Below are 115,343 nucleotides of genomic sequence, written 5' to 3' on the forward strand. Positions count from 1 at the left end.
CCAGACGGATCAGGGCCGGGGCATCCTCGGCGTGGTTGACGGTTTTGCATCGAAAGGCGTCGAGACCGACGAAGACAAGGAAAAACGCACCAAGTTCCTGCGCATGATCGGCTACAAGTTCTGACATGCAGGCTGCACAGCCCAAACGCCCGAAAACAGTTCTGGTGGTGGACGACGACCCGTTCATCCGGGCCACCACCGGAGCGAGCCTGCGTCCCCGAGGTTTCGAGATCCTGGAGGCCGGCAACGGCCAGGAAGGCTTGGAAATGTTTCAGGCCCACGGACCCGACCTGCTCATCGTCGACCTGAAAATGCCGGTCATGAACGGTCTGGAACTCCTTGCCAGGCTGTCCGACGCAACTCCCCGCACCCCGGTGCTTGTGGTTTCCGGCGAGGGCGGCCTGGACGAAGCGGTGGAAGCCCTGCGGCTGGGGGCCTGGGACTATCTGGTCAAGCCCATCGTCTCGCCCACGGTCCTGCTGCATGCCGTGGACAAAGCCCTGGAACGGGCGGCGCTGATCCGCGAGAACGAGGACTACAGGCTCAACCTCGAGCGCCAGGTCAAAGAGCGCACCCTGGAGCTGCAAAAGGCCAACCGCGAACTCGAACATCAATTCATAAAGCAGCAGAAGCTGGGCATCATCGGCACCCTGGCCGGAGGCATGGCCCACGACTTCAACAACATCCTGGCCTCCATCGTGTTCTCCACGGAACTCATCCGCGGCTCCGTCGGGGCAAGCGAGACCCCGGACCCGGAAGACCTGGAACGCATCCTTCGCGTTTGCCAGCGCGGAACCTCGCTCATCCGCAGCGTGCTGCATTTCACCGGCAAGATGCACGAGGAATTCATCCATTTTTCCGTGCGCGACACCATGCTCGAAACCCTGGACATCATCAGGGGAACCACGAATTCACGCATCGAGATCAAGACCCTGGTGGCCCGCGATCTGGGCACGCTTTTTGGCGACCCTGTCCATCTGCAGCAGATTCTCATGAATCTGACCAACAACGCCATCCATGCCCTTGCAGGCACCGAAAAGCCGTGCATCGAGATCTCGGCCACCGCGTTCGATGAGCAGCGGCCGGACATCATGATCACCAATCCCGAAAGCATGCTCGTGGTCATCAGCGTGAACGACAACGGCCCCGGCGTGCCGGATGAGGACCTGCCAAGGCTGTGCGAACCCTTCTTCACCACCAAACCAAGGGACGAAGGGACCGGGCTTGGACTTTTTGTCACCCAGAAGATCGTCAAGACGCTGCGCGGGAAGCTGCTCTTCTCCCGGAACCAGGCTGGCGGCACAACTGCCCGGGTCTGCCTGCCTGCCAACCCCGACCGGACTCCGGACTGCGCCGAATGCCTTGCCATTCCGGACATCCGGGGCAATGCCGAGCGCGTCCTGATCATCGAGTCACACCCGGAGGTGCGGGCCTCCATCAACTCCTGCCTGACCGAACTCGGCTACCAGGTCTGGCAGGCCGAGAACCTTGCGCACGGACGCGGGATGATACAGGCGGAGCCGCTGCTGTTCGATCTCATCCTGACCGACGACAGTCCGCCGAACAGCCTCGACGAGTTCTGTGCGGCTGTGCGGCAGCTCAATCCGGCCATTCGCATCATGCTGATAACCGCCTCGCCTCTGGGGAGCATCGCCTGTTCGCACCATGCCGTCTGCCGGGTGATTCCCAAACCGGTGAACATGGTCGCACTCGGGCAAGCCATGCATCACTGCCTGGCCGAGTGCCACTGCAAAATTTGAAAAATGCATTGCCTCACGCTGCATCCGTCCTTATCTGACCTGCCACAAGCAAAGGAGAATCATTATGGAAAGCGTAGACATCCTCATCATAGGTCAAGGTCCGGCCGGTCTCTCATCCGCCATATACACCGCACGTGCAGGCATGCGCACCCTGATTCTGGGCTGCGCCCCCAAGGTGGCCGGCGATTATGAAATAGACAATTACTTCGGCTTCACTGAAACCATCACCGGAAAGGAACTGATCGAACGGGGCAAGGCCCAGGCCGCCAAGTTCGGTGCGGATATCCGTTGCGACCGAGTGCTCGGCATCCATCAGGATGAGACGGGAGCTTTCGTGGCCAAGACCGAGGACAAGGAAATCAAGGCTGCGTCCATCATCCTGGCCACAGGAGTGTCCCGCATCAGGCCCGGCATCTCGAACCTGGCCGACTATGAAGGAAAGGGCGTGTCCTATTGCGTGAGCTGCGACGGCTTCTTCATGCGCGGCAAACCGGTCATGGTTGTCGGAGAAGGAAATTTCGCCGCCAACCAGGCCCTTGAACTCCTGCAATACACCCCGGACGTGAAGGTCTGCTCCCAGGGCAAAGAGCTGTCCATCAGCGAGGAGTTCCTCTACCGTCTGGCGGAAAGCAACATCCCCGTCCTGGAAGGAAAGATCACCTCTCTTGCAGGGGAAAACGGGCTTGAAAAGGTGCATCTGGAATCAGGCGAACAGATCGACGCCCAAGGCCTCTTCGTGGCCATGGGCCAGGCTTCCTCCAGCGATTTCGCCTACAGCCTTGGCCTGATGCGCAACGGCCAGTTCATCGAGACGGACCGGGAACAGCGCACCAACGTCCCCGGAATCTTCGCGGCCGGTGACTGCGTTGGGCGTTTCCTGCAGATCAGCGTGGCCGTGGGCGAAGGCGCTCTGGCAGGACGCGCGGCCATCAGCCACGTCAAGGAGAGACGCCGCGCTCTTCTTGACAAAGAAGCGAACTAGGACTTAACAACCGTTGCTCCTCACGAGAGGGCCAATAGCTCAGTTGGTAGAGCCCCCGGCTCATAACCGGATGGTCCCAGGTTCGACCCCTGGTTGGCCCACCATTCACACAAAAAAAAGCCCGCGCAATGCGGGCTTTTTTCGTCAATAGCAAATAATTCCGGATCGTTATATTCACTATCTTTCAGCAGCTTTCATTTCGCTACAAACTTTCGGCAGCGCCATGAGCACCGACAAGAAAGGTCGCATATAAGGCGATGACTGGTGGGCAGAAAAAGTACCCACCTTGGCGGATCTCGAGTTTGCTTTCCCCTGACTCACGCAGTTGCATCCAAAGATATGCAAAATGCTATCCCCTTTATTTTCCGAGAAGATCGGGGTCAAAATGTCATCTTGGTCTTATTTGATCCGCGCTCAGACAAGCTCATCCTGCGTGCATGCGTACGTGCCGGAGAAAAGCTTACAAGTAAGCTCCCTCAGGGAGAAATGGCGTTTTTGATCGCAACCGGTTCGTCATGGAGAGGTTTCGGCGAACTTTTCGGAAAAAATACCGATGCACGTAAGGCCAAAACAGTATTGAGTTCTTCGCCCGAACAAGGCACCTTCCCAAAGTTTACAGCGTCAACCAGTCTCCTTTTTTCAGCATGGAGCCCGGAGCACCTGGCCTGAAACAAAAGCTTTGCTTGACTTTGAGATCTTGAAAAGCTTCCCGGAAACGGTCAGCGAAGCCTTTGACCAGTTCATCGGTCAGCACAACAACCTGTCCAGCCGCCAGCTGGAATTCCTGAACCTGCTCAAAGGCTTCATCATTGACCGCGAGAAGGTGGAGAAAAAAGACCTCATCAATGCGCCGTTCGCGGTGCTTCATCCGCAAGGGATTCGCGGCGTTTTCAGCCCTTCTGAGATCAGCGAAATCTTGCAGCTCACCGAACGTTTGGCGGGTTGTTGGATTGAACCGCGAAAAGCGCGAATGACACGAAATGAAGAAGGTATGCTCTCATGGACAAATCAACCCTGATTACATTGCAAAACCGATTTGATGGCTTGAGCCAAACTGTGCCGGACGAAGGCATTGAATTCTGGTTCGCTCGCGATCTGATGGAGCCGCTGGGCTATGTCCGATGGGAAAATTTCCAGACTGCCATTCAACGAGCCATTACATCCTGTGAAACAACAGGTTATGAGCCAAACGACCATTTTCGTGGCGTCACGAAAATGGTCAAGCTGGGCAGTGGAGCCGAAAGGGCTGTCGATGACTTCATGCTCACCCGCTACGCCTGCTATCTCATTGCCCAGAACGGCGACCCGCGCAAGGAACCGATCGCCTTCGCCCAAAGCTACTTCGCCATCCAGACCCGCAAGCAGGAACTCATCGAAGACCGCATGCGTCTTTTGGCGAGGATGGATGCTCGTGAGCGGCTTCGGGAATCGGAAAAAACCCTCTCTCAGAACATCTATGAACGGGGCGTCGATGATGACGGATTCGGCCGTATCCGTTCCAAAGGTGATGCGGCGCTTTTTGGTGGACACACCACGCAGGTGATGAAAGACCGCTACGGCATCACCAAAACTCGCCCATTGGCTGATTTTCTGCCGACCCTGACCATTGCCGCAAAAAATCTGGCCACCGAGATGACCAACCACAATGTCCGGCAGGATGATTTGCGGGGCGAGCATGCCATTACCAGCGAGCACGTGCAGAATAATGTGAGTGTGCGCGACATGCTCGGGCAGCGTGGCATTAAACCAGAGCAGCTCCCGCCGGAAGAAGACATCAAGAAGCTGGAGCGTCGGGTCAGGTCGGAAGAAAAGAAACTCGTCCAGCGGTCCGCCAAGCTGCCCGAACCGAAAGAAGAATTATGAACCGCGAAACACGCGAAAGGCGCGAAAAAATTCTTTTCACGGATGAGTGCTACGCCGTTCAAGGGGTAGTTTTTGATGTGTACCGGGTCGACCTGCTCGTCAATTTCGGTACCTATCCCAAAGCTGAGATCATCAGGATAGCCAACACAAACTTTCGCGTTTTTCGCGCCTTTCGCGGTTAAAACTCTCAGAAATGAAGCTCGAAACACACGAAAAGGTTCTTTTCCCTGATGAATGCTATGCCATTCAAGGGGCCGTGTTCGATGTGTACCGGGAGATGGGCTGTGGCTTTCTTGAAGCTGTTTATCAGGAGTGCCTCGAAAGGGAATTTCGACTGCGGCAACTATCATTCGAGGCCCAGAAAGAGCTTGTTCTTTCATACAAGGGCGAACAACTTACCCAAACCTACAAGCCTGATTTTATCTGCTACGGCAAAATCATTGTCGAACTGAAGGCGGTCAAAGAAATCGCCCCAGAGCATAAAGCCCAGCTCTTGAACTACCTGAAAGCAACCGGCCTGGAACTTGGCCTGCTCGTCAACTTCGGTAGCCATCCAAAGACCGAAATTGCCCGCATCGCCAACACCAACTTTCGCGATTTTCGCGCCTTTCGCGGTTAGAACTCTCAGAAATGAACCGCGAAACACACGAAAGGGGGCAGATATCTGTTTGGCCCAGACAACGATTCAAAACTTCACCAACCCTGGCACAGCTGTTACCAAGAGCATGAAAAGTTGCTGAAATTCGAGATCCGCTGCTGACATTTCCTCCGTAGGGCGCTAAAAAGCTCCATGCTTCAGCCATCATTCGCTTTTTCATCCATCAGGCAGGACACCAACAGAAGCACCTGGCCGTCCGAGACACTCGGCCGCGCGCCGTAAAAGCCGTTCCTGCTCCTGGCCGTGCTGGACCTCATGGATGCAGGCAGGGTCACGGAAAACCGGATCGTTCCTGACCAGGACCTGACCGATGCGTTCATGCTCTACTGGAACGCCATCCTGCCCGACCGCCTGCGCCCGAGTATCCACCTGCCCTTTTTCTACCTGCAGACGGACGGCTTCTGGACCCTGCACCCCCTCCCCGGCAAGACGCTGCCTGCCACGGAACCATCCTCCTGGAAGAACGTGCGGGAACGCTACGCCTTCGCGTCCCTGGACGACGCAGCCTTCGAACAGATGCTGAACCCGCTGACCCGCGTAACTGCCAGGCTGGACCTGATCCGCCGCTGCTTCGCCCCCGCGCTGGAAACAATCCTGCTCGACCTGGCCAATACCCAGGTCTCGGCCTTCAACTATGCCGACAAACTCCTCCGGGAAGCTCCGGCGGCCTTCGAAAAACCCGTGGAAAAACCCGTCCGCGACCAGGCGTTCCGCAGGGTCATCGTCAAGGTCTACGATCACCGCTGCGCCCTGTGCGGCATCCGCATCATTTCCCCGGACAGCAGCACCGCGGTTGACGCAGCCCACATCAAGACATGGGCCATCTCCCATGATGACAGCCCCACCAATGGTCTGGCCCTGTGCAAGCTCTGCCACTGGACCTTCGACAGCGGGCTGGTGGGTTTCGATGACGACTACCGCGTCATCGTGGCTCGTTCGATAGCACGGGACGGCAACCTGCCGGGGCATATCCAGCAGTTTGCGCACCGGCCCATGATCCTGCCAGAGAGGGAATGCTATTACCCTGCGACGGAGAATCTGGCGTGGCACCGGCATCAGTACGGGCTTGGTGGATGATCGCGTCAACCCTTATGCATGGGAAATATCCAACCAATTTCAGTATTGAGCCAAAGCCTGTATGACGCCGCCAAAAAATTCAGCAACTCAAATGCAGCTCACTCAAACGTCTTACAGCCTATTATTCTTGACAGTTCTGAATACTTAAGGCTTATTTTTCGCTGGCAAAAGTTACCCAACCAGATCCCAGGCGAATGAATTTACAGCGCACTCTCTCATATTGACTGTCAGCATATGGACAACAATTCCCAAACCGCAGGTAAGCACATTCACGTAACATGCGCCATCATCGAGCGCGAGGGGCGCGTGCTCGCGACCCAGCGCAGCGCAGCCATGAACATGCCCCACAAGTGGGAATTTCCCGGCGGCAAGATTGATCCAGGCGAAACAGCCGAGGAATGTCTGCGCCGCGAACTGCTGGAGGAAATCGGAATTCAGGCCCGCATTGGACGCAGCCTTCCTGCCAGCACTCATCAGTATCCAACATTCACAATCACCCTCTACCCCTTCGTCTGCGCCATTGAAGAAGGCGAAATCTTCCTCCATGAACACGCCGCGTTGCTCTGGCTGCCGCCAAGCCAATTGCACACCCTGGACTGGGCCGAGGCCGATATTCAGGTGTTAGCGGCGTATTTGTCCACAAACGGCGGAAAGTCCTGATGCGACACCCGGTGGCAGGAATCTACGATGCGCTTCTTGATGAACTGCTGCGCGAGTCGCTGGATCGGCACCCGGAACTGCGGACGATCTTTGGCAAGATCGATCAGGAAGAGTTACCGAGCCGTTATGCCGCCTTTGTCGCCAAAGTGCTGGAGCAGGCTCTGCGTGAAGAATCGGATCCGCTGCGTCGGCTGGCCTTGTGCAACGAAATACTCGGACAGGTCGCCAGTCAACCGGGTAAGGAGCACCTTCGCAAGCACTGCCTAATCCCGGAACAAAAACCTCTTCTTCTTGAAATTACCCCGCCAAACTTCGGCAAATCCGGCATTCCTCGCCCGCACACGTCCCTCTCGGAAAGCAGTCTATTTACAGGTTCACCCCAGGAACCTCAGCTTGCCCATGAACTCAATGAGGAAATGCGCTCGGCAGATGGCGTGGATATCCTGCTCTCGTTCATCAAGTGGTCCGGCCTTCGCCTCCTGATGGCCTCGTTTGAGGATTTGCGTGCACGGCGCATTCCGGTTCGCGTGATCACCACGTCGTATATGGGGGCATCAGATGCCAGGGCGGTGGAATGGCTTGCAGCCCTCCCAAACGTGCAGGTGCGCGTTTCCTACGACACGGAGCGCACCAGACTGCACGCAAAGGCATACCACTTCCTGCGTCATACCGGATTTTCAACGGCCTACATCGGTTCGGCCAACATGTCGCACGCCGCCATTACCAGCGGCTTGGAGTGGAATCTCAAGATTACCGCCCAGGACATGGGGCATATACTGGAAAAATTCTCCATCGAGTTTGAAACGTACTGGAATAGCCGCGAGTTCATCCCCTTCGACCCGCAGAACCCGGCCCTATTTCGCACAGCCATCGCGCGGGCGAGAAACCCGCAGACCAATGCTCCGACAGTCTTCTTCGATCTTTGCCCCCATCCTTTCCAGGAGCGCATCCTTGAGGCGCTGCACAGGGAGCGCTCTCTTCATGACCGATGGAAGAATCTGGTGATTGCCGCCACGGGCACAGGCAAAACGGTGATCACTGCGTTCGATTTCAAACGGTTTTATGAAGAAAACGGCCGCCAAGCAAAATTGCTCTTTGTGGCCCACCGACAGGAAATCCTGCAGCAAGCCATGGCTACGTTCCGTCAGGTCTTGAGAGACCAGAATTTTGGAGAATTACAGGTTGGCACTCATGAGGCAGGCCGAATGGAGCATCTGTTCTGCTCCATCAACATGCTCTCAACGCGACGTCTGTGGGAACTCGTTGGTCCGACTTTTTATGACTATATCGTCATAGACGAAGCACATCACGGTGTAGCCAACAGCTACAGGCCAGTTTTCGACCACTTCGACCCAAAGGTCCTGCTCGGCCTTACGGCAACGCCGGAGCGCATGGATGGCGGCAACGTGGCGGCGGATTTCGGCAATCGTTTCGCTGCAGAAATCCGCCTTCCCGAGGCCTTGGAAGAAAAACTTCTCTGCCCTTTCCACTACTTCGGTGTTGCCGACCCCATCGCCATCAATGGTGACCAGTTCTGGAGCAATGGCCGATATGATGAATCCGCCCTCGAGAATGTCTACGTTCTGGATGAGGTCCGCGCCCAGCAGCGCCTGGAAACGATCATATCCGCCCTGCATCGCTATGAACCCGAGTTGCATGCCCTCAAAGGAATCGGATTCTGTGTCACGATCCGGCATGCGCAGTTTATGGCCGAACAACTCAGCCTGCGCGGCCTGCCGTCTGCGGCCTTTGTCTCCGGCCTGGATGGACACGCATGCGCTGAACTTTTGAACAAACTGAAAAATGGCGCTCTCACGTTCCTGTTCACAGTCGACAAACTCAGTGAAGGCGTGGAAGTGCCCGAGGTCAATACGATCCTTTTTTTGCGTCCGACCGAGAGCCTGACCGTGTTTTTGCAGCAACTCGGTCGCGGTCTGCGCCACGCCCCGGAGAAAGACTGTCTCACGGTCCTCGATTTTGTCGGCCAAGCGCACCGCCGGTTCCGCGCGGACAGCAAATTCAAGGCCCTCCTTCCCAGGCATCGTTTTGCCATCGACAAGGAGGTGGAGCTCGATTTCCCGCATCTTCCAGCCGGCTGCTCCATCCAGCTTGACCGGCTTTCGCGGGAATACGTTCTGGAGAATATCAAGGAGAACCTGAGACGCCTTGCCGTTCAAGTTCCCGAACGACTCCAGTCTTTCACCAGCGAGACGGATCAGGACCTGACCTTCAGCAACTTCATCCGTCACCACGACTACGAACCGGAAGTGCTGCTGGCCAGGGAAACATGGAGCGGGTGGAAGGCAAAAGCGCAACTGGGGCCGATTCCCACCGATCCCGATTTCAACAGGCTGAAGAAGGCATTGATTCGCGCAGCATTCGTCAGCGGCCCTCATGAAGCCGCGCTCTATCGCCGGATTCTCAGCAAGATCAGGGATGGAAATATGCGTGAGGCAGTATCTCTGGCCGGTGAGTCTGCCTTCCTCATTTACTATCGTATCTGGGGCGACAGAGGGGAGAAAGCTGGCATTGCCACACTTGAAGAGGCCTTCTCGCGATTGGCGGCAAACCCGACGATTTGCGCAGATCTGGATGAAATATTGGCATGGTCGCAGGAAGCCAGCCATGCAGCAGGCCAGAAAATGCAGCTTCCCTATGCCTGCCCGCTGGAACTGCATGCCTTTTACGGCATCAAGGAGATCCAGGCGGCCCTCGGTAAAGCAACTTTGGAATCAGCCGGTCAGACCGGTGTAGGCGTGCTGCATTTCGCCGAAATCAAAACCTACGCACTGCTTGTGACCTTCCAAAAAACTGAAAAAGAGTTTTCGCCAAGCACCATGTACGCAGACTACCCGATCAGTCGCGAACTGCTGCATTGGGAGTCCCAGGCCAACACCGCCCAGCATCACGCTGACGGCCAGAACCTGATCCATCACAAAGCCCGAGGGTACACGATCCTTGTCTTTGCCCGCGGTCAGAAGAAAAGAAACGGCGTCACCGCCCCTTTCACATGTCTGGGGCCAGTGCAGCTGATCAAATTCGAGAGTGAACGACCGATTATAATGACGTGGTGTCTGGATTATCCGATGCCCGTCGAGATGTTTGAAGATAACAAGAAAGGCGGTTGAGAATCATGACAACGGGAGACGTCATGGACTGAGGGACAAAGCATCTTCGACTACCGGTCTCGATCCGGACTGCAACACCTGGGGCAACGCCACGCACACCCTTCCGTATTGGGAGGACGCCCATCGCTCCATGATCGCAACCGGCTGCCCAACGACAAGCGAGCATTCTGGATTCTTCGACAAGGGCGCCATACAAGCCACCATCAACACCATCCACAACCTCTGCCTGGGCTGGCTCCGGGAAGAATACGACCGAAGCAGGCAGCGGCCGAAACAGCTCGTCAGCTTGCACGGTATCGAGGAGAGCAGAGAGGGACAGGCCAACAACTATTCCTGCTTCAAGGATGCTTGAATAAGAGGATGTCCACGATCCGTGCGCCCGTCGCTACTCATGCGACAGCCTTCAGGTACGGGCGCATGACCCTGGACACCCGGTCGGCTTCGGCAACCTGCATCAGTTAGCGTTTAACCCTGTCGGGAGCACAGAGGGCTTTCGTATCCAGGCGCTTTCTGAACTGCAGCAGGATTAAGCGAGGAAGCCCTTTTGCAACTCCAGGCGGGATTCATGTCCCGCAGCCAAAAGTACCATGAGTTTGATTCGCGCCTTCAAGCTCGTGTAGTCATGCCCGAGGATCACGCCCCTCGATTGCAGGTCTCTGACACCTCCGGCAAAATCGTACACGGGATAGACACGCCCCTGGCCGCAGTTGGTGGTGATGACTACGTGCACGCCCTTGTCAACCGCCCGCTGCACCGCATTCATACAACCAGGGGGAACATGTCCACGCCCCAGGCCCTCAAGAACAATGCCCGACACGCCGGAGTCCGTGCAAAAGTCGATGATCTTACCGTCGCACCCCAAATACGCCTTGATGATATCAACCCGCCCCAACGTTCCGGTCAGTTCGTAATGTACACGTTGGACCGGATTCTGGGTCATGAAGCATTCTCCATTGTCTACATAACCGAGTTGGCCAAAGCCGGGAGATGTGAAGGCCTGTACGTTGTACGCGTGCATCTTGCGAACGTGCCTCGCGCTGTACACCCCTTCGTTGAAGACAACGAGCACCCCAATTCCCTTACAATCAGGAGAGGCTGCGACTGCAATGGCATCACGGATGTTGGTATAGGCATCCGTACCCTCCCCGCAAGGCGTTCGCTGTGCGCCGGTAAAGACCACAGGTTTTATCGACTCGAGAATCAGGTCCATGAAATATGACGATTCTTCGAGCGTGTCCGTACCATGCGTTACGACAACGCCATCGACGTCGGGATCGTTTATGTGGTGGAGAATCCTGTCGCGCAATTTGAGCAGTTTATCGAAGTCCATAGCGTTGCTCGGCACTTGAAAGACGGACTCGACCTCAATTTCCGCGACAGGCCTGACACGATCCCTGTCAACGAGTTGCTCTCCAGACATGGCACCAGCCATATAGAGTCCTGAAATTTCGTTTTTTATGCTGGCAATAGTTCCGCCAGTGGTGAGAACTGCTATTTTGTTCATACATTTCTCCATGATGGATATGCACTATAAAGATGTGGCCAGCAACTGCTGCACAAAGGCGAAAATCACGAACATGACGGCGTAGACAAGAAAAAAGGGCACGATGTCCTTGAAGAAATGATTGCCTTGAAAATTCATAATTCGCAGACCGCTGAAATAAATGGCGAGATGCCGGAAAGCGAAAAAATCCAGAACACGCGATCATGAGGATACATAAGCGGTCTGGATTTTTTCGCTGGCGCAACAGATCGCCTTTTGGGCAGCCTGCTCACGGCCTATGCACCACCCCAGTCGCGGCAGAGATCGAGATACATGTGCATGGCGGCGTCGATCTGCCGGACTTCGCAGTGTTCGTCCGTGCGATGGGCCAAGCCCGGATCGCCCGGGCCGAGGATGATTATGGGCATGTTCGGCAGGGCCTGACGAAAGGCGGAAGCGTCGGTGAAGAACTGCACGGTCTCGATACCCGGAGCGGTGTTCAGATGCCCGCGCAGCAATTCGAAGCTGCGGCGCACCCAGGGGTCGTCAGCCTCGGTCCAAACAGCCGGAATATCCAGCAGCGTGTCAAATTCCACGTCCGGTCCCGCTGTCCGGGCCAGACGCGCGATCAACTCCTGTCCGGTCATGCCGGGCAGGGTGCGCAGATCCATGGTGAAGATCGCCTTGTCGGGCACGGAGTTGGTGTTCTGCCCGGCGCACAGGGTGTTTATGCTCATGGTCGCCGGACCGAGATGCACATGAGGCGCCTGGCCCAACTCCATGGCCCGCAGACGCGCGATAGCGTCAACGGCCTTGTACAGGGCATTATCCCCCAGTTCGGGCATTGAACCATGAGCCGTTTTGCCCGCAGTGCGTCCCTGCAGCCACAGGGCGCCCTTGTGCCCCAACAGAGGCCGGTTGCGACTCGGCTCGCAGACCACCATGGCGCCGGGACGTCCCAGCAACTCCGGGTTTGCGGCCAGGCGAAAGGAACCCTGACATCCTGTTTCCTCGCCGCCACAGACAAAAAGGGCGACCTCCCCCGGTACCTTCTCCGCAGCAGCGGCCATGGCTGCGCAGCACATGGCTGCGATGCCACTCTTCATGTCGCTGGCTCCACGGCCATAAAGCAACCCGTCATGAACTTCCGCGCCAAAGGGCGGCCGGATCCAGGCTGCATTGCCAAGGGGCACGGTATCGATGTGCCCGGCAAAACACAGGGACGTGTCCGTCGCCCCACGGTTATACCGGGCCACGAGACTGCCCCGCCCCTCCCCAAACAGATCCAGAGTCACCTCGAACCCGGCATCCCCCAGGAGACTTTCGAGATGACGCAGAGCCTTCTCTTCGCCCCCCGGAGGATTGCAGGTGTCGATGCCGATGAGTTCGCGGGTCAGCCGGAGCGGATCCATCACGCCTCCCCGAGCACCACGAAGTGAGCTTCGGTGGGCTTGCAGGCCTCGCCGTTGATCGGAATGATATCCTGGGGACAGGCCGACATGGCCACCACACAGTCGATGGCAGCTTCCAGCACCACATAGTCACCAGGCTTGGAGACAGGGGGCAGCCACACTATGGCGTTGTCTTTGGCGGGCGTGTTCATCCACAGGTTCAGAGGACTTGGGCAAGTCGGCGCGCTTACTCCAAGTTCGCGCAGGGCTGCGTACATGTTGTCCTGGCAGTTGTCGTGGTATTCCGTAACCCCGAGACCGATATAGCGGTATATGTCACAGGCCGCGATGAGGGTGTCGTGCACGCCCGGGGAGGTGTCTTCCACGAACTGCAGCATGGGACGGCGACGGTTGGAAACCAGCGTGTCGCCGGCCGCCGGGATGACCTTGTCCAGATAGGCGCGGGTATGCTGCATGGAGAGATATTCGCTGGGATCATGGGGATTGAAGGCCCAGGTATCAACGATCTGTGCGCCATGGGTGTTGATGATCTTGATCCGCTGTCCGGCCTTGACCAAGGCGGCCTTGCCGGAACGGGCGGGAATGGTGACGAGTTGCTCGGACATGATAATCTCCTGTTATTGTTCTGGAAGGTTGCACGGTTCCAGGTTAGCTGTTGGTCCTTCGATTCCAAGAACTCAGAAACGTGGCCAGTCTCGGACTCTCCGGAGCGTTGAAAAGTGTCTTTGGGTCGCCCTGTTCGACGATCTTGCCATCCTCCATGAAGACGACGCGGTCGGCCACATCCATGGCGAAGCCCATTTCATGGGTAACGATGACCATGGTCATGCCCTCGGCCGCCAGGGAGCGCATCACGGCCAGCACGTCGCCGACCAGTTCCGGGTCCAGGGCGCTGGTCGGTTCGTCGAAGAGCATGATGGACGGGTCCATGGCCAGGGCACGAGCGATGGCCACCCGCTGCTGCTGGCCTCCGGAGAGATTTGCCGGATAGCTGTCCAGCTTGTCCCCCAGCCCGACCTTCTCCAGCATGGCCTTGCCTTTGGCTTCGGCCTTGTCCCTGGGCCTGAGCTTGACCGAGCGCAGAGCCTCGGTAACGTTCTCAAGCACGTTCATGTGCGGCCACAGGTTGAAATGCTGGAAGACCATGCCCAGATCGCGTCGCGACTCGAGCACCCTTGCCGCAGGGGCCTTGCGCAGGGTGCCGTCATACATCTTGACGAACCCCATGGGTTCTTCGTTGATCTTCACCAGGCCCTGCTCATAGCTCTCCAGGAAATTGATACAGCGCAGCAGCGTGCTCTTGCCCGACCCCGAGGGACCAATGAGGCAGACCACCTCGGACTGGTAGATGTCGAGGTCGATGCCCTTGAGCACTTCCAGATTGCCGAAGCGCTTGTGCAGGTTCGTGATGTTGATGACAGGGGGAATGTTCGTGCGTGCCAGGCTCATGACGTCCTCCCGGCGGATGAAGTGATATGGCGATTCATGCGGGTTTCCAGGAGCCTGCCCAGGCGCGAAAGCCCTTCCACCAGCGCCCAGTAGAGCAGCGCCAGCACGAGCAGCGGCTCGGCGATGGTGAAGGTCTCGTTGATTATTTTCGAGGTCTGCTTTGTCAGTTCCGGCACGGTGATGACGGACAGCACAGCGGAGTCCTTGATCAGGATGATGGACTGGTTGACCAGGGGCGGCAGCACCAGGGCGGTCATCTGCGGCAGCTTGATACGCCACAGGACTCTGGAGGGAGAGATGCCCAGACACTCCGCCGCCTCGATCTGCCCTTTGGGTACCGCCTCGAATCCGCTGCGGAAGATTTCCGCGTAGTAGGCAGCACCGTAGAGGGCCAGTCCGACCACACCTGCGGTGACGGGACTGAGCAGCAGCCCGAAGTGCGGGCCTGCGTAGTAGATAAGAAAGATCTGGATCAGAATGGGTGATCCTCGAAAAAACTCCACGTAAATCCGGCACGGCATGCGCATCCAGGACAGCTCCTGGCGGACGAGTTCGATGACGAGCCCAAGCACAAGGCCCAAGGCGATGCTGAGGGCGCATATATACATGGTCGTCCACAACCCGCCGAGGATGGCGCCCTGATATGCTTCGAGAACGGAAAAATTCATGCCGTCACCCTCCCCCCGTGATAGAATTTCCTGCGCGCCGTATCGCTTGCAACCGAGATGGCGATGCTCATGAGGATGTAGAGAAGCGCGGCAGTGAGATAGAGTTCCGTGGGGCGATAGGTGTTGGACACGATCTGCTGGCTGGTCCGCAGCAGCTCCACCACGGTGATGGAGGACGCCAGGGATGAATTCTTGAGCAGCATGATCAATTCGTTGGTCAGCGAAGGTGCAACCTTGTTCATGACCTGCGGGATGAGGATACGCCAGAGGATGCGCGACTCGCTCATTCCCAGCGCCCGTGCCGCCTCGGCCTGTCCGGCGGGAATGCTCATGAATCCGCCGCGGTAGATCTCAGCCTGGAACGCCCCGGAGTTGAGACTCATGGAAAGGATTGCCGCCATGATGGGTGGAATCCCTATCCCGACAAGCGGAAGCATGTAAAAAACGATAAGCAGCAGCACCAGAATCGGGATGCCTCGCAGGGCGCTGATGAACACGGCCGCTGGCCAGCTCAGCAGTGTCCTGTTCGAGATGCGGCACAGGCAAACCAGCATACCGATCACGAGCCCGAGGGCGATGGACGCCATGGAGATGCCAAGAGTAACCCCGGCACCCTTGAGCAAGGTCGGCAGGCTGCTGAAAACAACTTCGAGTTTGAAGGCGGCGCTCATGTCGACTATCCTTGTGATTAGCGTTCCTGGGCCGCGGCGTCATGCGACCGGGAGGGTCGGGGGCCGGGACGCGCCTTGCGGCAGCGTGCAGGCCCCCCACACCATGGCCCCTACTGGATGGGAACGGGAAGCTCGTCGGCAGGCACAGGCATGGCGAATCCGAACCACTTCTTCTGCAACTCCTCCATCTTGCCGGAGGTGTTGAGTTTGCGCAGCCCCTCGTCGAAGAAGGCACTCAGGGACTTGGATTCCTCGTCCTTGCGGGCCGCCCAGGAGAAATAGACCTTGGGGCCGAAGGGCGGCGTGATGATGCGGAAGGCGTCGGGACGCTTCTTCACCGCGTCGGCCAGATTGGGGAAGGACTGGGCCACAGCGTCCACACGGCCTGCGGCCAAGTCGGCATAAGCCTCGTCGAAAGACACGTATTCCCGCACGTCGGAGAATTTCTTGCCGGCAGCGGCCAGAGTTTCACCCAGTCCCTTGAGAGCCTGCAGCTGGGCGGAACCGGTCTGGGAGGCGACAATCTTGTCCGCTGTGTCTTCAGCGGCCTTGATATCGGAATCGGCACGAACCAGCAGGGCCACAGTGGCATCGGCGATCGGCAGACTCAGCGAGTAGCGCTCGTAGCGTTCCTTGGTGGCGGTCACGGAAGTTACAATAAAGTCAAATTTACCTGCGGCCAGGCCGGGCAGGATGCCCTGCCACGGCACATCCAGCCGATTGGCCTTGACGCCGGGCAGGTCTTTCATGATCTCGGCCAGCAGATCCGCGGAATATCCCTCGATCTTGCCGTCCTGAACAAATTCGAAAGGAGGAAAGGCGGCCTCGGTGCCAATGACGATCTCACCCTTGGCCTTGACCTGCTCCAGCAGGTCCGCCCGGGCCGTGGCGGTCGAAAGGGTAGCCAGGGAAAGCGCTGCCAGCAGCAGGCTGGCGATTTTCATGAGAGGAAATTTTCTTGGGGTCTGAGGAAACATGGTCTGACTCCTAGTTGCATGTTGATTTTGGAAAGTTTAACTGCAAAACTTGAACATACTAAGCAGCTCCCATGCCAAAACTTTCATGAAATAAAATAGCAATAAATTACATCACATTCACACGGAATAAATGCAATAAAACATGCTTTGCAGACAGCTTGCGCCGATTATTTTTAACATTAATGTAGAAAAATGGCTTGTATTTCTTGAATCATATGCACATTATCGGCAAGTCTGCCGACAGGGCGCGAAGCAGCAGGCAACCAAGAACAAGAAACAACATCATGGCAGGATTATGGAAGGTGCGAAGAGGGAATCAACCGTGACCGCGATGGCGATGCAGAGCTGCCGAATGGGTCCGCCGGAATTTCATCCGGCCGGAAGCAAGAGGGCGTCCGAGCCCTGCATGCGGAAATGGATGCGTCTTTTCTAGATGGGAATCAGTAGGTTGGAGGAGTATTGACCCAGAGTACGCGTGCCGTGGACGCACCTCTGTTTTGGAAAGCGTGGGGAAGGTTGGAATCGAAGAAGAAGGAGTCTCCCTCGAAAAGATGGTACTGTTTGCCTTCGACACTGAGCTCAACCTCGCCTTCAAGGACGTAACCGACCTCCTCGCCTTCGTGCGAGATCGGCTCGATACTGCTCCCACTGGGCTCGATGATGTGGATGTGGGCCTGCAGATGATGCCCGGGCAGATGAGGCGAGAGGTATTCAAGGATGACACCCTTGCCGCTGACAAGCTGTGCCAGGTGACGCTGCCCTTTGCGGGACACCAGTTCGAGGGTGGGATTCTGCATGAACAGTGATCCCATATTCGTATCAAGTGCCTTGGAGATGTTGTGCAGCACGCGCATTGACGGATTGCCCTTGCCGTTCTCGATCTTGGAAAGCATGCTCTCGGAGCAGCCCACTTCGGCGGCCAGGGCCTGCAAGGTCAATCCCTTGGCCTTGCGCAGATGCCTGATATGCTGTCCCATTGTCGTTCTCTCGTCCATGCTGACCTCCCCGCCTTTATTGATACGAGAAATTTATAGCCAAAACTTTCATGATATTCAAGTTTGATTCATACAGCGTGTGTGAAATGCGATGTACACAAAGGTATTAATTCCGGCCCGTCCGGACTTGACGCGAAGCACACCCGGATCCGGCACGGCCAGGCCACGAATCTGCCCGGCATCCAGGCGCCCTCTCCGGCTATCAAAGCCCGTTGATTTCACCCTTCGAAAAAAGAGCCTTTCTCCCACCAATTTTCCATGATTGAGGGGATATTCTGTGTCGAATTTCAAATGGCCTGAATAAAAGAAACCCTCGCCGTTATTTTCGGCGAGGGTTTGTCTGGTCTGAACCGGTCTGGGACCGGCCGTGAAATCTGGAGCGGGAAACGAGATTTGAACTCGCGACTTCAACCTTGGCAAGGTTGCACTCTACCACTGAGTTACTCCCGCAATATTGGAGGCGGCATCCAGATTTGAACTGGAGAATGGAGGTTTTGCAGACCTCTGCCTTACCACTTGGCTATGCCGCCTTTTCTCGTGGAGCGGGAAACGGGACTCGAACCCGCAACCCTCAGCTTGGAAGGCTGATGCTCTAGCCATTGAGCTACTCCCGCCCGCGAGGATCAAGCAGCTACTGCAACCGCCCGTGCCCGTCAAGGAAAAATAAGGGGTTACCAGGCTGCCCCAAAACGGCGATCTGCTTCGTCACTGCAGAAAATCCAGACCCTCACGTATCTTAAAATACGCTTCGGCCCTGGATTTTCTTTGTTCCTCGCATCTCACCATTTTGGAACAGCCTGGATATTTGTAATTATTCAGGCTGTCAGCTCTACCCGAGCCCCTGGCCCGGCTCCATGATGCAGCCGGTGAGCGTGGTCTCGTAGCCACCCAGCTTTTCGATGCGTTCCTTGAAGGATGCCGAGCGGATCAAATCCAGCGCCACTTCGGTCTTCCAGTCCGCATGTTCAGGCAGAAAGGCCAGATCGTAGCGCTCCCGCGCCAGGGGCACGAAATCAAGCCCCAGGGCGTTGGCGGCCGCAAAAATCCCCAGTCCGCAGGAGGCCGTCCCGGTCAGCACGTTGACGGCCACCGCCATGTGCGTGAACTCCTCCTTCTCGTACCCGTTCACCTGTTCCGGGCTGATACCGGCCTGCCGCAGGTGGTAATCGAGCAGAATGCGCGTCCCGGCCCCGCGCTGACGGTTGATGAAGCGCACCTCAGGCCGGACGAGATCCCCCACTCCGCTGATGCCCAGCGGATTTCCCTTGGCCACGATGAGTCCCTGATGCCGGATGGCCAGATTGACGCACGAGACGCTGAGGCCGGGCAGGTACTTGCGGAAAAAGGGAAAGTTGAAATCCCCGCTTTGCTCGTCGAAGAGGTGGGTCCCGGCCATGAGCGCCGAACGGTTTTTAAGGGCCGTGAGGCCGCCCATGGAGCCCACATGGCTGGAGGCAATGCGCACCGGCCTGACCAGGCCCATAAGCTCGTTGCCGAGCACGTCGATGATGTTGTCGTGACTGCCAACCACGACCAGGGTCTGGTCCAGCTCCGCCGCCGGGACAAGCAGCTCGGCCCGGACCGTCGAGGCGGCCTCGACGCCCTCGCTGTCTACCGGAATGCGGGTCACGCCCTGGGCGCGGATGAGAGTGGTCAGCATGCCCGCGCCGCGCCCCAGGGGCGTGGCTACCAGCTTCTCCCCGACCCGGCCGATGGCCAGGCGGACCAGCTCTTCCGTGCCGAGCTTGGAAGGGATCTTGCGCGCCAGCTCCACGTCCACCACCGGCCTGACCGGAGGCGTCTTGCGGGACAACCAGGACAGGAGCGGGATGAGCAGTTCCTCGAAACAGACCACCGCGGAAACCGGATATCCCGGCGCGCCGACAATGAGCTTGCCCTCGATGACGCCCAGAATGGAGGGCTTGCCGGGCATGAGGTCAATGCCGTGGACCAGGACCCGACCCAGGTTCTCTATGATGGAGCGGGAAAAATCCTTGGACCCGGCCGAGGACCCTGCGCCGATGACGACGACATGGTTCGGCCCTCTCACGGCCTCGCGCACCGCTGCGGTCAGGGCCTCCTCGTTGTCCGGCACGGGATCGACCCTGGTGAAGACGCAGCCCTGGGCAGCGGCCAGGCCTGCGAAGACCTGCGAATTGCTCTCGATGACCTGCCCGGGACGCGGACTTGGGCGCATGTTGAAATCGAGGACCTCGTCGCCGGTGGGAATGAAGGCCATGCGCAGCTCTTCCCAGACCGGCACCTCCCAGATTCCGGCGCTCAGGAGCCCGCCCACGTCATAGGCAGAGAGCAGCCTGTTCTGGGGCAGGAGAAGCTCCGTGGCCACTATGTCCTCGCCGATGCGGCGCACGTGCTGCATGGGGAAGACCGGGGTTTCAAGCTCGATGAAGTCGTCGGTGTCGCGTACGGCCTTCTCTATCATGAGCACCCCGTCCATACCCTCGGGCAGGGGATGCCCGGTGTTCACGGGCGCGCACTGGCTGCCCTTGGCCAGGCGCACGGGTCGCCCTTCGCGGGCGGCGAAGGTGGACTCGGCTTTGAGGGCATAGCCGTCCATGGCCGCGCTGTGAAACGTCGGGGAAGAGCATACCGCGTACACCGCCTGCGCCGTGACCCGGCCACAGGCCTGATGCGAGGGGATCGTCTCCCTGCCGACCAGACGGTCACGGTCAAGGGCGGCCATGGTCAGTTGCAGGGCCTCGTCCACGGGCACGGTCTTGAGATATATGTTTCTTTTTTTCATTGATATTTCGAAGGTTAGAAGATCCAGACATCCACATCCTGACCGGCTCGCATGCCTTCCAGGGACGCAGGCAACCGCACCAGTCCGTCGGCATCAAGCATGGTGCGCAGGAGCCCCGACTTGCCGAGACGCGGCATGGCCACGATCTCCCCGTCCTGTTCTTCAAGCCGTACCCGCACGTAATCCTCGCGGCCGGGTTTGGAGGACAGGTTGGCCCCGAGTCTGGCCGGACGCATAAGCAGGCGCCCGGGGTCGAAGGCCCCCGCGTCGCCCCCCAGATGCACCAGGAGCGGCTGTCCGAAGACCAGCATGACGATCTGGGCGGATGTGACCTGACCGGGGAGCCCAAGCACCGGCTTGCCCCCGACACGCGCAAGAATGGTCGGCTTGCCGGGACTGATGGACACGCCGTGGGCCAGAATTTCGCTGTCCGGGAAGGATTCGAGAACCTCGATGGTCAGATCGCGCGTCCCGATGGAACTGCCGCCGGAGATGAAGACCACGTCGTTCTCCTCCAGGCAGCGGACCAGAGCCTCCTGCAGGGCCTTGCGCACATCGGGAACCAGTCCGTGAGAGCTGACCCGAGCACCCGCCTGCCGGGCCATGCAGGCCAGGGTATGGGAGTTGACGTCCCGGATTTGTCCTGGTCTGGGCACGGATTCGACCGGGACCAGTTCGTCTCCGGTGGAGACAATGCCGCAGCGGGGCTGGCGAAAAACTTTCGCAGCAAGACAGCCGATGGCGGCCATGAGTCCCACTTCCTGCGGGCGCAGACGCCGTCCGGCGGGCACGGCCACCTGCCCCTGCCCCACGTCCTCGCCCCGAAGCATGACATTCTCGCCAGGGGTAACGGTCTTGCGTATCTCCACGGTCGTGTCCCCAAGCATCTGGGTGTGCTCGACCATGATCACGGCATCCGCACCCGGCGGCAGGCTCCCGCCCGTGGCGATGCCCATGCATTCTCCGGAATTCAGGGGACGGCTGACGACCTCGTCGATGGCCGCGCTGCGGGCAAGCTCCACATAGGCGGGGTTGCCCTCGCTCGCGCCGAAGGTGTCGGCCGCACGCACGGCATAGCCATCCATGCAGGAACGGTCGAGGGCCGGGATGTCATCGCCGGAGAGGATGTCTTCGGCCAGGACGCGGCCAAGACACTCATTGAGGGGCAAAATCTCGGTATCCACGGGCGTAAAACCCTGCAACAGCTCGCAAAACAGGGCCGGGGAAATGACCCGGAAAAAACCATGATCCATTCCTAGTCCGCCTTGAAAGATGAAAGTTTGGTCTCCGGGTAGGCATCGGCATAATACTGCACTTCCTCGCCGAAAATATCCTGGGCCTTGCCCTTGGCGTACGTCTCGATGTCGCTCTGCAGCTGCAGAAACTGCCGGGCAAGCTGACGACCCACGGGGGTGAGCTCATAGCGCTGCCCCTTGCCCTTGATCTTCTGCACAAGTGGTTTGCCGATGCTCTCTTCGGCGGCCTTGAGCTTGCCCCAGGCGGCCCGGTACGACATCTTCATGTCCGTTGCCGCCTGCCTGAGCGACCCGCACTCCTCGATTTTTTCGAGCAAAAGGGCCCGGCCAATGCCCAGAAAAATCTTCTCGTTGCGTTCAAACCAGACGTGCAGACGCAAGGTCAGAGTGCCCTCGATTTTGGATTCGGTCATGGATTCCCCCTCCCGGCTGAGGATGATGTGATTATAATTCAGACACATATTTTGCTAAATCAAAGCCAGACACAAAACAAGCATTGTGATGTGTCAAAAGACACGCTACTTACGGGGCCGGCCCGGAATCACACCTCGCCTTTCACCAACGGAGAATGCCCATGATCGAAGCTGTAAAAGCCCAGGAATTGCTTGCTAAAAAAATCGACACGTGCAGAAAACGGGGTTTTTTACCCGTGGAACTGATCGATCTGGTTGAACAAATCTACACCCGCCAGCTCAAGGCCCGAAACAAGGCCCAGGTTCCCGCCGCAGCCACGATCGAAATCGCCGATCCGCTACAGCACAGCCAGGGCGCACCTCTGCTCGAGAGAGCCAGCTTTCCCTTTGACAAAGATCAGAGCATCGAACTTTTCAGCGAATTTCTGGAGCTGGCCAAATCGGTCAACCCGGCCCTCGGCGAAGCCGCTGCCGCCATTCAGGCTGCCATCGCGGACAAATCCCTGGACCTGGATCTGGTCATGCAGGCGCATTTGAACGGCGACGAAGGTTTTTTCTCCACCTGGACCGCCGTTACCCCTTCCGCACCGCGCATCCTGCCCATGCTGGCACAGGCCGCCATGACCCCGTCCCTTGAACGCGCCGCCATCGCGCTCGAAGCCCGGACCGACCTTTCGCAGTCCTGGGAACATGGGCACTGCCCCCTTTGTGGCAGCCTGCCGATCATGTCGGATCTACGTGAAAAGGAAGGGTTCAGATACAACATCTGTGGATTCTGCCACGCGGAATATCATGCGCCCAGACTGCAGTGTCCTTTCTGCCTTGAAAAGGACGCAGAAAAGCTGGAATACTACGAGGCTGATGAAGAGCCAGGAATACGCATAAACGCCTGCAAGACCTGTAATCTTTACATCAAGCTCACGGACTTCAGAAACCTGGACCGCAGGACTCTGCCCTTGGTGGATGATCTGGAGTCCCTGAGTCTTGACGTGGCGGCCCAGGAAAAGAAATACAAGCGTCCCACCCTCTCGGCCTGGGGATTTTAAAGAAAGAAGACTGGTTTCAGACAGGACCGATTGTTTCTATCCATTCATACGGAGTCCGTCCTCAGCGCTACCCCGACCAGCGCCCGGCCCCAGCGTTCCGGGTCGGTCCGGGGCGGGGGCGGCAACTGTCTGACTGAGCCAGGAATCGTTTGTTTTCCCGTCGCCTCCCATCCGGAGCGCAGCCTGTTGTTCGACAGCAGCGACGGGAAAACAGTACGAGGCCGGAGAAGGAGTTTTGGCGGCCCCGCCCCGGACCGACCCGGAATGCGGCCGTCCTGGTGCAAGCCAGTAAACCAAAAATACCGCACCCGCTGCCTTCCGGCTGCGGATCGCGGCACAGGGAAAAACATGATCGGATTGGTGCTTGCCGGAGGAAAATCATCCCGGCTCGGACAGGACAAGACCCGTGTCGTGCACGAAGGGCAGACCCTGCTCACGCGGACAGCCACGCTGCTGCAACGCCATGTTGACCAGGTCTATCTGTCCTGTCGGCATGCCCCCGCCGTGGACGGCCCCTGGCCCGTCATCACCGACGAAACGGAACGCATCGGTCCTGCTGGCGGCATCATCACGGCGCTGCGCAAATTCGGGGCACCGACCTTCGTCCTCGCCTGCGACCTGCCTTTCATGGAGGACAGCATCATCGAAAGGCTCATGGAAGCGCGGGAAAAACGCCCCCAGGATTGCGTGCTGACCACCTGGCAGCTCAAGGATTCGGGGTTCATCGAAAACCTGGTCGCGATCTACGAGCCGCAGGCCCTGCCATTGCTGGAGAACGGCGTGGCCCAGGGACTCTTCAAGCTCAGCCGTCTCATCCCGGCCGAACTGCGCCACTCGGTGATCTACACCGAAGACGAACGGCACATTTTCTTCAACGTCAATTACCCGGCCGATCTTGAGCAGCTGCAGGGCCGCTAGAAAAAACTATTTCCCGCGAACAAAATCAAGCTTGCCGACCCCCGGAACGTCCAGACGGACATTGCCGCCGTCGATCACGCCTTCGATCACCGCCCCGTCACGAGTGTGCACGTTCAGCGCCCCCTCGCGCACGGCCCACGAAAAAGGCAGGACCTCCCCCTCGATTTCCCACTTTCCGCTGCCGTCCCCGGCCAGGATCATGACCGCGTTCACCGACCCGCTGGGGCCCGTGTGCGAAGCCTCGTAGCGTCCTGCGAGGTCGGGCCGGGAGGAACAGGACAGACACAGAAACAGCATCAGAAGCGGCAGAAATTTCATCACAGCCCGAGTTCCTCCGGTTTGAGCATGAAGAGGCGGTCCAGATGGATCAGCCGGTCATAAAAATACACATGAGCGGCCATGGTCAGCCAGACCAGATCCCTGAACACCGTCCACCACGAGATGGGCTCGCCCACGGACTGGAAGCAGCCGCAACCGATGGGCGTATCCTGAATCAGGGCCACCAGCACCGCCACGGTGAACATGGCCAGCATCCCGCCGATCAGCAGGCTCGCCGCCCGCACCCTGACGCCGGCCAGAAGAAAGAGTCCGCAGACCAGCTCAAGCCAGGGCATGAACACGGCCAGCGGATTGATCAGCCAGTACGGAACAATGAGATAGCCTGCGATGTTGTCCCCGAATTCGGCCGGAAAATTGATCTTGTGCAGGCTGGCGTAGATGAAAATCCCGGCCAAATAGAGGCGCAGGAGCAAGGCAAGGACAGGGTGGGTCAAAAGACCTTTCATTCGCGAGATCATTGCGTGCCTCCGTCCAGAGCCAATGGCGGGACATCCTTGACGATATAGACCCGCTCATGGTCCCTGCCCAGAAACTTCGCGGCCACGATCAGGTCGTAGCGGCGGCTCACGCTGCGTCCGAAAACCACTATGGGCCGCTCGGGGTCCTCGGCGGTCATTTGCATCATGTAGACCAGATCGAAAAGCTGGGCCGGAACATTGACCGCTCTTTGCGCATGCTCGCGTTCGTAAAACTCGCGCGGCCGAGCATCGACCAGAAGGGCATCCTCATTTTCGATGAGCGCCAGGGCCTGCTCCTGGGTCACGAATGGAATTTCGGGGCCGGCCGGTTCGATCAGGGTGATTCCGCGGGGGTTCTGCTGGTTGAACGCCAGCGCCATGCCAAGGCTCAAAACCATGATCAGAAAAAAGTCGACCGGACGCACCCGGATCAGGCTCAGCGCCTTGCTGTGCACGATGCCGGCGATGCGCCTGCCTGCCGCCTCGAGCATGCTGATCTGGTTCCGGGCATGCGTCAGTTCGTCGATGGTGCGGCGCAGCTCCTCGTTTTGCCTGGCCAGACCGTCGTTCAGGGCCATGATGGTCCTGAAGGAATCGGCATTTTTGAGGTGCAGGACGCCCTGGGAAACAAAGGCCTGCAGCAGGCCGTCCTCGGCGGGGACCATCGCACCGAGGCTTGGCCCCAGAAGCAGCACCCCGTACATGTTCTCGCGCAGCATGAAGAGATAGCCCCGATCGGGCTCGAAACCCAGCTCGATTTGCGCGGCTCCGCTCATGTCCTCGACAGGTTCGACCTGCAGGGGTTGCAGATGCTTTTCCCGGACACCGCCCAGACACAGGAAGAAAAGCCTCTCCACCTCCTGATGGGCGAGCTCGGGCTTTGCCGGCAGACCGCTTGAAATTTCATGAATCCGCCCTGAAGCGCGGTCATGCAGTAACAGGAGGCCCTGGGGCCGGGCAAAATGACCGAGCAAGGTCATCAGGAAGGTGGACATGACCTCAGCCATATCCACGCGCAGAATTTCTCCGGAGAGGTCGCGCAAGGCGCTCAGGTGATAAATCTGGCGGTCGAGAGTGTCGTTCTGCTTGCTCAGCTCGGCATTGAGCAGTTCGACACGGGTGGCGTAGAGCGAAAACCTGAGACTGGTCTGGAAAAGGGTGCCAAGGCCCGCCACAAGCTGCCTGTCATTTTCGTCATAGGGACGCCCGGTCAGACTTTCTTCCAGACCGAGCACTCCATCCCGGCCGTCATCGAGAGGGCAGACCAGAAGGAGCTCGCATTTTCCGGGACAGAGCTCGCCTTGCAGCGAAGGCACGAAAAAAGAGGATTTGCGCTCCTCGCCCAGGGCGTCCAGGTGCTCGCGCAGCACCCGCGCATATTCGGGCGTCAGGCTCCTTGTGAGGCTGGAGCGGGTCATGAGCTCAAATTCGCCCTGACCGAGAATGGCCGCAAAACCGCCCCGGGCCCCTATCCCGCCCTGGGCCGAGAGCAGAAAAGCCTCCAGGATCCTGTGCGGATATCGCGCCCCGCTCAGTTCTGCTGCCGTGTCGAACAGAATCTGAAACTGATATCTGGCGCGATCGGCATCGCTTTCGGTTTGAGCCGTCATCTCCCGCTCCGCGATCAGTCGAGCAGTGTCTTTATCTGCTGGTACAACGCGTCAATATCCTGAATCACGCCAAGGTGGTCGTAAACCACGCTCCCGTCCGGCTTGCAGACGATGGTGTAGGGCGTGAGCGGCTCACCCAGCACCTTGTGCAGCGCGTAGTCGGGATCGCTCAGGACCGGAAACAGGTACTGGCCGGTACCCAGCAGTTGCCTGACTTCGGCGTCCGTACCTCCGGCGGCCAGCCCGAACATGGCCACCCGCCCCTTGAGCTTGCCCTTGTTCAAGCGGTTGAAAAGGGTCTTGAAGCCCGGCGACTGCTTGACGCACTGCGGACAGTACACGCCGATGACCTCGATGAAAACGAGATCGGCGCCAAGGTCGGCAAGCGTGAAGGTCGTTTTCCCCTGCACTCCGAGCATTTCCTGTGCGGCCGGATCGAAGGGGACGGGCAGGATCAGTTCGGGCATGGTGTCGCCGGTGGCGGGCGGCGCGGCCGAAACGGGCCAGGCGGCGAAGAAAAGAAAGAGACATAAAGCAAATCGAATGAAAACCGTCATGCATACTCCTTGGCCCCGGGCCGAAAAAAAGCCTAGACGCAGGCCTGGTCCAGGCTGTCGAAAATCCGGACCATGCGGGTCAGTCCCACGATGCCGAAAACCTTGCGGAAATTCTCGGAAAGACCGGCCATGACAATCTCGATGCCATCCCTTTCGCTCTCCAGCACCAGTTGGGTCAAAATGGCGATGCCGGCTCCGTTCACGGAGGTGTTTGGATCGAAATGCAGCACGATGCGCTGCACCTTGGCTTCCTGGGCCTTGGCATAGGCTTCGCGGAGATACGGTTCGCTGTGGGAGCTGACGCTGCCCTGAATTTCAATGACCAGCGCCTGTCCCTGCCGGCTGACGCTGACCTCGTTCTGTCTGCTCTTGGCCAGCTTGAGCCGCTCTCTGGCCCGGGCCAGGCCCTGTTCGAGGCTCTGCCGCTGGATGGGTTTGTTTATGAAATCGGCAGCGTCCAGATTGAGGGCCTGAATGGCCAGATCCATGTCGCCATGCCCGGTGATGACGATGACCTCAGTGGCGGGCGATCGTTTCTTGATTTGCTGCAGGACCTCTATTCCGTCCATGCCGGGCATCTTGATGTCGGTCAGGACGATGTCGGGTTTTTCCCTGTCGAAAACCTCCAGCCCCTCTTCTCCGGATTCAGCGGTGAGAATGTCGAATCCGTAAACGTCCAGAAAAAGCCGGAACATTTTAAGGGTCGCCTTCTCGTCATCGATGACCAGGATTTTTTCTTGCGTCATTGCTCTATCCCGTTGGGTTGCGCCGAACTTTCGTCGACTCGGCTTGCGTTGTGCTCAAGCGCCTGATGACTCTCGGCGCTCGGGAAACTCAATATGAATGTTGTCCCCTGACCCGGTTGACTGTCAATAGTAATGGTTCCGCCGTAATCGCGGACAATGCCGTATGTTATGGCCAGGCCGAGCCCCATGCCCTTGCCGGTCTGCTTGGTGGTGAAAAAAGGTTCGAAGATCTTGTTTCGGACCGAATCCGCTATGCCTGGGCCGTTATCGGAGAAAGACGCGAAAACCCGGCCGTCCTTGGTGTAGGTACGCACCAGGATGTCTCCCCACATGCCGGGTTCGTTTTCCATCTTTTCCTGGATGGCGTCACGGGCGTTGTTGAGCAGATTGAAAAAGACCTGCTGCAGCCGGTTGTTGTGCCCCTTGATGTGCGGCAGGCCCTCGCCAAGTTCCAGGCGGATGGTGATGCGCTGAATGGAGAACTGGCGGCCGATGATGGACAGTACCCCGCGGATGGGCTCGTTCATGTCCACGCGCTCCATGACCAGGCCCGATTTCTTGCCGAAGGCGCGCAGGTTGTTGATGATGTCCGTGGCCCGGTCCACCTGCTGGCTGATCTCCGTGGCCATGTCCCGGATCTGGGTTTCGGTCACTTCCCGGTTCTGTTCGATGAGCAGGTTGAGATACTCGCTGCCCATCTTGATGGCGTTCAGGGGCTGATTGATTTCATGGGCGATGCCCGCGCTCATTTCACCCAGGGTCTTCATCTTGGCCGCCTGCACGAGCTGCGCATCCTTCTCCATCATCTCGGTTATGTCGGTCACGGCCACGATCATGGCGTGGGTACCGCCGTAGCTGATGGGACAGGCGTGCATGTTGACGTAAAAGGGCCTCTCGCCTTTTTTGTAGTGCAGTACCTTGGGATAATAGACGCAGCCACTGTTCGTCTGCGCCTCATTGAGAGAATTCAGACATTCCCGGATCTGATCGTGCCCCAGAACCATGAAGGACACGCCCAGCAATTCGCCTTTGGAATATTCATAAAGCTCTTCGGCCCTCGGGTTGGCATCGAGTATCCGATCCGTGTTGCAGTCCACGACAAAAATTGGATCGGGGCCGGAGTCGAAGAGGGAGCGATACTTCATCTCCGATTCCTGCAGGCGCTTGCGGTAGAGGCGGATGGACCAGACCATGCTCATGAACGAATCGGCCAACTGAATGACCTCGTCACCCTCCCGCTTGCGGTAGAACAGGCAGGTCGCACAGACTTGGCCTGTCTTACCCTTTGATTTCAAAGATTTGCGCCCCTGATCATCAAAATGCCAGCAGGGCATGTTGGTGTCCTTGTAGGCCGGGCAGTTGGTCACCGCCCAGTCAAGGCCCTCGCCGAGATCCAGATGCACATCGAAATTCCCCCGGCTGAGCTCATCGGAAATATTCGTCAACCGCGAAATCGGGCTGGTGATATAGCGCGAAATGCGATGGCTGACATAGAAGATGATAATAATGACCGCCGAGATGAATCCCAGAAACATGAATCTGAGCTTGGCCACCAGCTTGTCGATATGCTCCTTGCTAAGGCCCACGTGCACCGTTCCGATGCGGTACAGACCCTCGTTCATGGACACGGCAATGTCATAGGAGGTCTGCGAACCCACCGCGACCAGACGAACGCTGTGCATGTTCCCTTCGAGGACTGGATTGGCGGTGCTCAAGGGGTCTGGAAAAGGCACCGTGAACGTGTGGGAGAGAACCTTCTCGCTGCGATCGAGCACATATATGTAGTTGATCATGTGCTGGCGTTCCCGCAAGCGGGCTTCCTCGAAAATGAGGCTGAGCAGTTCGGAATAGTTCTTGTCGAGCACAAACCCGCCGCCGCGCTCGGCAATGGAATGGGCCACGGCAATGCCGCGCAGTTCCAGCTCCTTGGTCAGCCCGGAGATGAGAATCCAGCGGGCCAGGAGCGCGATGGTCACGCTGATGAGGAGAATGACGGCCAGGATGGAGATGAAGATCTTGTTTTTGAGCGAAATGCGTGCGTAGGGTTTCATCGGGCCTCCTCCTGGCGTAGCTGCTTCCAGTCATCAAGGAGTGTGAACCGGCCATCCTGCAAGCGGGTGAAATAGACCTTGTCCATGCCCTGATGATCCAGGGGGCCGAAAGTCAGCCCGACATCACCGCCCAAAGAGAAGTTCGTCATGGAGGTAATGGCTTCAAGGAACGACTGGCGACTCAAATTTCGTCCCGCCCGCCGAAGCCCCTCCACGAGAACCTTGGCGTTGATGTACCCCTCGAAACCCACGAAGTTTGGTTCCTCGCCCGGAAAATACTTCTCCAGCAACCGGACGAATTCCTGGGCGCTCTCGGCCACGGTTCCGTCGCTGCCGACAGGCGGTGGCACCACTTGGGACATGATCACGTCCAGACGATTCGTATCCGACTGCAGGAGGTTGCGCGACAACTCCTTGGCGCCCACGAAGGAAACCATGTAAAAAATGGGCGAATACTCATTTTCCAGGGATTTGCGGATGAAATTCGCACACGGATCCGACGTGCCGATCATGACCACGGCCTCGGCCCCGGATTCGCGGATGCGCTCCAGGCCTTCGCTTATGTCATGCGTGCCGCGAACATAGCTTCCCCTGGCCACGGGTTCCAGTCCAAAGCGTTTCAAGGCCAGTTCCGTGCCGGTCAGACCGTCGAAGCCAAAAGCATCATATTGATAGAAGACCGCGATGCGGGTCAGTTTGAGATCCTGCACCAGATGTTCCACTGCGGCGTTGGTCTCCTGGTAGTACGAGGCGCGTACATTGATGAGGTAAGGCATGAAGGGCTCGCGCAGCGCATTGGCACCCGTGAACATGCCCAGCAGCGGAACCTGCGCCTCTTCCACCAAAGGCAGGATTTTGACCGTGGTGGGCGTGCCCACATAACAGAACAGGCCGAAGACCTGGTCCTCGATGAGAAAACGCTGGGTGTTGTCCAGGCATTTGGGCGGATCGTAGGAATCATCGCGGGTGATGACGCGAATGGTCCGGCCGTGCACCCCGCCCTGTTCGTTGACATGCTGCAAATAGCTCATGGCTCCGCGCAGCGTTTCCTGTCCCAGGTAGCCGGCGTGCCCCTTCAGGGCCAGAGAGGAACCGAAGGTGACTTCGGTATCGGTCACTCCGAGCGCTACCGGGGCGAGAGGAATCTGGACCTCCGCATCCTGCCAGAAGGTCACCCACAACGAGACGCCCGCGGCCAAGAGAACGCAAAGCGCTGAAAGTAAAATCCACAATCCTACGCGCACATCAGCCTCCCTTCAGGAAATCGTTGTATGCCCGGGCCTTGAGTAGCTAAAAAAAACAGCTTGCGCCACTGAAACTCCTGGGCTTGCTCTCGTGGAGCAAGGGCTGTATTCTGTGCAAAACCATGAGTTTTATCCATGAGTCCAAGAGTATTGTGTCTTTTATGGCAGAATCTAATCCAGATATATCTTGCTTAAAACAGATATCCGCAAAATGCACAGAATCATGATTGCCCAATGTTTTGCACAGGAATATTAATATATGAATTTTCAAGAATTTGAAAACATAGTAAAAAATGAAAATTCAGCAAAAAAATACATGTTGCAATTTTGCTGGAAAAACCATCAGCGTTTTTGCCCCAAATGCCGCAGCCGGAAACTCTACGCGCTTCGAGGAGGAAAGCGACGCTGCTCGCGCTGTTCGTACACATTCCACGACTTCAGCCAGCGCTTCATAAACAACGGCAACCTCAACGCCCAGCAGTGGCTGCGCCTGATCAAGCTCTTTGAACTGGAAGTGTCCATGGGCCGCATGGCGGAACAACTCGGCGTCACATACAACACCGCCTACAAGGCGGTGACCACCCTGCGCATGGCCATACTTGCGCACTCCCTGGATGCACGTCTGATCATCCGTTCCATCGAGGGCCTTGATTTCACGAAATCCGGCAAATTCCATCTGGACATGAGCACCAGAAGCGGAGCGCGCATGCCCGTGTTCGGCATCGTGGAGCGCGGCACGCACGTGTTCGCCGACCTCATTCCCGAACTCGACGGCGACAGCATCATCCATTTCAAGATGAACTTTCACCTGAAGACCGCAAGCCTTGGCAAGATCATCTACACGGACCGTTTCAAGCAGTACGCGGCCCTCCTGGTCGGAGGCAGCAATCTTTCCGCGATCTACAACATCCGACACACCGACAAGGGCCTGTTCATAGACTCATCCAAAGGCTTCTGGTCCTTTTCCAAGGACTGGTTCAGACGTCTCAAGGGCATCTCGCCCAGAAACTTCCCGCTTTACATCAAGGAATTGGAATTCCGCTACAATCACAGAAATGAAGACATCTTTCCCATCCTGGCCGAATATCTCTGCGCCATGGTGCCAGACTTTGAGGATTAACGATCTCCTTGCATATCTTCCTTTTTTTCATGCATAGCGTTGATCATGAAAGAATCGGAAAACGTATCGAAAACCCCCATAGCTCTCTCGCAAAAATCAGAATCATCCGGGATGCCGGGCATGTTGCCTTTTTCCGGTCTCGGTTTTGATCTGCGTCCGGTCCTGGCCAGACGCATCTGCGTGAGGTTGGTTGGACGCGAGGAGACCCGGCCTGCCGAGTCACCTCCGGTTGATTTCGTTCTCCCGTCGGGCCGGTGGCTGCAATTACGCCTCGGCCAAGAAATTCGTGGAAGGTAAACACCAGAAACATTGTCAGGAGGATCTGCATGAAACTGGGAAGAAGAGAATTCGTCAAACTCACGGCCGCAGCTACCGCGGTCACGGCCTTTGGAGGCCTGGGGTTTGACCTGGCACCCACCAAGGCCCACGCACAGCTCCTTAGCTTGCGCAAAGGCAAGGAAACCACCTCGGTCTGCTGTTACTGTTCGGTAGGCTGCGGGCTCATCGTCACCACCGACGAGAAAACCAAACGCGCCATCAACATCGAAGGCGACCCGGATCATCCCATCAATGAAGGCGCTCTTTGCGCCAAAGGCGCGGCCATCTATCAGCTGGCCGAAAACCCCCAGCGCATCACCAAGGTCCAGTACCGCGCACCCGGCAGCGAAAAATGGGAAGAGAAGAGCTGGGATTGGGCCATCACGGAAATCGCCAAGCGCGTGAAAAAAGTCCGTGACGAATCCTTTACCGCGAAGAACGCCAAGGGCGAAGTCGTCAACCGCACCGAAGGGCTGGCCTCCGTAGGCTCGGCAGCCATGGACAACGAGGAATGCTGGATCTACCAGGCCTTCCTGCGCAGTCTGGGGCTGACGTACATAGAGCACCAAGCACGTATTTGACACAGCGCAACTGTTGCGGCTCTGGCAGAGTCGTTCGGACGCGGCGCGATGACCAACCACTGGATCGACTTCAAGAACAGTGATTGCATTTTGATAATGGGCAGCAACGCTGCCGAAAACCACCCTATCTGTTGGAAATGGGTCACCAGGGCGCAGGAAGCAGGCGCGACGGTCATTCACGTCGACCCCCGCTACACCCGCACCTCCTCCAAATCGGACATGTATGTTCCCCTGCGTTCAGGCTCCGACATCGGCGTGCTGGGCGGCATGATCAAGTACATTCTGGACAATGACCTCACCCAGAAGGAATACGTCCTCAACTACACCAACGCTCCCTTCATCGTCTCCAAGGACTTCAAATTCAGCGACGGCCTGTTCTCCGGTTTCGACGAAGCCGGGCGCAAGTACGACAAGAAGTCCTGGGAATTCGAGATGGACGAGAACGGCGTGCCCAAGCGGGACATGACCTTGAAAGACCCCCGCTGCGTGTATCAGATCTTGAAGAAACACTACGACCGTTACGACTCCAAGAAAGTATCCGCCATCTCCGGCTCTCCCGAAGACCAGCTGCTGGCTTTCTACAAGGCCTATACAGCCACGGGCAAAGCCGACAAGGCCGGCACCATCCTTTACGCCATGGGCTGGACCCAGCACACAGTCGGCGTGCAGAACATCCGTGCCATGAGCATCATCCAGCTGCTGCTGGGCAACATGGGCGTGGCCGGCGGCGGCGTGAACGCGCTGCGCGGCGAATCCAACGTCCAGGGATCAACGGACCAGGCCCTGCTCTTCCACATCATCCCCGGCTACATGGCGACCCCTCGCGCCAACTGGGTGACCCTCGACGACTACAACAAGGCCAACACTCCGGTCAGCAAGGACCCCAAGAGCGTCAACTGGTGGCAGCACAAACCCAAGTACTTCGCCAGCCTGCTCAAGTCCTTCTACAAGGAAGCCGACCTGCCCACCGCCTATGACTGGATGCCCAAGCTCGACGCCGGGCAGAACGCCTCCTGGCTGGTGCTCTTCGACAAGATGCTCAAAGGCCAGTTCAAGGGCTTCTTCGCCTGGGGCATGAATCCAGCCGCCAGCGGCGCGGACTCCAACAAGACCCGCGAAGCCCTGTCCAAGCTGGACTGGATGGTCAACGTCAACATCTTCGAGAACGAGACCGGCTCCTTCTGGAAGGGACCGGGCGTCGATCCCAAAAAGATCAAGACCGAAGTCTTCTTCCTGCCCTGCGCGGTCTCCGTCGAGAAGGAAGGCTCCATCACCAACTCCGGCCGCTGGATGCAGTGGCGTTATGCCGGCCCGACCCCCATGGGCGAATCAAAGCCGGACGGCGACATCATCTATGAACTCGCGCTCAAGATCCGCGAACTGTACAAAAAGGAAAAGGGCGCGTTCCCCGATCCGATCCTCGGCCTCAACGTCGACGACTGGGGTGACGGACACGTTTTCGATCCGCACAAGGTGGCCAAGCTCATCAACGGCTACTTCATCAAAGACACCACCATCAAGGGTGCCGATGGGAAGGAAACCGTCTACAAGGCCGGAAGCCAGGTTCCGAGTTTCGTCATGCTTCAGGCAGACGGCTCGACCTGTTCCGGCAACTGGATCTACACCGCCTCCTACACAGACAAGGGCAACATGTCCGCCCGCCGCGACAAGACCCAGACCCCGGAGCAGGCAAAAGTCGGCCTCTTCCCCAGCTGGACCTGGTCCTGGCCGGTCAACCGCCGAGTCATCTACAACCGGGCTTCCGTCGATATGAACGGCAAACCCTGGGCGCCGCAGAAACCTGTCCTGGCATGGGATGAAGCAGGCAAGAAATGGCTCATCGACGTTGTCGACGGCGGTGGTGCCCCCGGCGCCAAGCACCCCTTCATCATGCAGAAGCATGGCGTGGGACAGATCTACGGCCCGGGCCTGAACGACGGTCCGCTGCCCGAATACTATGAACCTCTGGAATGCCCGGTCACCGAGCATCCCTTCTCCAAGCAGCTCAACAGCCCGGTGGCGCTCATGTTCTCCGAGGACGCCCACAAGCGCACGACCTGCGACCCGCGCTTCCCGTTCGTGTGCACGTCCTACCGCGTCACGGAACACTGGCAGACGGGTGTACTGACCCGCTGGCTGCCCTGGCTCACGGAAGCGCAACCGCAGATGTTCTGCGAAATGAGCGAGGAACTGGCGGAACTCAAGGGGATCAAGAACGGCGAAAAGGTCATTCTGGAGAATCCGCGCGGACAGCTCTGGGCCATCGCCATCGTCACCAAGCGCTTGAAGCCTTTTGACGTCATGGGCAACCCTGTCCATGTCGTGGGCATTCCCTGGCACTTCGGTTGGGTTTGGCCCAAGGATGGTGGGGATGCAGCCAACCTGCTGACTCCTGCTGTCGGCGATCCGAACACCGGCATCCCGGAAACCAAGGCCTTCATGGTCAACGTGAAGAAAGCGTAAGGAGCCAATATGTCAGGAAAATCATTCTTCGTCGATCTGACCAAATGTACGGCCTGCCGCGGTTGTCAGATCGCATGCAAGCAGTGGAACAAACTCCCGGCCGAGCAGACCAGAAACCATGGGTCGCATCAGAACCCCATGGATGTTTCGGCCATCACCTATAAAACCGTGCACATGAAGGAAGTTGGCGACGACAAGGGCTTCATGGCCGCCTGGCTCTTCTTTCCCGAGCAGTGCCGCCATTGTACCGAGCCCCCCTGCAAGATGACCGCCGACGCCTATGATGATCAGGCCATCCTGCAGGACGAAGTCACCGGCGCCATTACCTTCACGGAAAAAACCAAGGATTTGCCGGATTTCAATGAAATCCGCGAAGCCTGCCCCTACAACATCCCGCGTCAGGATGCTGCCACCAAGGTCATGACCAAATGCACCATGTGTCTGGACAGGGTCCAGAACGGTCTGGTTCCCGCCTGTGTGCAGTCATGCCCGACAGGGACAATGAACTTTGGGGATCGGGACGAGATGTTGGCTCTGGCTGAAAAACGTCTGGCCGAGGTGCAGAAGAAATACCCCGAAGCGGTGTTGGGCGACGCCGATTCGACCAGGGTCATCTACCTCTACCAGATGCCGCCGCAGAAGTATCACGACTTCGCAGTGGCCGCAGCCACCACGCCTGGGATCATGAACCGCAAGGCCATGTTCGCCAAGCTCTTCGGCTCGACTTCCAGAAGCAAGGCCTAGTCCATCAGGCCCTCCTCCATCGGTCGGCCGGGAAGACGGCTTCCCGGCCTCTCTCAAAAAAAAATGACCCGCGCTTCGGACATCCGTAAGCGCGGGTCTTTCTTTTCGATACAAACAACGCAGATTCAGAGCGGATACGGCGTCAAACTGCGTACTCCTTTCTCGGTGACCAGCACGGTCTGCTCAAACTGGGCCGAAAGGGACCCGTCGGCCGTGACCACGGTCCAGTCGTCATCGAGCCGGTTTATGGCCAGACCGCCCTGGTTGATCATGGGCTCGATGGTGAAGACCATGCCCGGCACAAGCACGATGCCAAGACCGGGACGCCCGGTGTGGTTGACTTGCGGCTGCTCGTGAAAGGCATGCCCCACTCCGTGCCCGACCAGCTCGCGCACCACGGAATACCCCGAGCTTTCCGCATGGCTCTGAATGGCGTAGCCCACATCCCCAAGCGTCGCCCCTGGACGCACGGCGGCGATGCCCCGGGCCAGGCACTGGGCCGTCACCTCCACAAGCCTTGCGGCCTCGGCGGAGACCTCGCCGACGAAAAAAGTACGGTTGGCGTCGGCAAACCAGCCATTCCTGATGCTGGTCACATCGACATTGACGATATCTCCCTCGCGCAGCTCACGCGGGCCCGGAATGCCGTGGCAGATCTCGTCGTTGACCGATACGCACGTACTCTTGGGAAACCCCCTGTAGCCCAGGGGAGCGGGCACGGCCCCATGCTCCAGCGTGAAGTCGTGGACCAGGGTATTGAGGGCGTCCGTCGTGATTCCGGGGGCGATATGGCCCCCAATCATGTCCAAGGTGCGCACCACGAGCTCACCGGCCTTGGCGATTCCGTCCACGGCGGCCTTGTCCTTCAGCTTGATGCGATACCGTTTCCAATATTCTTCCGCCACGGAAGCGCTCAGGCTGCGGCGGTTCAGGCGTAATTTCGAATTGCGAAAAAGCATGGCGTACCTTTGTTTGATGTATTTTCGTATCACTTGTCCCAGAACCCACCGTTCTGTCCAGTGTCCACAAACGTTGCCTTCCGCGATCCTTTCGGCCATGGTCGCAAAAAAAGGAGGCACCCATGCCAGTTATCAAAATTTCAGGAATGTCCTGCGCCCATTGCACGGGTTCCGTGACCAAGCTTTTGCAGGCAACGCCCGGCATCTCGAACATCGCCGTAACCCTGGACCCCGGTCAGGCCAGCTTCGACGCCGCATCCGAAGTCAATCTCGATCAGGTCAAGGAAGCCATCCGCAAGATCGGCTTTGATCCGCAGGACTAGAACATGTTTCCAACCCTGCGCAAACTGATCCTGCTCGTTCTGGGCATTCCCTTCGTCATCCTCGGCACCCGCTTCCTGCTCGATGCCGGTCAAAGCGCGCTGATCCATTTCGCCGCCGAGTCATGGAAGCCGATCACCGTGGAAGTGCTTTCGGTGGAACAGTTCTCAAGCGCTGACCAGGCGCTGGGCAACCAGACCGTGGTCCGCTACCAGTACGAATTCGAAGGCCAGGCGCTTGCAGGGCAATTCTCGTGCATCGGCGACGAATGTCCGCAAACGGACCTGCACCAGTCCCTGCGCGCGGCGCAGGACGAGAATCGGCCCGTGGCGGCCCTGGTCAATCCGGACGACCCCGCACAATCCCTGCTCTATCGGCACCTTTACATGCCGCTCTTCCTGCTCAAGGCAGGGGTCGGGCTTTTCTGCTTCCTGACCGGCAGCGTGTCCGTCATCTTCGGCGTCTATCTGTTGAGCGGTGCAGGCGCCGCCAAGGGAGGCAAATGATTCACGTCGTGGCCCACGTCACCCTCAAGCGCAAAACGGCTCCGCTCTTTCTGCGCGAATTCCGCGACCTGGCCGTCCTGGTCCGCCAGGAGCCTGGCTGTGTGGACTATTTCCCGGCCCAGGACGTGGACATGGACCTCGAAAGCCAGCACCTTGGCCCGGATTCGGTCACGGTGCTGGAAAAATGGGCCAGCCGCAAAGCTCTCGAAAGCCACCTGCGCTCCGGCCACATGCGGGGATTCCAGGAGAGAATCAAAGACATCGTACTCGACACGAAACTGATCATCGTCGAAGAGGTTTAGCGCCAGCCATTCAACCCTGCTCAAGGTCCGCTGCCGCCATCGTCTTGAGGCCCGTCGGCTGTCTGACTGAGCCAGGCATCGATTGTTGAACCGTTGCCTGACACATCACCAAAGTTTTCCACCCTGTGCGCAACGATTCAACGTTACGAGGCCGGAGAAGTAATTCCGGAGGGTCTAAAGACCATTCAACCCTGCTCAAGGTCCGCTGTCGCCCTGGCCTTGGGGCCCGTCGGCTGCCTGACTGAACCAGGCATCGTTAGTTGAATCGTTGCCTGACGCATCACCGGAACTTTCCACCCTGCGCGCAACGATTCAACTTTACGAGGCCGGAGAAGGAGTTCCGGCGGGTCTCAAGGCCAGGGCGACAGCGGACCGTTTGCCGTACAAGGCCTCAATCTTGTTCCATTCAAAAAAAGCAAAGCCCCCGTTACAATAACCTTGGCGGGGGCTTCATTTATTTCATGGACAGATCAATGCCGCCTCAGTCGCCCGGATTCTCCCGCGCCAGCTTGAGCAGAGCGTTGATCACGCATGCCGCGAGGCTGGAGCCTCCCTTGCGGCCGGCAATGGTGATGTAGGGGATGGCGTCCTGGGCCAGGAGCAGGTCTTTTGCTTCCGCAGCGTTCACAAACCCGACCGGCATGCCGACGATGAGTTTTGGCGGCCGGGCGCCCCGCTCCATCCAGTCCAGGAGACGATAGAGAGCTGTCGGCGCATTGCCGATGACGAAAATGTCCGCTCCACCATGGGCCATGACCTCGTCCACGGCGGCCCAGGCCCGGGTGACGCCTTCGCTTTTGGCCCTTTTGGCCACGGCCGGATCATCGATCAGGCAGCGCACACTGCATCCCAGAGGCTCAAGCCGCCGGACCGGGATGCCGGACAATGCCATGCGGGTGTCGGTCACGATGTCGGCTCCGGACAAAAGCGCGTCCTTGCCGGCCTTTATGGCGTCAGGGTGAAAACGGATGTGCGAAAGCAGGTCGAAATCCGCCGTGGTGTGGATCATGCGGCGGGCGACAGCCCATTGGTCCCCTGCAAAAGGCCGGGGTTCGGGGACCTCTGCATCGATAATGGCAAGAGAGCGGGATTCGATCTCCAAAGGGGGGACAGATACGTACATGAGATATCCTTATGAAGAAGCGCCGGGCAAAATGCTCAAGGGGTTTTGCGGCGCGAAATCAAAACCTCATTTGGGGGAATCGTCAAAGACCGTTATCGTAAAAAGGCTTTGCTGCTCAAAAAATTCCTGCTCGATGCGACCGATCAGAGGCTCCTCGACATCAAGCACGATTCTGGCGCGCTTGAACGGCTTGTCCTCGTGACCGACCCTGATTTTGCGGACCATGCGCCCGTCACAGGGGATTTCCCTGGCCAGGTCGGCCGCCGGCAGAGCGCCGTCGAAGTCGCACACCACCCGCACCGGAAGTGCGGTCTTCAACGTGAACACATCGGGCAGCACGGGGCCATCCAGGTAGATGCGCACCCGCTCGGCGGAGGCAAGGATCTCGAATTCGACGCGCACTATGCGCTGTTCCCCGAAAAACAGGCAGGCCTTGCCCGAATTCTTCTCGAACACGGGCACGGAGACATCCGTTCCGGGGGCCAGAAGCGCGGAATGAAAAATTCCCGGATTGAGCTTGGCAAAACTGTCCCGGACCTTGGCGTACTCGACCATGGAGGTGACGCAACCGTATTTCAGCAACAGTTGGCGAATACTGTCCCCTTCCACGACACGGTGCATGCGCACTGAATGCTCCGCAGCGAAAAGCTGCCCCAGCGGGCAGGATACGAAAAGAATCCAGAACAAAATACAGGAAAAACGGATTGATCTCTTCATGACCGGCTAACATCCATCATTTTAAAACGTCCGTATTTGACAACTTGGACAGTAACCAAGAAAGAAGAAAAAGAAAATCAATTCCATGTCATAATTTTCATTGTCACGGACGCACTTTTTTGCGCCCTCTCCGCCCCGCCTCGATTCTCCGCACCCGGTAAGGCAAACAGGGACCGCTTGGATACGTACACGATTTCTGTTAGCCGTAAATACCGTCTCACGACGCATCCGGCGCAAGATCCGGCAACCGAAGGCACCTCCCGAACGACCCACCAAGGGGAACACGAATTTCATGAGCATCCGCAAGAATTCCAGCGCACAGGATCTTGAATCCGAACTCAGCGCGTGCCGAGAAGAGCTTGGTGAACTCAAAAGCCGCCTCCATGAGCGAAGCCCAGTCCAAGAACCGCTGTACGAAGACGCGGCCAGGCTGACGCAACTGGTTGCGGAACTGGACAAGGCCAAGCGGCAGGCCGAATCCGCAAGCCGCATGAAGTCCCAATTTCTGGCCAACTTCAGCCACGAGATCCGTACCCCCATGAACGCCATCATCGGCATGACGGACGTCGTGCTGGGCACGAAGGTCACCCCGGAACAGCATCGCGCCCTGACCATCGTCAAGAACGCCTCGGAATCCCTGCTCAATCTCATAAACGGGGTCCTTGATCTCTCCAAGATCGAGGCCGGGCAGTTCGCGCTGGAAATACGCCCCTTCGATCTGCGCGCCGAGGTCGAGAGAACCGTCAGCACCCTTGGCCTCACGGCCGCAGAGAAAGGACTGGAACTGATCTGCCGCCTGCCTGCGGACATGCCCCGGGAAATGCGGGGCGACCCCATCCGCCTGCGCCAGATACTCATGAACCTGCTTGGCAATGCGCTCAAGTTCACCCCCTCCGGCCATGTCTGCTGCTCCTGCGCCGTGGAACCGGACGAGACGGGCGACTGCGTGGTCCGATTCAGGATCGAGGACACCGGCATCGGTATTCCCGAAGACAAGCAAGCCGGCATCTTTGAGGATTTCACCCAGGTGGACAGCTCTTCCACCCGCGTTTACGGCGGGACGGGCCTGGGGTTGTCCATCTCGCGCAAGCTGGTGCGGCTCATGGGCGGCGACATCTTGGTCAAGAGCACCCCCGGACAGGGCAGCACCTTCGAATTTCACGCCCGCATGAGCCAGGCCAGCGCCCCGGATATGGAACACGCCGGAATCTTCGATCACGCGGCCACGGTGCTGGTCGTGGCCAACAACCCGCTGATCCGGGCCCATGTCGAGGACCTGCTTGCCTTCTGGGGACTGGACACCCAGAGCACTGACTGCATGGAATGCATGGGTCTTGACGGAAAAAACGTGGACCTTGCGATCATGGACACAGACTTCGGCGACTTTGCCTGCATGGAACTCACGCCCGCGGGCGGGGTCCTGCACAATATTCCGAGCATCGTGCTGACCCAGATGGGCGACAAGTCGATCACGGCCGGCGAGGGACAGATCCGCTCCGTCCTGACCAAACCCCTGCTCCAGGATGAATTGCTGCGCGCCCTGGCCCAGGTCTTCGGGCTGCGTCTGCATCTGCCGGACAATCAGCCCACGGAGCGGAGCCTGCCCCGGCTGCGCCCCCTCGAAATCCTGCTGGTCGACGACGTGGCCACCAACAGGGAACTGGCCGGGCTGCTGCTTTGCAAGATGGGACACACGGTACACGAGGCAAGCGACGGCCTGGACGTGCTGACCATGATCAGCAGGCACGCCTACGATCTCATCTTCATGGACCTGCAGATGCCGGTCATGGACGGATTCACCGCCACGGGCATCATCCGCGCCTGCGAACAGGGCCAACCCGCCCCCACGGACATGGACGACAGCTTTCTGGTCAGGGCCGTGCGCGAGAAGATTCAGGGCACATACACGCCCATCGTGGCCATGACCGCCCACGCCCTGCTCGAAGACAAGGAGCGCTGCCTGGAAATCGGCATGGACGGCTATCTGACCAAGCCCCTGCGCCTGGAAGAAGTGCACGCGGTCCTCGCCCGCTTCAGCGAGGCCCTGGACTCCTCTCCAGCCCATCCCGAGACACTCGAAAGCGTGCCGGAAATGCCGCACCGGACAGTGCCCGACGACGCCCCTGAATCTTTCCCGACACCCGAATCGCCCCTTTCTCCACCCGAACCTTGCTCCGGCTTCGTCGAGCGCATGCTGACCTCGTTGAACGCCCAGTACGAACTCGACCGCGAAGAGGCCATGCCGCTGATCCAGAGCCTGGCCGAGACCCTGACCGTTCACGACCAGGAGTTGCGGACCTGCCTGGAGACGACCGAAACGGGCAAGCTCATGCATCACGCCCACGGCATCAAGGGTCTGCTGCTGAACATGGGCCTGACCGGGGAAGGCATGGCGGCAAAAAAACTGGAGGATTCGGCCCACGCGGACGCCGCATCCGAAGACCTGCGCCGGGAGACCGAGGCCCTGCTGCTGACGACCGGCAACATTCTTGCGGAACTACGCATCGCCCTTGACGGCGAAAACACCTGAAGGAGGCATCATGAACACCCTGACCTGGCACGGCCACTCGGCCTTTGCCATCGCAAGCCAGAATCTCTCGATACTGATCGACCCCTGGTTCGACGGCAACCCGTCGGCCAAGGCCACGGCCGACAACATCAACGCGGATCTCGTCCTGGTCACCCACGACCACGGCGACCATGTGGGCCAGGCCCTGGAAATCTGCAAACGCACCGGGGCCACACTCGGCTGCATCGTTGAGCTTGCAGCCAAGCTCAAAAGCCAGGGCCTGCCGGACAGCCAGATCCTGAACGGCATCGGCTTCAACATCGGCGGCACCGTGACCCACCAGGGCATCGCGGTGACCATGGTCCAGGCCACCCATTCCTGTGAATCGGGCGTGCCGGTGGGATTCATCATCCGCCTGCCGGACGGTTACACCATCTATCATTCCGGCGACACGGGCATTTTTTCGTCCATGGCCATGTGGGGCAAGCTCTACAAGATCGACCTGGCCCTGCTGCCCATAGGCGGAGTCTTCACCATGGACGGGGCCCAGGCGGCCTATGCGACGATGATGCTCAGATGCAAAAAGGTCATCCCCATGCACTGGGGCACGTTCCCGGCCCTGGCCCAGAACGTGGACGCATTCAAGAAGGAGCTGGACAAACTGGACTTGGGCGATGCCCTGATGCAGGTCGAAGTGGGTGTGCCGGTCGGGCTGGTGGGCTGACCCGCCCGGCAACTTCGATCATCTTGATGAAACCGCCGATTCCGGCAGATAAATGCTGAAACGGGTGATTCCTGGAAGGGGTTCGTACACCAACCGCCCTCCCAAATAGTTCTCGACAAAAACCTTGGCCATATACAGACCAAGACCGCGATCATCACCCTTGGTTGAAACATAGCGTTTGAAAAGCTGCAGGGCCACCTCCGAAGCGATGCTTCCGGTGTTGTCAACCGAAATCCGAAACCCGCGCGGCTCAATATCCCAGCTCACCTGGACCGAAGAGCTGGCCGGAGAGGCTTCCAGGGCATTCACAATGAGATTTGAAAGAACATGCCGCATAAGCTTGGGGTCTGTGAACACGCGGATCCCGGGACCGTCCGCGAGCAGCTTTCTGCCGCGCGAGACAGGTTGGTCGCGCAACTGCTCGACCAACCGCGTCACAACCTGGGAAACGTCGTGCGCTGCAATCTTAACGGCCAATTTGCCGTTTTCCACGGCCGCGATATCATACTGGTAAAGCACCTCCTGCAGCATGGCCAGCGCGCTCTGTCGCAGCAAAGGAACATGTTGGCTCAATTCATCATTTTCGGCGCCGGAGAGCATGGAAAACATGGTTTCCATGCCTCCGGCGGCGTTGATCATGTTATGCAGGAAATTTCGGTTCAAAACCGCAAGACGCCGTTCATGACTTATATCGAGCGCGATGTTGAGGCTGAAAATCCGATCATCATGCACAAAGGGGCGGGACAGAATCTGGACATCGATGGCGTGCAGCCCCAGGGCATCCTTCGTCAGGATGTGACATTCCCTGCAATCTTCAATACCCCGCAAGCTTTTCAGGATGGCCAGTACCGCTCCGCAGTGACGGCAATACGCCGAACACCCGCAACCGGCCTCCATTTCCTGCGCAAAGATGCAGCCTAGGGCCTCACCCGGCCGCAACCCTATGATCCCATTTTGCATGGACGGTTTGGCGGCACGAACAAATAGCGGATTGCTGTACACAATCTGGCGGTGCGAATCGGCCAGAAAAACCATGAGCGGCAGTCGCTCCAACCACTTCACGTGATCCAGTTGGACGAGTTGCTCACGAAGACCCTCGAGACATTCAGCAGGCAGCCGCTCTGCAGGAGCGAAAAGAGTAGGCATGGCTATGTTTGTCATTTGAGTGCTCTTACATGCATTTTTTGATTTTTCAAATGCAGAATGCATGAATTCGTCAATAATCATTCGTCACAACACACCATGATTACTGAATAAATAAAATCAAAATGGCCCTGCCGAAAAGATCGGTCGGGCCATTTATCTAGCAATGCTTTAATGAAACTAGCTGGTTACACTAAAAAGATCGAACGGCTTTTTACAGTGTCGGAGGCACGACCTCGCCGCTGTTGACCATGCGTTCGATCTGGTCCACGTCCTTGTCGCCGCGCCCGGACAGGTTGACGATAATGATCGTTTCCGGGGACAGCGCGGGCGCGATGCGCAGGGCGTGCGCCAGGGCGTGGGAGGACTCGAGGGCCGGGATGATGCCTTCGGTGCGCGAGAGCAGGAAGAAGGCGTCCAGGGCCTCGTGATCGCTTGCGTGGACGTACTCGGCCCGGCCCAGATCCTTGAGATGGGCGTGCTCGGGGCCGACGCTCGGATAATCGAGGCCCGCCGAGATGGAATAGACTTCCGCGGGCTCCCCGGCCGGATCCTTGAGCATGTAGGAATTGAACCCGTGCATGACGCCCGGTTCGCCAAGACAGAGGGTGGCCGCGTGCTCGCCGTATCCAAGTCCCCTGCCGGCAGGCTCCACTCCGACGAGCCTGACTTCCTCGTGGGGAATGAACTCGGAAAAAAGGCCCATGGCGTTGGAACCGCCACCCACGCAGGCGATGCAGTAATCGGGCAGGCGGCCTTCGGCCTCCAGAATCTGCGCCTTGGCCTCCCGGCCGACGACGGACTGGAATTCCCGCACCATGACCGGATACGGGTGCGGCCCCACGGCGGAACCGAGCAGGTAGAATGTGTTCTGCGCGTCCTGAACCCAGGCCATAAGCGCCTCGTCCACGGCCTCCTTCAGGGTCTTCTGGCCGCTCTCGGCGGGAACGACCTTGGCTCCCATCATCTGCATGCGGAAAACATTGAGCTTCTGCCGCTCCACATCCACTGCGCCCATATAGATGGTGCACTCCATGCCCATGAGCGCCGCCGTTGCCGCAGTGGCCACACCGTGCTGGCCCGCACCGGTCTCGGCGATGATCTTCTTCTTGCCCATGCGCTTTGCGAGCAGGATCTGGCCAATGGTGTTGTTGACCTTGTGCGCGCCCAGGTGGTTCAGATCCTCGCGCTTGAGGTAGATTTTGGCTCCCCCGCAACGTTTGGTCAGGTTGGCGCAAAAATAGAGCGGATTGGGGCGGCCGGTAAACTGCTTCTGGTAATACTCGTATTCCTTGATGAAATCCGGATCGTTGCGATAGCGTTCAAAAGCCTCCGCCAGTTCATTGAGAATGTCCTTGATCGGTTCGGGAACGAACTGTCCGCCGTAGGCGCCAAAAAAACCGTCTGCAGTGGGCATGGTCATGAGGAGTCTCCTTGGGGTTCAAATAAAAAAAACCGCGGTCAGTCTGCACTGCCGCGGTTGGTATTTTGCTTATCCTTTGACGGATTTCAGGCCAAGACGCATCCCACGGCATGTATTTCATGCCGCCACCAAAGAAGGGAAACGCTGCTGGTCGTGTTATTCATGGAGAAAATAACTGCCCACGCACTGAGCGTTTGTCAAGCCATAATCGATCGGATACACAAATGCGTCACGATCACCAAAGGAGTATCCGCATGATCACCAAAAATGAAGACGCCGTCTGGCACGAGCTCATCCCGGGCATCAGTGTCAGCACCCTGGTCCATGGAGACAAGACCCTCATGGCCCGTTTCGAACTCAAGGAGCACTCGTATCTCCCCATCCATTCGCACATGCACGAACAGACCGGATACCTGGTCTCAGGGGACATGACCATGACCATCGACGGAGAGGAGCACCGCTTCGGCCCCGGCGACAGCTGGTGCATCGCCCCCGGAGTCGAGCACGGCGCGGTCATTCACGAAACCTGTATGGCCATAGAGGTCTTTTCCCCCGTACGCGAGGACTACAAGCCCTACCTGCCGCAGGGAAAAGCATATTGATGCACGCCGACACATTTTCCCGCACCTTCACGGTGGAAGAAACAGCCTCGGCCTGCGACACGCTGGCCGGTCTGACAGGACTGCCCAAGAGCCGCATCAAGGACTGCATGGCCAAGGGCGGCGTGTGGTGGTCCCGTCCCGGACGGGCGACCACGAGGCTTCGACGCGCGTCCACGCCGGTCAAGCCCGGTGAACGCCTGGAGATCAACTACGATCCGGCCCTTCTGGCGCTGGTCCCGGCCCAGCCGGAGCTCATCGCCAAGACCAAGCACTATTCGATCTGGAACAAGCCTGCCGCCGTCCTGTCCCAGGGCACCCGCTTCGCGGATCACTGCACCCTGCCCCGCCTGGCCCAGGCCAAACTTGGGGCCAGAAACGAACTGCACCCGGTTCACCGCCTGGACCGGGAAGCGCGGGGGATCATGCTCCTGGCCCACGACGGCAAGGCCGCAGCGAAGCTCGGGGAGCTTTTCCGCCAGAGCAAGATCGAGAAGGAGTACCTGGCCATCGTGCGCGGCATTCCGGACTGGACGGATCTTGAGGTCAACGAACCGCTAGATGGCAAAGAGGCCCGCTCACGCTTTCACGTCATCCAGAGCGACCCCGCATCCGACATGACCCTGCTGATCGCCCGCATCGATACCGGACGCAAGCACCAGATCCGCCGCCATCTTCACGGCCTGGGGCATCCCGTCATGGGCGATCCGCGCTACGGCCGCGGTAACAAGCGGGTCGAAGAGCTGCAGCTCGTGGCCAGAAGCCTGGCCTTCACCTGCCCCTTCACCAACGCGCCCAAGCAGTGGGTCGTTCCGGATATCCCGTTTCCGCTGTCGGACTGAATCCCTTCTGAGATCACGCCAACACACGATACCTGCCTGACATTTCTGGTTTTTTACATAAAGACCTCACTTGAAAAAACCATGTTTTCAAGTGAGGTCTTTGTATTTCGATCTCAAATCAATTTATCTTCCGCCTCAAAAGCACTTCTCTTCAGCACCTCAAGGTCCGGTGTCGTCATGGTCTTGAGGCGCGTCGGCTGTCTGACTGAGCCAGTCATCGTTTGTTGAACCGTTGCCGGACGTGCCGCCCCGATTTTTCGCCCTGCACGCAACGGTTCAACTCTACGAGGCCAGCGAAGGAGTTCCGGCGGGCCTCAAGGCCATGGCGACGCCGGACCGCGTGCCGCAGAAAACCCCTCATGCTCCGCCAAGTCAGATCAAAAATTCCTCTTCCAACTCACCGCAACAAAAGCACTTCCCGCCAGCGCCTCAAGGTCCGGTGCCGTTATGGTCTTGAGGCGCGCCGGCTGTCTGACTGAGCCAGGCATCGTTTGTTGAACCGTTGCCGCACGTGCCGCCCCGATTTTTCGCCCTGCACGCAACGGTTCAAATCTACGAGGCCAGCGAAGGAGTTCCGGCGGGCCTCAAGGCCATGGCGACGCCGGACCGCGTGCCGCAGAAAACCCCCTCATGCTCCGCCAAGTCAGATCAAAAAATCCTCTTCCAACTCACCGCAACAAAGCACTTCCCGCCAGCACCTCAAGGTCCGGTGTCGTCATGGTCTTGAGGCGCGTCGGCTGTCTGACTGAGCCAGGCATCGTTTGTTGAACCGTTGCCGGACGTGCCGCCCCAATTTTTTGGCCTGCACGCAACGGTTCAACTCTACGAGGCCAGCGAAGGAGTTCTGACGGGCCTCAAGGCCATGGCGACGCCGGACCGCGTGCCGCCAACATCTCTTTTACCATACGCATTTCTGACAGGCCCACTTTTATCTACAAAATTTTAAAACTCAGTATACTCTATTGGCAGCCCTGCATTGAGCCATTCATCAAATCCACCATCCAGAATGTACATATCTGTAAATCTCAATTTTTCCAAATCCCGCCTTGCGAGAGGGCTTTGCCTGCCTTTCTGGCAATAAAAAAGAATTTTTGAATCCCTTTCCAGTTGAGAAATGATCCTTTTGAAATTTGTTGCATAATAAGGAATAAGTCTTGCACCTTCGATATGCCCACTATCAAATTCATTTTTCGACCGTAAATCAATAATGACGAATTTAGGGTTGTCCCTGTTGTCTGCAATGAACTTTTGCGCTTCCAGCGGCGGTAGCAGATGCTCATTCGCGGCGGCAATTCCAGGCAAAGCAAAAAAAACACATAGAATGAGCGCAAACACTCCACGAAACCTTGAATTATTCATAATTAATCCATTTGCTAAAGCAAAATTGAACGTATGTGGCTGAAATCCGACATAACCATTATCTATGTTTTTTTGGTCCACCGCGCAACCTGCCCGGCCTCCAAATCAGGAAAACAGCATTTCCCTCCCTGCACATGCCTTGACTTGCCGCCTGTTTTCATTCAGCAGCCCTGATTCAAGGCAGCGGACAAGTGGCAACCCGCTTTAGAAATTCTCCCTCACCCCCGGCGCGAAGCTGCCGGGCCCCATAGGTGGCTCACATGCTCACTATCACCAAAGAATTCTCCTTTCATGCGGCCCACCGGCTGCATCTTCGCGACCTTTCCGAAGCAGACAACCTGCGTATCTACGGCAACTGCGCCCGCCTCCACGGCCACACCTACCGGCTGCAGGTCTGCCTTGCCGGACGGCCCGACGAAACGGGCATGATCCTGCATTTCGGAGAGCTCAAGAACATTGTCCAGAAAGAGATCCTGAACCGCTACGATCATGCCGACCTGAGCGATCTTCCGGAATACCTGGACCTGCCCGCCACGGCCGAAAACATGGCCGAGCACATATTCAGGACCCTGGACCGCGCCCTTCAGTCCGACCGCTTCCGGCTTCAACAGGTCTCGGTTTTCGAAACCCAGACAGCCTGGGCGACCCGGACCCGGGATGGAGGCGAACATGCTTGAGGTGTGTGAAATCTTCGTCTCTCTGCAAGGCGAAGGGCCATTTGCGGGCAGGCCTGCCGTCTTTGTCCGCCTGGCCGGTTGCGTGCCGCCCTTCTGCGACTGGTGCGACACCCCGCAAGCTCTCGGCGGCGGACGCCCCATGAGCGTTGAAGCCATCGAAGGCGAAATTGCCCGGCATCCACATGCGCTTGTGGTCATCACCGGCGGCGAGCCCTTCCTGCAGTGGGATGCGGGGCTCAAGCGTCTGGCGTGCGAGCTTGGCGCGTCCAGCCGAAAGGTGCAATACGAAACCAGCGGCAAGGCGGGTATCCCGGCGGACCACGGCGGCTTTGTGGTCTGCTCGCCAAAACCCCTCCACGCACCGGTGCTCGATCCGGATGCTGTTTCCCGGGTGGACGCCTTCAAGTTCGTGGTCGGGGAAGACATCTCCCCGGTGCTCGACTTTGTCGTGGCTCACGGCATCGATGCGAGCAAGGTCTGGCTCATGCCCCTTGGAGCCGTCAGGCAGGATCAGATGCGACGCATGGCCCCTGTATGGGAGTTGTGCGTGCGCCATGGCTTCAACTTCTCCCCCCGCCTGCACATTCTGACATTCAACGACAAGAGGGGTGTATGATGGATAGCGTCATTGTCCTTTCCGGCGGCATGGATTCCGCCGTCCTTCTGGCCCATGAACTCTCTCTTGGAGCACGGGTCGCGGCGCTGAGTTTCGACTACGGCTCCAAGCACAACCCGCGTGAACTGCCCATGGCCAGCGAAATCTGCGCGCGCCTGAACGTGGGACACAGGATCGTCGGGCTGCCATTCATCAATGAACTGTTTGCCTCGTCCCTGCTCCAGTCGGGCCAGGCCATACCAGAGGGTGCCTACGATGCGGACTCGATGAAGAGCACCGTGGTCCCGTTCCGCAACGGCATTCTCATTGCCATCGCCGTTGGCTACGCCGAGTCCGTCGGGGCCTCCCGCGTGCTCATCGGCTCACATTCAGGCGATCATCACATCTATCCCGACTGCCGCCCCGAGTTCAACGCAGCCATGGACGAGGCTGCACGGCTCGGCACGGACGACGCGGTACGCGTGGCGTTCCCCTTCTCGGCCATGGACAAGCGTGAAATCGGCGACCTGGGACGAACACTGGGCGTCGATTTCGCCCGGACCTGGACCTGCTACAAGGGCGGGGAACTGCATTGCGGGACCTGCGGTGCCTGCGATGAACGAAAGTTCGCCCTGCGCCACGACCAGGGCCTCGATCCGACGCGATACTTGAGATAAGGGAGAAAAAAATGCCCCATTCAAACCGCATGGTACTTGGCAGGCAGGTGGACTACAGCCGACGCTACGATCCGGCCCAGCTCTGCCCCATTCCCCGCTCCCTCGGACGCGGGGCAGCCGGGATCGAAGGCGCGGAAACTTTCGGCCATGGCGAGGATATCTGGAACATCTTCGAACTCTCCTGGCTGAACCCATCGGGCAAGCCGCTGGTGGCCATGGCCGAAGTGCGGGTGCCCTGGAATTCGCCTTGCCTCATCGAATCGAAATCGCTCAAACTCTATTGCAACTCCTTCAACATGACCGCCCTTGAAAACGCCGGTGAGCTGCGCGAAACCATGGCGAGAGACCTCTCGCTGGCCGCCGGGGCGGACGTGACAGTGCAGATCCTCGCCGCCGAAGAGTTTTCGCGATGCGTACTGGCCGAACCCGAAGGAACATGCATCGACGGGCTGGACATCACGGGCTTCACCTATGAGCCGGATGCTACCCTGCTCGGGACCGCATCCGACCCCGCACGCGAAACTCTCTTCACCCGGCTGTTCCGTTCCTGCTGCCCGGTGACCGGCCAGCCCGACTGGGCCACACTGCGCATCACTTACGCCGGTCCTCGCATCCTGCACGAAGGTCTGCTGCGCTATCTGGTCTCCTACCGGGAGCATCAGGGCTTCCACGAAGCCTGTGTGGAAAAGATTCACGCCGACATCCACCGTCACTGCGGCGCGCAGGAACTGGAGGTCAGCGCGCGCTTCACCCGGCGAGGAGGACTGGACATCAACCCCGTTCGCTCGACCCGCCCGGGCTCTTGGGCGAATCTGCGCGACCCGAGGCAATAGCGCCAAAAAGGCCCAAAAACGTCCGCGTCCTGCTCGGGCTTTTCAAGCTGAAATCCAAATCACACCATACTGCCTGATCCGCGGATGAATCTTCGCGGACCAGGCGTCCTAACCTGCCGAAAGTTCAGAGCTTACAACAAATTTAGCCCCGGCATTGCCAAATATTGGCCTGCACGCTATGGTTTCATCAACCAGCAAATTTTGATTGCATCCCCACGTGCAGCCCCCTTTCCTTCGCCCTCCTTTTCTCCTCCCCTTTGCACAAGCTTGGTTGCAGGCGTTTTTTCATTCTTTCACTTTTTATTCATGGAGGTCGGCATGACACGACAATTGTCTTTCAAAGCGCAACAGCGTGAGGTGGAGCCGCATTTTCGAAGCCAGATCGACGCGGCCGAGTCAACGGAAGACGTGAAGAAATTCTATGAAAGGACGATCCTTGATTTTCTGACCAGGGCGATCGGGGATCAGGTCAAAATCGAGCCCGGGGACGTGGTGCTCGATCCTGATGAAAAACAGGGATACCAGGTCAGCCACAGATTGCGAGATGATGACGATTTCAACAGGATGCATGAGGAATCCGATCTGCCCGCCATCATGCTGCTGTTGACCGAAAGGGCTCTGAACCGACATAAACATCTGGTCACCAAGCATCCGGACAAGACCGAACTAAAAATATTCCAGGTTCCGGGATCGCGCAGAAACTGATTTCCCTGGCAACCCGGACGAACCGCCCCACCAAGCGCCGCAAACCCCAGGCGCTCATTTCGCGAACCGGCGCCGCAAGCGGACGCGCCATAACCAGGAGCGATCATGCGACGAGCGATCAAGGCCATTTACAAGGGCGAACCCGTAACCGAAGGGGCGGGTGTGAAACTGCGACGGATTTTCGGCTATAACGAAGCCCCCGATTTCGACCCCTTCCTCATGTTCGACGACTTCAGGTCCGACAGGCCGGAGGATTTCAAACGCGGTTTCCCCTGGCATCCGCACCGGGGCATTGAGACCATCACCTATGTCATCAAGGGAGATGTCGAGCACGGCGACAGCATGGGCAACACGGGCGTCATCTCCAGCGGCGACGTGCAATGGATGACCGCGGGCTCCGGCATTGTCCATCAGGAGATGCCTAAAGGGGACTCGGACGGCTCCATGCATGGTTTTCAGCTCTGGGCCAATCTGCCCGCTGCCGAGAAAATGATGGCTCCGCGCTACCGTGGGCTGACCGCCGCACAGATACCCCAGATGCCCCTGGCCGACGGCACGCTGATCAAGGTCATCGCCGGACATGTCGAGGGCGTGCATGGCCCCATGGACGACATTGTGATCCAGCCGCAGTATCTGGACTGCTTCGTCCCTTCCGGGATCGGTTTCACGCACGCCCTGCCCGATGACCACACCGCCTTTATCTACGTCATCGAGGGTGCGGGCGTAGTGGAGGGCCAGGCGGTGGCCAACCGCGACCTGATCCTCTTCGGGTCCGGAGACTCGCTGGCCGTCGAGGCCGGTCCTGAAGGCATCCGCTTCCTGCTGATCAGCGGGCGCCCTCTGGATGAACCCATCGCCTGGCGCGGACCCATCGTCATGAATACCAAGGCCGAACTCGATCAGGCCTTCAAGGAATACCACGAAGGGACCTTCATCAAGCATCCCGTCAACCACCCCATCTGAAAACGAGCAGGCCCGGCAAAACCGGGCCTGCTCGACTCTACCCCTGCCTTGATGCATCCCAGCCTGCTGATTTCCTGAACAATCGGTCCGAAGTGGTTCATTTTCGGCCAAACGTTGCCAAAGAACGCCGGGAGAGTTATGTTTTAACCAAACATCGACTGCTCAGTTCTCGACAGCTCAATCTGCGACAATCCCACATTACCCCGTTTGACACAGACGATGTGATTTAGCCTTGCATGGAGGACAAAAGAAACCCGTTTTAATGGAGGATGAAAGAATGAAAATTCTGGCGGCTCTCGATCAATCGACCTACGCGTCTCTGGTGCTCAAGAAGGCAATGGAAACTGCGGCCAAGGAAAATGCGGAACTCACGACCCTGACCATTTCCACTGCGCCCTTCAACAACCTGTATCTCGGAGAAATTTCAGGCGAGTTTCAGGAAAGGATTCGCCAAGGCGTCCAGGAAACCGTGCAGCGCATCAAGGACCAAGCCAAGGCCGCCGACGCCAAGGTGAACGTCGTTGTGCAGGAGAGCCCGTCTCCGGCGGACGCCATCGTCGAATATGCCGAAAAGAACGGAATCGACCTCATCGTCATCGGCAACAAAGGCGCAGGAGCGGTCGAGCGGTTCCTCATCGGCAGCGTCTCGAGCAAGGTTGTTTCGCATGCGCCATGTTCGGTCATGGTGATCAAGAAATAGCCAAACAGGCGCGCTCCCGAAAAAAAACCGTCCGCCAAGACGTCAAAAAGCCCGGTCGTATCGGGCTTTTTGACGTCTTGGCGGACGGTAAAAGATACTGAAAATCAGCGCACCAGCGCCCGCAACGCGCTCAGCATACCGTCCCGGTTGATGCCGAGCCTGGCCCGCAGTTCCTTCTGGCTGCCGTGTTCGACAAAACGGTCGGGGACGCCCAGACGCATCACGCGCAAGCTCGAAAGTGCGTCGTGATCGGCGAGCAGTTCCAGCACGGCGGAACCGAAACCACCGGGCAAGGCGTTCTCCTCGACCAGGAGCATGAAGGGTTGCGACCTGGCCAAGGCCAGCAGTTGAGCTTCGGGCAACGGCTTGACGAAGCGAGCGTTGAACACGGCCACTTCCTTGCCTGTCTCCTCGCTCAGCATCCGCGCCGCTTCCAGCGCAGGACTCACCCGGCTGCCGAGCGCCACGATGACTCCATCCGTACCCTCGCGCAGCAGCTCCCCCTGGCCGATAGGCAGGATTCGGGGCGTGTCCGTCAATGGCGCGCCCTCGCCCACTCCGCGCGGATATCTCAGCGCCACGGGCCCATCAAAAGCCAGGGCCGTGGCCAGCATGTTCTGCAGTTCGGGTTCGTTGCACGGGGCCATGAGCACCAGATTTGGAATGTGGCGCAGAAAGGACAGGTCGAAAACGCCGTGATGCGTGGCCCCGTCTTCCCCCACCAGACCACCCCGATCAAGACAGAGGGTCACGTTCAGGTTCTGCAGGCAGACGTCGTGCACGATCTGATCATAGGAGCGCTGCATGAAGGTCGAATAGATGGCGACCACGGGTTTCATGCCCTGCGAGGCAAGCCCGGCGGCAAAGGTCACGGCATGCTGCTCGCAGATGCCGACGTCGAAAAAACGTTCCGGATACGTATCCGCAAAGCAGCTCACGCCGGTGCCTTCGGGCATGGCGGCGGTGATGGCCACGATGCGTTCGTCCTTCTCGGCCAGTTTGCAGAGCGTGGAGCCGAAAACTTCAGTGTAGCTGGGCATCGAGCAGGCGCCAAACTTTCGGGCCGCGCCGGTCTCGGGCTCGAAACAGCCCACCCCGTGGTAAAAGGTCGGATTGGTTTCGGCCGGCTCGTAGCCCTTGCCCTTCTTGGTCAGGACATGCACCAGAATCGGCCCTTCAAGTTCCCTGGTCTGCTGAAACACGTTGGTCAGCATGCGCATGTCGTGGCCCTGCAGGGGGCCGATGTAGGTGAAGCGGAAGGCCTCGAACAGCATGCCGGGAGTGAAGAAGCTCTTCAGGGAATCTTCGCTGCGCCGGGCGTATTCGGCCAGATCGTCACCGATCCTGGGAATCTGGCGCATGATGTTTTCCGCTTCCTTCTTGAAGCGCTGCACCCAGCGTTTGGACAGCTTACGGCTGAGGAATGACGACAGCGCCCCGACGTTGCGCGATATGGACATCTCGTTGTCGTTCAAAACCACGACCATGTTCTTGCCCAGCCCACCGGCCTGGTTGAGGCCCTCGTAAGCGAGCCCGGCGGTCATGGAGCCGTCGCCGATGACGGCCACGACCTTGTGGTCCTGATGGGCCAGGTCGCGAGCTGCGGCCATGCCCAAGGCGGCGGAGATGGAGGTCGAGGAATGGCCCACGCCGAAGTGGTCGTAGGGGCTCTCGCAGGTGCGGGGAAAACCGCTGATGCCGTCCAGCTGGCGCAGGGTGTGGAAGCGTTGCAGGCGGCCGGTCAGAAGCTTGTAGGCATAGGCCTGGTGGCCCACGTCCCAGATTATGCGGTCGCGGGCGGGGTTGAAGACGCGCAGGAGCGCCATGGTCAGTTCAACCACGCCAAGGGATGGGGCAAGATGCCCGCCCGTGGCGGACACGGTCTGAATGATCATGCGGCGAATCTCTTCGCCAAGCCTGGTCAGTTCCTTTTCATCCAGGGTCTGCACATCGCCGGGACTCTTTATGGCGGCCAGAGTGGGAAAAAGTTCCTGCAGGGTCTGCTCAGTCATTGATGCTCCTAATGCGTTCGATCCAGAATATAGAGGGCCACGGCCCGCAGAAAATCCGCGCGCGGGTGCGAAAATTCCGACAGCGCCGCCAAGGCCTGATCCACGCTCTGCCTGGCCAGAACCCGGCTCTGGTCTATGCCGAGCAGGGCCGGATAGGTCGATTTGCCCTGGGCTTCGTCGCTACCCACGGGCTTGCCGAGGGCAGCTTCGTCCCCGACCACGTCCAGAATGTCGTCCGTGACCTGAAAGGCCAGCCCGATGGCCCGGCCGTATTCCGAGGCAAGGGCCTGCTCGGGGTCGCCGCCGCCTCCGAGAATGCAGCCCGTGACACAGGAAGACTCGATCAGCGCTCCGGTCTTTTTGGCATGCATCTCGCGCAGTTGCGAAAGGCTTGCGGACTTGCCGGTCAGGCCCATGTCCAAAACCTGGCCGCCGACCATGCCACGTGGACCGGCAGCAGTCGAGAGGTGAAAAATGGCCTTCAGAATCCGGTCCGGTTGCAGTGCAACAGACGAGGCCAGGGTGAAGGCCTCGGTCAACAGGCCATCCCCGGCCAAAATGGCCGTGGCTTCGTCGAATTTTTTGTGGTTGGAGGGCTTGCCCCGGCGCAGGTCGTCGTCATCCATGGCCGGCAGATCGTCGTGAATAAGGGAGTAGGTGTGGATGCACTCGATGGCGCAGGCGAAATCAAGCACCTGGTCCGCACGGCCTCCGACCAGTTCCGCCCAGGCCAGGCAGAGCACCGGACGCAGCCTTTTACCCCCGGCCATGAGCGAATAGTCCATGGAGGCGGCCAGCAACCCGGGAGTTAGGCCGTCACCGAAAATCGTGGCCAGCCGGGCTTCCACCAACGCGCCAAGAGCCCCGAGTTCGGCCTTCATTTCCTGCGGGTTCATGCGTCATCTCCCGAAGCATCGGATTGCGCCGAGGATTCCTGGCCGGCGCTCTCCACAATGACGCGGGCCTGCTCGAGTTCCGCGCCGCATTCCCTGGAGAGCCGCACGCCCTCCTGAAAGAGTTTCACGCCCTGCTCCAGAGGCAGGTCGCCTCCTTCAAGCAGCGCCGTGATCTCCTTGACCCGCTCAAGCCGCTTTTCGAAAGTTTGCTGTGTCTTTGCCATGTCGCGCCTTTTTTATTGGACAGAATTTGCGAAAAAGAGAGCCGCCGGGTCCATCGCCAGATCGAGCACATAAAGGCCAAGGTGCAGATGCGGGCCAGTGACCCGGCCGGTCTGGCCCGCAAGTCCGAGGATCTCCCCGGCCTCGACCATGTCCCCCTGCCTGACCTTGAATTCGTCCAGATGCATGTAGACGGTGAAAACGCCCAGGCCGTGATCAAGAAAAACCGAACGCCCACCATAATAGTGATCGGCAACGAGCACGATCCGCCCGGGAGCAGCGGCCCTGACCGGATCTTTAAGCGCAGCCCGCAGGTCGAGCCCGCGGTGGGGATTGCGCTCCAGATCGTTGAAGAAACGCTTCAGGCCATAAGCGCTGCTGGCCTCGCCCGGAACGGGGCGCATGAGCGGGAGGACCAGATGGTTGTCGGGCGTTACCGTGTCGAGCACAGCACGCACCTCGGCATTTTCCCGCGCGATGCGCTCCTGCACCGCCGCCGGCGGACTGGCCATTTCCGTCGGTACCGTCAGGCGCTGTTCGGGAAATTCACGATTCTCGACCAGAATCGAGGTCTGCACGGCCAGGGGGCTAAGGCCCAGCTTGAGGATGCGCAGGGTCTCTGTGCCGGGCCTGGATTTGAGCACGTCCGTGCCGAGCAGAAATTCGACAGCCGTTTTTCCGGCCCCGGGCACATCAAGCTTCTTCCCGGCCCACTCCACGCGAAGCCTGTCCAGAGGCTCGTCGGATTCGACCCTGACCACGAAGGGCAGGCCGATGCCGACAACCTCTGGGCATTCCAGGCGCAATTGCGCGGCGAAAAGACCGCTGCCGGGCGTGGCGAGAAGGGCCGTGGCCAACAGTATGAAAAAAAGGAAACGTCGCAACATCATGGCAGCACCTCCGCTGAAAATTCTCCGTCCGCGACCTGTACACGGATTTCATCCCCCGCCCGCACATCCTCCCGCGAACGCACGAAACCGGCTGAGCCCCGGACCAAAGCGTAGCCTCGCGCCAGCGGAGCCGCAGGGTCCAGGGCGGCGAGACGGCCTTCGAGCCCACGCAGGGCCTCCAGACGGACGCGCACAAAGCGGGCTCCGGCCTGCTCCAAGGCTGATTCGGTCCGATCCAGGTCGGAACGCAGGGACAGCATCGCGGCCGGGCCCAGGGAGCGGTGCATGCGATCCTCCAGACGCGCCAGGGCCGTGGCGCGGCTGTCGAGCTGCGTCCTTGCGGCCTGGCGCAGACGGTCCCCAAGCCGCTCCAGCTCAAAGCCCCAGCGCTCGATGCGACGAGCCGGAGAATGCCAGTTCAGTCCTTGCACCTGCTGTTGCAGGCTCCGCTCCCGCGCTTCCAGCAAACGCTCCATGCCGCGGGCCAGGGCCAGGAAAATCTCGTCGGCCTGCTGACGCAGCACCCCGCGCTCGGTCCACAAAAGCTGCGCCGCGTGGGAAGGCGTGGCCGCGCGCTGGTCCGCCACCAGGTCCGCGATGGTCGTGTCCACCTCGTGCCCGACCCCGCAGACCACGGGCAGGCGGGAGCGGAAGATGGCCTCGGCCACGGGCTCGGTGTTGAAGGCCCACAGATCTTCAAGGGACCCGCCGCCGCGAATGAGCACGATGACATCGGCCCAGCCGTCGCGGTCGGCGCGGTCCAGGGCGGCGGAAATCTGGGCCGAAGCGCTGTCGCCCTGCACCAGGCTCGGGTACACCCGGATGGTGGCGCCATAGCCCCGGTCACCTGCAATGCGCAAAAAATCCTGCAGGGCCGCGCCCTGGGGCGCGGTGACCACGGCGACCCGGCGGGGATTGCGCGGCGGCGTCATCTTGCGGTCCGGATCGAAATACCCCTTGGCGGAGAGCTTGGCCTTCATGGCCTCAAAGGCCACGGCCAGCTCGCCCAGCCCCTGGCCCTGCACAAGCTCCGCCACCAGCTGATAGGCCCCGCGCGGCGGATACACATTCATGCGCCCGGCCACGAGCACTTCCTGCCCATCGCAAAGCTGAAAAGGCTCCCCGCTCTCAACCTCGCCAGTGACGGGATTGACCCGCTCGCCACCACCGGCGGCCCCCTTGGGCTGCGCCCCCTTGAACCAGACCACGCTCAAGGTTGCGTCATCGTCCTTCAAGGAAAAATACACATGCCCGGACGGCGGCCGGGAAAGGTTCGAAACCTGCCCCCGCACCCAGACGAACGGGAATTCGCCTTCGAGGACATCCTTGATGGCTTGGGTCAGGGTTCGGACGGAGAATATGTGCATGTTGCGATGATATCGGTTGGGCCGGAATGTCGCGACATCGTCGCATCAGTCCGGCACGTTCCGGCGGCAGGTTATGCCAAACCCCATTCCTTCATCACTTCCTTGCGCCATTCCAGAACCGCATTCTGCCAGTCGGCCACGGGCAGTTCACGCTTTTCGCCCGTCTTGCGGTTCTTGGCCTCGAGCACGCCCTTTTCCAGGCCCTTGCCGCCGATGACGATCTGCATGGGGGAACCGAGCAGGTCCGCTTCGTTGAACTTGACGCCGGGTCGTTCGTCGCGGTCGTCGAACAGGGTGTCGATGCCCTGGCCCTCAAGCCAGTCATGGATTTCGCGGCACTGGGTCATGACCTTTTCGTCCTTGGTGGACATGGCAAGGAGGGTGACCTCGAAGGGGGCGATGGACGGCGGAAAGATCATGCCGTGGGCGTCGTTGTTCTGCTCGATGCATGCAGCCACCACGCGGCTCACGCCGATGCCGTAGCAGCCCATGATGAGTACCTGTTCCTTGCCGTTCTCGTCCAGAAAGGTCGCGTTCATGGCCTTGGAATACTTGGTGCCGAGCTTGAAGACATGGCCGACCTCGATGCCCTTGGGCATGATTATGGGGCCGCCGCAGGCCGGACAGGGATCGTCCAGGGTGATGGAGCGCAGGTCCGCGTAGCCCGTGGGCGCGGCGTCGGTGGACAGGGTGATGTCGCGGCGCGGGTCGACGTGAACGAGGTGCGCGTCGGCGGCGTTGGCGCCGCAGACAAAATCCGTGCCCGCCGCGATTTCATGGTCCGCGTAGATGGCGTCGACCTTCAGGCCCACCGGTCCGGCGAAACCCACGGGCGCGCCGGTCCAGGCCACAACCTGCTCCGGGGTGGCCAGTTCGACGTTGGTCGCGCCGAGCAGGTTCTTGAGTTTCACGTCGTTGACTTCGCGGTCGCCTCTCAGGAGCACGGCCACGGATTTGCCGTCCACATCAAAAAGCAGGGTCTTCATGACCTGGGTCGTGCCCACGGCCAGGAACCCGGCCACGTCTTCCACCGTGTGCTTGCCCGGAGTGGCCACCTGCTCATGCGCGGCGCAGGTCTGCGTGCACATGGGCAGAGGTTTCGTCTCCGCCTTCTCCAGGTTGGCCGCGTAGGAACAGGACGTGCAAACGGCCAGGGTGTCCTCGCCCGTGTCGGCCAGGACCATGAACTCATGGGAAAAACTGCCGCCGATGGCGCCCGAGTCGGCGCTTACGGCGCGAAATTCAAGGCCCAGGCGGGTGAAGACGCGCTCGTAGGCGTCGTACATGGCCTGGTAGCTTGCGTTCACGCCCTCGTCGTCCTTGTCGAAGGAGTAGGCGTCCTTCATGATAAATTCGCGGCCGCGCATGAGTCCGAAGCGGGGCCGGATTTCGTCGCGGAACTTGGTCTGGATCTGGTACAGATTGATGGGCAGCTGGCGATAGGACCGGACCTCGCCGCGAACAAGATCGGTGATGACCTCCTCGTGGGTGGGTCCGAGACAATAGTCGCGGCCGTTACGGTCTTTGAGGCGCAGGAGCTCCTTGCCGTAGAAATCCCAGCGCCCGCTCTCCTGCCACAGGTCGGCAGGCTGGACCATGGGCATGGAGATCTCCTGGGCCCCGGCCCGGTTCATCTCCTCGCGCACGATGCTTGCGACCTTGTTGATGGCGCGAAGGCCCAGCGGCATGTAGGTGTAGATGCCGCTGGTCAGCTTGCGGATCATGCCCGCGCGCAGCAGAAGCTTGTGGCTTATGACCTCGGCCTCGGCCGGGGTTTCCTTCAGGGTGGGCACGTAGAATTTGCTGAACAGCATGAAATGTCTCCTCGATAATATATCTAAGTAAATAAATTAGTTAAATTAAATTTAGATTTGCCGGAGTACTGCAGGCCCGATTCTGCCCGACGGAACGTGCAGCGGGCTGCTGCACAAGTTGAAACGCAGTACCCTCAAATAAAACAGACCACAGTGCCTCAAAGCGCAGCATCATAGTCGGCGAAAGTCACGCCTTCAACTCCCCTTCCGCCTGCTCCGCAAGCCTCTCCGCCAGTTCCAGCAGATCGGTGCCTCGCGCAAGGCCGTCCGTGAAGCGCCAGGGAATGCCGGAAAGTCCCGTCTGGGCCCCGACCAGGGCTCCGGTCAGGATGGCCCTGGCCTGATTCTGTCCGCCGCCGTTCACCGCGTGGAGCACAGCGGATTCAAAATCGTCACGAAAACGTGCCGCCAGATAGTACGCCGCGGGCAGTTGATGGTAGATGGCGCAGGGCATGCCATAGACCAGGGAGACCTTCCAGGCCGGTTCGATGCGCACGTCAGGGTCCGCAGCCGCAGCGGCCATGTAAGCTGGGGACAAGAGCGCATCCGGAGACGCGAAACGACCGGCGCGCGGCGGATCGGGATCCCCCGGCCTTGGCGGCTGAAGGTTCTCGCGGGTCACGGCGTGAAACGGCAGGTCCCCGGTCTTGACCAGCTTCATGAGCCGGTCCGAAATTAGCGCGTCCAGCGGATGCCCCTGCACCAGTTGCCCGAGCACGGCGCAGTAGGCCACGGTCAGGGACAGAACGAGGTCGTCGTCCTGAGTCAGGGCAGCGTTGTCGGCCACGGCCGTGGCAAGCTGCGCAGGATCCTTTGCGTAGCGCACCGCAATGGCCAGGGTGCGCTCGATGGCCTCGGTGGTGTCGGCCTGTCCTGCGGTCTGCCCCCATGGCAGTTTTTGCTTTACGCGCCGCCTCCAGGCTTCGCGGATGGACTGACTGGTGTAGCTCCCAGGTCCGCTCACGGGCGTCCCGTCGAGCAGGGGAAACAGCTCATGGTCCATGCGCTGGCAAAAATCCTCGACGTCATGGCCGCCGCGCTCCACCAATGAGGCCAGGGTCAGTTCGAGGATGAACCCCGCCTGGGACTGCTGCCCGGCCCGCAAGCCGTCATGATAGCGGCCGGGTTTCGGATCTGTGTAGCCGGTGATCCAGTCGCCGTAATCGCGACGCAGGTCATCCAGATCGTAGTACCAATGGGGTCCAAGGGCCAGGGCGTCCCCGATGAAGGCCCCCATGATTGCCCCCGCGGCGCGGTCCTGAAAATCCTTACCAGGCATGTCTCTCCTCCGTTCGGCAGGCATTTTCATAAGCGGGCATCGGCAGGCACGCTTTCATGCAATGCCCCGCCGCTCTTCCAGAAATTTCTCCAGCTCCTCCATGAAGGCAGGCAGCAGCTCCGCGCGGCCCTTCACCTTGCGCACGACCTCGCCCTTGCGGAAGATGAGCCCCGAGTCCCGTCCGCCGGCCACGCCGATGTCCGCTTCCCGCGCTTCGCCGGGGCCGTTGACCACGCAGCCCATGACCGCCACGGTAAAAACCTCTTCCACTCCGCGCAGCCTGTCTTCCACGGCGTTGGCCAGCTCGATGAGACCGATCTCGGTTCGACCGCAGGTCGGGCAGGACACGATCTCCGGACCTCTGGACCGAAGCCCGAGGGCGCGCAGGATCTCCCAGGCCACGAGCATTTCCTCGACAGGATCAGCGGTCAGCGAAACCCTGAGCGTGTCGCCGATGCCCTCGGCCAGCAGGATGCCGAGACCCACCGAGGACTTGACCGCCCCGCGCATGGCCGTCCCGGCCTCGGTCACGCCGATGTGCAGCGGATAGTCCACGGTTTTCGCCATGAGACGATAGGCGGCGACCGTGCCGAGCACACTTGATGATTTGAGCGAAATCTTGATAGCGTCGAATCCTCTCTCTTCAAGCAGACGCACATGCTCAAGCGCGCTCTCGACCATGGCCGCCGGAGTAGGACCGCCGTATTTTTGCAGCAGGCCCTTGTCCACGGAACCGCTGTTCACGCCGATGCGGATGGGCACTCCGGCCGCCCGGGCCGCATGCACCACGCGGTCGACCTTGTCCGGCCCGCCGATGTTGCCGGGATTGATGCGCAGGCCCTTCACGCCCGCTTCCACGGCCTGCACGGCCAGGCGGGAATCGAAGTGAATGTCGGCGATGAGCGGAACGGGCGTTGCGGCGCAGATGCTTTTGAGGGCCAGGGATGCTTCAAGGTCCAGCACGGCCAGGCGCACGATCTCGCAGCCGGCGGAGGCCAGGGCCGCAATCTGGGCCAGGGTCGCGTCCACGTCGCGGGTGTCCGTATTGGTCATGGACTGCACGCGCACGGGATTGCCACCGCCGATACCCACGCCGCCCACGAAGAGGGAGCGGGTCCTGACGCGCGGGGCCAAAATGGGAGAATCCGCACAAAGATCCGGACAAGGATGCGAGGAGGCAGCTGGGGTTGTCATGGCGGGGGAGCGTAATGAATTTGACCGTCAAAGCCAAGGACGGGAAATCCGAAAATATCCCCCCTCTGTCAGCTAGGCGACAGACAGAAAAACGTGCAATGGTCTAGAACAGTCCAAATGGACCGCCAATGGGCGGCGTGACGTATTCATCATCCCAAAGTCCGGCGATAGGCCGCGAAACCAAAAGGAGGACGTGCATGGCCAAGGAAAGAGAAATCCAGGATTTGAGCCCCTGGGAAGACGCCCAGAAAATGATCGCCAAGGCTGGACGCGAGGGAGTGAATCTCGTCTGGGACCGGCTCAAAGACCAGACCCCCCACTGCACCTTCTGCGAACAGGGCCTGACCTGCAGCAAATGCGTCATGGGCCCCTGCCGCATCAATCCCAAGGGGCCGAAGAAAATGCTCGGCGTGTGCGGCGCCGACGGCGACCTGACCGTGGCCCGCAACTTCGGGCGCTTCGTGGCCGCCGGGGCCGCAGCGCACTCGGACCATGGCCGCGATCTGCTGGAGACGCTGGCGGCCATCGGCGAGGGGCAGACCACCGACTACGGCATCCGCGACGAGGCCAAGCTTGAACGCATCTGCAAGGAACTGGGCATTGAGACCCAGGGGCTGACGGTGCGCGAACAGGCCAAGGCTCTGGCGAATCTGTTCTTCGAGGATTACGGCTGCCGCTCCCACAACGTGGCCTTCAGCAGCCGCGCACCCCAGAAACGCAAAGACGTCTGGAAACGTTTCGGTTGCACCCCGCGCGGCATCGACCGCGACTGCGTGGAGATGCTCCACCGCACGCACATGGGAGTGGATTGCGACCCGGTCTCCATCTGCCTGCACGCCAGCCGCGTGGCGCTAGCCGACGGCTGGGGCGGATCCATGATCGCCACCGAAATCTCGGACATCATCTTCGGCACGCCCAAACCCGTCAAATCCCTGGTCAACCTGGGTGTCCTCAAGGAGGACCAGGTCAACATCCTGGTCCACGGCCACAGCCCCATCGTGTCCGAGATGATCCTGGCAGCGGCCCGCGAGCCCGAAATCCTGGCCAAAGCCAAAGAGGTCGGAGCCCAGGGCATCAACATCGCGGGACTGTGCTGTACGGGCAACGAGCTGCTCATGCGCCAGGGCGTGCCCATGGCCGGCAACCATCTCATGACCGAGCTCGCCATCGTGACCGGCGCGGTGGAGATGGTCATCGTGGACTACCAGTGCATCATGCCGAGCCTCGTGAACGTGGCAAACTGCTATCATACCAAATTCGTCTCAACTTCGGACAAGGCCAAGTTCCCCGGCGGCATCCACATGGAATTCAACTTCAAAAACGCCCGCGAGAAAGCCCGCGAAGCAGTGCTCATGGCTGTTGAAGCCTACTCGCGCCGCGATCCCGACAAGGTCGAGATTCCGTCGAAGCCCATGTCCATCACCTCCGGCTTCTCCAACGAAGCCATCCTGGGCGCCCTGGGCGGAACCCCCGAACCGCTCGTTCAAGCCCTGGCGGCCGGAAAGGTGCGCGGCGTGGTCGGCATCGTTGGCTGCAACAACCCCAAGCTCAAGCACGACCATGTGCACGTGAACCTGGCCCAGGAGCTGATCAAACGCAACATCCTGGTGTTAGCCACTGGCTGTGCTACCGTAGCCATGGGCAAGGCCGGACTTCTGGAGCCGGAAGCGGCCTCGCGGGCCGGGGCAGGCCTTAAGGAAATCTGCCAGGCGCTGGGCATCCCGCCGGTGCTGCATGTGGGCAGCTGCGTGGACAACTCGCGCATCCTGCACATCTGCGCCGTGCTGGCCAACCATGCGGGCCTGGACATCAGCGATCTGCCAGTGGCGGCCAGCGCGCCCGAATGGTACTCTGAAAAGGCGGCAGCCATCGGCCTTTACGCCGTGGCCAGCGGAATCTACACCCACCTCGGCCTGCCGCCGCACATCCTGGGCAGCTCCATGATCACGACCCTGGCGCTAAAAGGCCTGGATGACGTCTTCGGGGCATGCTTTGCCGTTGAACCCGGCCCCTTGCAGGCCGCGGAACTGATCGATGAACGCATCAAGGCCAAACGTCTGGCCCTGGGCTGGCCCGCCTAGCCCGGTACCGCCCACTCTCAAGCGGGTAAAAACAGGGGAGCCTGCGCTCCCCCATCCAAACTGGCTGCCTAAAGAATTCAAAATTCGCAGGCCGTTTTTGAGCGGCCTGCTGAAGGAGCATCGCATGAAGATCGCATTCGCGGGCAAGGGCGGCGTGGGCAAGACCACACTGTGCGCCTGGCTGGGGGATTATCTGGCACGGCAGGGGCACGACGTGCTGCTGGTGGACGCGGACACGGCGCTCAGTCTGGGCCAGGCCAGCGGACTTGAGGCCGCAGAGCTGCCCGTGCCCCTCTATGCGCGCGAGGATCTGGTCCGCGAACGCATCGGCAGCGGCTACCTGAGCCTCAATCCAGACGTGTCCGACCTGCCCGAAGAACTCAGCGTCGAGCTGCCGGTGCAGAACGACGGAGGCCCGCGCCCGGGTCGCAAGCGGCTGCTGACCATGGGCTCCATCACCGGGGCCGGGGACGGTTGCGCCTGCGCGGCCAACGCCCTGCTCAAGTCCGTGCTGGCCCATCTGGTACTGCGGGAAGAAAACTACGTACTGGTTGATCTGGAAGCCGGGGTGGAACATCTGGGACGGGGCACAGTGGCCGGGGTCGATGCCCTGGTGGTGGTCAGCGAACCAAGCCGCCGGTCGCTGGAAACGGCGGCCAGGGTAGGCGCACTGGCCGAAGAACTGGGACTTTCGCGACAGGTGCTGGCAATCAATCGGGGCGTCGGCGAACCCGAACTGCCCGCAATGGCGGGACTGCCCGAAAACGTGGTGCATCTGCCGATCCTGCCGAGCCTGGTCGACCGGCAACTGATCCAGGCCAGCGTCCTGAATCTGGCCGACGGCCCTGTGGTCGATGCCGTATGCGCCCGGTTGCTCGCAGCAATGACTCGAAATTCCTGAAAGTTGCCTGCGGCCTCACGCCGAGACGCTGGACACATGGCCCGCAAACCAGCATGAATCCGCAAAAGCGGGGGGGCATCCAGGCCGATTCCTTCGCCCGGAGTCCCTTTCTTCCACGGATCACAAGCCGGAGCTGCCCATGCGCCTGACCGAAATCACGCTGCTGCAAGACCTCCATCGCCCGGAGATGGCTCCCGTCCGCAAGCTCTTCAGCTCCCGGAAGTTTGTCCGGGGAGCCTTGGTCTTCGAGCCCAAGGCCGGGGACCAGATCTTCATCGTGACCTCCGGGCGGGCCCGCGTGTACCTTGCCTACCGCGACAAGGAATTCACCATGGCCATGCTCGATGCCGGCGATGTTTACGCGACCCACACCAGAGCCTACGTCCAGGCTCTGGACGACCTTGAAATCCTCATCGCCAGCGTTTCCGAAGTCCGCCGCTATCTTGGCTCCATGCCCAGCTTCAACTCCGCCATGATCCACGTGCTGGGCGACCTTCTGTCCCACGCCATCTCGGTCATCGATACCCTTGCCTTCAAGGACGTGCGCAACCGGCTCATCGAATTTCTGGTCTACGAGGCCAGACGCCTGCCCCGCTGCCGGGAATGCCGCCACTGCGGCCAGTGCGAAGACGGCGGCATGGTCTCCCTGGGCCTCAATACGGAGCAGATGGCGACCATCATCGGCTCATCCCGCCAGACAGTCTCATCCCTGCTCAACGCCCTGGCCAAGGAAGGCGTCATCCAGCTCAAAGGCCGCGGCGTCATCTGCATTCCCGATATCGCGGCGCTCGAAGGCTGCGCGGCGCAGGAAAACTGATTCAACAGCACATTTAAGTTGCAATGCAGTGGGATGGGAAAGTGAACGTGGATTGCAGGACTAAACTGCATGAAATGCACGGATTGCTCGGCTGCACTCGCAATGAGGCGATTCGAGCGTTCCGGTTTGAGCCGGGCGAGGGGCGCCGACTGTTTGACTGAGTCAGGCATCGTTTGTCCAATCGTTGCCGTTCGTCTTGCGCCGGCTTTTCGGGTCGGCACGCAACGACTGGGCATTACGAGGCCCGCGAAGGAGTTTCGGCGGCCCTCGCCCGGCTCAAACCGGAACGCGACCGCCCCACCTCAACCCATCATTCCTTCCCCGGCTGCCCGAACAGCATCTTCTGCACATCCCCAATCCTCGACCATCCCTTGCCACCGGCTCCGGTCTTGGGGTGGACCATGGGCGCGTAACCGAGGTTCGCCGCCTGGCGCAGCCTCACTTCATGCCCCGTAACCGGCCTGATCTGCCCGTTCAGGTCCACCTCACCCCAGAACACGGCGCCCTCGGGCAGGGAGCGGTCGTAAAAGGATGACAATATGGCCGCGACAATGCCCAGATCAAGCCCGGGATCCTTCATGCGCAAGCCGCCGCCGACCTTGGCGTAAACATCGACCTGCCCCAGGCTGATCTGCAGCCGTTTCTCCATGACCGCGATCAGAAGGTGCAGGCGGTTGGCGTCAAAGCCCAGGGCCGTACGCCGGGGAAAGGCCAGAAAGGTGCGCGTGACCAGCGCCTGGACCTCGACCACAAAGGGCCGCTGGGACTCCATGGACATGACCAGGGCCGTGCCCGAGAGCGCGGTGTCGCGGGCCTGCAGAAAGAAGGTCGAGGGGTCCTCGATGACGCTCATGCCCTTTTCCCGCATCTCGAAAAGCAGGATCTCGTTGGATGGACCGAAGCGGTTCTTGACCACGCGCAGGATGCGGAAAAGGTGTTCCTTGTCCCCTTCAAGGTACAGGACCGTGTCGACCATGTGCTCCAGCAGCTTGGGGCCTGCGATCTGCCCGTCCTTGGTCACGTGCCCGACCAGGATGACCGTGACTCCGGTCTGCTTGGCCCGCTCGGTCAGGGCCGTGGCCACGGCCCGGACCTGGCTGACGGAACCGGGCAGACCCTCGACCCTGGATGAAATCATGGTCTGCACCGAATCCACGACAATGAGCGCAGGGCTGTCCTCCATGCAGGCCAGGATATCGTCCACCTGATTGGTCGCAAGCGCGGTCAGCCGGTCCCCCAGCATGCCCAGGCGCTCGGCCCGACTACGGATCTGGGACAGGGATTCTTCACCGGAAACATAGATGACGCCCTTGCCGGAACGCTCGATGGATGCTCCCACCTGCAGGAGCAACGTGGATTTGCCGATGCCCGGCTCCCCGCCGAGCAGGATGACGCCTCCGGGCACGAACCCGCTGCCGAGTATTCCGTCAAGCCCGGACAGCTGAGAGCTGATCCGGTCTTCAAGAAGCGTCGGCAGCTCGCGCAGGTCGACGGGACGGTTCAGCGGCATGTCCCTGGACGGGCCGGAATGTTGCAGTGCCGGCTCAAGGGTGTTCCAGGCCAGGCATTTGGGACACTGCCCCTGCCAGCGGGGGCTGACAGCCTTGCAGGCCGTACACACGTAAGCGCTCTTTGTTTTCATGAGGGAATAAAAAAGGCAGACTTGCGCCTGCCTTTCGTGGGTCAGAAGTTGTGCTATTGTTGCGGGACGCTGGACTGGATCACTTCCAGCCCGAATTCCTCGACAGAGTCCGGGGTCTGGAAGAACACGGCCATGAACGGCACGGACGCCCCGGGCTGAATGTTGGTATTGTTGGTCAGTATGCCGACCTTGGCGGTGAGGGCATTCTCGATGTCCGCCCTGGTCGAAACCTGAAGCTGATAGAGGGAGACAACATTGCCGCACATGAATTCCTGCGTAGCGACTTCGGTTCCCTGCCGGTCAAAGAGGGCGGCCTTGATGCGGATCAGTTCGCGCGCCTCGGGGAAACGGTTCACAGCCTTGCCTTCAATAATGAAGAGCTGGCCTTCCTTTTCGTTGGGGACAAAGTACTGGCGCACGTTTTCAAGGGCGATCTGGGCCGCGCCTTCCCGTGCGACAGTTTCCTGGGTCGCGGGGGCATCGGGCACCGAAGGCGCAAGTCCGAGCAGGCCCGGCTGGAAGAAATAAACTGCGCCCAAGCCGCAGGCCAGAAGCAGAACCACAAGACCAATGATGAGGCCTGTGCTCCCGGATTTTCGAGACTTGCCGGCAGAGCTGTCGGCGGATCGCAAATCCTGGTCCAGCTGATCGCTCAAAGGCTGTTGAAAGGCGCCCTGAAGATCGGCAATCATTTCCTTGTCCACCGCGGACTTCGATTCGGCCTTGGTTCTTTTCTCGTCCAGCATGGCCGTCAGATCGTCTTCAAAGGATTCGTCCGCGGGAGATTTCGGCATGCGCTGGGATTTCTGTCCATCCAGCATGGCCGCCAAATCATCTTCAAAAGCATCGGCATCGGCAGACTTCTTGGATGCCGGCGCAGCCTTTACATCCTCGAACATGGCTGCCAGCTCATCCTCGAAGGATTCGTTCGCAGCTGCTGGGGCACTCTTCTTATTCTCGAAAGCCGACGCCGGATCGTCATCAAAAAAATCATTATCGAAAGCACCGTCCGCCGGAGAAGGTTCTGGGATCTCCGGCGTCGCGACATCTTCGGAGATGGGGCGGAACACGGTGAACACGTTCTTGCAACGCGTACAACGGACCTTGCTGCCGTCGTGTCCGATCTTGCTTTCATCCAGATTGTACTTGGTGGTGCACTCAGGGCATTGAACGAGCATGGCCTTTCCTTGAAAAAGTTCAGTCTGGAGGCAGGGGTCTATGCTTCCGAGAATTTGAGGTCGTATATTCCGTCAAGTTCTCTGTATTGCTCGGCGTAGTCAAGCCCATAGCCGACGATGTAGCCTTTATCCAGTGGGAAACCCACAAAATCCACATTCACATCTACCTCGCGGCGCTCTGTCTTGTCGATCATGGCCGCGATCTTGATGGATTTGGGACTACGCGCTTCGAGAACCTTGATCAAGAAACCCATTGAATGGCCCGTATCGACGATATCCTCAACGACAAGCACATGCTTGTCCCTGATATCGATCTCCATGTCCTTGGAGAAAACCATCTTCGATTTGCGGGAAGTCTGATCCGCATAACTGGAAAGACGAACAAAATCCATGGTGGGATGGATGGTCAAATTACGCATCAGATCAGTAAAAAATGCGTAGGCGCCCTTGAGCACGCATACGCAGACCAACGGTTCATTACCGTAATGGCTGGATATTTCACGCCCCAGTTCCTGGGCTCTTGCTTCGATTTGCGAACGGTCAAAAAGCTGTACAAATTTCATGAACTCTCCCTGAGAACCGATATGTCGTAACTTATAATTCAATCATCATGGCCACTTCGTCGCATTCGGGAAACTGGGGACATTTGAGACAGTCGGCCCAGACCTTCTGCGGCAGAATATCCTTGCTCACTTCCAAAAAACCCAGCTTCTGAAAAAAGGGCACCTGATAGGTCAAGGCGAACACCTTGTAAACACCAAAGGTCACGGCATCGCTGACGCAAAATTCCACCAGTCGGCGCCCCAGACCCTGGCCCTGAGCGCTGTCGGCAACCACCAGCGAACGGACTTCGGCCAAAGCCTCCCACGTGATGGTCAAGGCGCAGCAGCCGACCACCGTACCGGTTTCCGAGTCCTCGGCCACGATAAAATCCCGCAGGTGGGAATAGAGTTCTCCGAAAGACCGGGGCAGAAGCAGCCTCTTGGTGGCGCAATCCATGAGCAGCCGGTGAATGGCTTTGACATCGGCGATTGTCGCCTTTCTGAGTGTATGTTTTTCCATGTTTGTTCCTGCTTGAATCTGTAAAAACTCAGGCCGAACGGACCTCGGCGCAGAGCCGGGTGGCTACCCGCACCGCCGCCACAGCGTCGTCGGCATAGCCGTCGGCGCCGATCAGATCCGCATAGGACTGACTGACCACAGCACCGCCGACCATGACCCGGCAGGGAAGAGCCTGCTCCCGAACCAGGCGCACGGTATCCTCCATGCGGACCATGGTCGTGGTCATGAGCGCGGACAGCCCGATGACCGAGGCCTTGTGCGTCACGGCCGCCGCGACAATGTCCGCGGCAGCCACGTCCTTGCCGAGATCAATGACGGTGTAGCCGAAATTCCTGAGCATCAGGCAGACGATATTCTTGCCGATGTCATGAATGTCGCCCTCAACCGTGGCCATGACGATGGTGGCCTTGACCTCCTGCCCCTCCCGCACGAGCAGGTGCTTGATGGACTCGAAGCCGATCTGCATGGTTTCGGCGCAAAGCAGGAGCTGCGGCAAAAAATACTCTTTCTTCTCGTACTTTTCACCCACCTTGGCAATGGCCGGAATCATCTCGCCGTCGACAAGGACAAAAGGGTCCTCGCCGCCCGCGATGCGCTCCTGAAGGAGGTCGACGATGCGATCCTTCTGGCCTTTTATCACCGCCAGCGCCACGGGGCTGCCGTCCTCGTCGGCCGGTCCGGAAACGGTCGCGGTCACGGGACTTCCCGGATTCCACCCGGCATAGGAGGCGATGAAGCCCGCGGCCTGGCTGTCCCGGCCAAGGAGCACTTCCGCCGCCGCCAGATTCTCGCGGATGCGTACCGCGTTGGGGTTGGCGATGAAGGAAGTCATGCCGACGCCCATGGCCATGGCCAGGAAGGTCGAATTGATCAGGTCCCGGGCCGGCAGACCAAAAGAGATGTTGGACAGCCCCATGGTCGAGCCCAGTCCCCAGCGCTCCCGGCAGTGCCGGATGACATCCAGGCATGCCTTGGCCGCCTCGGGCTTGGATGACACGGTCAGGGCCAGGGCGTCGACCAGGATGAGACGCCTCGGGATGCGCAGGCTTTCGGCCTTGACCAGAAGTTCCTCGATGATGGCCAGCCGCTCGGTTGCCGTGACGGGAAGCTTGCGCCCTTTAAGCGGCAGCAGGATGAACGGCGCGCCATAGTCGCGACACAGCGGCCCCAGGATATCCATCCGCTCTTCCTCGCCGCTGATGGAATTGATCAGCGCCGAGCCGGGGTAAGCCTCAAGGCCCGCCCGGATCGCCGAGACATCGCTGGAGTCCAGGCACAGGGGGATGGCGTGGGCGCTGGTCAGGGCCTGGACGGCCAGGGGCAGCATGCGCGCCTCTTCGACCATGGGCGCGCCCACGTTGACATCCAGAAGATCGGCTCCGCGCGCGACCTGCTCCTCCGCGTAGGTCATGAGACGGCGGGTCTCAAGACGCTGCAGCTCGGCCGTGAGTTCGGCCTTGCCCGTGGGGTTGATCCGCTCTCCGATGATGCGACAGGGTCGATCAAACCCGAACTCCACCGCCTGGGAACGGGACGTGACTACAAGACAGGGGGGATTGAAAATCTCGGGACGCGACACTGTCTTGCCTGCGCAAAGCGCGTTCAGGGCCTGGATGTGCTCCGGAGTCGTGCCGCAACAACCGCCAAGACAGGAGACCCCAACTTCCACAAGAGTAGAAACCGTAGCGGCAAAAGGGTCCGGGGGCAGGCGAAAAACCGTGGCCCCGTCAACCAGTTCGGGCAAACCCGCGTTGGGCTCGATGAGGACCGGAGTCCGGCTTACGCGCAGCATGGCCCTGGCGATCTCGATCAGCTGCTCGGGCCCTGCGCTGCAATTGGAGGCGACAAGGTCCACGCCCATGTTTTCCATGGTCTGGACAAAGACTTCCGGGGTGGTTCCGGTCAGGCTGACTCCGCCCTCGAAGGTCATGCTGATGCCCACAGGCAGATCACAGACTTCGCGCGCGGCCACGACCACCGCCCTGGCCTCGGCCAGATCGAAGTGGGTCTCACCCAGGATCAGGTCCGCACCGCCTGCCGCCAGGCCGCGAATCTGCTCCTTGAAGACGTCCACCAGCCCGCGGAAGGAGATGTCCCCCAGAGGCTCGATCATCTTGCCCGTAGGCCCGACGCTGCCGGCCACAAAAACCGCGCCACCCACGGCTTGACGCGCGGCGCGGGTCATGCTTTCATTGACCTCGAACACGTCCATACCGTGCGGGAGCTTGTAACGGGTCGCGCCAAACGTGTTGGTGGTGACCACATTCGCCCCGGAACGGGCGTATTCGGCATGGATCGCCGCGACAACATCCGGCCGCGCCATCCCGAATTCCTCGGGGGACTGTCCGGCCTTGAGGCCGCGACGCTGGAGCAGGCTGCCCATGCCCCCGTCAAAGATAAGAACGTTTCCGCCCTTGAGTGCCTGGCGAAAATCGCGCATTTCAACACCTCACGTAGTTCAAAAATTCACACTCCGGTGAACGAAGGGCCCTACTGAAAATCATTGAAAAGGACAAACAAAAACTCTATGATGGAAAACTCCGAAATGACGGATTGATTCTCCACAACGCTTCTCACGGAACAGCCCCGGGCACCCTTTTCACATTTGCAGCACGTGATGCCCAAGAACCACCTCCAGCTACGCACCATCATGAATCCCAATAAGCGACCCGAAAACAATGCTCTGGATGAAGAGCTCGAAACGCCCTTATCAGAGGACACCGATGAATTCGATGTCGATGTCATCGACGATTCCGACGACGAGGCTGATACTGCCGAGATCGACGAAATAGCCCCGCTGGTCCTGGCCACCGTGCCCCGACGCGAAGTCGCGACCCTGGACCCGCTGCACATCTACCTTCAGGAAATAAAGAAATTCAAGCCGCTGGAGCAGGACGAGGAATTCGATCTGGCCAGACGCTACCGGGACGAAAAGGAGGAGCAGGCAGCCTTCATCCTCATCACTTCCAACTTGCGACTGGTGGTCAAGATCGCCATGGATTTTCAGCGGCGCTGGATGAAGAACGTGCTCGATCTGATCCAGGAGGGCAACGTGGGCCTCATGAAGGCGGTCCAGAAATTCGACCCGGACAAGGGCATCAAGTTTTCCTATTATGCCTCGTTCTGGATCAAGGCCTACATCCTGAAATTCATCATGGACAACTGGCGCATGGTCAAGATCGGAACCACCCAGGCCCAGCGCAAGCTCTTCTACAACCTGGGCAAGGAGCGCCAGCGTCTGCAGGCCCAGGGTTTCGACCCCAGCACATCGACCCTCTCCAAAAACCTGCAGGTTTCCGAAGCCGACATCGTGGAAATGGGTCAGCGCCTGGGTCAGCACGACGTGTCCCTGGACATGAAGATCGGGGACGACTCGAGCTTCACGCCCATGGACTTCATTCCGGCCCTTGAGGCCGGAATCGAGGAACAGATGGCCGCCGACGAGATCAGCGTGCTCATCCATGACAATATTGATGCCATACGGGACGGCCTGAATGAAAAGGAGCTCGACATCCTTGAGCAGCGCCTCCTGGCCGACTCGCCCATCACCCTGCGCGAGATCGGCGACAAGTACGGGATCACCCGCGAGCGGGTACGCCAGATCGAAGCCCGTCTCCTGCAAAAAATAAAGGCCCAGATGTCGAGCACCATCCAAGATTTCTCCGCAGAGTGGATTGAACATGAAGAATGAGACTCTCCTTCGCATCAAGCAGGAAAGCGCAGCTGTAACACCTGACGCCCTGCCAAGCTTTTATACGGCCATGAGCGCGGAGCTCGCCTCCGCCCGGGACACGTTCTTTTCGCACCCCATGGTCCTGCGGTGCCGGGAGGATGTGCTGCCCTTTCTGAACGACGAGTTCGGGCACGGCATCGACCACTCCAAAAAAGTCGCCATCGAGTGCAGCGCGCTGATCCTTGGCGAGGCGGAGGCGCTGGGGCTGGAGCAGGCGCGGAGACTGAGCCTCATGGCCATGCTCGCGGGCCTGCTGCATGACACCTGCCGCCTTGAAGGCGACCACGCCACTCGCGGCGCAGACCTTGCGTTGCTGATCCTGCGGGACTATCCCCTCACGGACGAGGAAAAGCAGATGATCGCCAACGCTGTGCGATGCCATGAAGCCTTTTCGGCTCCGGCCGAGTTCGACAATCCCGGGACGCAACTTTTGGCCGATGCGCTTTACGACGCAGACAAATTTCGTTGGGGGCCTGACAATTTCATCACCACCCTGTGGGAAATATGTAATTATCAGGAGTGGACCCTTGAGCAGATTCTGGATAAATTTCCCGCCGGACTTGAGGTTGTGGCGTCCATCCAGAACACGTTCCGCACTCCGGCCGGAAAAATTTACGGACCGGAATTCATTGAACTCGGGCTCGACATGGGCAAAAAGATTTATCAAATAATCCAGGCATTTTGTAGAAAAAATGACTGCTCCGGACACATCACTGCATGATCAGAAAGCTTGTCCTCTGGATCCTTCTTCCCGCCGCCATAGCGGCTTCCCTGGGGTGCGCCCACCAAACCGCATCGGCTCCCCCGCTTTCGCCTCCAGCTCAAGTTCCGGCCTCTTCCGAAGCCGAAGCCATCTATTCCTATCTGGCGTATCGCGAACTGCTGCAGGAAAACAAGAAAGAACAGGCAGCCCAGGCACTTGAGCAGGCCATCGCCATCAAGCCCACGCCTGAACTCTACCTTGAACTGGGCAACCTGCACTGGCGCGCCTCCAGATTTTCCGATGCCCTGGTTGTCCTCAATCAGGGTCTGGCCCGTTATCCGGACTCCGAAGCGCTGGTCAGCACCCTGGGCAAGACCTATGCGGCTCAAGGCCGTTTTGACGACGCCGTGCTCATCCTGGACGACTACCGCAAGAATCATCCTGAACAGACCGACCTGGCCCATGAAGCCGCGCTCTATCGTCTGGAGCAGGGGGAGTTCGGCGAGGCAGTGGACAGGCTCAATGCCATCCCTCCAAAAGACGCCACCCCGACAACAAAGTTTCTCCTCGGCAAAGGTTTTTTCGGACTCGAACTCTATGACAAGGCCATCACCGCCTACCAGCAGGCCGTGGCCCTGGACCCCGAATATTACAACGCGTGGATAGAGCTCGGCCTGACGTACGAAATCCAGAAAAACTATATCGATGCGGAACGCGTCTTCGCCAAACTCGTGGATTTGGGGATTGGAAACCAGCAGATCCTCTTTCGCCTGATCGAACTTAACCTGAAGCTCAACAATCCAGACCAGGCTCTCTCCTACGTGCAACAGGGCGCGGATGATCAAGGGCTGGTTCTGGAAGCGGCCAACCTGCTGCTGAACCAGGATTTCTTTGACCATGCGGCGGAGCTTCTGGACCCAATGGCCCAGGAAAATCCCATCCCCAGCGACGCACTATTTTTCCTGGCCGTGCTCGAATACGAAGGCCGCGACAATCCGGACAAGGCTTTGGCCTATCTGGAATCCATTCCCGCGAGCCATCAGCACTATGAGCGCAGCCTGATATTCCGCATCCACCTTCTCCACCAGAAAAATGAGAGGGAAGCGGCCAGGGAACTGTGTCTGTCGGCCATGACGCTTTTCCCCAAACAGCCGGAATTTCGCATCATCATGGCGGAGATGCACGAATTCGAGAAAGAATATCAAAAAGCGCTGGATGTGCTGCTCCAGACCACGGGCATGTGGCCGGAAAACACGACTGTCCTCTACCGACTGGGCCTGATCTACGATCGCATGGGACACCGTGACCAGGCCATGATCATGATGGAAAAGGTCATCTCCAAGGATCCCGAGCACGCCGATGCGCTCAATTACCTCGGCTACACCCTGGCGGAGCAGGGCCGCGACCTGGAACGGGCGCAGCTGCTGATCGAAAGCGCCCTCCAGGTCAAGCCTGACAACGGCTACTTCATCGACTCCCTGGCCTGGGTCTATTTCAAGCAGGGCAAGAACAAGAAAGCCTGGCGCGAGATAAAGCGCGCTGTTCAGCTTGTGGATTCGGACCCGGTCATCTGGGAGCACTACGGCGACATCGCCCGTGCCATAGGCTTCATCATCGAGGCTCGCAAAGGCTATGCAAACTCGCTGGAGCTTGAAGGCGACAATGCCCAGCAGGTGCGGACCAAACTCAACTCCCTGGGCCGGACGCGATGAGGTTTTTTGCTCTTGTCATCCTGTTCGCCGTCCTTGGAGGATGCGCCCCGCAGATACCGATCCGGGATCCGGAGGCGGTTTCGCGCATCTGGTCCACCCTGCATCCGAGATCTGCTGCCGGAGACCGCGTCACGGCCCGCTTTTCCATGCAGGTGGCAACCAGCGAGCGCACCGGACGCATGGTGGGACAGCTCTGGGGCTATCCGGCTTCCATCATCCGCCTGGACCTGTCCTCGGGCACAGGAGCATCGGTGGCCTTGATCCGCGAAACTCCCGACCTCTGGATCGCCTACATCCCCTCGGAGAACAAGGCCTACCGGCACGCCCAGGCCCGGGCCGGGCTAGCCCTTTTCCAGATTCCCGTGCCGTTCGACGCCAGGCAGATCAGCGCCCTGCTCGGCGGCAACCTCGGACCGATCCTGCCGCCGGAATACACGTCTGTCGAAGGAACCCGGGAAGGACGCATCCGTTTCAATTTTTCCTCGGGCGACGTGGCCTATGTGGAAACCCCGGAAAACATGGAGACGCTGATCCTTGGCGGCAGGAAGGGTTGGACGCTGACCTGTGAAGGGGTCTACTCGGCACCGGCATTTCCCGACCATGTCCTCTACGACAAACACACTTTTTCATCCCCCAGGGATGGCAAGGCCGTGCTCAGGGTCAAATCCCTTGAAGCCGGCGGAGAATGGCAGAACCGCGACCTGGACCTGAATTTGCCCCAGGACGTACAATGGATGCGCATCACATCCGCGCCTCGGCAAAACTAAAACTTCATTGGAGGGAGTGAATGCTCAAGGACACGTTAAAACCCGTCACCAACGGATTCAAGCTCCTTGCCAGCGAGGGCAAGTGGGTATTCATCAAGGGCTTTCGGCGCTGGGAAATCCGGCAGATGGAAAAGCGTCTGGCCGAAGAATTCCAGAATCTTGGCCGCAGCTACGCCGCAAGCCACACCAAGGGCGCAGCCTTCGATCCCAAGGCCAGCGACAATGACCTGACCTTGAAACAGATCAGCTTCCTGCAGGAAGAGATCGCCCATCTGGAACAGGAACTGGCCTCCACCCGGGCCGATTACATCAAGAACCGCGCAGAAGAACGCGGCACCGAGGTTTAGATGCGCACCATCGTCTTCGGCTCCGACCACGCGGGTTTCGGACTCAAGAACATTCTCATGGAGCACTTTGCCGGGCGTTTCAAAACCATCGATGTCGGTACCCACTCCCTGGATAGCTGCGACTACCCTAACATCGCGGGCAAACTGGCCACCGAAGTGCTGGCACTTGACGCCACGGGCATCCTCATCTGCGGCTCCGGCATCGGCGTGTCCATCACCGCCAACCGCTTCGAGGGCATCCGTGCCGCCCTGTGCGCCAACGAATACATGGCCCGCATGAGCCGCATGCACAACGACGCCAATGTGCTGTGCATGGGCGAACGCATCATTGGAGTCGATCTGGCCAAGGCCATCGCCGACGCGTTCCTCGGCACCGAGTTCGAGGGAGGACGCCACCAGCGCCGCGTGGACCTGATCGATCGGCAGACCCCCTCGCATCAACAATCATAACGCCTCTTTCGCACATCACGAGAACCATCATGACCACCAACGCTTCCCCGATAGATACCAAAGCCGTCAACGTCATCAAGGGCCTGATCATGGACACGGTCCGGGCCTCCAACTCCGGCCATCCCGGCGGCGCCATGTCCTCGGCAGACTTTGCCTACGTACTGTTCAAGGAATTCCTCAATTTCGATCCCAAGGATCCCAAATGGTTCAACCGCGACCGCTTCGTGCTGTCCGCGGGTCATGAATCCGCTCTGCTTTACGCCCTGCTTACCTTGCGGGGCAGTCTGAGCGTCGATGATCTCAAGGCCTTCCGCCAGTTCGGCAGCAAGACTCCCGGGCACCCCGAACACGACATGACCGACGGCGTCGAGGCCACCACCGGACCGCTGGGCCAGGGTTTCGCCATGGCCGGCGGCATGGCCGTGGCCGAAGCATTTCTGCGCGACTACCTGGATGCCGAGAGTGCAGGGCATTTCACCTATGCGCTGGTCTCCGACGGCGACGTCCAGGAACCCATCTGCCTCGGCAGCGCCGCCCTTTTCGGCCATTGGGGACTGGGCAGGCTCATCGTCTACTATGACAGCAACAAGATCCAGCTGGCCGGACCGACATGCCGGGCGGACACCATCGACCACAAGGCTCTTTTCGAGAGCATGCACTGGCAGGTCATCGAGATCGACGGCCACGACCACGAGCAGATCCGCAAAGCCATCGTCGCAGGCCAGGCCGAGACGGCAAAGCCGACCCTGATCATCGGCCACACGACCATGGCCAAGGGCTGCGCCACTCTGGAGGGAAGCGAATCCACCCACGGTTCCCCGTTGCCCGTGGAGGAAATCACGGCCACCAAGGCAAAACTCAAACTGCCCGATGAGAGTTTTCATCTTCCCGAAGACGTACTCTCACACTTCCGCGCACGCTTCGCATCCCTGGGTGCGGCCCGCAATGAATGGGACGGACTGATCGCTGACCGGCTTTCGAACCCCGACTTCGCGGCCAAATGGGAAAACGCGACCACTCCGGTCTGCCAGCGCAACCTGACCTGGCCGGACTTCGAATCCGGAACCAGTGTGGCCACTCGCAAAGCCTTTGGCGCTTGCCTTGGCGCCATGATGGAACAACTGCCCACGCTCATGGGCGGTTCGGCCGATCTTGATCCTTCCAACCAGACCGTCAAATTCCGCGAGTTCGCAGGAATTTTCAACGCCGTCAGCAACGCAAAAGGTCGCAACCTCTGCTTCGGCGTGCGCGAATTCCCCATGGGCGCGATCCTGAACGGCTTGGCCCTGCACGGCGGCATCGTTCCCTTCGGTGCGACCTTCCTCGTCTTCTCCGATTACGAGAGAAACGCCATCCGCATGTCCGCGCTGCAGCACCTGCCGGTCCTGCATGTCTTCACCCACGATTCCTTTTTCGTCGGCGAAGACGGACCTACCCATCAGCCCATCGAGCATGTCAGCTCCCTGCGTCTGATCCCGAACCTTCTGGTCCTGCGCCCGGCCGACGCACGCGAAAGCGCGGCCTGCATGGCGGTGGCCCTGAAACAGAAGTCACGACCCTCCGTCCTGATCTTCACCCGCCAGGGCCTGCCCGTACTCGAGCTGCCGACACAGCTGGAAGAACATGTGAGCAAGGGTGCATACGTGATCCGCGATCCCCAAGGAACAGCCCCCGAGATGCTGATTCTGGCCTCCGGCTCGGAAGTGCATCTGGCCGTGGAAGCCGCCGAGGCTTGTCCAGAGCTGAAAATCCGCGTCGTTTCCGTTCCGAGCATGGAACTTTTCGACGAGCAAAGCGCCCAGTACCGCGAATCCGTCATGCCCCGCTCCATCACCCGCCGCGTAGCCATCGAGGCCGGTCGCTCGGACCTGTGGTACAAATACGTCGGACTGGACGGCAAGGTGTGGGGCATCAACCATTTCGGCGCTTCGGCCCCGGCCGGCGTGCTGAAGGAAGAGTACGGATTCACCACCGCCAACCTCATCAAGTTCATCAAGGAATAGCATGGAAGCCCCGCAACGAAATCTGGCCATGGACCTGGTCCGGGTCACTGAAGCCGCGGCCCTGGCCTCGGCCCGCTGGCTCGGCAAGGGCGCCAAGAACGAAGGCGACGGAGCAGCCGTGGACGCCATGCGGCTGTCCTTCAACACGCTGGATATCGACGGCCGCATCGTCATCGGTGAGGGCGAGAAGGATGAAGCACCCATGCTCTACAACGGCGAGCATATCGGCACAGGCCGGGGTGCAGCCGTGGATGTTGCCGTCGATCCTGTCGAAGGCACCAACCTGCTGGCTTACGGGCGGCCCAATGCCATCGCCGTGGTCGGACTGGCCCCGGCCGGGACCATGTTCAATCCTGGCCCGAGCTACTACATGAAAAAACTTGTGGTCCCGGCCCCGGCCAAGGGCGTTGTCGACATGAACGCCCCCGTGGCCCACAATCTTGAGGCCACTGCCAAGGCTCTGGGCAAAAAGGTTGAGGATCTGGTCATCTTCGTTCTGGACAAGCCGCGCCACAAGGATCTCATTGCCCAGATCCGCACCGCCGGGGCGCGCATCCAGCTGCACACCGATGGCGACGTGGCCGGAGCACTCATGGCCGTCGACCCATCCTCCAACGTGGACATGATGTTCGGCACCGGCGGCACCCCTGAAGGCGTTTTGGCGGCCTGCGCCATCAAGGCCCTTGGCGGCGAGATTCTGGCCCAATTCGATCCCCAGTCCGAATCCGAACGCAAGAACGTGCTCGACTTCGGACTGGACCTGAACCAGGTGCTGACCACTGACACGCTCATCCGCGACGACAACGTCTTCTTCGCGGCCACGGGCATTTCGGGCGGCACGTTCCTGGGCGGCGTTTCCTACACCGGCACGGGAGCCACCACCCACTCGCTGGTCCTGCGTGGCAAGACCGGCACCATCCGCCGCATCACCTCCACCCACCAGTGGGACAAGCTGATGCGCTTCTCGGCCATCAAGTACTAGACCCGCGGGCTCGCAAAACACGAAGCGCCTCCAGCCGATGTCCGGCCGGAGGCGCTTTTTTCGTTCCCGCAAATAACGGTGCACCCCCTCATCCTCATCCACCTCCGACGCCTCAATCACCCCCAGCAACGCCACAAGGCCCGGTGTCGTCATGGCCTTGGGGCTCGCCTGCTGTCTGACTGAACCAGGCATCGTTTGTTGAATCGTTGCCCCTGCGCGGCTTCGGATTATCGCCCTGCACGCAACGATTCAACTCTACGAGGCCCGAGAAGGAGTTCAGGCGGGGCCCAAGGCCATGACGGCACCGGGCCGCTTTCCGAACAGGATACCCAATCAAAAAAGACTAAAGCCCCCTGCTCTCAAACCACCTAAATAATCCCAACACAACACAGACAAACACGATGATCACAACCCAGGGCGACACGCCCAGGGTCTCGGGCAATCCGATCTTGCCGTAATCGGCCCAGGACAGAACCGTGCGCTGAAAAAAAGGATACAGTTCTGCATAGATTGCCGCACCCGCCAACATGCCGATGATGGCGAAGATTGCGTGCCAGCGCCCTTCGCCCAGAGCTCCAACGGAGGTTCCCGGACAGTAGCCCACGACCGCCCACCCCGCCCCAAACAGGCCGCCACCCACAAGAACGGCGCCCACGTTCATGGCCTTATGGCTCAGGGTGATCATGCCGGCTCCAGACATTGCGGCAATGCCGACCATGCCCACCATGATGGCCGAGAGCATGAACTTGAGGATGGTCATGTCTTTGAGCAGCATGGCACCGACCTGTTTCTCGAAGCGCAATACCCGGCCTTTCTGCAACAGAAAGCCGAAAAGGATGCCGGTGACCAGTCCCAGAATTTGTTCCGTGCTCATCGTGACCTCCTCTTGTAAACGATCGAAGCCACTATTACGCCCACACCAAAAAACATGCCCAGTGCCACAAAAGCGCTGACGGAAAGCTGCATCATTCCGCTGAGACCGTGCCCACTGGGGCAGCCACTCGCCATCCGGGCACCGATCATGGCCACGATCCCGCCCAGGAAAGCCCAGACGGCTCGCTTGCCGACGGATGGCCCGAAATGTTTTTCCCAGGTCGGAGGAACGCTTTCGAGCTTGAAGCTCTTGTCCGTGCTCGAAGCGATAAGTGCTCCGGCGAAGATGCCAAGCACCAGCATGAACTGCCAGTCGACCTTCACCTTTTGCTTGGTGAAATATTCATTGGCCTGCACGTGCTCGGGAATGACCTGCTTTTCAATGACGCCCACGCCGCGCACAAAGGTGGTCGAGGCACCCAGATAATTTGTTTTTCCGAGCCAGGCCGTCGAGGCATAGGCTGATACAATGGCCAGCACGCCAACCAATGCTCCGGCCAGATATGGACTCCATCCGCCGGAATCCTTTCTTTTGGGTTTCATACGACATACCTCCTGTTTGATTGATGCCGAAATAGCTCAACAGAACAAACCAATGCAAGCTCATCCGCCAGCGTGACATATCCTGAACATACTGAGGACCGTTTGCAGCGACATTGAGCCGGACACACTCTTTGTGCCAGGCAGGACTTGAACTCCAGCTGATCGCGTGGCATGCATCAGTTTGGGAGAAGTGTACAATGAAAAAAAGAATCCTGCTGGTTGAAGACGATGACCTGCTGCGTTTGGGCCTGAAGACCATTATAGAGACCAAAAACGAGTATTCGGTCGAAGCCGACACGGCGAGCGGAAAACAGGCTATTCGTCTTTTCGACTCCAATCGTCCCGACGTTGTGCTCCTCGACCTCCTGCTGCCGGATATTTCCGGCATCGATGTTTTGCGTCACACAAAGCGGGTGGCACCAGAAATTCCAGTGATAGTACTGACTGCCCAGGAAGAAAACGAACTGCTTTTCGAGGCGCTGGAATGGGGAGCAAACTGCTATGTCCTCAAGGGGGCTGGACCGGAAGAACTTTTTCTGGGCATTCACTACGCCCTGCGGGACATGATGTTCATCAGTCCCAAACTGGCGAGACTGATCGTGGAAGCCTACCTCTTCGTCAACCGCCAACGAAAGGCCATGCCGCCCCTGACCGACCTCACGAGCAGGGAAAGGGAAATCGTCAAACTCATTATCGACGGGAAAAAGAGCAAGGAGATTGCCGACGCGCTTTTCATCAGCGTCAAAACCGTACACAAGCACAGGTCGAACATCCTGGAAAAACTTGGCCTGAGCAATCTGGCCGACCTGCGTCAGCGCAAAATGTATGTTCTCGCCGAAATGTATGAAGAGGACATAGAGAAGTAATACCGTCGCCTAAAACCCCTTTCCCAAAGCCAACGCATCTCTTGCCGTCATGCGCAAGCAAACCTCCCCGAATCTGTTTTTCGTCCTCATGATTTGAAAAGCGGCAGAATTACATGTACCATCCATTCAGGACAATCCAAATTTTGAGATTTCAGACGCATGCCAAAAAAACAGTTGCGGAAAAGATCTCAAAGGAAAACTCGGTAAATCAAGATACATTCGCAAATATGTATGGTTACGCCATTTTCTGAACCCGGATTTTGAAATCTGAACACATGGAGTTGCCTTTTGAAAACTCGAAAATTCGACGTCATCGTTCTGGGCTCCGGAGTTGCCGGAGGCCATATCGCCTCGCGCTGCCACAAAGCCGGCCTTGATGTCGCACTGCTGGAAAGCCACGGCTTTGGCGGCACCTGTCCGCTGCACGGTTGCGAACCCAAAAAAGTGATGGCCGATGCCGCCGAGACCGTGGAGCGATTCAACAATGCCTCCGGATCAGGCCCGGTCGGCTCCGCAAAACTCGACTGGACGGAGCTCATGCGCTTCAAGCGCACTTTCACCGACGGCCTGCCGGACAAAATCCGGGAGCACTATCAAAACCTTGGCATCCAGACTTTCACCGAGGCCGGCAGATTTGCAGGTCCAGGCACCATCATCTGCGGCGAGTCACGACTTGAAGCCTCCCGCATCTGCATTGCGACCGGATCAACGCCCAGGGAGTTGCAGATCCCGGGAAGCAGGCACCTGTCATCCAGCAACGATTTTCTGGCCATGTCCGCCCTGCCGCAAAGAATAGTCTTCATCGGTGGCGGATTCATCGCCTTTGAACTGGCCCACATCGCGGCAGCGGCCGGGGCCCAGGTGACGATCGTTCATCGCAGCGGGCGTTTCCTCAAAAAATTCGATGCCGACCTGGTGCAGAGACTGACCGGACATCTGGAAAAAATGGGCGTCACATTCCATCGCAACTGTCCGCCCCGATCCATCGAAGAGGCTGACGGAGCCTTGCTGCTCAAGGCCGGAGAAGATGGCGGACAACGCTTCGTGGCGGATGCGATTTTCAATGCGGCCGGACGCATCCCGGCCCTGGCAGGCCTCGATCTGCCCAGCGGCAACGTCGACACGCGCAATGGCGGGGTCGCCGTCAACGCGTACATGCAGAGTCTCTCCAATCCCCGGGTCTTTGCCGCCGGAGACGTCATCGCCGAAACCATGCCCCTGACTCCGGTGGCCAGCGTGGAGGCGGAAGTCGTGGCCAAAAACATCATCGAAGGCCCAAAACACACGATGGGACCGCACGTAACGCCATTTTCCCTGTTCACCTACCCGCCGCTGGCCGCCGTGGGCATGCTCGAAGAAGAAGCTCGCGAGCGGGGAATGCAGTTCGATGTGGTTCAGGGTGATGCGGCAGGATGGTCGGAATACCAGCGGATCGGACAAAAATGCGCGGGTTTCAAGCTGCTGGTCGAAAAAGACACGCGTCAGCTCTTGGGGGCGCATGTTCTGGGTGACTCGGCGGAGGAGACAGTCAACCTTTTCGCCCTGGCCATGCGCACGAAGGTCGATGTGGACGAATTGCGTTCCATGCTGTGGGCATACCCGTCTTTTGGCTACGCAATGAAATACATGTTCCGGTAACCCGAAAACTACCTGCAAGAAAAGGTATCACGGCAGGAGCGGCCGTTCGTCCGCTCCTGCGATTTTCCCCAATCAGGGCTCACTCCCGTGGTCGCGTTTCTTCCTGCACGGGGCCGGCCGTCTCCAGATTCCTGAAATAGGCCGTGGTGTCCCCCTTGGTCCAGAGACCGACGTAATCGGTGACGGTTCGGGGAGCCGTGAAGCGCAGGCCCCGCCCTCCCACCAGGCCGGCCGTTATCTCCTTGCCCGCCACCGTCACTTCCAGACCAAGCCAGCTGCCCAAAGGCACCTCAATGGTGATACGATCCAAAAATCGTCTGGTATTGTTGACAAATTCAAGAAGCTGCAACTCTTTCGCAGCGGCATCCACAGCCAGGACCAGGCAATTTCCAACGTTGGTCAGACCGAAAGCCACCCCGGCAGCGAGGTCCACGCATCCGCCCTCGATGCGCACATCAACCGTGATGCGCCCGTCTTTATGACCGCTGTCACGCTTCACCGCTGCGGGGTAGTAGTGCCGGGCATGCCGTTTCTCCAGAAACTTCCGGTATCGTTTGCCCAAAACCGAACTCGCCGCGGAATGCAGAGCGCAGGAGACCGTCTGCCCCATGTACGCTCCGTCCTGCATGATGACCTCCCGGCCGTCCATTTCGGCAAGGGACCACTGGCCAAAAGACGCATAAAAACCGGGAAGGCGCTTTTCGGAACGATCCAGAAAATCATATTCCTGCCTGAAGAACATCTCGGTCAGGGTCTGCACCTCCGTCTGGTTCGGAATGGCGAGATCAAGCAGCCTGCTGCAACCCAGCAACCGACCGGTCTGGTCCAGCACCTCTTCCATGGCCGGGCAGTCCAGCCCCCTCTGAGCGGCCTGCAGCATGTCTCCGCTGACACTCACCTCATAGCCCAGCCGCTCCAGCACATTGGACAGGAACTCGATACGCAGGGCCTTGCCGGAGATGGTGCCCGCCCCGCCCGAGAACTGCAGGGTCAGGGTGTTGGCATCCGGCTCATCGGAACAGAGCACGTCCAGATTCGAATAGTGGTATCCAAACTTGACGCTCAGGTTCAGGTATTCGGCGGAGACCAGGGCGTAGGATTTCGTTTGCGGCGGAACGGCGCCGCCAGGCCCCATGCTTCCGGACATGAGCGCCATGAAGTTGCGTCCGCTCAGATCCACGTTACCGGCCCAGGTCACTCCCGGATGGGCCAGCCCTCGCCACAGTGCGGCCATGGGTTTGGAGCGGATGTGCTCCGGAAGAATCTCGTCGCAGGTGCCGAGCCCCTCGGCCAAACCGCCGCCCAGGTCGATGAAATGCATTTCCAACGGGATATTGGCGCTCATGCTTCGCGACACCACGGAATCGCCGGCTAGCCTCGAAATGTTGAACATTTCCTCCATGGCCTTTTCGTGGGCGAAGCGGATCAGGTCATGCAGGGTGCGACACCCCTTAGGAGTGAACTCCGGCGCCTTGGGATCGGTCAGATTCAGCGGCGAGATGCGCTCCAGCAGCTCGCGCAGGTGCCTGCCGATGGGCCCCCGATCTTCATCTTCTGCCCGGGCTGGAAGGTTGCGGTTCAATTCGGGGACAAGGCCCAGGTAGACCGCCCCATCCTCGGCCAGCAGGGTGATCTCCTGGCCGGTGGAAATTTTCGCCGTGGCCTCGCGGGTATCCATCAAAGCCGGAACATTGAACTCCCGGGCCACGGATGCAAGGTGGCTGGCCACGCCGCCAAGATCGGTGATCAGCCCCCGGACCCGGCTCATATAGGGAGCCAGATCAGGTGCGGCCGTGCGGGCGACAAGGATGGCATTCTCGGCCTGCTCGGGCGTAAGGTCGGCTGTAACAAGGACTGCCATGCCCGAAACTCTGCCGGGTGACGCCGTTTGCCCTGCCGACAAGACCAGTTCCATGCCTTCGGTATTCAGGGCGGGCGAGGGTTTGCCGACAGGGGCGATGCCCAGGGGGCGCGACTGAAGAAAAACGATCCGCCCATCTGCATCCTCAGCCCATTCAATGTCTTGCGGCACGCCGAAATGAGCCTCAAGCAAAAGGCCTGAACGCACCAGATCAATGACGCTTGAATCCGCCAGGGCGGGCGCCTCGATTTGCGCCTCTTCGCCTTTGGGCTGGATGCTGCGCTGGACGATGGAGAACGCATCGCGATCAACCCTGAACACATCCGGCGAAACGCTCCCCCCGACCACCTGCTCACCAAGGCCAAGAGCCGCGTCAATGCGGGCCTGACCAGCCTGCGGGGTGGAAGGATCGACAGTATAGAGGACGCCGCTGGCCTTTGCATCGACCAGATCCACGGCGGCCACCGCCATGGGAGTGGCCGCGTCGGACAGCCCGTACCGCAACCGGTACAGGATGGCGCGTGGAGTGTATTTGCTGGCAAGGACGGTTCGAAAGGCCGTGGACAAGTCCTCTTCCTTGACCGGCAGCACGCTTGTGTACTGACCGGCAAAGGACGCCGCCGTATCCTCGCCCACGGCGCTGCTGCGCACAGCCAGTTCTGGCTTGCGGCCAAGCCGCCGGGACAGGGCGAGATATTCGTCCTGCATGGCCTGCTCAAGAGCGCTCGGCAACGGGGCAGCCAGTATTTTTTCCCGGACCATGCGACACGCATCCGGGCTGCCAGCCAGACCCGGATCAAAACCGGCCAGCATTTCTTCCACGGATTCGAGCAAGCCGTTTCCACGCAGAAAGAGATCACAGCCTGCGGTCGTGACGACAAATCCGTCCGGCGCCGGCAGTCCGAGCACATTCGCGATCTGGGCCAAATTGGCGGCCTTGGCACCGGACAGGGGCATGTCCCCGGCACCAAGCTTCGGAAACGGCAGCGTCAGAGGACCGTCGATGATGGGTCTTTCACGCTGAATCAAGGCCTGCAGCTTTCCAGCCACGGTATCGAAAACAAGGATAAGCTCGTCGTACCGATGGCCCGAAAGCTCATTCAAGGACTCCACCAGCCCCTTGACCTGATTCAGAAGCTCCGCGCCACGACGCTGAATGAAGGCCAAGGTAGCCAGTCCAGCCCCCCGGTCCAGCATTTCAAGCTCCGCAAGGATGCGCAGCGCACGATGGTTGTGCTCCAGAAAGGCATCGTAATGCCGAAAACGTCGCGCGCCCGGACCGTCCTGGTCGGCCAGCAACCTGCACGAGTCTTGCTTGGAAAAAAATGGCATGGAGTTCTCCTCAAAAAAAAGTGCATCCTGAAAAATCGTTGTCCGGATCAAAGGCCCATCGCCGCAACCTGCTCGATTTTCAGCCTGGCAGACCATTTCCGCTCCTGCCGAACTTTCAGGCTACAGGGGCCAGAACCAGACCAGAAGCGGGAGTCCGAGGGCAAGGACCACCAAATCCGTAGGCAACCCCATGCGCCAGTAGTCGCCGAAACTGAATCCCCCGGGGCCAAGGATCAGGGTGTTGTTCTGGTGCCCGATGGGGGTCAGAAAGGCGCACGAGGCACCAATGGCAACGGCCATCAGGAAAGTGTCCGGATTGACGCCGAGCTGGATCGCCGCACCCAGCCCGATGGGAGCCATCACGGCCGCCGTTGCGGCGTTGTTCATGAGATCGGTCAGCATCATGGTCGTGACCATGACCACCGCCAGTCCGACAAAGGGATTGCCCTGGGCCACGTTCTCAAGCAGCAGGCGCGCGATGAGATCGGCCGCGCCCGTGCTCTGCATGGCCCCGGCAACGGGCAAAAGCCCCGCCAGCAGCACAACCACCGGCCAGTCCACCGCCTCGTAAACCGAGCGCATGGGCAACGTGCGCAGCGCCATGGATGCCAGTACTCCGGCGGCGAAAGAGACTTCCGCGGGAAGCAGCCCAAAGGCAGCCAAACTCACAGAAATCACCATGATGCCCGTGGCCATGAGCGCCTTGCGCTTGTCGGGGATGCGCAGATCCCTCTGGGCCAGCGGCACGCAGCCCGAACTGCCCGCGAAGCTGTTCAGGCTGTCAGTCTGCCCCTGCATCAAAAGCACGTCGCCGGGCTTGATCAGCAGAGATCGCAACCGGGCCATGGTGCATTCTCCCTGACGGGCAACAGCAAGCAGATTTATGCCGTAACGGGTCCGCAGCAAGAGATCGCTGGCCGAACTGCCGACAATCCTGGACTCCGGCAGCACGGCCATTTCCATCAGCGAAGTCTCCGTCTCGCGCCCTGAGTCCCCGGATTCTTCTTCAGACGCCTCAAGGTCCGACAGCTCTTCGGAACTGCCTTCGACACTGTTCGACGGAGTATCACCCACGCCCGTCTCCGTCGTTTCCACTTCATCATCGAACGGATCTTCATCCCCAGTCAGGGCATCCTTATGCTCTGGATCCACCTGCTGTTTGTCCTCTTCCAGCTTGAGATCAAGACGTGAAAGCACTTCACTCAGAGCCCCCACATCAGCCTCCAGGATCAGGATGTCTCCGGCACGCACTATCTTGCCGGGCCGAGGGGAACGGACATGGAGGTCGTGTCGCACAAGATCCAGCATCTGGACGTCAAGCTCCTGCAGAACCGCCGTGATCTCCTGCACCTGCTTGCCTTCAGAGGCGCTGCCGTCCGGCACGCGGACCTCGGTGATGTAGGCGCTCGTTTCAAATCCCGCGGCTCCCGCCTGTCTGCGCGCCGGGACAAGACGCCAGCCAACGAGGGAGATAAAGACGACTCCCGCCAGGGTCAGCGGCAGGCCGACCATTGAAAAATCGAACATTCCGAAGGCGCTCGTGCCCGGCTGGTCGGCTCGAAAACCCGCGATGATCAGGTTCGGTGGAGTGCCGATCAGGGTTGTGGTGCCGCCCAGAATCGACCCGAAGGCCAAAGGCATCAAGACCTTGCCGGGAGGCAGGTCAAGGCGTCCGGCGACCTGGATAGCGACCGGCATCAGCAGGGCCAGCGCGCCGACATTGTTCATGAAGCCCGACAGCACCGCAGCCAGGGCGGCCAGGGCGGCGATGCTGAGCGTAGGGCCGGCGCTGGACGGCAATACAGTCCTGGTCAGCACATCCACCGCGCCGGAAGATTGCAGGCCGCGGCTCAGCACCAGCACGCAAGCCACGGTAACCACGGCGGGATGACCAAATCCCGCAAAAGCTGCCTGCGGCTCGATCAATCCTGTCAACACGCAAAGCACGAGCGCCCCGATGGCCACCATGTCGTGCCGCCACCTACCCCACAGGAACATGCCGATGACAGCGGCTATGATCGCCATGATGAGGGCTTGGTCATAGGTCATGTTACCACTCCTCCGGGATCCTCATTTCATGCGACGCGCTCCGTAATGGACTGGTCAGGGCAAACGATTAAAAAACATGTTATTATTGAAATCGTTACCGAGCCGTGCACAAGGACGGGGCGATTTGGCAAAATCCTCAATCAATAAGCAATCTGCCGGGATTGTCAGGAAAACTCAATCGTAAATGCCGTTTCAAGCGGCGCGGCATCAATCCGGCTGATAAACAAGGTTTTTCCGTGTTCGATGACTGGGTCGCAGGCCAAGCATGTCCTATATTTCGATGGCCAATTTTAGTGATCCCGCTATGAATAATCAGACCGAACTTGGCCGAAATTCCCTACATTCAGTTGCTCTTCCAGGCTCGTCATGGCTGACAACGTTGATTGCCTCATTCGTTGAGATCTGCCGAACACATGATTTCGAACCCCTCACATCCCAAGCTTCTGGCATTTTCGTATTTACACTGAGACAAATCGCGGATTCTCTAATTAAATTTCCTTACGTATTTCTCTTGATTGTTCCATATTTCACATGCTATCCTGACTACATGAAAACGACTCTCATTATCGCTACAATGCTCGCCATGGCGGCAGCAATCGCCTTGTGGGCAGGGACAAGGCAAAAATTGGGTAAACCGGGCCGTCCGATCAATGTCAGCTTTGATCAATTGAAGGACATGGAACACAGAGATCGATGAAAATCGTGTAGCGCCTGGATAGAACTTGGACTTTTCCGCGTGATTTACCGATGCCTCCCGTCTTCACGATCCAAAAAAACTAAAAAACGGAACCATCCATGGATGAAATCAGCGTCCGGCCCATCGGCGTCATCAATTCCCCTTTCACCGACAGGGCCAACATGCCCATCCAGCCTTGCGGCGCTCGCGATGTACCCGGCCGGATTGTGCTGGAGGAAACGCTGGCCCCCGGCCTGAGGGACCTGGAGGGATTTTCCCACATCTATCTGCTCTACCACTTCCACATGAGCCAAGGCTTCGACCTGACCATCGTTCCTTTCATGGAACCGGCCAAGCGCGGCCTCTTTTCCACCCGCGCCCCAAGACGCCCCAACCAGATCGGAATGTCCATCGTGAGGCTGGAGCGCATCGAAGGCAACATCCTGCACATCCTCGACGTGGATGTCCTGGACGGCACCCCGCTTCTGGACATCAAGCCCTATTTCAGAACCTTCGACTCCTTCCCCGAAGCCGTCTCCGGCTGGGCCGAAGCCCATCAGGACGAGGCCGGCCGGGTGCGCTCCGACAAACGCTTCGTAGATCCCAAGGCATAAGCGGAACAAAACGGCCAGACTCTCCCTGCGCGGGCATGGTCACTCAAAAAATCACGCCCACGCCTCCTGACCAAGGCAAGGCCAGGTGTGCGACCACGCGTCAGTCCCTGTCTTTTTTCCCTTCCTTGAATCCTTGGCCAAACGCGTCCTTGGCCTTGGAAAAACTCTCCTTCCAGACCTGAAACGATTCTTCCAGTCCCTCTTTGAGTTCATCCCAGGCGGACTCGCCGGCCTCTTGCAGTGCCTTCATCTTCTCTTCAAGCTCACTGCGTTTTTTCCTCACTTCCTCGATGCGTTCAAGGTAGCCAAGCTTCAGATCCGCCCGAGACTGGTCGGCCTTTGCGGTCAAAAGATCGATTTCGGCATTCCATTCATCAATTTTCGCCTTGAGTTTCTGCACATAGGCATCTTTTTTTTCCTGCATCAAAATCAGCTCCTTGCACAATTACGGGTTACGCTTTTCCTGCCCTGCTGCTGACGCGCATCCAGACCATTTTTTCACTTTCGGCCATTCCCGAGGCACGCTACAAGGCACAATCATATGCTCCAACCAAAATATGTGGTTGAAACAACATGTTAGCACATCCGCTTCATGTGCGCCACTTGCAGGGACTGACAAAAAAGACGATCCGGTTCGAAAGATTACCCGCCCAGGCAGGACCTTGAACGGGCCTAATGTTTTCGATGCGTTTGAAGCGCCTGACCGCCGGTCGGCGGAGGCACGAATTGACCTGTTCGAAACGGATTTGCAGTTTTCCCGGAACTCAGCCCGCGTCTGGCTGCGCGGCATCCACCGGCAACACTGCCGAGAAAAGGAGAAGTGATGGAGACATTGATCATTGGCGCCGGGGCGATGGGCGGACTGTTTGCAACCCTGCTTGCTCCGCTGATTCCGGTGAGCCTCTTCACCACCAATGCCGAACACGCCGAGACCATCAACCGGACCGGACTCACCCTCACCGGCATGGATGGCCGGGTCCGCAGGACTTCGGCCAAGGCACTGACCGATCCAGGTCAGTACGGCCGCCGGGCCGACCTGATCCTGCTCTGCACCAAGGCCCGCTCGACCCCTCAGGCCAGCGAAATCGCAAAGCAACTGCTGGCCGGGGACGGAGTGGTGCTCACCCTTCAGAACGGGCTCGGCAACCTTGAGCTCATCCAGGCTGCGGTCGGCACCTCCCGCGCCGCCGCCGGAATCACCGCCCAGGCGGCCACCCTGCTCGGACCCGGACAGATCCGCCATGCCGGAAGCGGCCCCACCGTACTGGCCGCAGGCACCGGACAGGAAAAAAAGATCGCCGCCATCGCCGCACTGTTCAACCAGGCTGGGATCTCCACCAGCGTCACCCAAGACGTCGATGCCCTGCTCTGGTCCAAGCTTCTGGTCAACGTGGGTATCAACGCCCTGACCGCAGTGCTGCGGGTCCCCAACGGCACGCTGGCCGAAATCCCGGAATGCGAAGCCCTCATGGCCCAGGCCGTGGCCGAGGCCGAAACCGTGGCCCGGGCTCTGGGCGTCAGCCTGTCTGGCGACGCGCAGCTCGAAAGAGTCAAAAAGGTCTGCGCAATGACCAGGAAAAACCAGTCCTCGATGCTCCAGGACATCAGCAAGGGCAGGCCCACCGAAATCGACGTCATCAACGGCGCCGTCGTCCGCAAGGGCGCCGAACACGGCATACCCACTCCGGTCAACAAACTGTTGACGGATCTGATCAAAGCGCTCGAAGCCACATCCCCTGAGCGAATCCCCCTTACCTGTAGAAAGCTCCGTCCGGCATAATTTCCGCTTTTGCAGGGTGGTAACTTAAAAAGAACTGGTTTTCTGCGCCAGACTGCCTTTCGCCCTGACTCCCGGAACAAGAAGCCGGCAGAACAAAATACGGGCCATGGTGGCCCGCAATGATCTGGGTTTTCGGGTACGCCTTTTCGATGGTGACCTCATAAGTCTTTTCGCCATAACCAGGCAGCTTGGAGTGCCTGGCTGTCAGGTCGCGACGGCCTCTGATGGGGAAGTTTTTTTAGAAAAAATCGCGAAACAAATAACGCGGATAAAATACAAACATATAATAAATACAGAATATTACGCGATACTAAAACACATGCGATCAAGCAGTCTTTATTTTTTCACGCTTAATAAGGAATATATTTCTAGTATAAATTATCAAACCAGCAGCTTGTCCAAAAATAAATACAAAATCTCGCCGAAGTATTGCATAGGCAAGCAAAAAAATACTTCCAAACAAACTAAAGTACCAAAAATTTACTGGAATTATACTTTTTTTTGCTTTCTCAGAAACAATCCACTGAGAAAAAAATCGCATGAAGAAAAAAATCTGGCCTACAAAACCAAAAGCTAATAACCACCACTGCGATAAATATTCCATAAATATTCCAAGGCATCTAAACGCCATTAAAGTTCATGAAATTCATTTTCATAAAAAATCAATTTTGAATGATGCGACGATCAAGAGCGACAAAATACAATGTCCTGCCGTCTGAACTGCACACATCCATCCGAGCCTGAGGCTCATATTCGCGTAACATTTCCGGCAAAACCGGATGCTCCCTGCGAGAGGCAAAATAAATCTTATCAGGGAGTTCCTTTTTTTCGTAATCATCCGGCTCCAAAAATTTGCTTCCGAAAACCCAGGCGTCCTGAATTTTAAGAGAGCCGTCGGACAACACAGGACCTTCCGAAGCAAAAGAACGGATGCTTTTAAGAGGGACAGACATGTCCCCGACAAATGGCTGAACAATGGCCGGCAACACCAGGCAGCAAAGTCCGAGAATCGAGAATTTGACAGCGAAAAGACCCGGCAGGTGCTGCGAACGACAGAGTCTGTACAAAAGCACGCAAGCGAACGCACCTGCCCCCGCGATTCCAATCAGTTCAAGACCGCCGAGGGCCGGAAAATGTGCCCGTAGCCAGTAAAGGGCAATTGGAATTCCAATACACGCAAACCCAAAAATCACGGTGTTCGCCCAAATAAGGGCACGCCCGAAGAGCCCGCCCTTTTCCGGATCGCGCAGCAATCCCGTGAGATACACGCCCATGAGCTGGCACAATGGAATGAGAACGGGCAGCAGGTAGCGATCTTTTTTCTCAGGGACGAGCATGAGCAGAAACACACTGCCAAGACACCACAAGACCGGACGCCAATATGGCAGCAATGGCTCGACCCGGCTTCGCGCATGTCCGGCCCAGAGAGCGGCAAGAGCGAACAACGACCAGACTCCTGTCATGAAAGGAAATTGCAGATAGAACCAGAAAGGTTTGGTGTGTTCCGAAATCCAGGCGCCCTGCTCCGTAGTAATCATGCGCGCGAAATCGTGTGGCAGCGCCACCCATGCAGCCGCGCCCCAGACCGAAGGCAACACCAGGCCGATTCCCAGAGCCAGACCCAGCTCCCGGGCATGTGACCGGAGCCCCACCCTTCCACCGGTGGTCAGCAGCGCTATGGCAAAAGGGAGCAGGAGTGCGTAATAGCTGACCGGCCCCTTGCTGAGGCCCGACAATCCGAGGAGCAAACCCGTCCCAATGGCCAACTTCCTTCTGGGCGAAGAAGATTCGACAATCACCGCCACTCCCCATATCGCGGCCAGCATGAAGGCATGGCAATAAATATCCCAGCTGTTGCGGCGGGCCATGAGCACGAACATGTAGCTGGTGCTCAAAAAGGCTGTGCTCCAGGCGGCGGCAGCCGTGCTTTTCGTCCAGAAACGTGTCAATCCGAAAAATGAAACAGCCAGAAGCAAACCCGCCAAGGCCGATGGGATGCGATTCACCGCGAGATCCGTGTCCAGTCCGGAATTGCCGAGCAGCATGGCTCCTGCCGTGAACCATGTCGGCAGCGGTGGTTTGGCCAGTCGCGGCTCCCCGTGCAATGTCGGCAGAAGCCAATGTCCTGTTTCGATCATTTCTTCTGCAGTTATGAGGTTGCGGGCCTCCATTATGTCCACACCCAGCACATCCCGATGAGCGAATATGCAGGCATAGAGCAGAACCATCAGACCAAGCATGCCGCCCAGCAAAACAGCCGGACGATGATTGAAGGCAGACATCATTTCTCCGGGTGGTCCAGATATGTATAAGGACCAGAGTCAGGCAGGTTTGGACTTGTTCCGCTCACCTCTTTCGCCTCCTCGTTCACCCAACGGAGAAGACCCGTCTTGAATGCATGGCTGGCACCCTGATAATAAGCAATATTACGCCGCATCAACGGATCGGCGGCGCTGTCACTTGACTCGTCACTCAACCCCAGCGCGTCTTCATGGCGACGCATGCCCTGACGGGGGCTCAAAATCACAAGATTCTGGCCGTCAAACAGACCAAGATGCTGATAATTTCCGATCAGCGCCCGCCCAGACGCAACATCGTCACGCAAGATGTTGCGTCCAAAGAATGTCGACGTGTAATCGAGGTTCAAGAGGCCAAGCAGAGTCGGAGCCAGATCGATCTGGCTGGCGAGTGTCGAAACCGTCCGGGACTTCAGAATTTTGGGTGCAAATATGAACAAGGGAATCCGGTACTTGGCAACCGGGAGGTCCTCCTTGCCTGCACTCCCCGCATTGTGATCGGCGACAAAAACGAAAATCGTCTTTTCAAACCAGGGTTTTTGCCGCGCCTGCTTCAAGAATTCTCCGATGGCATAGTCAGTGTATTTGACGGCGCCTTCCCGGCCATATCCTGAAGGAATGTCGATACGATCTTCGGGATAGGTGTAGGGACGGTGATTCGATGTGGTCATGAGCTGAAAGAAAAACGGCCTGCCCGCCGCGTGATCGATGTCGGCCTGCCGCAGCGCCTGAGCGTAAAGATCCTCGTCGCACATGCCCCAGGCATTCTTGAACGTGATCTCCGCCTCAGGCACGCTGGTCTGGTCGATGATGCGGTACCCGTTGCCGCTGAAGAACGCATTCATGTTGTCGAAATAACCGCGTCCGCCATACAGGAAGACGCTGTCATAGCCGCGGGCCTCCAGTTGTCTGCCCAGACTGGCGTATCCGGTTTCCCGGCCGAGGCGTTTGACAATGGATCGTCCCGGGGTCGGAGGCATGGACAGCGTGATGGCTTCCAATCCCCGGTCAGTGCGTGTGCCGGTAGCATAAAAATTCTTGAAAAACAGGCTCTCAGGCTGCAACCGGTCCAGATTCGGCGTCAGATTGCGAGAATCGCCGAAGGATCCAAGGTATTTCGCACTCAGGCTCTCGACCGTGACCAGGATGACGTTGAGCCTTCTGACCGCCCCCGGGTTGTCGATATCCCGGCGGATATCAAGAGGATCCGCGCTGATGAAACGGGAGTCTGGTTCGGCCAGTTCCTGGCGAAGCAGCCCTCCGAGATCCTCAACGGGCAATGTGGCGTAAAGCTGATCGTAATCGAGTTCGTTATTGCGAAACGCGGCGAAAAACTGGAAAGGACCATTGCCGGCAAGTTCCCGGCGCACGGTGTTCCCGCCTTCGACGGTAAAATCCTGTCCCACGAAGGCCGTCACGAGCAGACAGGCCCCGACGGCCGCCGCGAACAGCAACCCGCGCCCGCGCAGTGACAAAAGAGGCGCCCGAAAAATCCGGTCGATGATTTTGCCTGAGAGGCCGACGCCAACTGCCGAAAGCATGACCAGTATCGCCAAAAGTGGGTAAACGGGATACGATTCCAGGATGTTGTTGATGACCTCGTTGGAATACACGAGATAATCGACGGCTATGAAGTTGAAGCGCACCCCAAACTCATCCCAGAACATCCATTCCGAAACGGCAGTAAAGAGCATAACGAATAGACTCAACCCGATCAGACCGCGCAGTATCCCTGGTTGCCATCGACTGCGCCAAAAACTTGCGGGACAAAGGACAAGATACAAGGCAATGGGCAGCGCTGCATAGCTGAGAAAACTCAGATCGTGAACCAGGCCGAGCCCGAAGATGCCAAGGACGCCAAGCAATGTCGTATTGACATCTCCAAAGTGAGTTGCCAGCAAGACGAGGCGGGTAAGAAAGAAAACAACCAGCCATGCACCCAGGACGATGGCCAAGCAACGCACCTGAGCGTATTTTGAAAGGGACATTTGCAAACCTCCATTAATCTTGCCCCCTCTCTACCTTCCCTGGTGTGAGTCGATTGTCGTTGTGACGTGAAAAATTCGTGAAACAATCTATCCAAGGCCCGCCACATGCGCATATTGGTCGTTGAAGACAACCCCGACATTCTCGCCAACCTGCTCGATTATCTCCAGCTCAAGGGCTACACAGTCGATTGCGCTCAGGATGGACTTGTAGGCCTGCACCTGGCAGCCACCCAGACACACGATCTGATCGTGCTGGACGTCATGCTGCCCGGCATCGACGGCTATCAGCTCTGCAGACGCCTGCGTGAGGACGCAAGGCTCGACATTCCGATCATCATGCTCACCGCCCGCGACACGCTTGACGATCGCATCCAGGGGTTCAACACCGGCGCCGACGACTATCTCGTCAAACCGTTCGCCCTGTCCGAGCTCCACGCCCGCATTCAGGCCGTGCTCCGACGGACCAAGGGGAAAAGGTCCCATGAACTGCGCGTCGCCGACCTCATCTTTGACGTTAATACCCTACAGGTGACCCGTGCCGGCCGGACGCTCAGGCTGCATCCCTTCGGCTTGAGGCTTCTTGAGATCCTGATGCGCAAAAGCCCTGCCGTAATCCGCCGTGAGGAACTGGAACGGGAACTCTGGGGGGACAACTGTCCGGACAGCGACAGCCTGCGCAGCCATATCCACCAGCTGCGCCAGATCGTGGACAAGTCCTTCGACTCGCCGCTGCTGCACACGGTGCACGGCATCGGCTATCGCCTGGCGGAGCAGACCGATGATCGCTAGCCTGCCCTTCTCCAAGCGCATAGTCAGCGCCTTCGTTCTCATGACGGTAATTGTCAGCGGCTCCTTTTCCCTGGGGATTGTAGCCGTCGTCCATTTTGTCGAAACACAGCTCATAACAAAAGAACTGCACGGCAAACTGAGCACTGTTCTCCATGAAGACATCAAGGCAGGAAGGATCCCGCGGCTTGACGCGAGAACCCGTTTTTTCGCATCGAACTCCGCCGAGCATCCGATCCCGGAACGCTTCGCAGACTTCCCCGAAGGGTTCACGGAGATCGAGGATGAACACGATGCCGCCTATATCTACCTCACCGAACTTAATGGGATTCGATACATGCTCCTCCAGGAGCAGCAGGAATTTGAGGACCGGGAGGAAATTCTCTTCTCGGTCGTTCTGGCGGGTTTTCTGCTCTCCATCGTCAGCGCCTGGGGACTTGGCTCGATCATGGCCAGAAAAGTGATGAAACCGGTTGCCCGTCTGGCCAGACAAGTCCGACACGTTGATCAGCTTGCCTCTTTGCCGGCCCCCCTGGCACCGGGCTATTCCGATGATGAAATAGGTCATCTGGCGTCCGCTTTCGACACCACGCTCGGACAACTCAGGCAATCCATCGAACGCGAACGACTCTTCACCAGCGACGTCAGCCATGAACTGCGAACTCCACTGATGGTCATCTCGACATCGTGCGAACTTCTGCTGGAAAATCAGCTGCAAGCCGGGCAACGCGCCCAGATTGAACGCATCGCCCGAGCCGCCAAGGAAATGGGCGACCTTGTCAGGACATTTCTGATACTCGCGCGAACAGGCCCTCCCGACATCGTGGAACCGGAAGCGCTTACGCTGGTCGAGGTGGCACGGGAACAGGCGGAACAGTGGGAACCGGCCATCCGCGCCAAGGGACTCGACTTCGAACTGATCGACGCCGGGGCGGATTCAGCCGGCCATAACCCGACTTTCCTGCGCACGGTCATGTCCAACCTCTTGCGAAATGCTTGGCACTACACAACCGAAGGAAAGATTTGCATCGTTTTACGCAATGACGGGTTCAGCATTGAAGATACGGGAATGGGCGTCTCTGTCGATGAAAAAAAAATTATCTTTCAGCCATTTTTTAGAGGCAAAAGAGCACGGGGAGATGGACTGGGACTGGGACTGTCACTCGTGAAACGAATATGCGAATACCAGGAATGGGAAATAGAAATCCAAAAGAACACACCAAGCGGGAGTATATTCAACATCTTATTCAAAACAAAATAATATAAAAAGTGTAGATACAATGAGTTCAAAATACTCCTGAAACCATTGCAGAAAACATGAACCCGGAAAACTCTTCAAAAATTGCATTATCCAAAATTTTCCGGGAGGTCACAGGCGTGGACGCGCAAGGCCACGAGGTCAGCCATGTGCCAACTTGGCCTGGCGTTCCAGCTCCATCTTGAAAGACGGATCCAAATTCATTTTGCGAGCCAGTTCATCCAGATAAGCACGCTCCATGAAATTTTCCTCGTCCACCATCAGCAGACTGGCCAGGTACATTTCGGCTGCAATCTCGGGAGTCGTGGCCGAAGTCGCGATTTCCGCAGGGTCCATGGGCTTGCGCAGTTCCTGGTCGACCCAGGACTGCAACTCCAGGTCACTGGTCAACTGCGCGATGCTCTGGTCGATCAATTGCCGTTCACGATCGTCGATATGGCCATCCGCCTTTGCGGCTGCGATAATGGCCCGCAGAACCGCCTTGCCATGAAATTCCGCCTCGGGAGCAGGAATCCTGTCGAGCGTACGGGGTTGCTGTACCTGGGTAGTGGAGGCGTTGTTCTGCTGCCAGGTGCTGAAAGCCTTGTAGGCCACCAGGCCTAGCGCCGCCAAGCCGCCGTATTTGAGAGCCGCTCCTCCCATCTTTCGCGCCTTTTTGCTGCCCATGAGCACACCTATTGTCCCGGCAGCCAAGGCGCCGCCTCCCGCACCCGTGAGCAGGGAACCCAGGGGATTCCCTTGGGCCGTTGCATTCCCCCGGTTTCCGGCATTTTGCAGTGCGCCCTGTCCTGACTGAAGCAACTGATCAAGAAGATTCATAATGCTCATAAAAAACTCCTCGTGAAATGAAGTGACTATTCATGAAAAAGAACACAACGCCACGTCCGTATTTTCGCCGCCTCGAAAAAGCTTTGTGCCGACATACGTCAGGACCGAAGTAATTCTGATCAAAATGAGCGAATACCGCGACACAGAGGGCCCCGACAATTCAGCAAGCCCTTGTGAACTGTTTGCGCTGGTACAATACCCATGTCAGTGGCGCCGTGATAAGGACCAGCATCGCGCTCATGACGATGGATATCCCGTACGATCCTGTGGCGTCGGCAATAATGCCGCCCAGGGGCGGACCTATGAGCGCGGCCAGACCGTACCAGAGGAAACAAACGGGATATAGGCGGGGAAAAAGGTCAATCCCGAGTTGGTCGACGATCGAGGCGGCGTAGATGACAAAGCATCCGCCAAAGCCGATGCCCGTAAGCAGCACGGCGACCAGCACGAGGGCAGGAACGGACGGCAGCAAAAAGAGGAGCATGCTCAGCCCCAGAAATGCCTGGGAAAGAAAGATGGTCAGGTGCGATCCGAGCCGGTCGTGAACCTGCCCCCAGCCTATCCGACCCATGGCGTTACCGAGGGCAAAAACCGAGATGGCCAGAGTGGCGCTTGAGCTTTCAAGGCCCAGAGAAAGGGCGACGGGCTTGAGGTTGCCCACTACCAGCAGCCCTGCGAAGGTTCCGCAAAACATGCCAAGGCACAGGAGCAGGAAGTTGCGCGAAGTCAGCAATTTCCAGTTGAGAGCCGGCCGGCCGGCTTCCTTGTGGCCGGGGGTGAGGCTGTCCGCCTGTGGCTCACGCATAACGAGGGCGCTGCATAGTGCGATTGCGCCTGATCCGAGGCCGATAAAGCGAAACACGTGCATCACGTCCATGGCGCGGACTACAAGGAGATGCTCGGCCACGACGCTCAGAAAGATGGCCCCGGCTCCGAAGCCCGCGACCGATACTCCGGTCACGAGCCCCTTTTTGTCAGGAAACCACTTCATGGAGACTGTCAGGGGACAAATGTATCCGAATCCGATTCCGGCTCCGGTGACTACGCTGAGGCTCAAAAGCAGCATCGGGAAATTGCCCTGCGACAGCGACGCCATCAGATAGCCCGCGGAAAAGAGCACTGCGCCGATCGTAGCCGTGGCACGCACGCCCCGCCGCTGCAGAAAACGTCCTGCCGGAATCATGACGCAGGTAAAGACCGCGATGGTGGCCCCGAAGATGAAGCCGCACTGACTCGATGTTAAACCGTATTCGGTTGTCAGAAGCGGAACAAACTCGCTCCAGGCGTAAATGCCTCCAAGAATCATCTGGGTCAGACACCCTGCGCAAAGAACAACCCACTTCATCTTGAAACTTCCGTAAAGCGTTCCAGAACTTCAAGGACGTCGCCAATGCAACAGCCGCTTTCCAGGGGATGGCGCAGGCGCTGGTCGCGAAGGATGGTATACCTGACCCGTCGGCCTTCGCGCGATCCGATCAGATAACCGGCAGCACGCAAGTCGGCAACGATATGCTGGACGGCACGCTCCGTGATGCCGACCTCGGTGGCAATGTCCTTCATGCGCACTCCCGGATCCCGGGACAGGCAGAACAGGACATGCGTATGATTGGTCAAAAACGTCCAGGAGGACGCCTGGGGGGGAGTGGTCATGAGAGTTTTCCGTGAGGTTTGTGTATGGGCTCAAGATTCGGGACAACATTTAAACGTTGCATAATTCACGAAATATAATTCGTGAATACATGCTCGTTTTGCTCGGCATATCCTGTCCTGTCAAGTTTGAATAAATCAACTCCAGACAACCAAAACCGGAATAACGGCGTTCTCTCAGGCCACTTTATCGGGACGAGTATCTTCCCGGCCCTGCTGTCTTTGCTGTTGACGAAATGTTGGCCGTGAAGAACGGAATAGCCATTGACGAATAGCCGCATAGAAAATAGATATCCGCCACAGAAGGGGAGTAACTCCCAGAGGCAAGGTCAACAATACTGGCGCGAAAGCGCTTGGCCCTGCCGTCGGAAACCACCGATGAGCCAGACCTTCAGCATGAAACACATGCTGAAGGTCTTTTTTTTTTTGCACCGCTCCGCGTGCCAAAACCCTGAACCACCTTGACGCCAAACGTTCACAGAGGAGACAATCAGATGACCGAACCACGCCAAAAGCCTATTCAAAACCATTCCAGATCCAAGGCATCCAAACCAGGCAGTTGGGGGCGACGTATTCTCATGGCCCTGGCCTTGACCGGAATCATCGGAACCGCTCTTGTCATCACCCTGACCGTACTTGCAGCGCGTTTCATCGGCGGCGCGGTCGACTATCTGCAATCCATGGACATGACGGCCCTGCAATCGCAACTTTCCGAGGCAGAACTGAAACTTGGCCAACACCAACAGGAAATCATCGAACCTCTTTTGGACAAGCTCAAAAGTGATCGACTGAGTCTCCCGCAGCGTGAGGAAATCGGGCGGACCATCATGGAAACTCTCAAACCGGAACAGCGCAAGCAAATCGAAGCGCTGAAAAACATCGAATCCGGCTGGCTTGACGAGATGATGGCATCCTGGATGCTCAAATTGAAGGAATTGGGTGTACCCACAGGGCTGCCGGAGACAATTTTTCAGAAAAACTTGAACGTCACTCCCTCGAAAAGTGACCATGTCAGACAAGATGTAAAAATCCACTTGTCAGGCAATTAAAATGATACAGGCAGGTCTTTTGATTTGTGGAGTAAAAATCATTGGTGCTGAATTGATTTTTCATGCGGATGCATCGGCTGTCTTGGGGCACTTGCATTTTTATGATATTGTCACTGAATATATATCTATGCGGCCAGCCCATCTAAAAAATATCTTCAAGAATCGGACTTGGGAGCCGATTTTGGATTACGGACGTGCCCAGCTTTCGCTAAGACGGCGGTCTGTATCATCGAATGCAGATCTCCACTTGCCGGGCCAGGACACCAAATAACTTCAGGAGAAAATGAATGGATATCGCACTATTAGCAGCCCTCATCATACTCAACGGCATGTTCGCCATGTCTGAGATAGCCCTTGTGACAGCACGAAAAAGCAGGCTTCAGCGACTTGTTGAAGACGGTGACGAATCCGCTGCTGTCGCCATGCGCCTGGGGGAAGATCCAACGCAGTTCCTGTCCACTGTCCAAATCGGAATCACCGCCATCGGCATCATGAACGGCATAGTCGGCGAATCTGCGCTGGCTGGTCCTCTTGCCGCCCTGCTCAACCAGTTTGGTCTTGACGAACAAACCAGTTCGATAACTGCAACCACTCTTGTCGTAGTTGTAATCACATATTTTTCCATTGTTGTCGGCGAATTGGTGCCGAAAAGAATTGGCCAGTTCCATGCGGAGGACATCGCAACCTTCATGGCCAAACCTATCTCGGCACTGGCCACTGTGTCGCGCCCGTTTGTCCTCCTGCTCTCCGTTTCAACTGACGGACTGTTACGACTCCTTGGAAAAAAGGAACTGAACAGCGCCAACCTTACTGAAGAAGATATTCACTCCATGCTGGCTGAAGGCTCGCAAGCAGGGCTGATCGAGAAGCAGGAACACGAGATAATGCGTAATGTATTCCGGCTTGACGATCGTCAAATCGCCTCGCTGATGACTCCCCGCAGCGAAATTGTTTATCTGAACATAGACGTACCTCTGGAAGACAGCCTGGAAAAACTGATGAATTCCGACCATTCCAGATATCCTGTTTGTCATGGCGGATTGCACGACACTCTTGGTATCATCACTGCAAAAAGGCTGCTCAAGCAACGCATAAAAGGCGAATCAGGCAACATCGAGGATTATCTCCAGCCCGCCATTTTTGTACCGGAAACCCTTACAGGAATGAAATTGCTTGAACAGTTCCGAGAGTCGGGCGTGCAAATGGTTTTTGTCATAGACGAATACGGGGAAATACTTGGCCTCGTCACACTCCAGGATGTTCTTGAAGCTCTTGCAGGAGAATTCAGACCGCGCGATCCCGAGGACGTCTGGAGCGTTCAGCGTGAAGACGGATCATGGCTTCTCGATGGTCTGATACCAATTCCGGAACTCAAGGATCGACTGAACCTCAAATCAGTACCCGAAGAGCACAAAGGAAGATACAACACCCTCAGCGGCATGATGATGTGGCTGATTGGCAGCGTTCCCCGCACGTGTGACGTCGCCGAGTGGGAGGACTGGAGACTTGAAGTCATCGATCTCGATGGAAACCGGGTCGACAAGGTTCTGGCCAGCAGGATGAAGGATCCGGAGAGTTAATTGAAATCTGGATCAACATCGAACAACTGCGGTAATCCTCAACCGTCATAATGGACCAAGGTCAGCACGGGTGAAGCGAAAAGGCTGCAAGTCATGTATCATGCAATTCAAATAGCTGATCAGCACGCAAGTAGCTACGAAAACGATACATGTTCGCCCGAGGCAAAATGTCTTACATCAATTTCAAGGAGTTTTAATTCTATATGGCACTAGCTCTTATCGCCGTTATCTGTGGCCTTGTTCTTCTGGTGTGGAGCGCCGATCGTTTTGTCGAAGGCTCGGCCTCCAGCGCCCGACATTTCGGCATGCCGCCGCTTCTGATCGGCATGGTGATAGTCGGCTTCGGCACCTCCGCGCCCGAAATGGTGGTCTCGGCCCTGGCCGCCTTGCAGGGCAAGCCGGGAATTGCGCTTGGCAACGCCTACGGCTCGAACATCACCAACATCGCGCTGATCCTGGGTCTCACTGCGCTTATCAGCCCCATCGCCGTGCATTCGCGGGTTCTGCGCAAGGAGTTGCCCATTCTCGCGGCCGTGACCTTCATGGCGGCATGGCAGCTCTTCGATAGTGAAGTTACGCAGTTCGAAGCCGCGATGCTCCTTGCCGTGTTCGTCGGCCTGATGGCCTGGACGATATGGCAAGGGTTGCGGAACAAAGAGGATGCAATGGGAAGCGAGATGGAGCAGGAACTGGATGTCCACGCCATGCCTCTGCGACGAGCGATCTTCTGGATGCTGGCCGGGCTTGTGCTGCTCATCGTGAGCTCCCGCATCCTGGTTTGGGGAGCGGTTGAAATCGCCCACGGCTTTGGAGTCAGCGACCTGATCATCGGTCTGACCATAGTCGCAGTAGGCACCTCGCTCCCGGAACTGGCCTCTTCGATCATTGCCGCCCGAAAAGGAGAGCATGACATTGCCCTTGGAAACATCCTGGGTTCCAACCTGTTCAACACCCTGGCGGTGGTGGGCATCGCCGGCATGATCGGCCCCATGACCGTCGAGGCGGAGGTGTTCACCCGGGACATACTGGTCATGACCGCACTGACCCTGTTGCTGTTCGTCATCGGCTACGGCTTTCGGGGACCGGGGCGCATCAATCGCGTCGAGGGAGCTTTGCTGCTGGCCTGCTACGCGGGCTACACGGCCTACCTGATCAGTACGGTTTTCTGACAACAGTCATTGCCGACTTCCACCCCCTGCTTGGAAGTCGGCACTGTGCACGAAAACCCGATACAATGCCGTTGCAAAACACAGTCTCGCATCGTCAATGATTATGAGCATGATGAATGGCACGAATCAAATCGCTGGGCCTGAAACAGTGCGGCTTCATGTGCTTTTTCATTGGCATGTCAGACCACCTCGATTCAACCGGAACCAGAATCACCGCGCAGGCTGCGTCAGGGAGCGCCATTGACCGCACCCCGCCGCCACCATTTCTCAAGGGAGATAACAGGTAGAACGCAAAATCCCGTCAGGATCGCCACCAGCCAGGAACGCATGCCCAGTGCCACGGAGCCGAACAGGCTCTGCATGGGCGGCAGGTACATGAAGCAGAGGTGGAACAGCAGCAGAACGCCCGTACTGACAAAGATGACGGGGTTGGAAAAGACGCCCTGGGCAAAGATGGACTCGCGCAGGGATCGGCAGTTGAGCAGGTAGAAGATCTGCGAGAACGTGACCACGGTCACGCAGGTCGTCTGCGCCTCGGCCAGGGCGGCCGCGTGGACGGCTGCCGTGAGCGGCAGGTCGCCTATGATGCGGTAGTAATCCCAAAGGAAGAGCCCGCAGCCGCCGGCGGTCATGATCGTCGCGACAATGACAAGGCGGTAGAGGATGAACCACGAAAAGACCGGCTCATCCGGCGAGCGCGGCTGACGCTTCATGGCGTTCGGTTCGAGGGGCTCGAAGGCCAGGGGCACCGAGAGGGTTATGCTGGCCACCAGGTTGATCCACAGAATCTGGATTGGCGACATGGCCATGAGCAGGACGCTCCTGCCGTCGACCGTGACCGTGGGGAAAAAGAACATGGCCACGCCCAGAATGGCGGCCAGGGCCAGGTTGGCAGGCAGAATGAAGGCCAGGGACTTGATCAGGTTGTCGTAGACCCGGCGCCCCTCCTCCACGGCCGCGGCAATGGAGGCGAAGTTGTCGTCCATGAGCACCACCTTGGCCGCCTCCTTGGAAACGGAGGTGCCGGTGATCCCCATGGCCACGCCGATGTCGGCCCGCTTCAGGGCCGGAGCGTCATTGACACCGTCGCCGGTCATGGCGACCACGTGTCCCATGGCCTGGAGCACTTCCACCAGGCGGAGCTTGTGCTCGGGGGCGACGCGGGCGAACACGTTGGTATTCCTGGCCGCATCCCGAAACTCTTCGTCGCTCAGCCCCTCCAGATCCCGGCCGCGCAGCGCCCTTGCCTCAGGCGCGAGCAGGCCCAGTTCCCGGCCGATGGCCTCGGCGGTCACGGGATGATCACCGGTGATCATCTTTACGGTAATGCCGGCGCGGTGGCAGACGCGGATGGCGTCGATGGCTTCGCTGCGCGGCGGGTCGATCATGCCGGCCATGCCGACAAAGACGAAGCCGTCACGCTCTTCCCCTTCCTCCAGCCGATCCTCGGCCGCACCTTCCTTGCGGGCGAAAGCGATGAGCCGCATCCCCTGCCGGGCATATGTCTCGATGGCGTCGGCGACGCGCCCCCGACCCGCCTCGTCCAGGAGGCAGCGCTGCATGACCGTCTCGGGCGCGCCTTTCAGCAGAATCAGCGACTGGCCGTTCATGCGGTGCAGAGTGGCCATGAACTGGGTTTCCGACTCGAAGGGGATCACATCCAGACGCGGGAACTGCTCGCGCAGCCCCTCGGCGGCAAGGCCGCCCTTGCGGGCCGCCACCACCAGGGCCGCCTCGGTAGGGTCGCCGGTCGGGACCCAGACATGCCCGTCCTGACGTACGGAGGCATCATTGCACAGAACCGCCAGGGTCAGCATGTCCTTCAGACCCTGAGGCAGTTCCGCCAGATGCATGCCGTCATGCTCGATTTCGCCGACAGGGTTGTAGCCGACCCCGGAAAGGCGGTACCCGTGTCCATCCATCCAGGCCACCTGCACCGTCATTTCGTTGCGGGTCAGGGTGCCGGTCTTGTCGGAGCAGATGACCGAGGTGGCGCCCAGGGTCTCCACCGCCGGCAAATGCCGGACCACGGCGTGACGATTGGCCATGCGGCGGACGCCAATGGCCAGGGCGATGGTGATGACGGCCGGCAGGCCTTCGGGGATGGCCGCCACCGCCAGGGCCACGGCGACCATCAGCGCATCGCCCAGGGAGGCGTTTTTGACGAGAACGCCGAAAGCGATGAAGATCGCCACGGCCACCACGACGGCAACCGTAATGCCGGCGCTGACCTTGGCCAACTGCCGGGTCAGCGGCGTCTCCAGTTGCACCGTCTGACCGAGCATTTCATTGATGCGCCCCAGTTCGGTGGAACTGCCTGTATGCACCACCACCCCCGTCGCCGTGCCCTGCATGACCATGGTACCGCTGTACGCCATGCACAGCCGATCCCCCAGGGGGGCATCCTCGGCGGCTGGCTCCGTGTGCTTGGCCGACGGCAGAGACTCGCCGGTCAAGGCCGCCTCCTCCACCAGAAAATTCTTGGTCCGGATCAGGCGCAGGTCCGCCGGCACCCGGTCGCCGCTCTGCAGGGTCACCAGGTCGCCGGGAACCAGTTGCCGCGCAAGCACCGTCACAGGGGAACCCTCCCGCAGAACCGTCGTCGACTCGGGCACCATCGTCGCCAGTTCCTCGATGGCCTTGCCGGCCCGATACTCCTGGATGAAGCCGATGACTGAGTTTATGATGACCGCGCCGAAGACAACCGCCGCATCCGTCGGCCGGTCCAGAAGCACGGCAATGCAGCCCGCGGCGATGAGCAGCCAGCCTATGGGGTTGTTCACCTGTCGCCAGAAGATGCGCCAGGGGCCCTCGCCGCCCTGTCGGGGCAGCTCGTTGGCGCCCACCGTCTTCAACCGGCGAGCCGCGTCCTCCCCGCCGAGGCCTGCGGGCGACGTTTCCAGGGCGGCCAGCACCGCTTCAGCCGAGCGCGCATGCCATGCCTGTTTCTCGAACATGATGGAAACTTCCTTGGTTATCTTGTTTTCGACCGGAACTTTTCGCGGGGGGGGGCCTGACCAGGACGGTCAGCCGCAGTGCATGCCGTCTTGTCGCAGCAATGCCGTCCTCACCCGTAATCGCCGAGCCAAGGCCAGAGGGCTGAAAGGTATCAACCCGGCAGCCCGCAGCGCCATCACCGTTGCCCGGATTCCAGGGAAAACGCCAGCGGCATCAGCTCCTGCAACGAGAAGGAACGCTCCGCGCCCGGGACGATGATCGCCGCGTGCGGCGCAAGTTCTTGAATCCACTGCCTGCAGGCCCCGCACGGCATGCGCTGTTCGAGAGGCGCGCCCTGGGGCGTATCGACGCAGGCGACGGCGACGGCGATGATGTCCCTCTCCCCGGCGGCATACGCCGAGGCCAGGGCCACGCGCTCGGCGCACGTGCCGAGGCCGAGGCCGAGGCTGGCGTTCTCGATGTTTGCGCCCCTGTATATCGCGCCCCTCCCGCCCAACACGGCGGCGCCGACGCGGAACTTCGAGTACGGCGCATAGGCCTGCTGCGCCGCCGATGCGGCCTCGGCGAGCAATTTGGCGCGTAGAACCGCGTCGAGACCTTTTCCTGGATCGTTCGGCTTCATCCGGGACCTCCTTGTGCGCGTCCAGCGCGCCAGCGTTGCGCCGGGCTGTTGCCGCCCGCCGTTCCCCCCATCCTTGCCAGCATCAGACGGTCAGCACCAGCCCGAGCTCACCGGCCTTGCGCAGGGCCAGGGAACAGACGGCGATATCCTGCAGGGCCATGCCCGAACTGTCGTAAATGGTGATCTGATCGGCGGAGGTCCTCCCCGGCGCCCCGTTCAGCACCGCCCCGATGGGCGTGATGCGGGCGGCGTCCACCAGCCCGGCCTTGCAGGCCGCCTCGTATTCGCCGATGGCCAGAGACTGCTGCACCACGTCGGCGAAGAGCGACGCGCCGGCCACCAGGGCCGTGTCCAACTCCTGCTTGCCCGGCTGGTCCGCGCCCATGGCCGAGACGTGCGTGCCGGGCCGCACCCATGACGCCTCGAAGAGCGGGCCGCGCGAGGCGGTGATGGTGACGACGATGTCGGCGGCGGCCAGCGCCGACTGGGCGCTCACGCACGCGGCGTCGACCCCCAGTTCCTCGCGGATGCGCCGCGCGAACGCATCCGCAGCCTCCGGGGAGCGGTTGACCACGAAGACCGTGTCGATGGGGCGCACCTCACGCACGGCCTGCAGCTCGAACCAGGCCTGGTGACCCGCCCCGAACAGGGCCAGGACGCGGCTGTCCAGGCGGGAGAGATGGCGCACGGCCACGGCGTCCGAGGCCGCGGTGCGCAGGCAGGTCAGGTGCGAGGCGCCCACGAGGGCCTCGGGGTAGCCCGTGTCCGGATTCAGCAGCAGGGTCGTGGAGGCGTGGGCGGCCAGGCCGCGCGCACGGTTCCCCGGCCAGTAGCTGCCGACCTTGAGCCCCACCTTGCGGCTGGCCCCGATGAGGCCGCTCTTGATGCTGAAGGAGGTCCCCTCGTCGGGCCCGTGACCCTGGGCCACCGGAAAAACCTTGGCCAGGCCGCACCCGTATTCCCTGAACATGGCCTCCACGGCCTCGATGGCCTCGCCCATGGTCACGACCCGGGCCGCCACCTCCTCACTGACAAACTTCATGGCTCACCTCAACATCTTAAAATTACAGCCGATTCCGCCTCCGTCCGGGCCAGCCCGCGGCCGTCCCCCGCCTACCACCCCATGAGCCGCGGCCACACGGCCGTAACCGTGTCCCCGCCCGCGCCGATGACATGATACCGGTCATGCTGCGTGACCATGGCGCAGGCGTGGCTGGGCAGGATACGCAACCTGGTCCCGACCGGGAGGCTGGGCAGGCCCGCCGCGCTGCCCGGTCGCGGAGCCACGATGCCGTGCTCCTGATTGACGCCCGTGACCACGAGATCCGCAAAGGGGCGGCCATGCACGTCGCAGACCAGGCCGTAGCCCTGGTCCACGGCCTGTCCCGCCGTGCCCCGGTCGCAGGACAGGGCCGTCCAGCCGGCGTCGATGATGGCCCAGCCCTTGTCGTGCTGGTGTCCGATGACCGTGGCCAGGACCGAGACGGCGATCTCGTCCGTGGTGCAGATGCCGATGCCCGCCTGCACCAGGTCGAAAAAGACGAAGACCCCGGCCCGGACCTCCGTCACCCCCGCGTAGCTCCGGGCGGAAAAGGCCGTAGGGGTCGAACCCACGCTGACCACGGGGCAGGGGAAGCCGGCCTCCCGCAGGATCGCGGCCGCCGTGACGGCCGCGGCGCGCTCCCCTTCGGCCGCTGCGGCCAGGGCTTTTTCGCCGCGCGCCTCGTAGCTCTCGCCGGCATGGACCAGCACCCCGCGCAGCCGGGCCGAGGGCGCCAAGGCGCGGGCAATGGCCGTGAGCCGCGCCGAGTCGCCGGGATTCACGCCCGAACGATGGCCGTCGCAGTCCAGCTCGATGAGCGCCGGGACGGGATCCGCCGGGTCGGACACCGCCGCAACGGCGCGGGCCTGCTCCACGCTGTCCAGCAGGACGGTCAGGTCCACCCCGCGCCGGCGCAGGGCCTGCACCCGTGGCAGCTTGTGCGGCGCGATGCCGACGGCGTAGGTGATGTCCGTCACCCCCCGGTCCGCCAGGTCCTCGGCCTCGCGCAGCGTCGAGACGGTGGCCGGGCCGTGCACGGAAGCCATGAGCCGCCGGGAGACCTCCCACGACTTGGCGGTCTTGAGATGGGGCCGCAAGACCACCCCGGCCGCTCTCAGACGGGTCCGCAGGCGGGCGATGTTGCGGTCCATGCGCGCCTCGTCCAGGAGCAGACAGGGCGTGTCCAGGGCGTCGAGGGAGCACGGCAGGCCCTGCGGTGCGCACATTGGTCCGAGAGGCTCGTGACGTTCATTCATGCTGATAACTCTCCTTGCGAAGCGTCCCGGAACCGTATCACCAGCCCGGGCAAATTCAAATTTCAGTTCCCGGCGAGGCCGCAAAGCAGGTGTTCAAGGAGCCCTGCGTCAGCCGCGAGCCGATCATCCCGGTCAAAGCGCCCGACGCACTGCAGCCCCATCGGAAGACCCGCCGGACCTTTTCCGGCCGGCAGGGAGATCACGGGCAGGCCGGCGTGGGTCCACGGCAGGTTCATGGCCGGGTTCCCCGTGCCGGAGCGGCCGGCCGGGGCCTCGCCCGGAGCCGATGGGCAGACCCACACGTCAAGCCCGTGCCGCTGCATGAGCGCGGTCAGCTCGGAGCGAAGCTTTGCGCAGGACGCCCTCCCCTCGTCGATCCGGACCGCGGGGACTGCCTGGCCCCTGGCAATGAGCTCCGCCGTGACCGGCCGGTAAAGATGCCCGTAATCCCTGAACCAGCGCGCATGTTCCAAAGCGAACTCCGCTGCGGCAAGGTCGCCGTGCCTGTCCGCGATCTCCCCGATGTTTTCAAGGCATTCGACCTGAACCACCTCCACCCCGCCCGCCTCGAGGACGGCGACGACCTTCCGGAACCATTCCATGGTGGCCGCCGGAACCTGGTCGAGATACTTCCCGGCCGGCACGCCGGCCCGCAGCCTCTGCGGCGGGTCGAAGGTCGTCCAGTCGGGGTCGAAGGCCTCCATGACGGGCCGGATGTCCGCAACCCGCTGGCAGAAGAAGCCAACCTGGTCCACGCTGCGGGAATAATACATCATGCCGGCGGTGGGGATCTTCCCAAGCGACGGCTTCATGCCCGTCACCCCGCAAAAAGAGGCGGGCCGGATGACGGAACCCACCGTCTGGGTCCCCAGGGCCAGCGGGAAGAAACCTGCGGCCACCCCGGCAGCCGAACCGCTGCTGGACCCGCCTGGGGTGTGCGCGGGGTTGTGCGGATTCTTCGTCGCGGGGGGCGCGAAATAGGCGAACTCCGTGGTGGCCGTCTGCGCGAAGACGATGGCCCCGGCATCGCGCATCATGCGCACGCACGCCGCCTCCTCCCCCTCGAACAGGACGGGCGGGAGCAGGGAGCCGCACCCCATGGGCAGACCGGCGATGCGGATGATGTCCTTGAAGCCCACTGGCACGCCGAACAGGGGCGGCCGCCGGGCCGGGTCGGGGAACCTGTCGAACAGGGCGTCGATCTGCCGGTCGACATCCCGCTCGTCCACGGGCCGGGCCAGGATGTGCAGTTCGGGGTCGAGGGACCGTACACGCTCGAGATGGCGCTGGACAAGACGACGCAGCGATTCCCGGGATGCGGTCCTGTATGCATCGAGTAGCGGGGACGCATTGATGTGGACGGTCTGGGGCATGATTTTCCTCCGTGCGCAGCATTCCATGAAGGCCTGGGGCGCGGTCAGTTTTCAGGCGCTGAAAAAAAAAATGGGAAAACGGGCCGTGGCGGGGCCCGGACCGGGAGCTCAGGTCGCCGCGCCGCCGACGAATCCCAGCAGCGCCAGCCCATCGCGGAAAAGCAGCAGCGCCAGGACGATCAGCACGGCGCCCAGCAGGCGCATGGTCCAGACGTAGACCGATCCCCTGAAGAAGGACCGGGACGAACCGACGGCGACGGCCAGCGCGATCTTCGCCCCGATGAGGCAGGCGTAGAAACCCGCGACGAAGGCCGCCGGGGCCAGAAAACCCGCGCCCAGGGCCTTGGTCATCATTGGCGCCCCGACGCTGAACCAGAAAAGGTACGGGTGCGGGCTGAGCATGTTGGCCAGGATGCCCTTGCGAAGCGCCCCCCTGTCTACCTTCCGGGCCTGGAGGTCAAACCCCTTGGTGCGCACGCTTTCATACCCCATGGACAGGATGAAAACGCCTCCGGCGATGGAGACGATTCCCAAGATGCCGTGAAAGGCCGACAGCTTCGAAAGGACGAAAAGCGTCAGGAGAATGATCGGAACGTCGGTGACGACGGGGGCGAGGGCGACTTTGATCCCGGACCTGATGTCATGCCGGAGCGTTTCCGAGATGACCAGCGTGAGCAGCGGGCCCGGAGCGAAACCCGCGGACAGCCCCAGAACAGCTCCTAGTGTCAGAAAATATCCCATGTCGGCCCTGCACAAAAAAGGATGGCCCGGTCACGGCGGCACGCAGCGGGCCACAGGCCGGGAAGCCTGAGAACATAGTTCGCATCCCCGAAAGACACAAGTTGAGGCGCAGCCTAAACAGCCCTTGCGGCGCAGTGCCTCCGCACGCTCCGAGCGCAAAGAATCGCCGTCTGGCGCCGGGATCTTGGATTGTCTCAGCAAAAATGCACGGAAAACGTTTCGTCCTGGTCATTGACCCGCATTTCATAACGACCTCTCATGGTCACCGTCAGCCCCACGGCCGCTCCGGCACGAACCACTTCGGCCACAAGTCCCGCCAACTGATCATCCGGGCAGTCCGCATTGACATGCAGCCCCACGGCTTCATCCGTGTCCGC

General features: G+C 59.3%; 106 protein-coding genes, 4 tRNA genes and 1 pseudogene (2 of these 111 running past the window's edge). 53 read left to right on the forward strand and 58 right to left on the reverse strand.

What is annotated here, in order from left to right; all coding sequences use genetic code 11:
• The 12 genes and pseudogenes from CVU60_00775 to CVU60_00830 form a co-directional block, all read left to right on the forward strand.
• Window positions 1-124, forward strand: partial view of a hypothetical protein gene (locus CVU60_00775; GenBank protein ID PKN43587.1) — the 3' end only. Its footprint begins 359 nt before the window's first position; only the last 124 of its 483 coding nucleotides appear in the window; its start codon lies off the left edge, out of view; the stop codon is at window positions 122-124.
• Between the two features lies 1 nt (window position 125).
• Window positions 126-1,760: a hypothetical protein gene (locus CVU60_00780; GenBank protein ID PKN43588.1), complete on the forward strand. Its 1,635-nt coding sequence runs from the start codon at window positions 126-128 to the stop codon at window positions 1,758-1,760.
• A 64-nt stretch (window positions 1,761-1,824) separates the two neighbouring features.
• Window positions 1,825-2,742, forward strand: a complete 918-nt coding sequence (locus CVU60_00785) for an NAD(P)/FAD-dependent oxidoreductase (GenBank protein ID PKN43589.1) — start codon at window positions 1,825-1,827, stop codon at window positions 2,740-2,742.
• Window positions 2,743-2,770: 28 nt separating this feature from the next.
• Window positions 2,771-2,846 (forward strand) — tRNA-Met (locus CVU60_00790).
• Between the two features lie 575 nt (window positions 2,847-3,421).
• Window positions 3,422-3,682: pseudogene (locus tag CVU60_00795) on the forward strand (restriction endonuclease subunit R).
• Window positions 3,683-3,741: 59 nt separating this feature from the next.
• Window positions 3,742-4,605, forward strand: a complete 864-nt coding sequence (locus CVU60_00800; GenBank protein PKN43590.1) for a DNA damage-inducible protein D — start codon at window positions 3,742-3,744, stop codon at window positions 4,603-4,605.
• Window positions 4,602-4,787 (forward strand): hypothetical protein, encoded by a 186-nt coding sequence (locus CVU60_00805; protein ID PKN43591.1) that lies wholly within the window; start codon window positions 4,602-4,604, stop codon window positions 4,785-4,787. Before CVU60_00800 ends, CVU60_00805 begins: the two co-directional genes overlap by 4 nt.
• Before the next feature lie 11 nt (window positions 4,788-4,798).
• On the forward strand, window positions 4,799-5,224 hold the full coding sequence (locus tag CVU60_00810) for a GxxExxY protein (protein ID PKN43592.1): 426 nt from the start codon (window positions 4,799-4,801) through the stop codon (window positions 5,222-5,224).
• A 294-nt stretch (window positions 5,225-5,518) separates the two neighbouring features.
• Window positions 5,519-6,340, forward strand: coding sequence for an HNH endonuclease (locus CVU60_00815; protein PKN43593.1), 822 nt, complete (start codon window positions 5,519-5,521; stop codon window positions 6,338-6,340).
• A gap of 234 nt (window positions 6,341-6,574) precedes the next feature.
• On the forward strand, window positions 6,575-7,000 hold the full coding sequence (locus CVU60_00820; protein PKN43594.1) for an 8-oxo-dGTP diphosphatase MutT: 426 nt from the start codon (window positions 6,575-6,577) through the stop codon (window positions 6,998-7,000).
• On the forward strand, window positions 7,000-10,128 hold the full coding sequence (locus CVU60_00825; GenBank protein PKN43595.1) for an NgoFVII family restriction endonuclease: 3,129 nt from the start codon (window positions 7,000-7,002) through the stop codon (window positions 10,126-10,128). The genes CVU60_00820 and CVU60_00825 overlap by 1 nt, the downstream gene beginning before the upstream one ends.
• Window positions 10,129-10,258: 130 nt before the next feature.
• On the forward strand, window positions 10,259-10,480 hold the full coding sequence (locus CVU60_00830) for a hypothetical protein (GenBank protein ID PKN43596.1): 222 nt from the start codon (window positions 10,259-10,261) through the stop codon (window positions 10,478-10,480).
• 174 nt (window positions 10,481-10,654) lie between these two features.
• On the opposite strand, the gene CVU60_00835 is transcribed toward CVU60_00830, so the two are convergent.
• The 7 genes from CVU60_00835 to CVU60_00865 all read right to left on the reverse strand — a co-directional run bounded on the left by CVU60_00835 (window position 10,655) and on the right by CVU60_00865 (window position 16,755).
• Window positions 10,655-11,632: an asparaginase gene (locus tag CVU60_00835; GenBank protein ID PKN43597.1), complete on the reverse strand. Its 978-nt coding sequence runs from the start codon at window positions 11,630-11,632 to the stop codon at window positions 10,655-10,657.
• 275 nt (window positions 11,633-11,907) lie between these two features.
• Window positions 11,908-13,023, reverse strand: a complete 1,116-nt coding sequence (locus tag CVU60_00840) for a peptidase M20 (GenBank protein ID PKN43598.1) — start codon at window positions 13,021-13,023, stop codon at window positions 11,908-11,910.
• Window positions 13,023-13,628, reverse strand: coding sequence for an aminomethyltransferase (locus CVU60_00845; GenBank protein ID PKN43599.1), 606 nt, complete (start codon window positions 13,626-13,628; stop codon window positions 13,023-13,025). Before CVU60_00845 ends, CVU60_00840 begins: the two co-directional genes overlap by 1 nt.
• 43 nt (window positions 13,629-13,671) lie before the next feature.
• Complete coding sequence (locus CVU60_00850; GenBank protein ID PKN43600.1) at window positions 13,672-14,472, reverse strand: ATP-binding protein; 801 nt, start codon at window positions 14,470-14,472, stop codon at window positions 13,672-13,674.
• A complete protein-coding gene (locus CVU60_00855) occupies window positions 14,469-15,140 on the reverse strand; it encodes an amino acid ABC transporter permease (protein PKN43601.1) in 672 nt (223 codons plus the stop codon). Before CVU60_00855 ends, CVU60_00850 begins: the two co-directional genes overlap by 4 nt.
• Window positions 15,137-15,811, reverse strand: coding sequence for an amino acid ABC transporter (locus CVU60_00860; protein PKN43602.1), 675 nt, complete (start codon window positions 15,809-15,811; stop codon window positions 15,137-15,139). The genes CVU60_00855 and CVU60_00860 overlap by 4 nt, the downstream gene beginning before the upstream one ends.
• Window positions 15,812-15,921: 110 nt before the next feature.
• A complete protein-coding gene (locus CVU60_00865) occupies window positions 15,922-16,755 on the reverse strand; it encodes an ABC transporter substrate-binding protein (protein PKN43727.1) in 834 nt (277 codons plus the stop codon).
• Window positions 16,756-16,930: 175 nt separating this feature from the next.
• On the opposite strand from CVU60_00865, the gene CVU60_00870 reads away from it, so the two are divergent.
• Window positions 16,931-17,221, forward strand: a complete 291-nt coding sequence (locus CVU60_00870; GenBank protein PKN43603.1) for a hypothetical protein — start codon at window positions 16,931-16,933, stop codon at window positions 17,219-17,221.
• A gap of 7 nt (window positions 17,222-17,228) precedes the next feature.
• Here CVU60_00870 and CVU60_00875 read toward each other — a convergent pair whose 3' ends face one another.
• The 7 genes from CVU60_00875 to CVU60_00905 all read right to left on the reverse strand — a co-directional run bounded on the left by CVU60_00875 (window position 17,229) and on the right by CVU60_00905 (window position 22,216).
• On the reverse strand, window positions 17,229-17,765 hold the full coding sequence (locus CVU60_00875) for a transcriptional regulator (GenBank protein ID PKN43728.1): 537 nt from the start codon (window positions 17,763-17,765) through the stop codon (window positions 17,229-17,231).
• Window positions 17,766-18,158: 393 nt separating this feature from the next.
• Window positions 18,159-18,233: transfer RNA gene (locus CVU60_00880), tRNA-Gly, on the reverse strand.
• Between the two features lie 5 nt (window positions 18,234-18,238).
• Window positions 18,239-18,313: transfer RNA gene (locus CVU60_00885), tRNA-Cys, on the reverse strand.
• Window positions 18,314-18,321: 8 nt separating this feature from the next.
• Window positions 18,322-18,397: transfer RNA gene (locus tag CVU60_00890), tRNA-Gly, on the reverse strand.
• A gap of 215 nt (window positions 18,398-18,612) precedes the next feature.
• Window positions 18,613-20,547, reverse strand: a complete 1,935-nt coding sequence (locus CVU60_00895; GenBank protein ID PKN43604.1) for a molybdopterin biosynthesis protein — start codon at window positions 20,545-20,547, stop codon at window positions 18,613-18,615.
• A 14-nt stretch (window positions 20,548-20,561) separates the two neighbouring features.
• Window positions 20,562-21,800, reverse strand: a complete 1,239-nt coding sequence (locus tag CVU60_00900) for a molybdopterin molybdenumtransferase MoeA (protein ID PKN43605.1) — start codon at window positions 21,798-21,800, stop codon at window positions 20,562-20,564.
• A 2-nt stretch (window positions 21,801-21,802) separates the two neighbouring features.
• Window positions 21,803-22,216, reverse strand: a complete 414-nt coding sequence (locus CVU60_00905) for a ModE family transcriptional regulator (GenBank protein ID PKN43729.1) — start codon at window positions 22,214-22,216, stop codon at window positions 21,803-21,805.
• Between the two features lie 155 nt (window positions 22,217-22,371).
• Here CVU60_00905 and CVU60_00910 point away from each other — a divergent pair, with 155 nt between their 5' ends.
• Both CVU60_00910 and CVU60_00915 read left to right on the forward strand, forming a co-directional pair.
• Window positions 22,372-23,262, forward strand: a complete 891-nt coding sequence (locus CVU60_00910; protein ID PKN43606.1) for a formate dehydrogenase accessory protein FdhE — start codon at window positions 22,372-22,374, stop codon at window positions 23,260-23,262.
• 264 nt (window positions 23,263-23,526) lie between these two features.
• Entirely contained in the window at window positions 23,527-24,180 is a 654-nt protein-coding gene (locus tag CVU60_00915) for a molybdenum cofactor guanylyltransferase (GenBank protein PKN43607.1), read from the forward strand.
• Between the two features lie 6 nt (window positions 24,181-24,186).
• Here the strand turns inward: CVU60_00915 and CVU60_00920 are convergent, their stop codons facing one another.
• The 7 genes from CVU60_00920 to CVU60_00950 are packed head-to-tail and all read right to left on the reverse strand — an operon-like array spanning window position 24,187 to window position 31,185.
• Window positions 24,187-24,498 carry a hypothetical protein gene (locus CVU60_00920; protein PKN43608.1) on the reverse strand — a complete coding sequence of 104 codons (312 nt, stop codon included), beginning with the start codon at window positions 24,496-24,498 and terminating at the stop codon, window positions 24,187-24,189.
• Window positions 24,498-24,977 (reverse strand): DoxX family protein, encoded by a 480-nt coding sequence (locus tag CVU60_00925; GenBank protein PKN43609.1) that lies wholly within the window; start codon window positions 24,975-24,977, stop codon window positions 24,498-24,500. The genes CVU60_00920 and CVU60_00925 overlap by 1 nt, the downstream gene beginning before the upstream one ends.
• Window positions 24,974-26,587 (reverse strand): hypothetical protein, encoded by a 1,614-nt coding sequence (locus CVU60_00930; GenBank protein ID PKN43610.1) that lies wholly within the window; start codon window positions 26,585-26,587, stop codon window positions 24,974-24,976. Before CVU60_00930 ends, CVU60_00925 begins: the two co-directional genes overlap by 4 nt.
• A gap of 14 nt (window positions 26,588-26,601) precedes the next feature.
• Window positions 26,602-27,144 (reverse strand): TlpA family protein disulfide reductase, encoded by a 543-nt coding sequence (locus CVU60_00935; GenBank protein PKN43611.1) that lies wholly within the window; start codon window positions 27,142-27,144, stop codon window positions 26,602-26,604.
• 32 nt (window positions 27,145-27,176) lie between these two features.
• A complete protein-coding gene (locus CVU60_00940) occupies window positions 27,177-27,890 on the reverse strand; it encodes a hypothetical protein (GenBank protein ID PKN43612.1) in 714 nt (237 codons plus the stop codon).
• A complete protein-coding gene (locus CVU60_00945; protein ID PKN43613.1) occupies window positions 27,887-29,941 on the reverse strand; it encodes a PAS domain-containing sensor histidine kinase in 2,055 nt (684 codons plus the stop codon). Before CVU60_00945 ends, CVU60_00940 begins: the two co-directional genes overlap by 4 nt.
• Window positions 29,938-31,185, reverse strand: coding sequence for a hypothetical protein (locus CVU60_00950; GenBank protein ID PKN43614.1), 1,248 nt, complete (start codon window positions 31,183-31,185; stop codon window positions 29,938-29,940). The genes CVU60_00945 and CVU60_00950 overlap by 4 nt, the downstream gene beginning before the upstream one ends.
• A gap of 259 nt (window positions 31,186-31,444) precedes the next feature.
• Here CVU60_00950 and CVU60_00955 point away from each other — a divergent pair, with 259 nt between their 5' ends.
• From CVU60_00955 to CVU60_00965, 3 genes are all read left to right on the forward strand, one after another.
• Window positions 31,445-32,305 carry a DDE transposase gene (locus tag CVU60_00955; GenBank protein PKN43615.1) on the forward strand — a complete coding sequence of 287 codons (861 nt, stop codon included), beginning with the start codon at window positions 31,445-31,447 and terminating at the stop codon, window positions 32,303-32,305.
• A 326-nt stretch (window positions 32,306-32,631) separates the two neighbouring features.
• Window positions 32,632-35,667, forward strand: a complete 3,036-nt coding sequence (gene fdnG, locus CVU60_00960; GenBank protein ID PKN43616.1) for a formate dehydrogenase-N subunit alpha — start codon at window positions 32,632-32,634, stop codon at window positions 35,665-35,667.
• 9 nt (window positions 35,668-35,676) lie between these two features.
• On the forward strand, window positions 35,677-36,411 hold the full coding sequence (locus CVU60_00965) for a formate dehydrogenase (protein PKN43617.1): 735 nt from the start codon (window positions 35,677-35,679) through the stop codon (window positions 36,409-36,411).
• A 125-nt stretch (window positions 36,412-36,536) separates the two neighbouring features.
• Here CVU60_00965 and map read toward each other — a convergent pair whose 3' ends face one another.
• A complete protein-coding gene (gene map / locus CVU60_00970) occupies window positions 36,537-37,370 on the reverse strand; it encodes a type I methionyl aminopeptidase (protein ID PKN43730.1) in 834 nt (277 codons plus the stop codon).
• Between the two features lie 122 nt (window positions 37,371-37,492).
• Between map and CVU60_00975 the strand changes: the two genes are divergently transcribed.
• Genes CVU60_00975 through CVU60_00985 form a run of 3 tightly spaced genes read left to right on the forward strand, consistent with a single transcriptional unit; the run spans window position 37,493 to window position 38,499 of the window.
• A complete protein-coding gene (locus CVU60_00975) occupies window positions 37,493-37,693 on the forward strand; it encodes a mercury transporter (protein PKN43618.1) in 201 nt (66 codons plus the stop codon).
• A gap of 3 nt (window positions 37,694-37,696) precedes the next feature.
• Window positions 37,697-38,197: a hypothetical protein gene (locus CVU60_00980; GenBank protein PKN43619.1), complete on the forward strand. Its 501-nt coding sequence runs from the start codon at window positions 37,697-37,699 to the stop codon at window positions 38,195-38,197.
• On the forward strand, window positions 38,194-38,499 hold the full coding sequence (locus tag CVU60_00985; GenBank protein ID PKN43620.1) for an antibiotic biosynthesis monooxygenase: 306 nt from the start codon (window positions 38,194-38,196) through the stop codon (window positions 38,497-38,499). Before CVU60_00980 ends, CVU60_00985 begins: the two co-directional genes overlap by 4 nt.
• A gap of 481 nt (window positions 38,500-38,980) precedes the next feature.
• On the opposite strand, the gene CVU60_00990 is transcribed toward CVU60_00985, so the two are convergent.
• The gene (locus tag CVU60_00990) at window positions 38,981-39,622 is read right to left on the reverse strand and encodes a precorrin-8X methylmutase (protein ID PKN43621.1); all 642 of its coding nucleotides are present in this window, start codon (window positions 39,620-39,622) and stop codon (window positions 38,981-38,983) included.
• A gap of 66 nt (window positions 39,623-39,688) precedes the next feature.
• Entirely contained in the window at window positions 39,689-40,339 is a 651-nt protein-coding gene (locus tag CVU60_00995) for a hypothetical protein (GenBank protein PKN43622.1), read from the reverse strand.
• Between the two features lie 292 nt (window positions 40,340-40,631).
• Between CVU60_00995 and CVU60_01000 the strand changes: the two genes are divergently transcribed.
• Window positions 40,632-42,869 (forward strand): hypothetical protein, encoded by a 2,238-nt coding sequence (locus CVU60_01000; protein PKN43623.1) that lies wholly within the window; start codon window positions 40,632-40,634, stop codon window positions 42,867-42,869.
• Window positions 42,870-42,879: 10 nt separating this feature from the next.
• Window positions 42,880-43,572 (forward strand): metal-dependent hydrolase, encoded by a 693-nt coding sequence (locus tag CVU60_01005; protein PKN43624.1) that lies wholly within the window; start codon window positions 42,880-42,882, stop codon window positions 43,570-43,572.
• A gap of 18 nt (window positions 43,573-43,590) precedes the next feature.
• On the opposite strand, the gene CVU60_01010 is transcribed toward CVU60_01005, so the two are convergent.
• Both CVU60_01010 and trpB read right to left on the reverse strand, forming a co-directional pair.
• Complete coding sequence (locus CVU60_01010) at window positions 43,591-44,799, reverse strand: hypothetical protein (GenBank protein ID PKN43625.1); 1,209 nt, start codon at window positions 44,797-44,799, stop codon at window positions 43,591-43,593.
• A 130-nt stretch (window positions 44,800-44,929) separates the two neighbouring features.
• Window positions 44,930-46,138 (reverse strand): tryptophan synthase subunit beta, encoded by a 1,209-nt coding sequence (gene trpB / locus CVU60_01015; GenBank protein ID PKN43626.1) that lies wholly within the window; start codon window positions 46,136-46,138, stop codon window positions 44,930-44,932.
• Window positions 46,139-46,392: 254 nt separating this feature from the next.
• Here trpB and CVU60_01020 point away from each other — a divergent pair, with 254 nt between their 5' ends.
• Both CVU60_01020 and CVU60_01025 read left to right on the forward strand, forming a co-directional pair.
• Window positions 46,393-46,740, forward strand: coding sequence for a cupin domain-containing protein (locus tag CVU60_01020; protein PKN43627.1), 348 nt, complete (start codon window positions 46,393-46,395; stop codon window positions 46,738-46,740).
• Window positions 46,740-47,579, forward strand: a complete 840-nt coding sequence (locus CVU60_01025) for an RNA pseudouridine synthase (GenBank protein PKN43628.1) — start codon at window positions 46,740-46,742, stop codon at window positions 47,577-47,579. The genes CVU60_01020 and CVU60_01025 overlap by 1 nt, the downstream gene beginning before the upstream one ends.
• A 942-nt stretch (window positions 47,580-48,521) precedes the next feature.
• Here CVU60_01025 and CVU60_01030 read toward each other — a convergent pair.
• Complete coding sequence (locus CVU60_01030) at window positions 48,522-48,938, reverse strand: rhodanese-like domain-containing protein (protein ID PKN43629.1); 417 nt, start codon at window positions 48,936-48,938, stop codon at window positions 48,522-48,524.
• Window positions 48,939-49,198: 260 nt separating this feature from the next.
• Between CVU60_01030 and CVU60_01035 the strand changes: the two genes are divergently transcribed.
• The 7 genes from CVU60_01035 (at window position 49,199) to CVU60_01065 (ending at window position 54,088) form a co-directional block, all read left to right on the forward strand.
• Window positions 49,199-49,615: a 6-carboxytetrahydropterin synthase gene (locus CVU60_01035; protein ID PKN43630.1), complete on the forward strand. Its 417-nt coding sequence runs from the start codon at window positions 49,199-49,201 to the stop codon at window positions 49,613-49,615.
• Window positions 49,596-50,231: a 7-carboxy-7-deazaguanine synthase QueE gene (locus CVU60_01040; GenBank protein ID PKN43631.1), complete on the forward strand. Its 636-nt coding sequence runs from the start codon at window positions 49,596-49,598 to the stop codon at window positions 50,229-50,231. Before CVU60_01035 ends, CVU60_01040 begins: the two co-directional genes overlap by 20 nt.
• Window positions 50,228-50,887: a 7-cyano-7-deazaguanine synthase QueC gene (gene queC / locus CVU60_01045; protein ID PKN43632.1), complete on the forward strand. Its 660-nt coding sequence runs from the start codon at window positions 50,228-50,230 to the stop codon at window positions 50,885-50,887. The genes CVU60_01040 and queC overlap by 4 nt, the downstream gene beginning before the upstream one ends.
• A gap of 11 nt (window positions 50,888-50,898) precedes the next feature.
• On the forward strand, window positions 50,899-51,720 hold the full coding sequence (gene queF / locus CVU60_01050) for an NADPH-dependent 7-cyano-7-deazaguanine reductase QueF (protein PKN43633.1): 822 nt from the start codon (window positions 50,899-50,901) through the stop codon (window positions 51,718-51,720).
• A 318-nt stretch (window positions 51,721-52,038) separates the two neighbouring features.
• The gene (locus CVU60_01055) at window positions 52,039-52,425 is read left to right on the forward strand and encodes a hypothetical protein (GenBank protein ID PKN43634.1); all 387 of its coding nucleotides are present in this window, start codon (window positions 52,039-52,041) and stop codon (window positions 52,423-52,425) included.
• Window positions 52,426-52,530: 105 nt separating this feature from the next.
• A complete protein-coding gene (locus CVU60_01060; protein ID PKN43635.1) occupies window positions 52,531-53,388 on the forward strand; it encodes a hypothetical protein in 858 nt (285 codons plus the stop codon).
• 262 nt (window positions 53,389-53,650) lie between these two features.
• Complete coding sequence (locus CVU60_01065) at window positions 53,651-54,088, forward strand: universal stress protein (protein ID PKN43636.1); 438 nt, start codon at window positions 53,651-53,653, stop codon at window positions 54,086-54,088.
• A gap of 104 nt (window positions 54,089-54,192) precedes the next feature.
• Here CVU60_01065 and dxs read toward each other — a convergent pair whose 3' ends face one another.
• The 8 genes from dxs to CVU60_01105 form a co-directional block, all read right to left on the reverse strand.
• Window positions 54,193-56,100: a 1-deoxy-D-xylulose-5-phosphate synthase gene (gene dxs, locus CVU60_01070; GenBank protein ID PKN43637.1), complete on the reverse strand. Its 1,908-nt coding sequence runs from the start codon at window positions 56,098-56,100 to the stop codon at window positions 54,193-54,195.
• Between the two features lie 8 nt (window positions 56,101-56,108).
• A complete protein-coding gene (locus CVU60_01075) occupies window positions 56,109-56,996 on the reverse strand; it encodes a polyprenyl synthetase (protein ID PKN43638.1) in 888 nt (295 codons plus the stop codon).
• Window positions 56,993-57,220 (reverse strand): exodeoxyribonuclease VII small subunit, encoded by a 228-nt coding sequence (gene xseB / locus CVU60_01080; protein PKN43639.1) that lies wholly within the window; start codon window positions 57,218-57,220, stop codon window positions 56,993-56,995. The genes CVU60_01075 and xseB overlap by 4 nt, the downstream gene beginning before the upstream one ends.
• Window positions 57,221-57,232: 12 nt before the next feature.
• The gene (locus tag CVU60_01085; GenBank protein ID PKN43640.1) at window positions 57,233-58,108 is read right to left on the reverse strand and encodes a M23 family peptidase; all 876 of its coding nucleotides are present in this window, start codon (window positions 58,106-58,108) and stop codon (window positions 57,233-57,235) included.
• The gene (gene xseA / locus CVU60_01090; GenBank protein PKN43641.1) at window positions 58,105-59,475 is read right to left on the reverse strand and encodes an exodeoxyribonuclease VII large subunit; all 1,371 of its coding nucleotides are present in this window, start codon (window positions 59,473-59,475) and stop codon (window positions 58,105-58,107) included. Before xseA ends, CVU60_01085 begins: the two co-directional genes overlap by 4 nt.
• Before the next feature lie 71 nt (window positions 59,476-59,546).
• Window positions 59,547-61,289: a proline--tRNA ligase gene (locus tag CVU60_01095; protein PKN43642.1), complete on the reverse strand. Its 1,743-nt coding sequence runs from the start codon at window positions 61,287-61,289 to the stop codon at window positions 59,547-59,549.
• 187 nt (window positions 61,290-61,476) lie between these two features.
• The gene (locus tag CVU60_01100; GenBank protein PKN43643.1) at window positions 61,477-62,568 is read right to left on the reverse strand and encodes an ADP-ribosylglycohydrolase; all 1,092 of its coding nucleotides are present in this window, start codon (window positions 62,566-62,568) and stop codon (window positions 61,477-61,479) included.
• Between the two features lie 54 nt (window positions 62,569-62,622).
• Window positions 62,623-63,762: a 4-hydroxy-3-methylbut-2-en-1-yl diphosphate synthase gene (locus tag CVU60_01105; protein PKN43644.1), complete on the reverse strand. Its 1,140-nt coding sequence runs from the start codon at window positions 63,760-63,762 to the stop codon at window positions 62,623-62,625.
• 197 nt (window positions 63,763-63,959) lie between these two features.
• On the opposite strand from CVU60_01105, the gene cooS reads away from it, so the two are divergent.
• The 3 genes from cooS to CVU60_01120 all read left to right on the forward strand — a co-directional run bounded on the left by cooS (window position 63,960) and on the right by CVU60_01120 (window position 67,561).
• Complete coding sequence (gene cooS, locus CVU60_01110) at window positions 63,960-65,843, forward strand: carbon-monoxide dehydrogenase catalytic subunit (protein ID PKN43645.1); 1,884 nt, start codon at window positions 63,960-63,962, stop codon at window positions 65,841-65,843.
• A 124-nt stretch (window positions 65,844-65,967) separates the two neighbouring features.
• Window positions 65,968-66,744, forward strand: coding sequence for a carbon monoxide dehydrogenase (locus CVU60_01115; GenBank protein PKN43646.1), 777 nt, complete (start codon window positions 65,968-65,970; stop codon window positions 66,742-66,744).
• A 139-nt stretch (window positions 66,745-66,883) separates the two neighbouring features.
• Complete coding sequence (locus CVU60_01120) at window positions 66,884-67,561, forward strand: Crp/Fnr family transcriptional regulator (GenBank protein PKN43647.1); 678 nt, start codon at window positions 66,884-66,886, stop codon at window positions 67,559-67,561.
• A 310-nt stretch (window positions 67,562-67,871) separates the two neighbouring features.
• Here the strand turns inward: CVU60_01120 and CVU60_01125 are convergent, their stop codons facing one another.
• Genes CVU60_01125 through CVU60_01145 form a run of 5 tightly spaced genes read right to left on the reverse strand, consistent with a single transcriptional unit; the run spans window position 67,872 to window position 73,883 of the window.
• A complete protein-coding gene (locus CVU60_01125) occupies window positions 67,872-69,203 on the reverse strand; it encodes a DNA repair protein RadA (protein PKN43648.1) in 1,332 nt (443 codons plus the stop codon).
• A gap of 53 nt (window positions 69,204-69,256) precedes the next feature.
• Window positions 69,257-70,381 (reverse strand): hypothetical protein, encoded by a 1,125-nt coding sequence (locus tag CVU60_01130; protein ID PKN43649.1) that lies wholly within the window; start codon window positions 70,379-70,381, stop codon window positions 69,257-69,259.
• A 38-nt stretch (window positions 70,382-70,419) separates the two neighbouring features.
• The gene (gene hpt / locus CVU60_01135) at window positions 70,420-70,944 is read right to left on the reverse strand and encodes a hypoxanthine phosphoribosyltransferase (GenBank protein PKN43650.1); all 525 of its coding nucleotides are present in this window, start codon (window positions 70,942-70,944) and stop codon (window positions 70,420-70,422) included.
• Window positions 70,945-70,975: 31 nt separating this feature from the next.
• Entirely contained in the window at window positions 70,976-71,443 is a 468-nt protein-coding gene (locus CVU60_01140; protein PKN43651.1) for a GNAT family N-acetyltransferase, read from the reverse strand.
• A gap of 28 nt (window positions 71,444-71,471) precedes the next feature.
• Entirely contained in the window at window positions 71,472-73,883 is a 2,412-nt protein-coding gene (locus CVU60_01145) for a methionine synthase (GenBank protein PKN43652.1), read from the reverse strand.
• Window positions 73,884-74,060: 177 nt separating this feature from the next.
• On the opposite strand from CVU60_01145, the gene CVU60_01150 reads away from it, so the two are divergent.
• Genes CVU60_01150 through glpX form a run of 8 tightly spaced genes read left to right on the forward strand, consistent with a single transcriptional unit; the run spans window position 74,061 to window position 82,140 of the window.
• Window positions 74,061-75,134, forward strand: coding sequence for an RNA polymerase subunit sigma-70 (locus CVU60_01150; GenBank protein PKN43731.1), 1,074 nt, complete (start codon window positions 74,061-74,063; stop codon window positions 75,132-75,134).
• Complete coding sequence (locus CVU60_01155; GenBank protein ID PKN43653.1) at window positions 75,124-75,897, forward strand: hypothetical protein; 774 nt, start codon at window positions 75,124-75,126, stop codon at window positions 75,895-75,897. The genes CVU60_01150 and CVU60_01155 overlap by 11 nt, the downstream gene beginning before the upstream one ends.
• Window positions 75,894-77,591 carry a hypothetical protein gene (locus tag CVU60_01160; GenBank protein ID PKN43654.1) on the forward strand — a complete coding sequence of 566 codons (1,698 nt, stop codon included), beginning with the start codon at window positions 75,894-75,896 and terminating at the stop codon, window positions 77,589-77,591. Before CVU60_01155 ends, CVU60_01160 begins: the two co-directional genes overlap by 4 nt.
• Window positions 77,588-78,358, forward strand: a complete 771-nt coding sequence (locus CVU60_01165; GenBank protein PKN43655.1) for a hypothetical protein — start codon at window positions 77,588-77,590, stop codon at window positions 78,356-78,358. Before CVU60_01160 ends, CVU60_01165 begins: the two co-directional genes overlap by 4 nt.
• 20 nt (window positions 78,359-78,378) lie before the next feature.
• Window positions 78,379-78,705, forward strand: a complete 327-nt coding sequence (locus tag CVU60_01170; GenBank protein ID PKN43656.1) for a hypothetical protein — start codon at window positions 78,379-78,381, stop codon at window positions 78,703-78,705.
• Window positions 78,706-79,155: a ribose 5-phosphate isomerase B gene (rpiB, locus tag CVU60_01175; GenBank protein ID PKN43657.1), complete on the forward strand. Its 450-nt coding sequence runs from the start codon at window positions 78,706-78,708 to the stop codon at window positions 79,153-79,155.
• A gap of 29 nt (window positions 79,156-79,184) precedes the next feature.
• Complete coding sequence (gene tkt / locus CVU60_01180) at window positions 79,185-81,158, forward strand: transketolase (protein ID PKN43658.1); 1,974 nt, start codon at window positions 79,185-79,187, stop codon at window positions 81,156-81,158.
• Between the two features lies 1 nt (window position 81,159).
• Window positions 81,160-82,140: a fructose-bisphosphatase class II gene (gene glpX / locus CVU60_01185; protein ID PKN43659.1), complete on the forward strand. Its 981-nt coding sequence runs from the start codon at window positions 81,160-81,162 to the stop codon at window positions 82,138-82,140.
• Window positions 82,141-82,483: 343 nt separating this feature from the next.
• Here the strand turns inward: glpX and CVU60_01190 are convergent, their stop codons facing one another.
• Window positions 82,484-83,014 (reverse strand): YeeE/YedE family protein, encoded by a 531-nt coding sequence (locus CVU60_01190; GenBank protein ID PKN43660.1) that lies wholly within the window; start codon window positions 83,012-83,014, stop codon window positions 82,484-82,486.
• Window positions 83,011-83,556: a YeeE/YedE family protein gene (locus CVU60_01195; protein ID PKN43661.1), complete on the reverse strand. Its 546-nt coding sequence runs from the start codon at window positions 83,554-83,556 to the stop codon at window positions 83,011-83,013. Before CVU60_01195 ends, CVU60_01190 begins: the two co-directional genes overlap by 4 nt.
• 197 nt (window positions 83,557-83,753) lie before the next feature.
• Here CVU60_01195 and CVU60_01200 point away from each other — a divergent pair, with 197 nt between their 5' ends.
• A complete protein-coding gene (locus CVU60_01200) occupies window positions 83,754-84,422 on the forward strand; it encodes a DNA-binding response regulator (protein PKN43662.1) in 669 nt (222 codons plus the stop codon).
• Between the two features lie 288 nt (window positions 84,423-84,710).
• On the forward strand, window positions 84,711-86,060 hold the full coding sequence (locus tag CVU60_01205) for an NAD(P)/FAD-dependent oxidoreductase (GenBank protein PKN43663.1): 1,350 nt from the start codon (window positions 84,711-84,713) through the stop codon (window positions 86,058-86,060).
• Between the two features lie 79 nt (window positions 86,061-86,139).
• Here the strand turns inward: CVU60_01205 and CVU60_01210 are convergent, their stop codons facing one another.
• Window positions 86,140-89,349, reverse strand: coding sequence for a pyruvate, phosphate dikinase (locus CVU60_01210; GenBank protein ID PKN43664.1), 3,210 nt, complete (start codon window positions 89,347-89,349; stop codon window positions 86,140-86,142).
• A 24-nt stretch (window positions 89,350-89,373) separates the two neighbouring features.
• Window positions 89,374-91,302 (reverse strand): SLC13 family permease, encoded by a 1,929-nt coding sequence (locus CVU60_01215; GenBank protein ID PKN43665.1) that lies wholly within the window; start codon window positions 91,300-91,302, stop codon window positions 89,374-89,376.
• 795 nt (window positions 91,303-92,097) lie between these two features.
• Here CVU60_01215 and tsaA point away from each other — a divergent pair.
• The gene (gene tsaA, locus CVU60_01220) at window positions 92,098-92,592 is read left to right on the forward strand and encodes a tRNA (N6-threonylcarbamoyladenosine(37)-N6)-methyltransferase TrmO (protein PKN43666.1); all 495 of its coding nucleotides are present in this window, start codon (window positions 92,098-92,100) and stop codon (window positions 92,590-92,592) included.
• Window positions 92,593-92,692: 100 nt separating this feature from the next.
• Here the strand turns inward: tsaA and CVU60_01225 are convergent, their stop codons facing one another.
• Entirely contained in the window at window positions 92,693-93,016 is a 324-nt protein-coding gene (locus CVU60_01225) for a hypothetical protein (GenBank protein PKN43667.1), read from the reverse strand.
• 399 nt (window positions 93,017-93,415) lie between these two features.
• Here CVU60_01225 and CVU60_01230 point away from each other — a divergent pair, with 399 nt between their 5' ends.
• The gene (locus tag CVU60_01230; GenBank protein PKN43668.1) at window positions 93,416-94,372 is read left to right on the forward strand and encodes a 2-dehydropantoate 2-reductase; all 957 of its coding nucleotides are present in this window, start codon (window positions 93,416-93,418) and stop codon (window positions 94,370-94,372) included.
• Between the two features lie 325 nt (window positions 94,373-94,697).
• On the opposite strand, the gene CVU60_01235 is transcribed toward CVU60_01230, so the two are convergent.
• From CVU60_01235 to CVU60_01245, 3 genes are read right to left on the reverse strand one after another with little or no spacing between them, the layout of a single operon-like run.
• Entirely contained in the window at window positions 94,698-95,003 is a 306-nt protein-coding gene (locus CVU60_01235; GenBank protein ID PKN43669.1) for a lipid A biosynthesis acyltransferase, read from the reverse strand.
• Between the two features lie 31 nt (window positions 95,004-95,034).
• Window positions 95,035-96,657, reverse strand: a complete 1,623-nt coding sequence (locus CVU60_01240) for a hypothetical protein (protein ID PKN43670.1) — start codon at window positions 96,655-96,657, stop codon at window positions 95,035-95,037.
• Complete coding sequence (locus CVU60_01245; GenBank protein PKN43671.1) at window positions 96,654-98,657, reverse strand: sulfatase; 2,004 nt, start codon at window positions 98,655-98,657, stop codon at window positions 96,654-96,656. The genes CVU60_01240 and CVU60_01245 overlap by 4 nt, the downstream gene beginning before the upstream one ends.
• Before the next feature lie 105 nt (window positions 98,658-98,762).
• Between CVU60_01245 and CVU60_01250 the strand changes: the two genes are divergently transcribed.
• Together CVU60_01250 and CVU60_01255 are read left to right on the forward strand one after the other, a co-directional pair.
• Complete coding sequence (locus CVU60_01250; GenBank protein ID PKN43672.1) at window positions 98,763-99,446, forward strand: DNA-binding response regulator; 684 nt, start codon at window positions 98,763-98,765, stop codon at window positions 99,444-99,446.
• A complete protein-coding gene (locus tag CVU60_01255; protein ID PKN43673.1) occupies window positions 99,436-100,704 on the forward strand; it encodes a sensor histidine kinase in 1,269 nt (422 codons plus the stop codon). The genes CVU60_01250 and CVU60_01255 overlap by 11 nt, the downstream gene beginning before the upstream one ends.
• A gap of 138 nt (window positions 100,705-100,842) precedes the next feature.
• Here CVU60_01255 and CVU60_01260 read toward each other — a convergent pair whose 3' ends face one another.
• The 3 genes from CVU60_01260 to CVU60_01270 all read right to left on the reverse strand — a co-directional run bounded on the left by CVU60_01260 (window position 100,843) and on the right by CVU60_01270 (window position 103,179).
• On the reverse strand, window positions 100,843-101,529 hold the full coding sequence (locus CVU60_01260) for a DUF533 domain-containing protein (GenBank protein ID PKN43674.1): 687 nt from the start codon (window positions 101,527-101,529) through the stop codon (window positions 100,843-100,845).
• A 160-nt stretch (window positions 101,530-101,689) separates the two neighbouring features.
• Window positions 101,690-102,874, reverse strand: a complete 1,185-nt coding sequence (locus CVU60_01265) for a hypothetical protein (GenBank protein PKN43675.1) — start codon at window positions 102,872-102,874, stop codon at window positions 101,690-101,692.
• Window positions 102,871-103,179 carry an ArsR family transcriptional regulator gene (locus tag CVU60_01270; GenBank protein ID PKN43676.1) on the reverse strand — a complete coding sequence of 103 codons (309 nt, stop codon included), beginning with the start codon at window positions 103,177-103,179 and terminating at the stop codon, window positions 102,871-102,873. Before CVU60_01270 ends, CVU60_01265 begins: the two co-directional genes overlap by 4 nt.
• A 575-nt stretch (window positions 103,180-103,754) precedes the next feature.
• Between CVU60_01270 and CVU60_01275 the strand changes: the two genes are divergently transcribed.
• From CVU60_01275 to CVU60_01290, 4 genes are all read left to right on the forward strand, one after another.
• A complete protein-coding gene (locus CVU60_01275; GenBank protein ID PKN43677.1) occupies window positions 103,755-104,225 on the forward strand; it encodes a hypothetical protein in 471 nt (156 codons plus the stop codon).
• Window position 104,226: 1 nt separating this feature from the next.
• Window positions 104,227-104,496: a hypothetical protein gene (locus CVU60_01280; GenBank protein ID PKN43678.1), complete on the forward strand. Its 270-nt coding sequence runs from the start codon at window positions 104,227-104,229 to the stop codon at window positions 104,494-104,496.
• Between the two features lie 16 nt (window positions 104,497-104,512).
• A complete protein-coding gene (locus tag CVU60_01285; protein ID PKN43679.1) occupies window positions 104,513-105,805 on the forward strand; it encodes a hypothetical protein in 1,293 nt (430 codons plus the stop codon).
• Between the two features lie 203 nt (window positions 105,806-106,008).
• Window positions 106,009-106,974, forward strand: a complete 966-nt coding sequence (locus CVU60_01290) for a calcium/sodium antiporter (protein ID PKN43680.1) — start codon at window positions 106,009-106,011, stop codon at window positions 106,972-106,974.
• A gap of 227 nt (window positions 106,975-107,201) precedes the next feature.
• On the opposite strand, the gene CVU60_01295 is transcribed toward CVU60_01290, so the two are convergent.
• The 7 genes from CVU60_01295 to CVU60_01325 form a co-directional block, all read right to left on the reverse strand.
• Entirely contained in the window at window positions 107,202-109,931 is a 2,730-nt protein-coding gene (locus tag CVU60_01295; GenBank protein PKN43681.1) for a cation transporter, read from the reverse strand.
• Between the two features lie 176 nt (window positions 109,932-110,107).
• On the reverse strand, window positions 110,108-110,554 hold the full coding sequence (locus tag CVU60_01300) for a cytidine deaminase (GenBank protein ID PKN43682.1): 447 nt from the start codon (window positions 110,552-110,554) through the stop codon (window positions 110,108-110,110).
• An 82-nt stretch (window positions 110,555-110,636) separates the two neighbouring features.
• Window positions 110,637-111,596 (reverse strand): ornithine cyclodeaminase, encoded by a 960-nt coding sequence (locus tag CVU60_01305; protein PKN43683.1) that lies wholly within the window; start codon window positions 111,594-111,596, stop codon window positions 110,637-110,639.
• Between the two features lie 71 nt (window positions 111,597-111,667).
• Window positions 111,668-112,747, reverse strand: coding sequence for an alanine racemase (locus tag CVU60_01310; GenBank protein PKN43732.1), 1,080 nt, complete (start codon window positions 112,745-112,747; stop codon window positions 111,668-111,670).
• Window positions 112,748-112,914: 167 nt separating this feature from the next.
• The gene (locus CVU60_01315) at window positions 112,915-114,225 is read right to left on the reverse strand and encodes an amidase (protein ID PKN43684.1); all 1,311 of its coding nucleotides are present in this window, start codon (window positions 114,223-114,225) and stop codon (window positions 112,915-112,917) included.
• A gap of 108 nt (window positions 114,226-114,333) precedes the next feature.
• Entirely contained in the window at window positions 114,334-114,966 is a 633-nt protein-coding gene (locus tag CVU60_01320; GenBank protein PKN43685.1) for a hypothetical protein, read from the reverse strand.
• 194 nt (window positions 114,967-115,160) lie between these two features.
• Window positions 115,161-115,343, reverse strand: the end of a protein-coding gene (locus CVU60_01325) for a hypothetical protein (protein PKN43686.1). 210 nt of this gene lie beyond the right edge of the window; the window shows 183 of its 393 coding nt (coding positions 211-393); its start codon lies beyond the right edge, outside the window; the stop codon is at window positions 115,161-115,163.

Source organism: Deltaproteobacteria bacterium HGW-Deltaproteobacteria-18 (genome assembly GCA_002841885.1).
Taxonomy (GTDB): Bacteria; Desulfobacterota; Desulfovibrionia; order Desulfovibrionales; family Desulfomicrobiaceae; genus Desulfomicrobium.

Bases quoted from the DNA above. Each gene is read 5' to 3' on its own strand.
- dxs (PKN43637.1), bottom strand. From the start codon at position 56,100: ATGACTGAGCAGACCCTGCAGGAACTTTTTCCCACTCTGGCCGCCATA.
- CVU60_00910 (PKN43606.1), top strand. From the start codon at position 22,372: ATGCCCATGATCGAAGCTGTAAAAGCCCAGGAATTGCTTGCTAAAAAA.
- CVU60_00965 (PKN43617.1), top strand. From the start codon at position 35,677: ATGTCAGGAAAATCATTCTTCGTCGATCTGACCAAATGTACGGCCTGC.
- CVU60_00935 (PKN43611.1), bottom strand. From the start codon at position 27,144: ATGACGGTTTTCATTCGATTTGCTTTATGTCTCTTTCTTTTCTTCGCC.
- CVU60_01240 (PKN43670.1), bottom strand. From the start codon at position 96,657: ATGATGTCTGCCTTCAATCATCGTCCGGCTGTTTTGCTGGGCGGCATG.
- CVU60_00860 (PKN43602.1), bottom strand. From the start codon at position 15,811: ATGAGCGCCGCCTTCAAACTCGAAGTTGTTTTCAGCAGCCTGCCGACC.
- rpiB (PKN43657.1), top strand. From the start codon at position 78,706: ATGCGCACCATCGTCTTCGGCTCCGACCACGCGGGTTTCGGACTCAAG.
- CVU60_01100 (PKN43643.1), bottom strand. From the start codon at position 62,568: ATGCCTGGTAAGGATTTTCAGGACCGCGCCGCGGGGGCAATCATGGGG.
- queF (PKN43633.1), top strand. From the start codon at position 50,899: ATGCCCCATTCAAACCGCATGGTACTTGGCAGGCAGGTGGACTACAGC.
- tkt (PKN43658.1), top strand. From the start codon at position 79,185: ATGACCACCAACGCTTCCCCGATAGATACCAAAGCCGTCAACGTCATC.
- CVU60_01165 (PKN43655.1), top strand. From the start codon at position 77,588: ATGAGGTTTTTTGCTCTTGTCATCCTGTTCGCCGTCCTTGGAGGATGC.
- CVU60_00955 (PKN43615.1), top strand. From the start codon at position 31,445: ATGAATTTTCAAGAATTTGAAAACATAGTAAAAAATGAAAATTCAGCA.
- CVU60_00975 (PKN43618.1), top strand. From the start codon at position 37,493: ATGCCAGTTATCAAAATTTCAGGAATGTCCTGCGCCCATTGCACGGGT.
- CVU60_00920 (PKN43608.1), bottom strand. From the start codon at position 24,498: ATGAAATTTCTGCCGCTTCTGATGCTGTTTCTGTGTCTGTCCTGTTCC.
- CVU60_01225 (PKN43667.1), bottom strand. From the start codon at position 93,016: ATGCAGGAAAAAAAAGATGCCTATGTGCAGAAACTCAAGGCGAAAATT.
- CVU60_01115 (PKN43646.1), top strand. From the start codon at position 65,968: ATGAAGATCGCATTCGCGGGCAAGGGCGGCGTGGGCAAGACCACACTG.
- xseB (PKN43639.1), bottom strand. From the start codon at position 57,220: ATGGCAAAGACACAGCAAACTTTCGAAAAGCGGCTTGAGCGGGTCAAG.
- hpt (PKN43650.1), bottom strand. From the start codon at position 70,944: ATGAAATTTGTACAGCTTTTTGACCGTTCGCAAATCGAAGCAAGAGCC.
- tsaA (PKN43666.1), top strand. From the start codon at position 92,098: ATGGATGAAATCAGCGTCCGGCCCATCGGCGTCATCAATTCCCCTTTC.
- CVU60_01120 (PKN43647.1), top strand. From the start codon at position 66,884: ATGCGCCTGACCGAAATCACGCTGCTGCAAGACCTCCATCGCCCGGAG.
- CVU60_01265 (PKN43675.1), bottom strand. From the start codon at position 102,874: ATGAAGTGGGTTGTTCTTTGCGCAGGGTGTCTGACCCAGATGATTCTT.
- CVU60_01150 (PKN43731.1), top strand. From the start codon at position 74,061: ATGCCCAAGAACCACCTCCAGCTACGCACCATCATGAATCCCAATAAG.
- CVU60_00805 (PKN43591.1), top strand. From the start codon at position 4,602: ATGAACCGCGAAACACGCGAAAGGCGCGAAAAAATTCTTTTCACGGAT.
- CVU60_01040 (PKN43631.1), top strand. From the start codon at position 49,596: ATGGAGGCGAACATGCTTGAGGTGTGTGAAATCTTCGTCTCTCTGCAA.
- CVU60_01190 (PKN43660.1), bottom strand. From the start codon at position 83,014: ATGAGCACGGAACAAATTCTGGGACTGGTCACCGGCATCCTTTTCGGC.
- CVU60_00945 (PKN43613.1), bottom strand. From the start codon at position 29,941: ATGAAACCCTACGCACGCATTTCGCTCAAAAACAAGATCTTCATCTCC.
- CVU60_01270 (PKN43676.1), bottom strand. From the start codon at position 103,179: ATGACCACTCCCCCCCAGGCGTCCTCCTGGACGTTTTTGACCAATCAT.
- CVU60_00940 (PKN43612.1), bottom strand. From the start codon at position 27,890: ATGACGCAAGAAAAAATCCTGGTCATCGATGACGAGAAGGCGACCCTT.
- CVU60_01020 (PKN43627.1), top strand. From the start codon at position 46,393: ATGATCACCAAAAATGAAGACGCCGTCTGGCACGAGCTCATCCCGGGC.
- CVU60_01000 (PKN43623.1), top strand. From the start codon at position 40,632: ATGAGCATCCGCAAGAATTCCAGCGCACAGGATCTTGAATCCGAACTC.
- CVU60_01095 (PKN43642.1), bottom strand. From the start codon at position 61,289: ATGCTGTTCAGCAAATTCTACGTGCCCACCCTGAAGGAAACCCCGGCC.
- CVU60_01250 (PKN43672.1), top strand. From the start codon at position 98,763: ATGCGCATATTGGTCGTTGAAGACAACCCCGACATTCTCGCCAACCTG.
- CVU60_00990 (PKN43621.1), bottom strand. From the start codon at position 39,622: ATGTACGTATCTGTCCCCCCTTTGGAGATCGAATCCCGCTCTCTTGCC.
- CVU60_01245 (PKN43671.1), bottom strand. From the start codon at position 98,657: ATGTCCCTTTCAAAATACGCTCAGGTGCGTTGCTTGGCCATCGTCCTG.
- CVU60_00825 (PKN43595.1), top strand. From the start codon at position 7,000: ATGCGACACCCGGTGGCAGGAATCTACGATGCGCTTCTTGATGAACTG.
- CVU60_01290 (PKN43680.1), top strand. From the start codon at position 106,009: ATGGCACTAGCTCTTATCGCCGTTATCTGTGGCCTTGTTCTTCTGGTG.
- CVU60_00905 (PKN43729.1), bottom strand. From the start codon at position 22,216: ATGACCGAATCCAAAATCGAGGGCACTCTGACCTTGCGTCTGCACGTC.
- CVU60_00870 (PKN43603.1), top strand. From the start codon at position 16,931: ATGCTTTGCAGACAGCTTGCGCCGATTATTTTTAACATTAATGTAGAA.
- CVU60_01315 (PKN43684.1), bottom strand. From the start codon at position 114,225: ATGCCCCAGACCGTCCACATCAATGCGTCCCCGCTACTCGATGCATAC.
- CVU60_01230 (PKN43668.1), top strand. From the start codon at position 93,416: ATGGAGACATTGATCATTGGCGCCGGGGCGATGGGCGGACTGTTTGCA.
- map (PKN43730.1), bottom strand. From the start codon at position 37,370: ATGCTTTTTCGCAATTCGAAATTACGCCTGAACCGCCGCAGCCTGAGC.
- CVU60_01260 (PKN43674.1), bottom strand. From the start codon at position 101,529: ATGAGCATTATGAATCTTCTTGATCAGTTGCTTCAGTCAGGACAGGGC.
- CVU60_01030 (PKN43629.1), bottom strand. From the start codon at position 48,938: ATGAATAATTCAAGGTTTCGTGGAGTGTTTGCGCTCATTCTATGTGTT.
- CVU60_01300 (PKN43682.1), bottom strand. From the start codon at position 110,554: ATGAAGCCGAACGATCCAGGAAAAGGTCTCGACGCGGTTCTACGCGCC.
- CVU60_01295 (PKN43681.1), bottom strand. From the start codon at position 109,931: ATGTTCGAGAAACAGGCATGGCATGCGCGCTCGGCTGAAGCGGTGCTG.
- CVU60_01305 (PKN43683.1), bottom strand. From the start codon at position 111,596: ATGAAGTTTGTCAGTGAGGAGGTGGCGGCCCGGGTCGTGACCATGGGC.
- CVU60_01035 (PKN43630.1), top strand. From the start codon at position 49,199: ATGCTCACTATCACCAAAGAATTCTCCTTTCATGCGGCCCACCGGCTG.
- CVU60_01065 (PKN43636.1), top strand. From the start codon at position 53,651: ATGGAGGATGAAAGAATGAAAATTCTGGCGGCTCTCGATCAATCGACC.
- CVU60_01210 (PKN43664.1), bottom strand. From the start codon at position 89,349: ATGGTCTGCCAGGCTGAAAATCGAGCAGGTTGCGGCGATGGGCCTTTG.
- CVU60_00820 (PKN43594.1), top strand. From the start codon at position 6,575: ATGGACAACAATTCCCAAACCGCAGGTAAGCACATTCACGTAACATGC.
- CVU60_00925 (PKN43609.1), bottom strand. From the start codon at position 24,977: ATGATCTCGCGAATGAAAGGTCTTTTGACCCACCCTGTCCTTGCCTTG.
- CVU60_00980 (PKN43619.1), top strand. From the start codon at position 37,697: ATGTTTCCAACCCTGCGCAAACTGATCCTGCTCGTTCTGGGCATTCCC.
- CVU60_00985 (PKN43620.1), top strand. From the start codon at position 38,194: ATGATTCACGTCGTGGCCCACGTCACCCTCAAGCGCAAAACGGCTCCG.
- CVU60_01060 (PKN43635.1), top strand. From the start codon at position 52,531: ATGCGACGAGCGATCAAGGCCATTTACAAGGGCGAACCCGTAACCGAA.
- CVU60_01310 (PKN43732.1), bottom strand. From the start codon at position 112,747: ATGGACCGCAACATCGCCCGCCTGCGGACCCGTCTGAGAGCGGCCGGG.
- CVU60_00780 (PKN43588.1), top strand. From the start codon at position 126: ATGCAGGCTGCACAGCCCAAACGCCCGAAAACAGTTCTGGTGGTGGAC.
- CVU60_01285 (PKN43679.1), top strand. From the start codon at position 104,513: ATGGATATCGCACTATTAGCAGCCCTCATCATACTCAACGGCATGTTC.
- CVU60_01005 (PKN43624.1), top strand. From the start codon at position 42,880: ATGAACACCCTGACCTGGCACGGCCACTCGGCCTTTGCCATCGCAAGC.
- CVU60_01200 (PKN43662.1), top strand. From the start codon at position 83,754: ATGAAAAAAAGAATCCTGCTGGTTGAAGACGATGACCTGCTGCGTTTG.
- CVU60_01010 (PKN43625.1), bottom strand. From the start codon at position 44,799: ATGATTATTGACGAATTCATGCATTCTGCATTTGAAAAATCAAAAAAT.
- CVU60_00995 (PKN43622.1), bottom strand. From the start codon at position 40,339: ATGAAGAGATCAATCCGTTTTTCCTGTATTTTGTTCTGGATTCTTTTC.
- CVU60_00845 (PKN43599.1), bottom strand. From the start codon at position 13,628: ATGTCCGAGCAACTCGTCACCATTCCCGCCCGTTCCGGCAAGGCCGCC.
- CVU60_00895 (PKN43604.1), bottom strand. From the start codon at position 20,547: ATGAAAAAAAGAAACATATATCTCAAGACCGTGCCCGTGGACGAGGCC.
- CVU60_00855 (PKN43601.1), bottom strand. From the start codon at position 15,140: ATGAATTTTTCCGTTCTCGAAGCATATCAGGGCGCCATCCTCGGCGGG.
- queC (PKN43632.1), top strand. From the start codon at position 50,228: ATGATGGATAGCGTCATTGTCCTTTCCGGCGGCATGGATTCCGCCGTC.
- CVU60_00875 (PKN43728.1), bottom strand. From the start codon at position 17,765: ATGGGACAGCATATCAGGCATCTGCGCAAGGCCAAGGGATTGACCTTG.
- CVU60_01145 (PKN43652.1), bottom strand. From the start codon at position 73,883: ATGCGCGATTTTCGCCAGGCACTCAAGGGCGGAAACGTTCTTATCTTT.
- xseA (PKN43641.1), bottom strand. From the start codon at position 59,475: ATGCACATATTCTCCGTCCGAACCCTGACCCAAGCCATCAAGGATGTC.
- CVU60_01085 (PKN43640.1), bottom strand. From the start codon at position 58,108: ATGATGTTGCGACGTTTCCTTTTTTTCATACTGTTGGCCACGGCCCTT.
- glpX (PKN43659.1), top strand. From the start codon at position 81,160: ATGGAAGCCCCGCAACGAAATCTGGCCATGGACCTGGTCCGGGTCACT.
- CVU60_01235 (PKN43669.1), bottom strand. From the start codon at position 95,003: ATGGCGTTTAGATGCCTTGGAATATTTATGGAATATTTATCGCAGTGG.
- trpB (PKN43626.1), bottom strand. From the start codon at position 46,138: ATGACCATGCCCACTGCAGACGGTTTTTTTGGCGCCTACGGCGGACAG.
- CVU60_01195 (PKN43661.1), bottom strand. From the start codon at position 83,556: ATGAAACCCAAAAGAAAGGATTCCGGCGGATGGAGTCCATATCTGGCC.
- CVU60_01215 (PKN43665.1), bottom strand. From the start codon at position 91,302: ATGACCTATGACCAAGCCCTCATCATGGCGATCATAGCCGCTGTCATC.
- CVU60_00850 (PKN43600.1), bottom strand. From the start codon at position 14,472: ATGAGCCTGGCACGCACGAACATTCCCCCTGTCATCAACATCACGAAC.
- CVU60_00785 (PKN43589.1), top strand. From the start codon at position 1,825: ATGGAAAGCGTAGACATCCTCATCATAGGTCAAGGTCCGGCCGGTCTC.
- CVU60_01025 (PKN43628.1), top strand. From the start codon at position 46,740: ATGCACGCCGACACATTTTCCCGCACCTTCACGGTGGAAGAAACAGCC.
- CVU60_01275 (PKN43677.1), top strand. From the start codon at position 103,755: ATGGCCCTGGCCTTGACCGGAATCATCGGAACCGCTCTTGTCATCACC.
- CVU60_00800 (PKN43590.1), top strand. From the start codon at position 3,742: ATGGACAAATCAACCCTGATTACATTGCAAAACCGATTTGATGGCTTG.
- CVU60_01130 (PKN43649.1), bottom strand. From the start codon at position 70,381: ATGCTCGTTCAATGCCCTGAGTGCACCACCAAGTACAATCTGGATGAA.
- CVU60_00915 (PKN43607.1), top strand. From the start codon at position 23,527: ATGCGGCCGTCCTGGTGCAAGCCAGTAAACCAAAAATACCGCACCCGC.
- CVU60_00810 (PKN43592.1), top strand. From the start codon at position 4,799: ATGAAGCTCGAAACACACGAAAAGGTTCTTTTCCCTGATGAATGCTAT.
- CVU60_00930 (PKN43610.1), bottom strand. From the start codon at position 26,587: ATGACGGCTCAAACCGAAAGCGATGCCGATCGCGCCAGATATCAGTTT.
- CVU60_00865 (PKN43727.1), bottom strand. From the start codon at position 16,755: ATGAAAATCGCCAGCCTGCTGCTGGCAGCGCTTTCCCTGGCTACCCTT.
- CVU60_00900 (PKN43605.1), bottom strand. From the start codon at position 21,800: ATGGATCATGGTTTTTTCCGGGTCATTTCCCCGGCCCTGTTTTGCGAG.
- CVU60_01055 (PKN43634.1), top strand. From the start codon at position 52,039: ATGACACGACAATTGTCTTTCAAAGCGCAACAGCGTGAGGTGGAGCCG.
- CVU60_01075 (PKN43638.1), bottom strand. From the start codon at position 56,996: ATGAACCCGCAGGAAATGAAGGCCGAACTCGGGGCTCTTGGCGCGTTG.
- CVU60_01280 (PKN43678.1), top strand. From the start codon at position 104,227: ATGATACAGGCAGGTCTTTTGATTTGTGGAGTAAAAATCATTGGTGCT.
- CVU60_01155 (PKN43653.1), top strand. From the start codon at position 75,124: ATGAAGAATGAGACTCTCCTTCGCATCAAGCAGGAAAGCGCAGCTGTA.
- CVU60_00835 (PKN43597.1), bottom strand. From the start codon at position 11,632: ATGAACAAAATAGCAGTTCTCACCACTGGCGGAACTATTGCCAGCATA.
- CVU60_01255 (PKN43673.1), top strand. From the start codon at position 99,436: ATGATCGCTAGCCTGCCCTTCTCCAAGCGCATAGTCAGCGCCTTCGTT.
- CVU60_00830 (PKN43596.1), top strand. From the start codon at position 10,259: ATGATCGCAACCGGCTGCCCAACGACAAGCGAGCATTCTGGATTCTTC.
- CVU60_01320 (PKN43685.1), bottom strand. From the start codon at position 114,966: ATGGGATATTTTCTGACACTAGGAGCTGTTCTGGGGCTGTCCGCGGGT.
- CVU60_00815 (PKN43593.1), top strand. From the start codon at position 5,519: ATGGATGCAGGCAGGGTCACGGAAAACCGGATCGTTCCTGACCAGGAC.
- CVU60_01170 (PKN43656.1), top strand. From the start codon at position 78,379: ATGCTCAAGGACACGTTAAAACCCGTCACCAACGGATTCAAGCTCCTT.
- CVU60_00840 (PKN43598.1), bottom strand. From the start codon at position 13,023: ATGGATCCGCTCCGGCTGACCCGCGAACTCATCGGCATCGACACCTGC.
- cooS (PKN43645.1), top strand. From the start codon at position 63,960: ATGGCCAAGGAAAGAGAAATCCAGGATTTGAGCCCCTGGGAAGACGCC.
- CVU60_01160 (PKN43654.1), top strand. From the start codon at position 75,894: ATGATCAGAAAGCTTGTCCTCTGGATCCTTCTTCCCGCCGCCATAGCG.
- CVU60_01125 (PKN43648.1), bottom strand. From the start codon at position 69,203: ATGAAAACAAAGAGCGCTTACGTGTGTACGGCCTGCAAGGCTGTCAGC.
- CVU60_01105 (PKN43644.1), bottom strand. From the start codon at position 63,762: ATGACAACCCCAGCTGCCTCCTCGCATCCTTGTCCGGATCTTTGTGCG.
- CVU60_01140 (PKN43651.1), bottom strand. From the start codon at position 71,443: ATGGAAAAACATACACTCAGAAAGGCGACAATCGCCGATGTCAAAGCC.